The following is a 115,343-nucleotide window of genomic DNA, read 5'->3' as shown; positions in this document are numbered from 1 at the left end:
CCGTCGAGCATAAAATGGGCATACACGCCTCACCCACATGTGTTATGAGTTTTGGCGACAATGCAGGCGCTGTTGGCTACTTAGTAGGCAATAAAAATGAAGGCATTAAAGCGATGTTCACGATGATGAACAACGCCAGACAGGGTGTCGGCTTACAAGGCTTGGCCATTTCTGAACGTGCCTATCAACAAGCATTGGAGTATGCCAAGGAACGTAAACAAGGTTTGAATGCCGAACGTACAGAGCGTGCTGCGATTATTGAACATCCTGATGTGTTGCGTATGTTGATGATGATGAAATCTCAAATTGACGCGATGCGTTCGCTTATTTATGTGGCCGCTGTCGAAAATGATTTGTCCCATGTGGCGACAGGTGAGCAAAAAGCACAATCGGCTGCAAGAACGGCACTCTACACGCCGATCGTGAAAGGCTGGATCACTGAGCAAGCTCAAGAAGTGACGTCTTTGGCCATACAAATTCATGGTGGTATGGGCTTTATTGAAGAAACTGGGGTGGCTCAACATGCCCGTGATGCGCGTATTTTGCCTATTTACGAAGGAACAAATGGTATTCAAGCGATTGACTTGATCGGTCGTAAATTGCATTCAGATAATGGCGCAGCGATGAATGCGTTGTTGTTAGAGATTGATAATGAAATAGCTCAGTGGAGACAATTCGGCCTGAATGAGTATGCTGATAAGGTGAGTGTGGTTCTTGAGCAGTCCAAATCAGCAACAGAATTGTGCTTGGCAGCCATGTCAAAAAACGCGGTTCTAGGAACGGGCTTGGCGTATCCTTATATGATGTTAATGGGATACTTAATTGGAGCATGGTTGCAAGTGAGAGCGTTGCATGCAGCTAAAACTGAATCAAACTTAAATGAAGAACAACAAGATTCGTGGGCGCATTCAGTGTCATTCTATTGCGACCACGTATTACCGAGATCGTTAGCGTATCTTTATGAAATAAAGTTTGGCCAACCAACTGTTGACAAGCTAAACAAAAATGTTTTCAATCGTTAGAAAGGCATTCCCCGTCATAAGTGTGAGTGTTTTAAAAATAAGAAATATGCCCTCATAGGGAGGCAGTATGACAGACAGAGAAGTAATGGAATTTGATGTGGTGATTGTTGGCGGTGGCCCTGCAGGGTTATCAGCGGCATGCCGTATAATGCAGAAAGCCAAGGCCGAAGAAAAAGAAATCAGCGTTTGTTTGGTTGAAAAAGGCTCTGAAATTGGTGCCCACATTTTGTCGGGAGCGGTGGTTGATCCAAAAGCACTGACAGAGCTATTCCCAGACTGGCAAGAGATGGGCGCGCCTTTACACACCAAAGTGAATGTTGATGAACTGCATTGGTTAAGTTCTGATGCCAATGCAAGGCAGTTAAGCAACTGGATGGTACCCAAAACACTCCATAACGATGGTAATTATATTATCAGCTTGGGTAACTTATGTCGTTGGCTTGCCGAACAGGCGGAGTCTTTAGGTGTTGAAGTGTTTCCGGGCTTTTCTGCAGCGCAGCTCGCATACAATGAAGACGGTCATGTCGAAGGGATTATAACGGGTGACATGGGATTGGCGGAAGACGGAACCGAAAAAGATGGCTTTATGCCAGGCATGCTTTTAAAGGCCAAGTACACGATTTTCTCTGAAGGCTGTCGAGGTCACCTTGGTAAAGAGCTCATGGCACGCTTTGAGCTAGATAAAGGCAAAGCACCTCAGCATTATGGCTTAGGAATTAAAGAGCTGTGGGATGTCCCCGCGTCTCAAAGCAAACCTGGAACCGTGATTCATACTGCTGGTTGGCCACTGGGGAACGAAGCGGGTGGCGGTGGCTTTCTTTATCACTTAGAAAATAATCAAGTAGTAGTTGGCTTGATTGTCGATCTGAACTACAAAAATCCGTATCTCAGCCCTTATGATGAATTTCAGAAATACAAACATCATCCTATTATTGCCGAAAACTTAAAAGACGCTAAGCGGGTCTCTTATGGCGCCAGAGCGATTGCTAAAGGTGGCTGGGCTTCGTTACCTAAAATGCACTTTCCAGGCGGATTGGTGATTGGTTGCGACGCAGGAACATTAAACCCAGCGAAAATTAAAGGCACTCATACGGCGATGAAAAGTGGAATGTTGGCCGCAGAGAGTATCTTTGAGGCTTTGACTGCGGAACCATCATCCGTTGACTTATCCCAATTCGACGACGCCCTTCGCCAGTCTTGGTTGGGAGAAGAGCTGCAACAAGCCCGAAATTTTGTGCCAGTAATGCACAAATTAGGCACGTTTTGGGGTGGTGCTTACAATTGGTTAGATCAAAACATTTTCTCGGGTGGTTTGCCGTTTACGTTTAAAGACATGACTCCAGATTACGCCTGTTTAGAGTTGGCAGACAAACATGTTGCACCAGAATATAAAAAGCCAGATGGTTTATTAAGCTTTGATAAATTGTCTTCGGTGTTTTTGTCTAATACCAATCATGAAGAAAATCAGCCTTGTCATTTAAGGTTGAAAGACGCGAGCATACCGGTACAAAGTAATTTGCCAAAGTACAGTGAGCCCGCTCAACGATACTGTCCTGCGGGGGTCTATGAAATCGTAGAATCTAACAATGAATCGATTTTTCAGATCAACTCACAGAACTGCATACACTGTAAAACTTGCGACATTAAAGACCCTGCACAAAATATTACGTGGGTAACGCCAGAAGGTTCTGGCGGGCCAAATGCCAAATATGTAATTCATCTCACGATGCAAACAAACGGATCACGCTTATGTGCTCCGTTTGTTCTTATTCATTACTGGATTTCACTTTTCGACTGATCAATAATGGAGCCCTACAAAAGGGGAATCCTATGCGCTTGTGGGTCGATGCCGACGCCTGTCCAAATGTTATTAAAACCATTCTGTTTCGTGCTGCGGAACGTGTTCAAATCCCATGTATCCTTGTTGCTAACCAAGCCATTTCTATCCCGCCATCTAAATGGATCGAACGAAGAGTTGTCAGTTCTGGCTTTGACGTTGCAGACAACTACATAGTGGACAACATTGATAGTCAGGATTTGGTGGTGACTGCGGATATTCCTTTGGCGTCAGATGTTATCGACAAGGGTGCGCTTGCTATTAATCCAAGAGGTGAGCTCTATACAAAAGAAAATATAAAGCAGCGTCTTGGTATGCGGGATTTTTATGGAGCAAATGCGTTCATCGGGTGTTCAAATGGGTGGGCCGGCAACCTTTAATCAACAAGATCGTATGGCATTCGCTAATACGTTAGACAAATTATTAGCGCAACGAAAAAAATAGCAGCTGTTCATTGAGGCATCTGGAAAGTGTTTTTTTGAATACTTTCCAGATTATTCAATGTTTATAGGGGATTTTGCATGAAAAAAATCGTAGTAGTTGGTGGTGGTGCTGGAGGCTTAGAGCTGGTCACCAAATTAGGCCATGCTTTTGGTAAAAAGCGTCAAGCCGATGTCGTTCTTATCGATAGAAGTCAGACTCATATCTGGAAACCGCTATTGCACGAGGTTGCGACAGGCTCTTTGGATATAAATAATGATGGACTTAATTATCGGGCCCATGCGGCAAAACATCATTATCAATTCCAGTTGGGAACGCTAATGGGGGTGAATCCCGAAGAGAAGACGCTCACTCTGGATTCTCTGTCTGATGACATGGGGCACATCGTTCTACCTGAGCGGACGATTTCTTATGACATACTGATTATGGCTGTCGGCAGTGTGAGTAACGATTTTGGCACACCGGGCGTTGCTGATCATTGTTATTTCTTGGATTCACACAAACAAGCTGAACGTTTCCAACAGGCACTATTGAATCAGTTTTTACGCGTTCATCAAGAAGGGCCAGAGGCACAATTAAAGCTGGCGATTGTTGGCGGTGGCGCCACGGGCGTTGAATTATCTGCTGAGCTTTTCCACGTGGCCGATATGTTAAAAGCGTATGGCATGCCTGAGATGTCGGGTAAGCGAGTACAAGTGCAATTAATTGAAGCCGGACAGCGAATTTTGCCCGCTTTACCTGATCGCATCGCTTCTTTAGCGACCAAAGAATTGATTCGCTTGGGGGTCACTGTCAGCCAGAACACCCGCGTTGTTCGCGCTTACGACGGCGGATTTCAAACTGCGGATGAGAGAAATATTGAAGCCGACTTGATGATTTGGGCTGCAGGTGTAAAAGCGCCGGACTTTGTGGCGAACATAGAGGGATTTGAAACCACTCGAAATAATCAGATATTGGTAAAAGGCACCTTACAAACCACGGCCTTTGATAACGTATATGTCATTGGTGATTGTTGTGCGTGCAAGCAAGCGGATGGTTCTTTTGTGCCACCAAGGGCGCAGTCTGCTCATCAAATGGCCAGTTTGGTGTTTGATAACATCAAGGCTTCTTTTTTGAGTGAACCGCTTAAAGAATATACCTATAAAGATTACGGCTCTTTGGTTAACTTGAGTCGCTACAGTACGGTAGGTAATTTAATGGGTAATTTGATGGGCGGGTCTATGTTCATTGAAGGTCGTATTGCTCGTTTTGTGTACGTATCTTTATATCGCCTTCATTTGATTGCGATACACGGTTGGTTCAAAGCGACGGTGATTATGGCTGCTCAAAAAATCGGAAAAGTGGTTAAGCCAAAACTCAAGCTGCATTAAGTCGACATCGACATAGTAAATGCTATTAAGAGCCGAGTCATTGAACTCGGCTTTTTTATTGGTATAAGTTCGTTGGCATGCACAAAAATTCTTGACCTATGTGCTACATATAGGTTTTACACTTTGAATAGTGTTTTATTAAATACGAACGTTTTTAGGAGGGCTTATGCGAGTCAGTGAATTGGCTAAAGTGGCCAATGTAACCGCTGAAACGGTTCGTCACTACACACGACTGGGATTAATTCAGGCTGTACGAGATCCGAATAATGGCTATCAAAATTACGACAAAGTCGCCTTACAAAGGTTGCACTTTATTCGGCAGGCAGGCGAACTAGGTTTTAGTTTAAAGCAAATTGAAGAGATCTTTCAGCAATCTGACAGTGGTGATTCACCTTGTCCAATGGTTAGGGATTTATTAGAGAAAAAAGTTCCTGAAACCAAGATGAAGATCGCTCAACTACAAGCACACCTTATTAAAATGGAAGATGCTTTGAGAGCTTGGGAGGGAATGCCAAACGGTACACCTGATGGGCATTCTATTTGTTGTTTGATCGAAGATTGGGAAGGATCCAAGCAATCACATTAATAGGAGGATAGGGTATGGGGAACTCGGTATCAAATACTCATAACGAAGCGATCGAAAGAACCATTTTGGTATCCGGTATGTCTTGCCAAGGTTGCGTGACTAAAATACGTCAGCTTATCCAAGAAAAATGTCCAGATGCTAAAGTAGAGGGACAACCAAAAGAAAACAAACTGGTTGTAACCTCAAAGTTAGACATGGGTCGCATCCAAAAAAGCGTCGAGGAAGCAGGCTTTATTTTCTTAGGCTGTTCCGATGATGAGCAAGAACAGGTAGATGGGAGTGAACAAGGTAGTGAGCTTGCTCATCAAACGAGTGACACTCTGACAGATAGCACTGTAGAGCCTGTTAAAGTAGAACATCAAAGAAACGAAGCGGTAACTTATCAGCTTTCTATTGCTGGAATGACCTGTGCTGGCTGCGTTAATACAGTTCAAAAAGCCTTAACAAATACACCAGACGTTGTATCTGCAAACGTTAACTTTGCTAACCATACGGCTCAAGTAGTAACAACAGGTCAATCTGAAGCGCTGCTGAATGCGGTAGAGAATTCGGGCTATCATGCCAAGGTCATTCTTGATGCTGAAAAAAGTGAAGAAGAACGAGGTCAAAGAGAACTGGCTGAATATCATGATAAGCGACAGTCTTCGGCGTGGAGCTTAGGTCTGGGCATTCCATTAATGCTTTACGGTGTTTTTGGTGGGAATATGAGTGTGAGCACGCTCAATGATAGGTTGATTTGGGGTGTGGTCGGCTTGGTTACTTTGGTCATCATGACCCGTGCTGGTAAACATTATTTTCGCGGCGCTTGGAAAGCATTTATAAATCATCAGGCAAATATGGATCTGTTGATCGCTTTAGGGACGGGAAGTGCATGGTTATATTCTATGCTCGTTGTTCTTGCTCCAATGAGCTGGTTACCAGATAACACCCATCATTTGTATTTTGAGGCTGCTGTAATGATCATAGGCTTGATCAACCTTGGGCAGGCTTTGGAGCTCAGGGCGCGTCGTAAAACGAGTCAGGCTTTGCATCGGTTACTGGATCTTCGCCCCAAAATGGCAATACGTATTGATGGTGATCAGGAAGTGCGAATTAGCGTTTCCGAAATCCATGTAAACGACATACTTCGCGTTCGTTCAGGGGACAAAATACCCGTCGATGGGGATGTCTTAGATGGAGTATCAACGGTTAATGAATCTATGTTGACGGGTGAGCCAGCACCAATAGAAAAAAGCAAAGGAAGTCGTCTGTCGGCAGGTACGGTGAATGGACAAGGCAGCTTGTTATTCAAAGCCACTCACGTTGGCTCCAATACATTATTAGCGCAAATTATCGATATGGTGGGCAAGGCACAAAACTCAAAACCACCTATTAGTGTTTTGGCTGACAAAGTGTCTTCGATCTTCGTTCCGAGCGTAATCATTATCGCTATTTTAACCGCTTTAGCGTGGTTTAATTTTTCAGCTAGCGACGACGTCTATTCCTACATGTTGGTAACGGCTATATCCGTCTTAATTATTGCCTGCCCCTGTGCGCTGGGTTTAGCAACGCCAATATCGACCATGATAGGCATTGGTAAGGCCGCGGAGTGCGGTGGGCTTATTCGAAATGGTGACGCTCTTCAGCGAGCAAGCGAGTTGACCACGGTTGTATTAGATAAAACGGGTACCATTACCGAAGGCAAGCCAAAGGTTGTTCATACTCATTTAAATGATCATGCTCATTTAGACTGGGTGTGCGAGCTTGTTTCCGCACTCGAAACGAACGCAAATCACCCTTTGGCAGATGCTTTATTGGAACATTGTAATACACCTATTAAAGGCCGTAAGAAGGTTGCCGTAGAAGCGTTTGAATCGCTGGTAGGGTTGGGTGTAAAAGGGCGTATTGGCCGTGATACGTATTATTTAGGAAATGAACGATTGATGTATGAAAAAGGCATTTCTATCATTATTGACGATGCTAACGCGGATTTTAAAACGGCAACGCGTGTCTTTCTTTCTGATGAAGCGGAATTAATGGCGATATTCTATATTGAAGATCCGATTAAGAAAGGGATAAAAGAAGCCATTTCCGATTTTAAGCACCAAGGTTTAAAAGTCGTCATGTTAACGGGTGATAACCATGAAACGGCCGCAGCCGTTGCAAAATGTGTTGGTATTGATGATTATCACGCGCAATTATTGCCAGACGATAAGTTGGAGTGGGTCACAAAGCTTCAAGAAAAAGGAGAGGTGGTCGGTATGATTGGTGATGGGATTAACGATGCTCCAGCGCTGGCCAAAGCGGATGTTGGGTTTGCTATGGGAGCCGGAACAGATGTTGCCATGGAAAGCGCGGATATTACATTAATACATAACGATTTAAAGAGTGTTGCTGACGTTATTCTCATTAGTAAAGCCACGCTAAAAAATATTAAACAGAACCTTTGGGGCGCATTTGCGTATAACAGTCTAGGTATTCCGATTGCTGCTGGAATCTTATTTCCTCTGACGGGTTGGCTATTAAGTCCAGTAATAGCGGGGGCCGCAATGTCCTTGTCTTCTGTCACAGTTGTGACCAATGCAAATAGGCTACGGTTGTTCCACGTGCGACAGCCGAAAAAAATGAAATAGGGAAAAGGAGTATAAAATGAGCTTGCTCATTAATGTAACGGGAGTGGCTGCAATTGTGTTCGTTGTTTATTGGTTCTGGTGGCCAGCTCGATCAAAAAATAAGGCCCAAAAATGATGCTCTTCAAAAGTGAGACTTATTGGTTTTATTGAGCAATTACTATCGAGTTACGGTAAAATTTACGATCGTAAAATAAGCTAAGAATCAAAACGGTTCTTGGCTTATTTTTTTGTGTTTTTACGGCTTGTTGTGTCATCTCATTGCCGTGCTTCATTCTTTAATTCTCGAAATGTTGGAGTGAGTATGCTTGCTGCATATCAATGGGGTATTTTTGCTATTGCCCTCGGTACCTTTGGAATTGGTACCACTGAGTTTATGCCAATGGGCTTGTTGCCTGTCATTGCTGATGGCGTTAATGCATCTATTCCTGCTGCAGGTTTGTTGATTAGTGCTTATGCGGTTGGGGTTATGATTGGCGCACCTTTAATCACTTTATATTTAACTCGATTTAGCCAAAAAACGTCGCTGATCGCTCTGATGGTGATTTTTGTTATTGGTAATGTTCTGTCGGCTATGTCAGTGAATTATGAAACGTTCTTGTTTTCCCGAATTATCACCAGCCTTTCTCATGGGGCATTTTTTGGGATTGGAGCGGTCGTAGCAATGAATCTCGCGCCATATCATAAAAAAGGTTCGGCTGTGGCGTCTATTTTCTTAGGGTTAACCATTGCGAATATTGTTGGCGTGCCTATTACGACCTGGCTTGGTCAAACCTTTGATTGGCGGATTTCTTTTGCCGTTACTGCCTTGTTGGGAGTGGTGGCTATTATGGGCATTAGTCGTAGTTTGCCGTCCATGCCAAAAGCAGTAAAACCGGATGTCAAAAATGAATTGAAGGCCATTATGCAACCGGCGGCATTGCGTGCTTTTGCAACCACGGTCATGTGCGCAGGTTCCATGTTTACACTTTACACCTACATTGCCCCCATTATGCAGACATTGGCTCAAGCATCAGACAACGCCATTGCCACCATGTTAGCCCTGACAGGAATAGGGTTTACATTGGGCAATTATGTAAGTGGCAAGATTACCGATAAATCCCCAGATCTTGCATTGTTTGTGTTTCTTGGTTTGCAAGTTTTCGTATTAGTGTTGTTTCGCTTTTCCTCCACAACGTTAATCGGTGCAGGCATGACCATATTGCTTTGGGGTGTGGTGATTTTTGGGAGTGGACCACCATTGCAAATGCAAGTAATGAAGATCGCAGACCAAGCACCGGGACTGGCTTCCTCTATTAATATTGGAGCATTTAATTTAGGTAATGCACTCGGAGCTGCATTAGGTGGTCTGGTTATTAGCATCGGTTTCAGTTTTGAATGGATACCGACGGCAGCAGGGTTGTTGTCATTTTTGGCGTTAATAATGGTTTGGTTTAACCGACGATCATCAAAGCTAGCTTAAAACTCGATACAATAATAAGGGTGCTATAAGGCACTCTTATTCTTTTTAGTGTTCAACCCCCCATTAGCGTTGTCTAATTCATCATATCGTGATTGAATTGTTTCACCCCTTGTTATAAATGAATTGCATAGTAATGGCCGATATTTTTTGGCCTTTATATGTTTAGACATTCAGAATTGTGACGGATAAACAGTTTGAACCCTCTAAAAAATACGATTTTAAAGCTAAACCGATTGATTTTAGCTTTGGCTTTAACCGCAACGATACTTACCCTGTTTAACAGCTTCTATTCAAATTACCAAGTTCAGAAAGAACAGCTGATCTTGCAGTCTCTTGAAAGCAATATGGCATACGCTAGTAAACTGTCAGATACTACCGAGATGTTTCTGCGTTCTTCCCAGCAGCAATTAGCGTTCACGGCAAATGCACTGTCAGAGCAAATGTCTAACAGTGTCAGGCTAAATCAAGAAGCCAATCGACTGAAGTATCAGACGGATAGTTTCAATTCTGTAGTGATAAGTAATGAGTTAGGCATTACTAAAGCAGCGTCACCTGAGGCATTGAACCTTGTTGGGGTGAAATTAAACTCAGTTGGCACGACCGAAGCATTGTACGAAAAGAAAGCACTGATAAGCGCCCCTTACATTTCTTCTATTAATAATTTAGTCGTTTTTATGTCTGAACCTATCGTTGGAAGAGATGGCGATTATTTAGGCTTTTTAGGTGGCACAATTTATCTAAAAAACCTAAACATTCTGAGTGAAATATTGGGCGATCATTACTATGAAAACGGGTCTTACATCTATGTGGTAGATAAGAGAAGAAGATTTTATACCACCCTAACATTAGCCGTATCGGTACCACGGTTATTAACAACGACGGCTTAGATAAAATGCTGACCCAAAAAGAAGGGGGCATGCAGTTAATTAATAGCCAGGGGATTACCATGTTGGCAGGGTATTCCACCATAGCCAGTACGGGTTGGATTGTTGTCACTCAAAGCCCATTGCAAGCAACGCTTGAGCCATTATTCGGTATTATGCAAAAAGTATTACTGCGAACATTACCTGTGGCATGCGCTGTTTTTTTGTTCATTTGGTTTTTTGCTCGCTCTATTTCTCGTCCTTTACAGCAGCTAGCAGACAAAGCGACAACGTTGAACAGTCCAACGGTTAGCAGAGAAATTGAAAGTATTAATTCATGGTATGTAGAAAGCCATGGCTTAAAGCAAGCCATGCTAATCGGCGTTCAATTACTACAAAATCAGATTGGAGAATTAAAGAGAGACGCTGAAACTGACCCACTAACCGGCGCAAGCAACCGTCGCGCATTGCAGCTTACTTTGAAACAACAAATTTACATCGGCCGTGCATTTTCAGTGTTAGCTTTAGACATCGACTTTTTTAAACGGGTTAATGACACATATGGTCATAAGGTCGGTGATGACGTTCTTAAGCAGCTTACAAAAGTGATGACACATTTTTCTAAAGCGGGCGATATGGTTTCTCGAACCGGTGGCGAAGAATTTGTTATCTTGCTTAAGAATGAACGTTTAGAAATGGCGTTAGCTTTGGCCGAACAATTGAGAACGGCGGTAGCGAATGAGCCATTTGAATTAGTTGGCAACATCACAGTGTCCATTGGTATAGCGCACTGGTCACCAGAAAAGCCGCAGACAATCGAAACGCTACTCGCATTGGCTGATCAAGCTTTGTATAAAGCCAAAGAACAAGGCCGTAACCGTTGTGTCATTGCTAACGATTTGAGTTAGTTTGATCTGAGGAGGGAGGTCGCTACTGCTGAGCGCTCGGTATATGTCTCTCAATCATTCTTTAAAAAGATTCATTAAAGCGTTTTTTTTCAGAACAACGGCACGACCATAATCACAAATATCAATAGTGATTTTTCCAACATTTTTCTTCGATCACAGTAAAGTCCATGGTATTTGGTGTTTAAGAAAACGCATGAAATTCACTGAAATTATTGTCAATGTGATGAAACGGTCATTTTTAAACACTGATAGATAGTGTTTTTCAACCGATACGATTGATCATGCATAATGCGCTCTAAACAACACACGCTATGCAATGTGTTTTATAAGACGCTATGTGTTTTATAAGACGCTATGTGTTGTTTAGAACAAAAATAATGGATCGGACAAAACCAACTTGGTTAACTCAGGATATGGATGATTTTATTTTGCAAATCAAAACAAACATAAGCTGGGTGTGCGGCTAAGACATTGATGATCACAGACTCTAAGCGTTAGTCATGAAGTTGGAAAAAAGTGTTGGAACAGTGCTAATCAGCTATTTATACTATTTCCGATAATAACATTTATCGGAAATAGTGAGTGTTAACATGCTCTAATACTCATGCGATTACCCATGCACAACATGACGAATTTTTATGATGGATCACGTTGTGATTCTTAGCGTTTCTAAAAGCTGTGCTAACTCAAACAGCGAGTCCACTTCGTACGTTGGTAAAATGTCTAATGGCTTTGGTTTGTTTTCGTGGTTCAACCAACAGGTATCAAGACCAACATTATTGCCACCTAAAATGTCTGATTCTAATGTATCACCAACCATCAGGACGTGATTAATATCTGGTGACCCCATTTGTTCTAAGGCGTACTCAAAGATTTTTCTATGCGGTTTCGCAATGCCCACTAGCTCAGAAATGACCACTGGTGAGAAATATGGCAATAACCCTGTTCGCTCTAAGCGAATTTGTTGGAGTTGAGCAAATCCATTGGTAATAATGCCCATTTTTACATTGTTATTATGCAAATGTTTTACTAGTTCGACTGCGCTCGGTAATGTTTTGCAAATTTCTGCCATAGCGTTCAAAAATTCAGTGTTGAGTTGTTTCGCACTGATATTCAATCGATCACTCCATAATTGAAACCGGCGTGTCTGCAATTGTTCTGCGCTGATTTGGCCGTTTTGATATTCAACCCAAAGAGGCTTATTTAGCCCTTGGTATTCATCAAATTCCGCTCGACCGAAATCGATACCATGTTTTAAAAACATGTGTCTTAGGCCTGCAAAGTTATCAAAATGAAACAATGTTTCGTCAGCGTCAAATAGTATCCATTTGTATTTCATCGTTTCTAACTTGGCTCGTTTGTATAATGTTCAGGGTGCAATGCCGGTGCGAGCGCTAAAATTAAGGCTTGGGTGTAAACGCTTTCTCGTGTTGCTGCATGATTGGTAAATAGGCCAATGGCTCCGCCTTTTTGACGAATGTTTTCTGTTTTAAAGACATCATCCATCACCATTCCGAGTTCTTCATGTGCCACTAGGCGCTGATAAACTCGCTCTGGTAAAGGTAAGTTCGCAGACCTACCTGTCATTAACCTTCCTTGAGCGTTCTGAATGGCGACGTAAGCAAACGTTGCAGCGCCCTCCTCGAATCGATCTACGCCACCTTCCATTGCGACAAAAAAATCCATCTCTGCGTTTGGGCTGTTTTCTGAGCAATATCGAGCGCGATTTTGTGCGCCTAAGCGAGTCTCCGCTTCTGACATTGGCTGATCGGCAACACCCGAAGGTGCAGACATTTCTTCGCAATGAATAATGTGATTTGGAAAAAGAATGGCAAAGGCTTCTCTGGCTGCGTTTATTTTTACTGGGTTTTTTGATCCAACACAGACACGGATAACGGTTGATTTGGCAGTTAAAGTCATAGTATTGATCTCGTTCATTCCATTTTATCAACAAAAAAGCCGCTAGTTGCCCTGTGAATATCGGCGACTAACGGCTTTGTTATTCCATTTAACGGTCGTTACGCTTGGCCATTAATAATTGGCGTTGGACACACTACATCAGCATTTTGCGCTCTGTGTCTCAACAAATGATCCATGATTGTTAACGCAAGCATGGCTTCCGCAATAGGTGTCGCACGAATACCAACACAAGGATCATGACGACCTTTAGTAATGACCTCTATTGGGTTGCCTGCACGGTCGATGCTTTTCCCAGGAATAGTAATGCTGGATGTTGGTTTTAAAGCCATGTGAACAACAATGTCTTGGCCTGAAGAAATACCACCTAATACACCGCCAGCGTGATTGCTTAAAAAGCCCTCAGGCGTCATTTCGTCGCGATGTTCACTGCCTTTTTGCTCAACAACATCAAAGCCGTCACCAATTTCGACGCCCTTCACTGCGTTAATACTCATGATGGCTTTCGCAATGTCGGCATCGAGACGATCAAATACAGGTTCGCCCAACCCTGGCATAAGGTTCTTCGCGATTACCGTTATCTTTGCACCTACGGAATCACCTTCACGGCGTAACGCTGTCATGTATTCTTCTAGCTGTGGTATTGCGTCTGGGTCAGGGCTGAAAAAGCTGTTTTCATAAACTTGGCTTAAGTCTTTAACCGCTAGCTTAATTGGACCAAGTTGTGACAAGAAGCCCTGGATTTCGATACCGAATTGTTGTTTCAAGTATTTTTTGGCAATAGCGCCAGCGGCAACACGCATCGCCGTTTCACGAGCCGATGAACGACCGCCTCCACGATAATCACGGAAGCCGTATTTCTGATCGTATGTGTAGTCGGCATGGGCAGGACGAAAAGTGTCTGCAATATTACCGTAATCTTTTGAGCGTTGATCTGTGTTTTCGATCAATAAACCAATAGGCGTCCCCGTGGTTTTTCCTTCAAAAACGCCGGAAAGAATTTTGACTTCGTCGGCTTCACGGCGTTGTGTTGTGTGTTTTGAGGTGCCAGGTTTGCGTAAATCCAAATCTCTCTGCAGATCTGCTTCACAAATCTCAATGCCCGGAGGGCAACCGTCTACAATGGCGCCAAGCGCAATACCATGACTCTCACCAAAGGTGGTGACTTTAAAAAGTGTTCCAAATGTATTACCAGACATAGTTTATTTCTGCTCTTGTAATAGTTCACTGAGTTGTTCTTTGGTTAGGATAAATACACCATTACCACCCTGTTCTAACTCTACCCACATAAATGGAATATTGGGGTATGCCGCTTGTAAAGCGATCTCGGTGTTACCTACTTCGTATACTAATATACCGTCATCTTGCAGATAATGCGCGACTTCGGCCAAAAATTTGTGGGTGAAATTAAGCCCATCTTCACCAGACGTTAAGGCCAGTTCCGGCTCGTTATGAAACTCGGCTGGAGCGTTGTTGAAATCGTCTGCATCGACATACGGTGGGTTGCAAATAATAAGGTCGTATTGTTTACCTGCCAAACCAGTAAACATGTCGGAATGAATGGCTTGCACGCGGTCTTCAACTTGGTGGCGTACAATATTTTCGTTGGCAACCAAAAGAGCCGCTTCGCTGATGTCTGAAATATCGACTTCAGCGTCTTCAAAAACCAAAGCTGCCGCTATACCTAAACAGCCAGATCCAGTGCACATGTCTAATATATTTAACGGATAGTTTTTAAGCCATGGTGCAAATTCACTTTCAAGCAAGGATATGATGGGAGATCGTGGAATCAAGGTGTCTTTAGTGACTTTAAATGGAAGCCCCATGAACCAAGCTTCACCCAGAAGATAAGGCAGCGGTTCGCGTTGATTAATACGTGTTTGTACTAATTTGAGAATGTGTTTCTTTTCATTGTATGTCAGTGCGCAATCCAACATGTCGCGATCAAAATCAAGTGGTAGTTTAAGAGCCCCCATCACTAAATGAACCGCTTCGTCCCATGGGTTATCTGTGCCATGGCCATAAAATAAATTAGCGTTTTGGAAACGGCTGAATGTCCAACGAATAAAATCTTTTATGCTGGATAAATCACGAACGGCAGTTTGTTTGTTGCTCATCTTCTCTTCTTAATTGTGATTGCGCGGTGCTGTGAGTGGCGCATTATAACGGTTATTGTTTCGAGCCTCTATCCTTGTGTTGTATGCTTTTCACGGAAGTGGTCAGAGCCTCTAGTTTTTCCGTCATTTCGTGCCATCTTTTCTGATCGCTTAATGCGCTATTTGTTTTGATACTGTCTAGCTCAGCGTTCAACTTTCCGTTTTCTTTCATTAGTAATGCTATTTGATTGTCTTGCTTAGCTAAATTCACTTGTTGTTGGGCCAGATTGATTTGAAGCTCTGCGCTGATTTTTTGCTCTTGTTTTAATTGACTCGTGAGAACGTTGTTTTGAGTGAGTATGTCTTGGTATTGCTGTTCTTTATTGAGCAGCTTTATTTGCAATTGTTCAAGGTCATTGCTTGCTCTTTTGTGTGTCTTAGTTAATTGATCGTGAGCGGTTTGCAGATCGATCAATACGCCAGATAAAGCAAGATACCCTCCTTCTGTTGCGTCGAGTTTTCGTTGTTGATGTTGTTCTATTTCTGTGGACTTTTCATCCAACAGCTGACCTAGGTGTTGAGTGACATCTCTTGAAAATCGCTTAAACAGAGGAAGTAAAACCGAGTCTAATTCTTTTAGTTGATGCTGTTGGTGCTCTTTGTAGCTTTCTTCCCATTCTGCAATGGCATTCATGAAAGTGGTGTTTGAGCAACGACGACCGTCTTTTTGCAGAAAATATTCGGTCAGTCGAGGAATATTAGGAAACCGGTTGTTTTCAATCAAATCCCAGCAAGCCTGATCTATCTCTTCTCTTGCTATATTTGCTTTTCTCGCCATCGTTAGCTGTTCCACTGATTTTTATTTAATAATATAAGGAATTATTTTATCAAATATATCCTTATGTAGCCACATAGGTGTTCTCAATGCCCTCGTTATGCATTTCTTCCAATTCGCGCAACAGCTTTATTTCAGGCAATAAAAAAGCCCCAATCAGGGGCTTTGTAAGTTTTAAGCTTAGAGGCTATTGAAGGTTTGTGCTATTAATGACTCTTGTCGCCATTTCAACACCAAGCTCTTTCGCCAATTCTTTCCAAGAATCTTGTTTTGGCTCGTATACAACAGGTTCTGCATTAGGAAAGCGACTGTCTAGAATGTCATTAACACTGGCTAAGCCGTCAATTAAGCCAATTTTGATGGCTTGCGAGCCCGTAAACACCATGCCAGAAAATACATCGTCAGTAATGACCAATTTTTTTCCTCTGCCTTCTTTCACTGCGTTGATGAACTGTTGATGCGTTTCATCCAGCACCGCTTGCCATTTCGCTTTGGCTTCTTCAGTCATGGGGGTAAATGGATCCAGAAAGGCTTTATTGCGGCCAGCGGTGAATGTGCGACGCTCAACACCAATTTTTTCAAGCAAATGGCTGGCATCAAAGCCTGATGAGATGACACCGATGGAACCGACTAAACTGGCTTTGTCCGCGTAAATTTCGTTAGCAGCGGACGCGATGTAATAACCTCCAGAAGCCGCCATGTCTTCGACCACGACGATAACCGGAATTTCTGGGTAAGCTTGTTCTTTACTACGAATGGCATCGTAGATAATGCCCGAATGCACAGGACTACCGCCAGGACTGTTCATTTCTATAATAACACCAGTGAGCTGTGTATTTTGATATGCATTATCCAGCAATCGAACGAATTCGGATGACTCAATTTCCGCGTTGGCGCCTATTACGCCACGCATCGGAATCATTGCCACTACATCTCCTTCGAGACTTACATCTTGCAAGCTGGACTTTGCGAACCACCCAACGATCACGGAAATTACAATAATCAATGTAAGAAAACGAAAGAAAATTTTCCAGCGGCGACTACGACGTTTTTCTATCAGGTTTTCACTCAGTGTTTTTTCTAACAAACTCCAAATTTCTTTATTCGGGTCAAGGTTATCTTTCACTGACGATTTATTTGGTGGAGATGACGTCGCATCTGTGATTTTGTGTTGCTGATCTTCATCTTCTGTCCAGCTCATTACTTTAAAGCCCTAATATAGTTGGTAATTGTGTAAAGTGGTCAATGATGGCGTGTGGCTTACAAGCTTTTAGCCGGTCTTCATGATGTGCGCCATAGGTCACTCCGACGCTTTTCATGCCTGCATTAGTTGCCATTTCTAAATCATACTCTGTGTCGCCTATCATAATGGCGTTCTCTGGTAATGTATCTAATTCGTTGAGTAACTGTTCAAGCATTAGCGGATGCGGCTTTGATAATGCTTCGTCGGCACAGCGTGTTGCAACAAAGTAATTTTCCGTCTTAGTTAGAGCCATAACTCGATCCAAACCTCGTCGACTCTTTCCGGTGGCAACCGCCAGTTGAATTCCCGCGGCTTTTAACTGATCCAAAACCGCTAATACACCAGCATAAGCCGATGGTGGCGCTTGGTCAGCGGCAACGTAAATACGTTTATAATGCTCAATAAGATTATTTTGGTGGGCACTTTTTAGTTCTGGCCACACTACCGATACGGCTTTATCAAGTGACAAACCAATGATGTTTTTAATGTCTTCTTTCTGTCTGGCAGGGGCATTGGCCAGACGGCCTGCTTGGAGCATGGATTCGCAAATTTTATCGATGGAATCGAATAGCGTACCGTCCCAATCAAAAATCACCAATTTAACCATAGATACCTCTTAAGAATGGTTCGTCGAAAGTGTACCATACTCGAAAATGACTAAATAAGGATTGGCAATGACTTCTGGTTATACATTAGAACAGCTTTCAATTGATCAAAGCGTCGAATACCGCAAAGTAGTCACAGAGGCAGATGTTCACGCGTTTGCTGATGTGACGGGTGACACAAACCCTGTGCATTTAGACGCAGAATACGCAGCGACAACCTCTTTCGGTCAGCCTATTGCCCACGGCATGCTGACGGCGGGCTTTATCTCAGCCGCAATTGGTACACAGCTACCTGGGCCGGGTTGCATTTACTTAGAACAAACTCTGAAGTTTCGAGCGCCAGTATTTATTGGGCAAGAAGTGATCACGACAATTACCGTTACCGACATTAATGAAAGACGCCGACGCGCAACATTAAAAACCGTGTGCGAATGTGATGGTAAAGTTGTTGTGACAGGTGAAGCAACAATCATGTTGCCAGCAGCAACCGCTTAAAACCGACATGATGTGACTACAAAAAGTAAGGCGATGTAAATTCGCCTTACTTTTAGATTTTCCTTTTTTTATGTCAACTTAGATTACATAGACATAACGATACGGCCCGTAATTTCGCCTTTTTCCATATCGGCAAAAATCTCGTTGATGTCATCAAGTTTTTTCTCTTCTATGATGGCCTTCACCTTGCCACGCGCTGCAAACTCCAAGCATTCCTCTAAATCTTTTCTTGTACCAACGATAGAACCAACAACACTCACCCCATTCAGCACTGTGTTGAAAATAGGAAGCGGCATGTCATCTGCTGGCAAACCCACTAAAACACACTTACCGCCACGTCGAATGACATCATAACTCTGCCTAAAGCCTGCTTTGCTTACTGCGGTACACACGCTGGCATGAACACCACCCGTGGCATGAAGAATATCTTCAACGACATTGTCAGTTTTAAAGTCACAGTACGCTTCTGCACCTAGCGAGATAGCAAGTTCTCGTTTCGCTTGGCCTGTGTCGACTGCAACAACCCGAAAACCCATAGCCACAGCATACTGGACAGCAAGATGGCCAAGTCCGCCGATGCCAAAAATGGCCACCCAGTTTCCAGGTTTCGCCGTGGAGACTTTGAGCGCTTTATAAGTAGTAACACCAGCACAAAACAATGGCGCCGCGTCAACAAAACTTAAATTAGCAGGCACTTTGACAACATAATCGGCATCCGCAGCACAATATTCCGCATAGCTACCATTAACGGAGTACCCAGCATTTTGTTGCGAGAGGCACAGGTTTTCATCGCCACTCAAGCAATATTCGCAATGACCACAAGCGCTGTATAACCAAGGAATTCCAACCCGATCACCTTGCTTAATGTGCTTCACAGCGCTGCCCACTTGAACAACCTCTCCAACACCTTCGTGTCCAGGTACCAACGGCAAAGTCGGTTTCACCGGCCAATCTCCATGGCATGCATGCAAATCAGTGTGACATACACCACAAGCATGAATTTTTACAAGTACCTGATGAGACTCAATGTTAGGCATTGGAATATCTTCAATGTTAAGGATAGACCCGAATGTGTTGGCGACCGCGGCTTTCATATTATTCTCCTGGTAGTTTGTGTTTCCTGTGATATAGCGTATCGGAAAACACCATGAATCGCCACTAGTTCAGTAGACACTTCTCAATCATCTTTTCGAACAGTTTTTCATACTCAACAGGTGACAGCATATCATTGGCACTGTGGCGTCTGACAGGGTTATAAAACATTTCGATATAATTAAAAATGTCTTGTTTTGCTTCGCTCCTTGTCGAGTAAATCTTCCGCTTCACTCGTTCTCTCTTTAAAAGCTGGAAAAAGCTTTCAGCAACAGCATTGTCATGGCAGTTCCCTCGTCGACTCATACTGGCTTGTAAGTTGTGATCGTCCAAAAAACTGTGCCAATCATAGCTTGTGAACTGACTGCCTTGGTCTGAGTGAATCGTCACCCTATGCTTTGGCTTTCTTCTCCATACCGCCATTATCAGTGAATCAAGAACAAGTTCTTTCACCATTCTCGGGCCCATACTCCAGCCTATTATTCGACGCGAATAGAGATCGAGTACGACGGATAAATACAGCCAGCCTTCATGAGTTCGGATATACGTAATATCAGTAACCCAAGCTGTATTCGGGCTTTCTGGATTAAACTGCCTTTCAAGCACATTGCTAGCTATCGTATGTGTTTCTCCTGTACGAGCCCTAGGCTTGCGGTAACCCACTTGAGCCTTGAGTCCTGCTCTTCGCATCAGATAATGCACTCGATTAATACCACAAGATTCATTCAAGGATCTCAGGTCGTGATAGATCTTTCGATAACCGTAGACACAACCCGACTCCAGCCACAGTTGTTTGACAAGACCTGTTAGCCTCTCATTTTCCTTAGCCAGCTTTGATTTTGGCTCTTTCAGCCAAACATAATAGCCACTAGGGTGAACATCGAAGAGATTGCATAGTCGTCTTACTGAAAAATCGACACTGTGATCCCTGATAAAGGCGTATCTTAGTCTGGGTGGCTTGCGAAGTACGCCGCGGCTTTTTTTAACAGGTCGCGCTCTTCCGTTACTCGTTTGAGTTCTTTTCGAAGACGAAGAATCTCGCTCGACTCAGCAGAGGCCTCTGCAAAAGATTCTGCCTCTGGGCCATATCGTTTAATCCAAGCGTATAAACTGTGGGTGGTGGTGCCTAAGCGATTAGCGACTTCAGCAACACTAAAGCCTGCTTCTGTCACTTGCTTAACCGCTTCAATTTTGAATTGTTCTGGGTAACGTACTTTGCTCATAAATACCTCTCACTTAGATCATTTTATCTAACTAAAAGGTGTCTAGCTAACTAGTGGCGATTCACCAAACAGAAAGTCGACATAGATCAAGCCTTATTCATTATGACCATAATGGTTCAACAAAGTAGCGGATCGTGAAAATATGCGGCATTTTGTAAAAAAGGCTGTAATTTCAATGGTATCAGGCCTATATTCAAAATATAAATCAAACATTTGGTGCTCCATGAAATTCCAAATCCTTATGATCATTGCCGTGATTGCGTCGTCAATTTTGACGATCTCTCAACGCGCTAATGCAAAAGAAGTTAATCAGTTTCGCTGGATGGAACCAATAGCCGAACAACACTGCGGCGAAGTGGTTGCTCTTGATCAAGAAAACGGATCAGATAACGGCTGCTTGGTTCGTCATTCATCACATAGTTTCGCTGAAGCTACGTTTTCACGCTCCTTTTACAAAAGCTCCTATTTTCTCGCATCAGCCATCCATAGCAACGTTAACCCTAGGGCGCCACCTTTTTCACTGATCTAACTCACCCGATTTTTTTATCTATTCATTTTGTACTGGTGACTAATCATGAAAACGTTAACGTATGTATCAACAAAAAATGTAAATGAGCTAACTTGGCCTACCACTGTCGAGAACATCACTCTCTACTCATCCGCTTTGTCTGTGTTCACGGACTTTCAAAATGCAGGTCCTCGAGTCATTGAATCCAACACCCCTGCTGATGAACTTGTGCATTTGATGAGAAAAGAGCACGTCCGTATGAAAATTGTCGTCGATTCAAACAACCAATTTATTGGGATCATTAGCTTAGAGGATTTATCTGAAGATGTGTTTATTAAGCAAGTAGCGAACGGGTTTAAGCGCTCTGAATTGATGGTTGCTGATTTGATGAGATCAAAAGAAGTGTTACTCGCTCTTTCTTATACGTCACTTAAACATTCAGATATTGAATCTCTTCTATTTAGTCAGCGCAATAATTCTTTGCAACATTTACTTGTCATAGATGAAGAGACAAAAGCAATACGAGGTCTGGTGTCTTCAAACGACGTCGCCCGTCAGCTAAGGTTAGATATCGACGTTTCTTATTCAAGTTTTGAACAAACTTATCAAAGCGCAATTCATGGACAAAAAGAGTCCTCGAGTAATCTGAAAGTGGCTTAAAAACATTTAGAAATACCGGAAAGCCCAGAAAAAACTGGGCTTTCTTTCTTTCATTCTTTTTCAACTCGACTTTTTTCAATCCAATAGTAGTAAACACTCCCTTCTTGTTCTTGCTTTACCAGTGTGTGCCCGAGAAATTGGCAAAACTTTGGTATATCGCGGGTTGTTGATGGGTCTGTCGCGATCACTTTAAGTATGTCTTTCGCAGCCATTTTTCTCATTTCCACATGCAGCATCATTACTGGCTCAGGGCACAGTAAATCCGTTGCATCAAGTACGGCTTGATATTCCATAGTATTCTTCTCTGCTGTATTAATCTCTGCACTCTAGCTTGTTGTCTAACCAATTTTTGGTGTGTGCGCTAATTTCTGAAATCGTATCATCGATGCTTCTATTGTATTTTTTTAGCGTCTTGAAGTCATGGTCTGCTCCCTCAATCCAAATGATTTCAACATTGCTGGGGAGGGTTTGACGACTTACCCACTCCAATGAGCCAAGCTGATCTCTTGTCCCTTGTATTATTAGACAGGGAGCGGTCAAATTTTCTAGGAATGACAATCGGTGCTTTTCTGGCTTCCCAGCGGGATAAAAAGGAAAACCAAAACACACGACACCTTTGACCATTGGTAAATTAGTCAATTGACTAGCGACCCGTCCTCCCATTGATTTGCCTGCAACAATACAAGAGCGCTCTTGTTCGATGCACTTGCTAAACTCTGGGATTAGCGTATTAAACCGAGGGGGCGGTCTTTTTTTGCCTGAGCGTTCTTGTTCCTGCATATAAGAAAATGTCACAGGATACACGGTCTGTTGCGCTTCTTCTGAAAGCGAGCGACAAAGCTGCGTCATAAATTCATTTTTATGACCGGCTCCCGCACCATGGGCGAGGTAAAAATGTGATGTTTTCATAGTATTCAGATTTTAAAAAAACCATTAAATCAAATTCCACGTTCGCTGAGAACGGTGGTCGAAAATTTTTGGGGAAGGTTTGTGTGTTTTTATCCTGTCAGCATGATAATTATTGATCTGCGTCAGAAAAGACCACACCGCTAAAGAGTAGACTTCCTATTAGAAATTTTAATAGGAACACACGATGATTTGGGATTCTTCACTTATTAGTAAGTATGATTTATCTGGGCCCCGCTATACTTCATATCCGACCGCGCCACAGTTTGATCCAGCAATCAGTAAGATTGCTCTAATCGACAAGATGTTAATGCCATCGGATGCCCCTTTGAGCTTATATTTCCACATACCATTTTGTGCACACCTTTGTTACTACTGTGCATGCAATAAAATTGTGACAAAGCAATATGACAAAGGTGTGGAATACGTCGAACTGCTCGGTGAAGAAATGAGGCTACGTAGCCTGATGCTCGATCACACCAGAGACGTTACGCAGTTGCATTTTGGCGGTGGAACTCCCACCTTTTTGACAGAAGAGCTGATCGCAACTCTGTTTGAAAACATCAAACAGTATTTCAATTTAGTAAATGATGGCACTCAAGATTACAGTATTGAGATAGATCCTAGAGAAATTACCTATTCAAAGCTGAAATTATTGACGGAAATGGGAATAAACCGAATCAGTATTGGTGTGCAAGACTTTGATGCTAAAGTACAAGAAGCCATTCATCGGGTTCAGCCGCTTACCATGGTGTCTGAGCTTGTGGACAATGCTCGCTCACTGGGCATTAAATCCATTAATTTTGATTTGATATATGGCCTGCCCTACCAGTCACTAGAGGGATTCAAAGAAACTCTTTATCAGGTGATTTCATTGTCTCCTGAACGTATTTCATTGTTTAACTATGCGCACCTGCCTGAGCGGTTTCGTGCTCAGAAACGCATTTTAGACAACACTCTTCCCTTACCCAATATCAAGCTAGATTTATTAAAAATGAGCATCGAATACCTAACCGCAGCGGGTTACGATTACATTGGTATGGATCATTTTGCTAAACCCAGCGATGAATTAGCGCTTGCTCAAAAACAAGGCAAGTTACAAAGAAATTTTCAAGGCTACACAACACATGCTGGTACAGACTTAGTGGCTTTTGGTGTGTCTGCTATTAGCGATTTAAATGGCATTTATATACAGAACTACACAGACTTATCTGCTTATAGGAGTAGTATTGAAAAAGGTCAACTAGCGATTGCAAAAGGGTACATTAGTGACCACGATGATAGAGTTAGACATCAGGTTATTATGACGCTCATATCTCAATTTAAATTGGACGTTACAGAGGTAGAGGAAAGGCACAAAATTCATTTCTTCGATTATTTTTCTCAGGAAATGGACAAGCTATCTCCTATGCTAGAAGATGGAATGATTGAAATAGACCAGTGTGGAATGCAGACCACAATTAAGGTTACCGAGCGTGGGCGTTTGCTTATTCGATGCATTTGTATGGTTTTCGATAAGCATTTAAACAACACAGTAAAATATTCTAAAGTAATATAGATGGATCTCAGGGAGAGCTAAATGTCAATGACACACACACATTCGCGTTTTAATAGCACGTTAACTTCGCAGTGCCAGAACTGCAGTTTAAGTGCACTATGCCTTCCAATTGCTCTAGCTGATGAAGACATCAATAGATTGGACCAAATTATTGAGCGTAAAAAACCACTCAAAAAAGGTGAATTCCTTTTTCGTCAGGGTGAAGCCTTTGATTCCGTTTACGCTGTTCGCTCTGGAACACTAAAAACGTTTAACATTACCTCTTTTGGTGAAGAACAAATTACAGGCTTTTATTGCCCTAGTGAGTTGGTAGGCCTAAGCGGCATTGACTCCAACACCTACCCTGTTTCTGCCAAGGCTTTAGAAACAACAACCGTCTGTGAGATACCATTTAGCCATCTAGAAGAGCTTTCGTCTCAGATACCATCATTAAAGCACCAACTGTTTAAAGTGATGAGCCGTAAGATTTCAGATGACCAACAAATGATGGTTTTACTCGGTAAAAAAAATGCGGATGAAAAAGTGGCCTCTTTCCTTTTAAATCTTTCGAATCGCTTCAAAAAACGAGGCTATTCGGCCAGCTCATTCCGTTTGTCTATGTCTCGTGGCGAAATTGGCAATTACTTGGGACTAGCAGTTGAAACGGTGAGCCGTGTCATTACTCGCTTTCAGAAAAGTGAACTGATCCATGTAGACGGAAAAGAAATTGAAATAGTTGATTTCCCAGAAATGCAAAAACTCGTTGGGGTTGCTAGTGATTGTGGTAAAATCTCTCACATTTGAATGATTTTGAGGCAATACCATAATGCTCTACGATGATTACTACGTTAAATCACTAATCCAAACGGTTGAAGATTGGCCAAAACAAGGCATCAGCTTCCGAGATATCACCCCTATTTTTAGTGATCCTAAAGGGATGAGAATGGTAGTGGATGCTTATGTGCATCGTTATATGGCTACAGATATTACGCACATTGCTTGTATCGACGCGCGTGGCTTTTTGATCGCTGCTGTTTTAGCGTATGAACTTCAAAAGCCACTGATTTTGGTTCGCAAGAAAGGCAAGCTGCCTGGCAAAACCATCTCTCAAAAGTACGCTCTTGAGTATGGAGAAGCAGAGCTTGAAATCCAAGAAGGCTCTGTAAAGGCTGGAGATGAAGTTTTATTGTTTGACGACTTGATTGCAACCGGCGGCACTTTATTTGCTGCAATCAAATTGCTAACAAAACAAGGCGCAAATATTAAAGAAGTGGCGGCAATTATTGATTTACCTGATTTGGGTGGAAGCCAAAAATTACGCGACAGCGATATTCCAGTTTTTAGTCTGTGTGCCTACGACGGCGATTGATTGTAACAGATATAAAAGAGTGTAACTTGATATAAAAAAGGTGGCCTAGGCCACCTTTTTTATATCGTCTAGAAATCTAGAACTAAAAGTCTACTGTAGCACCGACAGACAAACCTTTGTTTGACTCTTTACGCGTATTGTCATCGTAAATAGTCACTGTCTTACCATAGCGAATGTAGGCACGTGCATTGCGCATAGTCATGTATTCTGCTCGGAACTCATATGTGTACATGTGATCCAGATTCGTGAAGGATAATACTTCGGGCGCATAGTACAATGAGCCGTAAATACTAACGCGATTAGCTTGTGGAATCGTGTAACGGTACCAACCACCTAAGCTCAGCGCCATTGACAGATCATCTTCATTATCTAAATCCGCATCGATAGCGTACAAACGTGCGCCAATGCCAACTTGTAACGGCCCGCTTGTGTCTGAGTCTTGTACGCTTAGACCAAGGTGAGCAGTCGACGTGCTTTCGTCTTTATCATGGGTGATACCCGCATCGATACCAAAGCTTCCCAAGTCTAAGTTTACGTCACCTTTAACAGTTTCATTGGTTAAGCTCACACCCGCTGTAGAAGCATTAACAACAGAAGCTCCAAGTATTCCAGCAGTAAGAAGCAATGTTTTATACGTAAAGTTCATTAGAAATATCCTATAACGAAATTATGTTCAGTCGGTTCAAAGCATCTGGCGCTTGCTTTAGACCTTTAAAATCAAATAACTCTGTGTCTGCTAAGTGCGATGGAACAACATTCTGCATAGCCGAAAACATTGTTTCCGTTCTACCAGGAAATTCTACTTCCCACTTTTGCAGCATATCTTTCACAACTTGTCGTTGAAGATTCTCTTGGGAGCCGCAAAGATTGCATGGAATAATGGGATATTCCTTCATCGTAGCAAACGCTTCAATGTCTTTTTCTTTGCAGTATGCCAAAGGGCGTATAACAACATGTTTACCATCATCACTTAGTAATTTTGGTGGCATGGATTTCAATTTTCCGCCAAAAAACATGTTTAAAAATAACGTTTCGAGAATGTCATCTCTATGGTGCCCTAGAGCAATTTTAGTTGCCCCTATTTCTTCGGCAAAACCGTACAAAGAACCACGACGTAAGCGCGAACAAAGGCCGCAAGTCGTTTTGCCTTCTGGTACGATTTCTTTAACAATACTGTAAGTATCACGCTCCAAAATATGGAAATCCACCCCTAACTCTTCCAAGTAGGCAGGTAGAATATGCTCCGGAAAACCTGGTTGTTTTTGATCCAAATTAACCGCAACGATACTAAAATTGATAGGAGCGCTCGCTTGTAAATTTCGTAAAATCTCAAGCATGGTATAAGAGTCTTTACCGCCCGATAAACACACCATTACTTTGTCACCGTCTTCAATCATGTTGAAGTCGGAAATAGCTTGGCCTGTCAGTCTGCGAAGACGCTTTTGGAGCTTATTCAGCTCTAACTTTTCTTTGGGTCTATTAGATAAATCCATCATATATACGCTGTAAACAAAACGGGCTCATCTTACTATAAGGAGGCTGGAATCGCATCAAAAATGAAGAACATAAGGCAAATGTGCATGAAAATTCATTATTACAAGGAGAAGGATGGCTTATTACTTGCTTTTGTCTACAAACTGTAAGGTTGATTTACAGCCCTTACAGATATACTCAGTTCCTTTCTGCGCTCGACTATGACGCTGTTTACTAAATTGATGCTTTTGGCATGAACATTGGTATTCGTACGCTTGTTTTTGCGGTGGTGTATCAAATGTGTGTGTACGGTTAGGCCTAAGCCCGTAGATTTTAATCATCACCGCTTGCCACTCTTTCCCATGCGGTTTAACTGTATTGCCATATATTTGATAAACGATTAAATGCGCTACTTCATGAGGGACTACGGTATCCATAAATTCACTTGGGTTTTGTTGATACATATACACATTAAAACGCAGCTCGTTCTTTTGCAGGTGTGCGGTTCCTGCAGCCCTTCCGCGTTGTTTAAGGTTACAAACAGGCCGCCTAAATCGATTATTAAAAAACACATCCGCCCTTTCAAAACAGGACTCAACTTTGTTGTTGATGTATTCTAAGGCTTCTTCTTCGAGGCTGTGTCGTGCTTTTCTTGATAGTGCATTCATCCAGAAACAACCTCTTCGGAATCAATGTCATTTACCAACTTGATCAAGTCTTCCGCAAAATCAACGAAATATTCTTTAGATAATCCAGTCAATCGACTCAATGAGGCTACGGACTTAGGTCTTTGCGAACAAATAAGTCTTAATTGGGTGTCACTCAGTTTGTTTGTTTCACTGGTGGATTTCCAAGCTAAAACCTTGTGCCATCGTAGTGCTTCTCGACCGATCTGATCTTCTTCCATAGTGGGATAGTATTGTTCGTTAGGAACGATTATTTGCTCTTTGCCCTGAAGCACTGTCCGAGATTTTTCGTTAATTTGAACCGTAAATGTGTGGGATGAACCAATTGTAATGTATTCAAACGCAATAAGATGTCGTACGACGGACTTCCATTGAGCCTCGCTCAATTCTTTGCCTTTACCGAACAAAGGTAAACTCTCTGCTTTGGCGGATAAAACCGCTTTCGTCCTTTTGCCTAGCAAGACTTGTATCAACAAAGAGAAAGGTTGTACGCCCCGTGTATGATAAATCAACGACAGTAATTTTTGGCTGGCAATCGTCATATTTTGTTCGGCGCGATTAGACAAACATCGGTCACAATGCTGGCAAGCGTCAATTTTTTCATCGAAATGAGACAACAAGTTTTGCCTTCTACACCCTCGATTTTCGAGAATATAAAACAAATTATTCAGGTGTTGAGCGTCTGTTTCTTCGTGAAAAGACACTAACTGTTGCGCCTGTAACATATCCTGCAAACCATATAAAAGCAGTGATTTAGCGGGCTTACCATCTCGTCCGGCTCGACCAACTTCTTGAAAATAGGCTTCAGGGCTGTTGGGTAAATCCAAATGCACAACAAATCGAACATGAGCGATATCGATGCCCATTCCATAAGCGGTTGTGGCAACCATGATAGTGCCATGTCGTTCCGCGAAAAGACGGTGATTTGTGTGTTTGTCTTGATCTGACATAGCAGCATGATAGCTTAAACTTGGCAGCCCGAGTGAGGTTAGCCAACCTGCGATTTCTTCTGTTTTTTTACGAGAACGACAGTAGACGATACCCGTTTCACCGGGTACTTCATGATGCAGAAAGTACAACAATTGCTGTTTCGCTTTTCGCTTTTGCGCAATATGAATCTTTATATTTGTTCGGTCAAAACTGCTTCGCAACACATGACAATCGGTCAAATTTAACGAGGTTTGAATTGTCTGAATGGTATTTTGATCAACTGTCCCTGTCAGAGCAATGATAGGGATGTCTGGAAAAGCCTGCTTAAGTTGTCCTAATTGGCTGTATTCCGGTCTGAAAAATCGCCCCCACTGAGAAATACAATGCGCTTCATCGATGGCAAATAAGGCGATATCAAAACTGTGCAAGAAGCCAATAACAGATGGCTGCACTAATTTTTCTGGTGATAAGTAGAGTAAATCGATGTGCTGATGACGCAACGCCCATACCAAATCGTCTTGCTCGCCTGGGTTTAAGGTCGAATTTAGGAATTTAGCTCTAATCCCTTTTTTGTTTAACTCTTCTACTTGTTGAGACATTAAAGACAATAGTGGGCTGACAACAATGGCCACACCGTTTCGGATCAGCCCTGCTGCCTGATACACCAATGATTTCCCACCGCCGGTAGGCGCAGCGAGCAATACATCTTTCCCTTCGCACAAAGCATCGATCGCCTTTTCTTGCAAGGGACGATATTCGGAGTAGCCTAAACGGGAAAGTGTGAGAGTCTTTTCATTCATTTGTGAATTATCTCTTAACCCGTCACTTTCTGCATCGATTTTTCGCCCTGTTTTCGCTAGAATCGGACACTTAATTTGTATTGGGGAAACATTTACATGGCACACCAACCTCTTGATGACCTTGAGCTAGAGACGTTAGAAAATTTTTTGGATTCTGATCAGGTTCATGAGGAATGTCAGAACTTTGTGATGGCTCATGGCTTTTTGACCGCTCTTTCTATTTGCCCTACTCCGATAACGGAAGATAAATGGTTACCCGTCATCTTCGAAGACACACCAACATTCGAAAATGAAAAGCAAGAGAAGCAAATTCTTCAGTATTTATCTCGCTTGTTTGTTGATATTCAGAAAGAGTTAGAATCAGAAGAAGGCTTTTTAATTCCTTGCGAGCTAGAAATGGGAAGCTCTCCTGAGGAATTAAGTGAACTACAAGAATGGGCGACGGGCTTCATGGAAGGCGTTTTCATGACAGAAAACCAATGGTTCGAGTCGGAAAAAGAAGAAGTCGTTGCAGAATTACTTCTTCCTATTATGGTCGCTTCCGATTTATTTGATGACGAAGAAGTGGTTCAAATTCGTGAAAGTGAAAAGTTAACCAATTCGTGTATTGCTCAGATTCCTGAAGTCGTCACGGATTTGTTTTTGGTATTGCGAACCGAGCCTGAAAAACGCCCTTTCCCAAAGGCGCAACCTAAAGCAAAAACACAAGGCAACAAGAACAAGAAAAAAGGCGGGAAACGATAAGTTCAATAGACACCTGTCTGTGCATCACAGGCAGGTGTTGCGTAACGCGACAAGTGTTATATCGTCAAGCTGCTCGGTTTCCCCACGGTATTCTGCCAGCCTTTTTTCTGCGGTCTTCTGAGCGTTTAATAAGCTCACTTGAGAATATGATTCTTGAATAACTGACTGAGTTCTATCACTTCCAAGCATTTCATTAGAAGCATTTTTTAACTCTAGTACACCATCAGAAATAATAATCAAGGTATCACCAGCCAAAAGCTCGGTTTCTTGAAGGTCGGATTCAAACTCTTCCGCAGACAATACCCCCAACGGCATATGGGACGATCGCAATAAGTCAAGATGACCAGACACTCTACGAATAAACGCATTGGGCATGCCTCCTCCCCAATAGGTGATTTTACCAAAGGTCGTTATCAGCATGATGTATCCCGCACAAAACATATAGTCTGGCAAAACGCTGAGGAGTATTCGGTTTATTTTACTGGCCAATTTATTAATGCCATCCAAATCATCGACAGCGTCAAAAAAGCCTGCATCACCGGTAAAGCGCCAATGGATGCCGGTAAGCCATGACCAGTGAAGTCGCCGACAAAAACCAAACGCGCACCATCAGCGCGTGTTTTTACCAATGCCAAATCACCATTAAAGCTGGCCGCCGACAGCCTTGTAATAGCAACGCTTTCTGAATTCTGCTCACTGCGTGTTTGGATATGATCCAAAACGTGATGCGCCATTTCATGTTCGCGTTCAATCACAGTTTGATAGAAAGTCAGCGCTTTGTTTTTGCGATACATCTCTTTAATCAATTCGACATGCCGCATATGAGTTTTTAAACGAATATTAAACAATACTTCGTTGAACGGCTTTGGAATGAAATCATCAGCGCCGTTTTTAAAGCAACTGTCCATAACCGGGTCTGACGTTTGCGATGCAAGAAAGATAATGGGCACAAAACGATGTCCAGCTAGAGATTTAAGCTTTTTAACTAAATCTAGGCCATTGCCACCTTTTATGATCACGTCTAACGTCACAATATCAGGCGCAAATTCAACAAAGGCGGCGGCAGCATCGTCAAAGTTATCTACGGTTTTAACCAGCACTCCCGCTTTTTCGGCGCACAAAGAAATAATTTCGCGATAAACTAACTCACTGTCTACGCATAATAATTTCATCTATTTCGCCTTATACAATGTCAAAGCGCTTATCAAAACGAGAAATCATTAGAATGTTTTTAATGAAATCATTGGCCCCTTTTAATTGAATATGACACTCAGCATCAATCGCATTCCTCATGCTAAGCAACATACCCAGTGCTGCACTGTCTAAATATTCAACCATACTCATGTCAACTATGTATGTGTTATAGCGTCTAGTGAGATCCGAGTAAGATTCACGAAAGTCATTAAACAACGAGAAGTCAAAGCTTCCCACTATCGTGATAACAACCTGATCGCTTTCGTCATTGATAGCTACGCTAATACTCATTGGCTCATCGAGTAGACTGTTCGCCTACTCACCTCCGTGGCATTTTGGGGAAATGGGTGCAAGCGATTGACGATCTTGCCATTCTTTGATTGTATACAAATGCATAGCAAGGGCATGTATTTGTGTCATTTCCTCTTTTAAGGCGCCATAAATCAACTGATGTCGCTGGACTAGGCGTTTGCCTTGAAAGTCATCACTGACCAATACAAGCTTAAAGTGCGATTCACTTCCAACAGGAACATTATGCATATGACTCTCATTCTCGAGAGTCATATCATAAATGTTAAGGTGATCTTTAAGGCGTTGGTCTATCTGATTCTGTATCAACATAGAAACTCCATTATGCTGGTGTGGGAAGCGTGTCTAATTGCCCGTTCAGCAACACTTGCCCCTTTTCTTTAGGGTAGGCAACGTCAATCGATACCGCCCCACCTTCACGCCAAACACTGATTATTGTATCCATATTCGCCGCCATAACCGCGCGCTTATCATCTGGTGCTGCCGCGATCACTTGAAGGCCAATGTCTTTCATAAAGCCCATACACGTAGAGGTTTTCACCATGTCAATTTTATTGAACGCTTCATCAAACATGGCCAATGAGAAACCGCCAACAATTTCGCCATCCATGGTTTCATGTAAACGATACGTCGTAGACAAAGCCGCCGCAATTGCCAAGTAAAATGGGATTTGGTGTTCACCACCGGACCCTGTCTGAATACGTTGACTCAGCGTGGTTTTCTTATTGCCTTCAGCATCCAAAATATCGACTTCAAAATTATAAAATTTGCGATAATCGGCTAAATCTTGCTGCTTTTCTTCATCAGAAATCAATTCTTGTATCGATGCTATAGCGCGTGCATGGTCTGGATCATCGCTTAAGTGTGGGTCGAATAATCCACCTACATTGGCTTGATCCTGCGCACTAAAACGTTCCACCAAATCCAGAATGTCTTTCATGTCACCGTTCGGGTAGTAACGAAATTGATAGATTTCTTGGTTAAATGGACGACGTTTTAGACTGTGATTTAATTCGCGAATTATGTGCGCAACTTGATCAAGAGAATCTTTGAGTTTAGAAACATAGTCTGAACGGAATGTCTCCTCCGCTTCTTTACGAGCCAATTCAGCGCGTTTAGCGTATTTCGCTAATTCTGTCTCACTCAAAATATCAATTTGATACGAAACATAATGCTCGAACTCTTCAAACTTCGATTCCAAATAATCCAATTGAACATCGTTATCTAGACTGGCGTTATGATATTTACCGTAATGATCAGCCACTTCTTTACGGACTTTCTGATCAAAACTGCGGGCTTTTTCACTGGCTTTTTCAGCCCGACTGATGGCTTCCTTGTAAATAGCCGCACCGTTAACCATACTACCTTCAAGAAGAGAGTATCGTTCACTGGCAAATTCTGCATCGTATTTCGGGTTGGATGTTAGACGATTGCGTTCTTCATCAAGTGCAGCTAACGCTGAACTTAACTGGCTTTTCTGAGTGTTCAATGCACCAAACTGCTCTGCAATTTGTTGGCGTTCTCGGTCCAGTTTCTTTTGGTCAAGTTCAACGTTGGCGATACGGATTTTTAGTTCCTCAATTCGTTCTTGAAGATCTGTGTCATCGTGCTGTTGAAGTTGTGCTATTTCAGCATCAACGGATTCTAATTCTTGCGTGAGACGCGTCACAGTATGACTAGCGTTTCCTAACGATTCAGCATCAAACTGGTTGTTTGCCATCAGCCGGCCAAGTAATGAGTCCGCTTGCTCAAGGCGCTGGTCTGCTTTTAGGAAATCCATCAGCTCACTGCTCAGGTTAGCAAGTTGCTTTTCCCGAGACTCGCGCATGCCTTCAGTATTGATACCAACCATCATATGCGGCACGAAACGAATCGTAGAAATAGTACCAGCAAGCTTTAACATGCCGTCCGCTGTCATAGCACTGTCTTCGCGCAATAGTTCGCGCTCAGTTTCTACAGGTTTAATACCGCCTAAACGGCGATTCAAATACGCTTGAGCATGATCATTGCTGCACCTGATAAATCGCAAAGCGGAATGGTTGTCGCCACGATTTAGCCATAGACGTGTCTGCGTTGTATCAATAACACGACAGCCCATTAGTTGACGCCTGTGAGCACGAAAAATTCGAATGGCCTCTTCAGCGTCTTCTGGCTCGACGATTAACGCCTCTCGCTGTGCGCCCAAATACCCCTCAATAGCATCTTGCCACTTTCTATCCGTTACTTCAGAAAGATGACTTAACGGCGTCGCAGTGATGTTAGCGTCATTTAACAATGCAATAAGGCGTTTGGTATTTTGAGAAAGTGGACTAACACCGCCCTTCAAGGACGAGACATCTGACTCTAACTGCTTGCATTCGTCTTTTAGATTCAGAATATTCCGGTTTAAAACCGAGCGTTGTCCGAACACCTGAGATTTTTCTTTATCTAAAATATCATTAAGGGCGATCAATTTTTGTGTCAGTGGCTTCAAATTGCCTTCGATACGCCCTTCTTCGCTAATCAAGCCTTCAAACGCTGAAAACTCTTTTACCATGTTGACGACGTCCTTTGATAATACGTCCTCAAAGGCGTTCAACGCAGACAGTAACAAAGTTAACTGGCGAACTTGTAAAATCGCTTTTTGATCTTGCTGCCCTTGCAATACGAGTAGTTTTTTATTTTGTTCCAACTGCTGTAGCTTTAAACCAACATCTGAGTGCTCGTACTGCTGTTCAAAGCGAAGTAATTGGCTTTGTAATTGCTTTAATAAGCTGCCTTGTGTTGCTAATTCTTCTTCAATTTCTTCTTCGCGTTCTTTTTGCAGCTCATACTGATCTTGTATGTCGTCTTGCTTGCTGCCAAGTTCATCAAAACGCGCTTCGGTTGCTATCCATTGATAATTGATTGAACTTTGCTCTTGCTGATGCTTTTTTTCGCAATCTTGTTGAATCAATTTTAAGTCATCAATGCGTTTAGACACTTCAAGTGTCTTGGCTTCTAGGTGTCGGTATTCATTTAATGACTTCTGATAAGCGCCGACTTGCAACGGCGCTTCAGCCAACACAAAGTCTTGTACGAAGCGTGTTGGAGACGCGATTGGGACAAATTTAAGTGCGTTTTTAAAGTTTTTGAGGAAGCCATCCAATGTAATAAGGTGATCTGAACTTGGGCTCAATTCTTCAAGGTATCGATTTATATATTGCGTCGCAGACGCGCTGCCCGACTTAATGTAAGGATCTAAGCACACTTTTTTCATCGACTCGCGCACTTCAATCCAAGGTTTGGCTTTGTAGCTTTTTCCTTCCATGGCGTCGATAAAGTCAGATTTTCTTGCCCCGAAGTTAGCCAGTACAAAACGACCAAGCACGTCCTCTTCTGGTGATGCCAAAGACGCACTCAGTGCCAAACCAACTGTCGACTCTTTGCCTGTAATGCTGTCCTCAAACACCAAAGCGAGATAGCTGGTTGCATCTTGTCTTGGCTGAGTGCCAAATGCTTTAGCATTAGCCTGCCCGGAGTCAATCATCCCCAAAATATAAGAGCGAATGCTTCGACCGCTGGCTTTACCATCGTTTGCACTGGCGTTGTAATTTAGATGGCGCTTACTTGCTCCTGTAAGCACGGTCTGAATAGCATCAAGCAAAGAGGATTTACCAGACCCTGTAGGTCCGATAATGGCCGTGTTTCCACGGATGTTAATTTCTTCTGCACCAAGTAGGTACCAATTTACTAATACGATGCGATTTAACTTTTTCATATTTTGGCCCTAGTCTTGATTTGTTTCTTGCGAGTTTTCTGTTTGTAGATCGGAATCCGCGTCGGCAACATCGTCTTCATCAGGGTCTGCGCCATTAAAAGATTCTAGCTGTCTCAAATACGCTTCGGTGACGATTAGTCTCACTACAGGGGTAATGTTGATCATTTGGTTCTTACTGTCTTCTTCGTAAGATTTACCTCGTATGATCACTCCGTGGCGGCTAAACAACGCTAAAATGTCTTTAAAACGTGTCTCGCTTGGAATCTCTCTTTTTACCAGCTGAACATATCGATCTAGAATCATGTGGGTATTCGTTGCAACGAAACCATTATCCACTTCAAAATTTTCTATTTTTTCTTCATAAATCTGGCGAAGCACAAGCAAAAATAACGTCTCATCGGTTTTCAAACGAACAAACGCTTCTTTTTGAACCGGCAATACCCCAGCAAGTCGTTCATTTTCGTTGATATAGAGCTTCATGCCCAAGGCGTCAAACAGGTTGTCGAAATAATCTTGGTATGACTCCAATAGCAAATAATGCTTACGTTGGCCGTGTTTGTAGGCGCTGGCAAATTGGTTTGCTATTACGAAGTTCGCTGTTTGTTGAAATTCTTGAGCGTCTTTACCCGACTCTTCAACGACCTTTTTTAATTCTCTAAGCATTACGCTTTGCTCCTACGCACTACAGTAAATTCGCGACATTCAACGAAATCATGCACATCCAAATATTGGTTTGTAAATTGCACTTCAAATGCATCTTCTATTTTTTTAGCGCTTACACCCAAAGACCCGACATATCGTAAATGATCAAAACAGACGAAATCCTCAACCGATTCTATGGTGAAGTCGAGAATATGTTTGCGTTCACCGGTAGCAATCTGCTTGTCCAAGTAGTTCTGCATTTTGGGAATGGTGACTTGCCTTGCTTCATGGAAACGACGCTGTTGATCGCGCAATTTGATGGCGTCAGCAGACACTTCCGCAGGGGTCATTACTCGTGGTGGAGGCGGCTCTCGACGTTTGGTTGGTTGCGCTGCAGAGGCCATTCCAACAAATCGGGCGCCGACCACGTCTTTTAAAATGGGCAGTTTTTCATATTTCGCAACATCAGTGATAATGCCAGCCACTTTATTGGCCATACCTGGACGAGAACTGTCCATATATCGAGCCGTGTCTGCGGCACGCTTTTCTAGGCGATAACGATATTCATCAATGCGCTCTAAACGCTGTTCAATATTGCTGAATGTCTGAATGATGTCTCGACAATCTTTTTCAACCATGGCTTGTGCTTCAGCCATAGAAATAAGTTGCTGGTCCACATAACACTGAGCCACCTGCCCCATGGTTTCTGGATTACCAAGAAAGTCTTGTGTTAATTCCAGAATTTGCCGTCTAAAACGAAATGGGTTGTTGCTGGTTTTGATGGTCTTGTAATCGGCAATTAATATGCCTTCTACGAATAAATCAAAGAAGCCTGCCACAATGGCTTTGGGGTCACGACTGGCAAACAATTCTCGTTGAAGACTGCGTATGCCGAGTAGTATTTGGTTCAAATGGGCTGAGAAATCTCTAGAAGCTTCCGCTGATTGGCGCAGTGTCACGCCGCGTTCTTTAGGTTGTTTTGCTACGGCCTCTAGATTGCTGAGAATACTTAAAACAGTGGCACCGTAATTACGCTTACCATGTCGGCTGATTTCAACCAAAGACCGAAGCAACATTGATATCTGCGGGGTCATTAATACACTCACGCGATACAATTCTTGTTCTTCAACCAGCCAGCCAGTGTTGACCAAACGATGATAAATTCTTAATGCATAATCATGAATAGTTTTAGGTGAATCAAATGATTCTTTTTGGTCATCATGCCACGCCAATGTGTCCAACTTATGGAGCGTATCTTCAATCGATTCAATGATGGTCGATTTGTCTTTGATGGGGTCTTCAGCGTGGTCATAAAATACATCAGCCAGATCGTTTAAGACGGCTTCAATCAACCCCCTATTAGAACCGCTTAAAGCCTGAAATATTTCATCAGGTAAGTGTCTAAATAGCATGTATTCGGCTCCATGAATCAATGAAATCTAATGGCATGTTTACACCTTTACCTAGGTGGTTGGCGACGACAGTCTGCATTGCTTGTTTTACAATCACATCGTCACCAATAGGAGGCAGCAAATCGATTTGTAGATGGTCGTTTTGTAGCGCTTTAATTTGAGCGGGTACGTCATGCCTAAGGTGACGACCCACCGCTAAAAACAGCGGTAGCACCGCAACTTTTCGAACGTCTTTATTTAACAAAGCCACTACGTCTTCAAGCGAAGGGGATGTTAATTCCATGTAGGCCAAACTTGCATTTGATTCGCCATAGCTTTTGCTTACATCTTGATAAAGCGCTTCAAATGGTTGTTTCCAAAGTGGGTCAGGGCTTCCGTGTGCAAGAAGAATGATGTGATCGTACCCTTTATGTTGCATTTTGATACCTAATGTTTCTCGATTCCCCATTTTAGCCATCCTATTCCAGAAAAAGAAGGTGCAGAGTAAAAAACCTTATCATGTAATACGGATATTTAGCTAAAAAAGAGGCATCTAAAATATCAGTGAAGTTATTGATCCTATTTCTTTTTTTGAACGTACCAGTTTTACTATTGGAATTTATGAGACCAAAAAGCATGAAAATTCTACTATCCGGAGCAACGGGCTTTATCGGACGATCATTACTGGCTTCCTTACAGAATCAAAACCATCAAATTTATGCTTTGGTAAGAGCAATAAAATCCGATATAGATGATCAAGTGCAGCAACTTACCTTAGATCAGCTAGCGACATTCAATGAAAAGATGGATGTGTTCGTCAATCTGGCAGGAGAAAATATCGCTAGCCAACCTTGGACTGCGAAACGTAAAGCTGCCCTATATGAAAGCCGTGTTGGTCTAACCAAGAACATTCAATTCGCGCTAGCACACCCTCCTTCTGTGGTTATTTCTATGTCCGCTGTCGGATTTTATGGTGTCGCTAGAGACGACATTTTTGATGAAAATACACCGCCAAAACCAGGGTTTGCACATGACCTATGTGAAGCCTGGGAATCTGCAGCCAATAGTTTTGCAATAAACGATACCCGTGTGGTTGTTTTCCGCTTGGGCGTAGTGCTTGGAAAAGGAGGCGCGCTGGCAAAAATGCGCTTACCTTTTAAACTGGGTTTAGGTGGCCCCATAGCGGGCGGCAAGCAATGGTTTCCTTGGGTGCACATAAGAGATGTTGAGCGCGCCATTATGACGGCGATTCAAGAAAACTCATACAACGGCACATTCAATTTGGTTTCGCCTGCGAGCGTTACGCAAAAAGAGTTTGCTTCGTTATATGCCTCATCCATTAATCGAGCTGCTTTATTGCCGACACCAAGGTGGTTACTCAATAGTCTATTTGGTGAAATGGCGAGCTTGTTAACCGAAGGGGCGCGAGTGATTCCAAAAAGATTAGAGGAACATGGCTTTCGCTTTGACTTTAGTAATATAAAATCAGCACTGGACGATGTTGAGCAAAATATAAGTGGACGCTAGCGTTTTTTTAAAACAGGTAAGCCTTTGTCATCGTTCAGAGTGTTGGTGCATTTCGGATAGGTAATGCATCCCCAGAAGTAACCGTTCTTACTTTTTTCTGACCAAGTAATGACCACAAACACGACAGGGGTATTTTTTTGTACTGGACGGAACGCCGTTATCATCCTCCACAGTGACCTTGCAATCGGGGTAACTTGAGCAGCCCCAAAAAACATTGTCTTTAAAGGTTTTCTTACGCAGCGGCGACTGGCAAGCTGGGCAAAGGTATCGCTTTGCCCTAACTGGCTTTCCCATTTCATTGTTTGCCGTGTAGTTGCAAACTGGATACGCCTCACACCCCCAGAAACTACCATTTGCACCCTCTTTTAGAACCAGTAGGCTCTCACATTTTGGGCATCGATAACGTACTTTAGGGGCGGTGATATGCGCATCACTTTGCTCTAGAAACTCTTGCTCCCAATGGCTGGGTGGTGTCGGTTTACGTTCTTCGTCTTTCACTTCGCTACTCTTTATTTTGGTAACAAAGTGCGCTGTCTTCTGAGCAATTATTTTTCTCTTCACCCGCCAGAGACCTAATCTTTGAAGCACCTTTACGTGCGCCATCAGCGGTTGCGCTACCAATGTCTTTCATTTTTTCCCACACTGTAGAGCCCGTTTCTTTGACATTTTTAGACGCCCTTTCACTTAGCTGTGACGCTTTGTTACCCATAACCGTTGCTGCTTCGGAGGTACTTTCAATAACATTAGAGGTTGTTTCTTTGGTTTTATCCCAAAGTTCAACCGCACCGTTTTTTGCCTTATCAAAGGTGGATTCATCAGCATGCACCAAGGACGCCGTACACAATAAAATGCAAATACAAAGTTTTAAATAATTCATGTTACACCCCCACATTATTTTCTAGCGCTTAAAGTCTAACCAATTAATGAGTTCCGAAACGCCCTTCAGTGTGGTTAGTTGTGGGTATTGCAACAAGACCTCATCATTTACTTGTTCATGATCCCACGTACTATGATAGGGAATGTGTAAAGCTTGTGCCCCTAGGTCCAACACTGGAAGAATATCCGATTTTAACGAATTGCCCACCATCAAGAATTGATCTGTCGGTATCTTATGACGCTGTAAAATTTGTGCATAGGCATCGCTGGTTTTATCGCTTACAACTTCAATCACATCAAAGTAATCGGCGATTCCTGAACGCGCTAATTTACTTTCTTGATCAAGCAAATCACCTTTGGTGATCACCAATAATTGATAATGCCCTTTCAATTTGCTTAACACGTCTTTAATGTTGTCTAGCAATTCGACAGGAGAAGCCAACATACGCTTCGCCAATTCAATGATTTCGTGTATTTCTTTTCCAGAAATGCGGCCTTCAGTTAATTCAATCGCCGTCTCAATCATGGACAAGGTAAAGCCTTTAATACCGTAACCAAAATGCGTTAAATTTTTGATTTGCACTTCCGCCAAATGAGCGCGAATGTATGCTTCATCATGATAAGGCAAAAGTAGCCGCATAAATTCATCTTGCGCATGAATAAAGATATCTTCATTGCGCCACAACGTATCATCAGCATCAAACGCAATGGTGCGAATGTTTGTTTGATTTTGTGTCATATCAGTTCCATTGCTTAGTGTTTTGCTCGATTAGGCTGACATAAAGCGCAACCTGATCTGCTGTATCGTTTAATGCGGGTATGTATTCGAAGGCCTGACCCCCGTTGTGCTTGAATTCATCCCCGAGTTCCAACGTAACCTCTTCAAGTGTCTCAATACAATCAATCGAAAACGCCGGGCTAATCACGTTGATTTTTTTAATCCCCATAGAAGGAAGCGCTCTTAAGGTGGCATCTGCATAAGGTTTCAGCCATTCTTCACGACCAAAACGAGATTGATAGACGTGTGTCCAATCTTGATCACCAAGTTCTAATTCTTCAGCCACCAATTTACTGGTTATTTCACAGCGACGCGCATAAGGGTCGCCATTAGTGACATAGCGCTTAGGAATGCCGTGATAGGAGAGTACAAGATGGCGACGTTCCCCTTGCTTATCCCATTGAGCACGAACCGAGTTGGCCAGAGCTTTGATATACAGCGGATGATCCGCATAATCATGCAACAATTGTAAAGATGGCCAATGCGGGCAAGCTTTTAAAGATGACATGACTCTGTCATATGCCGCGGCTGTCGTAGTGGCTGAAAATTGTGGGTACATGGGAACAATGATAATGTTCTTTACCCCCTGCTGTCTTAACACTTCAGCGGCAGATTCCACACTGGGGTTTCCGTAAGTCATGGCCAATTCAACCGGAACCGTGTGGCCGGCTTTCTCAGACAAAGCGGCTTTGACATTCGTTTTTAACCGATTGCTTAACACCAGCAATGGGGATCCTTCGTCCATCCAAACTTGTTGATATACTTTTGCTACTTTTGGTGAACGAAATGGCAAAATGGCAAGATTCAGAATTGGCTTCCAGATAAGAGGTGACACATCAACCACTCTTGTATCGGACAAAAACTCTCGAAGATATCGGCGAACATCCGATGCGTGAGGAGCATCTGGTGTGCCCAAGTTCATCATCAAAACACCATAGTTACTCAAGTTATTCATGCGATACCTTTTGATTTATGTTCGGGTTTTATTATAACCCCATTAAATAAGGGCAATATTGAAAATACCAAGCTTATTCCCCCATCATCCACCAGCGATGATACTTTTCCACCCTACATGCTAAGCAGACCAAAAACGTATCAAAGAACAACAAACATACAGTGTCACGCTGAGAGATAGCACTCGTTTATCAAGGTCATTCCCACGCTGTCGGCATAACCAATAAAACAAAAAATGACTTAACGCCAAAAACAAAACGCTTGGTAAATGAATCGCGCCCGCAAAGGCCATACCATCCATCATAATTGTGGGTTTTGCCGGAAAAATAAAACCAACCAATGCGGCAATAGAGACAAACACTACCAAGCCGTGTGTTGTTCCATCACGTTTTGATTGGTCTATTTTTAACAAGGAGTTCATGCCATTTGCCAGCACAGTTCCAGAATTGCCTGACATGACAGACAGTGAACCAACCACCAATCCAATGGGTAGATTGGCGGCTTTAGCTGGCGTCAGTGTCGGTGTTTTTTCCAGTTTTTTGTTAAACACAATCTTAAAAACGAACATCACCGCCATCAGCGTAAAGCAAATTTTAAATAGTACTGCGCTGCTTAAAGACAGCAATTGCGCTCCAATCACACCGCCCATGGCCATACCAGGGGCAAAGTTAATCAGCTGTTGCGAATCAACTTGCCCCTGTTTCATTGATTGAATCCATGCATATAGATGAACAGGAATAAATGCCGCGACACAGCTAGCAACCAAAGGCACCATGACTTCGTCAAACGAAAAGCCAACGATAGGAAGAAAAAAATATAATGCAGGAATAGCAATGAATGTGGGCGCGATATTTATCAGCGCCGTGAGCGACCCTGTCGCCGCGCCAACCAAAATCAGCACCAATATCATTTCAATTGTAGGCATAAGGTACAACTCACTCCTCTTTGAGCCTGAAATCTTAGCAAACGAAAAAGCAGGCATTATCAGCCTGCTTTTGGAGTACTGCTAATTTATCGAACGTTATTCTTTATATACTACGCTACGAATTCGATCTTGAATTAACGATGCCAATTTGTCTGGTTGGAATTTAGATAGGAAATCATCACAACCTACTTTTTGCACCATGGCCTTGTTAAAGCTTCCGCTCAACGACGTGTGCAAGACAATATGCAAGTCTTTGAGGCGCGGATCTTCTCGTACTTCACGAGTCAGTCGATAACCGTCCATTTCTGGCATTTCAGCGTCAGTAATCATCATGAGCAACTTATCTGGCACATTCTCGCCTTCATCAGCCCATTTTTTAAGTTTCTCTAAACCGCGCTTACCATCCGTCGCCTCATGGACTTTGATGCCCATAAAATCCAATGTTGAACGACACTGAGCCAAACCAACAGATGAATCGTCGACAACCAATACCTCTAAACCTTTTGCGTCTTTTAGCAATTCTTTATCAATTACATCGTCACTGACACGGCTGTCATAAGGAGAAATTTCAGCCAAGACTTTTTCAACATCGATGATTTCAACAATACGGTCGTTAACCCGCGTTATTGCCGTTAAATAATGTTGACGACCTGTGCCATCTGGTGGAGGCAAAATTTCGTTCCAGTTCATATTGATGATGCGATCTACTTCACCAACCATAAAACCCTGAACGGTATTATTGTATTCCGTCACAATAAGATTACAGGGCTGAGAGCGATCAATGGGTCTCATACCAATGGATTCAGATAAGTCGATAACAGGAACGGTTCTACCACGAAAATGCGTAACACCAGCCACAGATGGGTGACGATGAGGCATTAAGTTCAGTTTAGGCAGCATCACTACCTCTTGAACCTTAAAAACGTTTATTGCAAACATTTGCATTCCACCAAGGCGAAACATCAACAGTTCCAAGCGGTTTTCACCCACTAACTTGGTTCTTTGGTCTACAGCGTCTAACATGCTTGCCATATTTTACTCCAAACATTTTTAAATTAAGGCGTTAATCCATTTATACCATGATATTGTATTCGACTATCCGTTACAGTATTTTTTTGTGACAACTATTCTTTTCAAGGACCCGTAATGAATAACAACGATGTACTTTTTTGCCGTAAGGCTGTTGTTAATCGCGATTCGGAAACCGTAGCGTATTACATACTTCACCCAGCCGGGGTGACTAACGACAATAAAGCATCGTTTTTAAGCTCTTTATTCGTTGATGTGAATCTTATCGAAGTAACACAACAAAAAACCATCTACATTAAAAGTAGTTTAGACGAACTTCAGGCTTTGCCCTTACAAAAAAACATACATCTAGTGACTTTTTTGATTGCTTCTACATTAAACGAGTCCGATTATGAACTTTTATCGGAACTCAGGTTACAAGGCCATCAATTAGGTATTATTCACCCACAAAACGCCCCCATGTCTGCGGATTTTTTTAACGTCTTTTCCCATGTATTTTTTAGTCTAGACAAAATTTCGGTAGAACAAGTTATCGAGACAATGGCAAACCCCGCCCTATCCTCTAAATGTGTTTGGGTCAATAAAGTAGAACAATCTGAGCAGTATGCCCAACTCTTAGAAGCCCTACCAAAGGGGCATTTTAGCGGTGGTTTTCTGCATAAAATGACGTCAATTAAAGGTAAGCGTATTTTGTCCTACCGAACAATTTTGATCGATTTGTTGGTGGCGCTCAATAACCATGAAGCCTCCCCAAAAATTCTTGCTGAATACATTGAGCGAGACCCCACATTGACCTATCGAATCATTAAATTAACGCACTCTGCGATCTATCGCAGTCAATTTAATGTTTCAAACGCACAGCGGGCCATTGAGATCATTGGCATTCGGGATTTAATCAAATGGGTGAGTTTAGTCATGTTCGGCAGCGTGACAGGTAAACCGGCCTGCTTGTTCTCTATGGCGCTTTCTAGGGCGTGTTTTTGCCAAAACTTGTCCGCTCATTTGTTCCCAAGACTGGAAGGCGCTTTTTTAGTGGGGCTTTTCTCTTACTTACCCAGCTTTCTAGACGAAGAGTTGTCATTGCTTTTAAAGGATTTACCCCTAGAAGCAAACATTAAAGCCGCATTATTAGAGTCTAAAGGCAACCTCGGGGGCATTCTTAACGTGGTTAAGGCTTACGAATCTGGACAATGGTCAAGAATCCCATTTGAACAACTTTCAGACAAAGAGGTGACTCAAGAATCACTTCGTGAGCTGTACATTCAAAGCTTAAAAGAAGCGCGTCAAATGGGGTCTTTATGATTGATATTGGTGTCAATATTAACCACTCATACTTTATCGATGACTTAGATAAAACTCTGTCAGAAATGAAAGCGTCAGCAGTGGATGGCATGGTATGTATTGCTTCGGACTTAGAAGAAAGCCAATTTATTCAGGCATTGTGCCAACAACATCCTAATATGTGGAACACTTTAGGATGTCATCCTCACCAAGCAAAAACGTGGTCGGAAAAGACCCGTGACCAGATTAATGCGTTAATACACACTTCTCGTCCTGTCGCCATAGGTGAAACAGGATTGGATTTCAATCGCAATTATTCGACACCTGATGAGCAGCGGTACGCTTTCCATCAACAGATAGAGTTAGCCACAGAGCACCAACTGCCGTTGTATTTACACGAAAGAGACGCACACCAAGAAATGGTTGCTACCTTGGCAAAGCACCCCGACTTAGCAGAAAAATCGATTATCCATTGTTTTACCGGAAGTCAGCGTGAGCTTGATGCCTATCTGGCGTTAGGTTTATACATCGGCATAACAGGTTGGGTGTGTGATGAACGGCGTGGGGCTGACTTACAAGCGTCTATCCCTCATATTCCTTTAGATAAATTGCTCATCGAAACAGATGCGCCTTACTTATTACCCAGAAATATTCGTCCACGGCCAAAAAGAAACCATCCAAAATATTTGCCTTGGGTCGCTCAAGAAGTGGCGCAGCGAAAAGGTATCACCATAGAAGAATTGATCAAAGCAACCCGTGAAAACACCAAGAGCTTATTTGGTATTTCTGTGTAGCTTGCCGTCTAAAGTAAAGATATTTGCTGAGAAAGAAGATTGGCCATATTGGTTTTAAAAAAGGGCAAAATACTGTCCGCAATGGGCTCAATCTGCTTTTCAATATAGTGTTCGTAGTCTAAGTCAACCAAGGTTTCTGCGCCCTCATAGGGCATAACCCCCGATCTTTGATAAACATAATACACTCGTTTTCGCCCCTTATTGTATTCAAGAGGCAAGCCTTGTTCGGCCCTTTTCTGATCAATCATAGCCGCGGCACGAACATGTGGCGGTATATTTTTCGTATACGACGACAGCGGTCGACTTAGTTGTTTGCTGTATACCAACTGGTCATCAAAAAGACCCGCTCGCAATCTTTCAACCACGTTTTGAATGTACTCAATGGGATTTTCATCATTAAAGATTTTTTCAAAGAGTGTACGTTGGAACTGCCTTGCTAATGGCGTCCAATCGGTTCGAGCCGCTTCCAAACCTTTAAAGACAAGTTGACCACCTGATTGCCCAGCATAACGCTTTTTGCTTCCTTCCTCTTGTCCTCGAATGGTTGGCATAAAGAAACGCTCATATACGCGTTCAAATTCAAGTTCTAAATGAGAATTTAATTGAGCGTACTCTTGGCACCATTGTGAAAGGCAGGTGTTTATGTCTTTTCGTAACTGCAGCCCCTGTATTTTAGGGTCGACATTGGATTTATCATGTAAAGTAACAAACAGAGAATCGGTATCGCCATAAATTACGGTAGCGCCCCGTTCCTCCATCCAACGTTTTGTTCGCCCCAGTAATTCATGACCGCGCATAGTAATAGAGCTGGCTAACTCCGCATGGTAGAAGCGACAGACATTTGAACCCAGTACACCGTAAAACGAATTCATAATGATTTTAATGGCGTAACTTAGAATGCTGTTACCAGATTGCTTGGCTGCCTCCCTTGCGTTGGCTAACTCCCCAACAAGGGTGGGTAAAATGGCGTATTGACGATCAAAATGTGCGCCTAAAAAGCCCGGCACCAACCTAGTTGATGCTGTTGCAGGTAGGTCCGAAACGAGTTTGGCCGTAATGCGAGCCAGTGGATCAATATGAAAGGTACGGATAATACTCGGGTACAGACTTTTAAAGTCAAACACCAAAACGTTTTTATACAAGCCAGGAATGGAAGACATAACAAAACCGCCAGGACTGGCCACAAAATCTTCGTCACGCCAGGCTGGAGCCACCCAGCCGGCTTTGTGGAGTCTGGGTAAATAGAGGTTTTCGAAGGCAGCTACAGAACCACCGGTTTGTTCAAAAGGGATGCCGGTTAAATCCACTCGTGTTTGCTGTAGCTCTATCAATTTTAGCTTGTCAAAAATGCGCATGACCAAATCACAGTCTTGTAAGTTATACGCCACAAAGGCATCTAAATCTTCCCTGTGAAGCCGTTCGATTTCCTGCCATCGCTCATTACCATGCAATAACTTTCCATCATCGAGAATTTCTTTACTGACATTGTTTAAACTAAAAGATTCAAACTGATAGCCCCCCACTTTTAGCAAAGTAATGCCATCCAAAGCGACACGTCCAGGAATACTGGCAAAGTACTTTCCTTGGTTATCTGATGAACGAATGCTCCAGCTTTCACCATTAGCACCAAATGCAGGACGAATGCCTAAGGCTTGACACCGCTGATCAATAAATTGCAAATCAAAACCGATTAAATTCCAGCCGATAAAAATATCCGGTGAATGCTTTCTCACGAATCTTATAAAAGCCAGTAATAGACTATTTTCATCATCAAAACGTCGAATTGTGTCTGAAACAGCGGCCTTAGGGGTGACAACAAACGCAACACGCTGATCCTTTGCGGTAATACCTATAGACAGCAAGGTATTGGTCGAAACCGAAGTCTCAATATCTAAGGACCACACTTTCCAACTGGGTTTCCAATCTCCTGCGATGACTCGCGCTTGACGAAATACCTGCTGATTTGTATCCGGCTCGCCGATAAAGCGCACTGCTCCACGGATATTACGCTCCATTAAATAGCGGTTATGAGGCTTGATATCTTCTTCATAGACGGCAAAACCTTGTTGGCGAACTTGATTGATCATCTGCTGGTGGAGCATCAAACTGTTGCTTTGCACCAAAGTAACGGCTTCATTCTCGAACGACCGATAAGATGATAAGCGACATTGGATTCCTGTCACATTTTGAGGGAGACGATCAAGCGGAGCATTGGTAAAGAACACACTAAGCTGTCGATCAGGAAAGACTTTCACCGTTCCTTCCTGCGTTTTTATAAAAAGGCTCATCTCAATGTGGCCATCCACATCTTTAGTATGACGACTCACGATGTAGCCTTGTTTTTCTATAAACATTTCAACAGCCTAGTTTGCTAATAACACCGACTATAAATCACGCAACAAATGCATGGGAGGCACTTTTAACACAGTCCTACTGGCAAAGACACCAATGGTTGAAATAACGAATACACCAATGACAGGACCAATCAACCACAATAAGGGGTGAAAACTGGCTTGTGCATTAAACACAAAAACCTGCAAACCATACAAACAGCTTTCTGCCCCTATCGCAGCGATGAGTCCAGAAAAAATGCCAAGAGCACCAAACTCAACTAATAAGGCTTGTCGAACCAGTGCGCTTCTGGCCCCAAGCACGCGCAACAAAGCGCCTTCTTCTAAGCGTTCCTCTAGAGTAGATCGAACACTGGCCAATAAAACCAGCGCCCCAGCACTCAAAATGCAGAGAAGAACCAGTTGAATCGCTTGAGAAAGCTGCCCAATGATGGTTTGTATTTGTTTTAAAACATCCCCAACGTTCAGGATAGACACAGTGGGAAATGACGACATGGCTTTATAAAAAGGCTGAGCGTCATCGCCCCCAATGAACAGACTACTTACAAAATTCGCAGGGTAATTTTCCAGCGCACTTTTTGGCAAAATGAGATAAAAATTCGGCTGCATAGACCCCCAATCGACCGTTCGAATTGAGGTAATAGGCAAGGTAACGATATTGCCACCAATATTAATGGTCAGTTCATCACCTATACTCAAGTTCGCTTCTTTGGCTGCTTTTTGCTCAACAGATAGACCCTCAGCCGAAAAGTCGCCTTCCACCAATTCATTACCCTTACCAAGGTTGTCTGACCAAGTCAGATTAAGCTCACGTTCATAGAGTTCTGGTTCGCCTCTTTCTTCTGGGTAAAGGAATTGAACAGATTCATCGTTTACTGCGGTGACACGACCACGCACCATTGGATACCAATCGGATCTTTTTACGCCTAATTGGGCGGTTTGATCATTTATCGCGTCAACTTGATCGGCTTGAACATTGAATAAATAATGGTTGGGAGCATCTTCGGGCAATTGTTGTTGCCAATCTGAAATTAAGCTGGATTTTATACCAATAAGAATCAGCCCAAGCATGATAATAAGAGTAAACACCAGCAGCTGGAATAGATTCGGAATTAGCCTTCTGTACAACGCTGCCAAGCCTATTTGCCACCCGCTTGTTGCGCCAGATGTCAATGAACGTCCCAACTTAAAAGCCAACCAACCGATTGCAGCAACCAGCAATGCAATCCCTGCAATCGCGGCCGTCATAATACTTGGCAACAAAAAACCTTTCGTATACACGCACATCAGAGCATACATCCCAACAAACCCCACCAGATATATGAACAAACTGTTGAGCTCCACCTTCGCATTTGGTTGCAATACTGACAGCGGTGAAATTTTAATCAAATGTGACATAAGAGGTAAGCAAAAAACCAACATAGAAATTAGGCCTGTTGCCGCTCCTAACCATAAACGGGCAAACGATGGTTCAGGCAAAGCGGTCGACATCAGACCAGATAACAAGGAAGCAATGACCTCTTGCAATCCCCAGCCAATTGCTAATCCCAACCCGGCTCCAACAACAAATAAGGCAAATAATTGTTGAAAGAAGATACGTCTAAGGAGCGGCGGCGTTGCCCCAAGAGTTTTTAGGATAGCCACTTGCATTAAATGCCGTTTTACAAATCGAGCAGAAGCCAAAGCCATCGCCACGCCAGACATTACGACCGCCAATGTACCCGCTAGCAATAAGAAAGATTCCGCACGTCCGATGGTATCACCGATGCGTTCGCCCCGTTGAGTCGGTGTTTGCCAGCGCTGTCCTTCATTTAGCTGCGGCTCAAGCCAGTTCTGATACGCTTGCAGCGCATCTTTGTCGCCAGCAAGTAACAAGGAATAACGCACGCGGCTACCAGGGATGATGACATGGGTGGATTCTAGATCATCCATACTCATTACAGCACGGGGAGAAATAGCAAATGCAGAAGAACTAGAGCCTGGGTCGCGAACCAAATATTTAGACACGGTTAAGGTGGCATCCCCTACCTCAACCTTGTCACCTAGCTGAATATTCAACAAACTCGCCAAACGTGAGGACACCCAAATATTGCCTTTTTCCGGTGAGCTTGTGGATTTCCTACCTACGCCAAAAAGCTCATCATCGACCAGGAAAGTACCCTTTAATGGGTAGCTATTTGTCACAGCACTTATTTGAGAAAGTTGCAGTGAATCTCCCGCGAACAACATGGTCGTAAATGACGTACGCTGGGCCGTCTTTAGCGTCAGCTCCGATGCTTTGTCTTCCCAATCTTTGGCAATAGTGTCATCAGATCGAACTAAGCGATCAGCCGCTAGTAAGTTGGCCGACTCTTGCTCAAATGACAATTGCAAACGATCAATAAACAAGCCTATTGAGGTGACTGTGCTCACAGATATAATTAAGGCAAACAATAAGGTTAATAAGTCGCCACTGCGAATATCTCGCAGCATTAATCGAAATGTAAAATTCATAGTGTTCTTTCCGTTAGCTGCCCTGCCGACATTACCAATTGCCTATCGCACATTTTGGCTAACTCATTATCGTGAGTGACCATCACTAAGGTTGTGCCTTCAGATTGGTTTAATTCAAACAGCAGCTTGATGATCAACTGCCCATTTTCTTCATCTAAATTGCCTGTTGGTTCGTCTGCAAACAATATTTTCGGATTAGATGCAAATGCACGAGCAATAGCAACGCGTTGTTGCTCACCACCAGACAGTTGATTTGGATAATGCGTTAACCGATGCGACAACCCGACTTTATCGAGCAATAGCTCTGCCTTTTGGCGAGCGGACTTATCGCCTTTTAACTCCGCGGGTAGCATGACGTTTTCAATGGCTTGCAAGCTGGGCAAAAGATGAAAAGACTGAAAAACAAAACCAACATATTGACCTCTGGCTAACGCTCTTTGTTCTTCTGTTTGACTCGAAAACGCTTGGTCATACAGAAAAATATCACCAGATGTATTCACATCAAGACCGGCTAGCAAACCCAATAATGTCGATTTCCCCGACCCCGAAGCCCCAACAATGGCTACTGACTCGCTTTCCTTGATTTCCATATTGATTCCTTTCAATATGGTTAAATCCCCTGTATTCGATGTCACAGTATGAGTTAAATTAGACACTTTAATTGCAGTACTTCTAGTCATAATGGTCCACTTAAAAAGGTTTGATATGTTTGTTTTTAAACACATGAAGCGAGTCTGCACATTCATTGTGCTATTGTGCGTTAGTTCAGTTGCCTCAGCCTCTACGTTACTTGTTATGGGCGACAGTCTTAGTGCTGCGTATAATTTACGACAACAAGATGGTTGGGTTAGTTTACTTAAAACAGAACTTTCTTATTCTCATCCAGAAATAGACGTTATTAATGCCAGTGTGAGTGGTGAGACAACACAAGGCGGTTTGTCACGTTTCGCTGCGTTATTAACGGCTCACAACCCCAGTTGGATCATTTTAGAACTGGGCGCCAATGATGCTTTACGCGGTTACCCTTTAAATCAGACCACATTGAATTTAGAAAAAATGGTCGAACAAGCACAGGACGCTGGTGCGGCTGTTTTGTTGGTAGGCAATCAAATCCCACAAAACTATGGTAAACGTTATACACGAATGTTCTTCAATTTATACAAAGACATTGCCGAGAAATACGATCTTGCCTACCTGCCATTCATGCTTAAGGATGTTGCATTAAATAAATCGCTAATGCAAAACGATGGCTTACATCCCAACAAAATGGGGCAACCCATTGTTCTGCAGAACATCCTGCCATATTTGAAACCGTTAATAGATGCCACTAAGTAGATAAAAATAAGGAAAATTGAATGAAAGCCGTTTTTTTGGACCGAGGCTCGTTCCCAAAACACATAAAGATCGAACTGCCAAACAGCATTGACGATGTTGTTTTTTATGACAATACTGCGGCCGAAAACGTCATTGAGCGCATTCAAGATGCCGATATTGTTCTTTCTAATAAAGTAGTTTTAAACGAAGAAGCGATACACAGAGCAAATAGCCTAAAACTTATTCAAGTAATGGCAACAGGTACCAACAACGTTAATATAAATGCCTGTCAAGAGAGAAATGTTTGCGTTCAAAATGTCACCGATTATTCAACAATCAGTGTACCTGAACACACCTTTGCCATGTTGTTGGCATTACGACGTAACCTGACATCGTATGTTGACGCTGTGAAATCAAAACGATGGGCAGATTCCGAACATTTTTGCTTTTTAGATTACCATATAAAAGATTTGTCAGGATCAACCATGACAATCATTGGAGGTGGTACATTAGGAAAAAAAGTCGCACATATTGCACACGCCTTTGGTATGGATGTCATCTTCGCAGAACGAAAAAATGCGACTGAAGTGCGCGATGGCTATTTGAGCTTTCGGCAAGCGATACAGTCAGCGGATATAATTAGCATCAATTGCCCGCTAACAGACGAAACAAAAGACCTCATCAGCGAAGTCGAATTCTCTTTAATGAAACAAAGTTGCCTGCTTCTTAACATCAGTCGCGGCGGAATTGTTGATGAAAAAGCACTCGTGGACGCACTAAAAAATCTGAAAATATCGGGTGCGGCTTTTGATGTTGCGACACAAGAACCAATGCCCGAAGATCACCCACTTCAGTCCCTCACTGAATTGCCTAACTTCCTTTTAACGCCTCATATTGCATGGGCAAGTGACGAGGCAATGCAAACCTTGGTAAATCTTGCCATGAAAAAAATCACCGCTTTTATAGACTCATCACTATGACATTAGAAATCGTATTTCAAGATGAGGATCTTGTTGTCGTAAACAAGCCGTCTGGGCTTTTGGTTCACCGCACGCATTTAGCGAAAGACGAAGAAGATGCCGTGGTTCAGCGGCTCCGAGACCAGACTGGCAAATGGGTATTTCCCGTTCATCGCTTAGACCGTGGCACTTCTGGTGTCTTGGTGATGGCGTTTAGCCCTGAAATAGCTCGCTTACTGTCCGAACAATTTTCTGAAAATACAACGTCTAAAACCTACCATTGCTTAGTGCGCGGTTTTTGTGATGACAACGGTGTAATCGACTACCCTTTGGCAAAATTGAATGAACAAAAAGGACGTTCTCGGTTTAAATTGGAAGGTACTGAAAAAGACGCTGAGACAAGCTTTACTTGCCTAATGCATTACCAGTTGCCTATCCCCGTTAGCCGTTACGATAGTATGCGATTAAGCTGGCTAGAAGTAACCCCCAAACAAGGCCGAAAGCATCAGATACGTCGGCACTTTAAACACCACCTAAACCCACTTGTCGGGGATTCATGTTATGGCTGCAGACATATTAATAAAGTAGTCAAAGAAATATGGCCAGAACATTTTCGTTTGATGTTGCACGCTTCCAAACTGGAGTTTACTCATCCAGTTAGCCAAGAAAAAATGATCATGGAGGCAGCTTTAGATCAGCAACTTAAGAGTGTTCTGGAAATATTGTCGGATCATCAGGTTTGATAAACAAAGGGTTTACGTCTTCGATAATGGGCCAACGATAAATAAGACTATCATGCACATTAGGACCAATCTTGATGGCCTTTTCTTGGGTTTCTTGCAGTTCAAAACCACAGCTAAGCAGTACTTTTATCGATGCCTGGTTGTGGTCTGCTACTTGAGCATAGACCTCATTGATACCATGGCTCGCCCAAACTAACAGCAAGTGTTTGAGAACGTATTGTGCAATGCCTTGGCGAGTGAAGTTCTTTGCGATGCGATAGGAAACTTCTAATGAGGAATCGTCCAGATATTGACCACTAAACCGACCGATTAACACATCGTTAGGCAGACACACCAGATATTGAAATTGCTTTAATTTTCCAGACAACAGACGCTTAAAATACATTTCAGACTGCTGACTAAGCGCTTGTTGAGGAATAAACTGTGAAAACCAACCTCTGTTACGAAACTCAAACAAGAGGATGCTTCTTAGGTCTGCTTTAGTAGCCTGTCTAATGATTAGTGTCATATTCATAACCAGCACGCATTTTGATAACCGTATTATTGATAGCTTAGTGCAGATATCCAATTCATGCTGAATAATGTCTTTTTTCTCTCGTTCAACCTGAATGAAATGTTAAAATAATCGCTTTGTGCTTATAAAGGAGGAATGAAAATCCATGAAAAATAGAAGCTTAGTGTATTCAACCGATCAAGGTCGCCTTTGTCCTGCCTGCGAGCACCCTGTTACAGACTGCCAATGCAAAGATGACACCGTTATCGGTGATGGCAAAGTACGCATTGCCTTAGAAACAAAAGGACGTAAAGGCAAAGGTGTTACCGTAGTAACAGGGTTACCATTAACGGAAGATAAATTAAAAACATTGGGAAAAAAACTAAAAGCCCAGTGCGGCACTGGTGGGGCAGTGAAAGATGGACACATTGAAATTCAAGGAGACCATCGTCAAAAATTAAAGGATCTACTTGAAAAAGAAGGGTTTTCTAGTAAATTTACCGGCGGCTAAGATAGCTATTCTTCGTCATAACATTTACTATGATTTTAGTTTTTCAGATATCAAGGCACGAATGATTCGTGATGAAATCGAAGCCAAATTGTTACTGAGCAAGCAGTTTTGCTCGTTATAAATTGTGAACCACTGACGGAATGGGACGCCTTAGTGGTATTAATATGGCAGCAGAGGTTCCGATGTTCCAACACAACACAAAACAAGCGAAACAACTCATGCGATCTGCCATTCCGCTGATGGTTAAGCTTGATATACCACCTACCCCATATAATTATGGCATTTGGTACGAATACGCCTCCAATAAAAACCCTAAGCTTAATCAGTTGGTTGATAGAGCATTACGTCGTTTTGGTGGCCTTCCTGCATTTGTTTCAAAAGAATTGTTTAATGAATTTTTATTGCCAGAAGAGTTTCAGCACGCACACCACCAAAGTGGCCGCCTAAAAGACATAACGAATACCCTTGAAACTGAGACAATTACAATTTCTGGTGAAGTTGAAAGGTTTAATTCTACCCTACGAAACTCAAAAATGGCGTTAGTAACTGCCAGTGAAAATGATCAAATCGAACAGCTTACAACCACTTTAGAGCAAGGGGTGTTGCGCGCGAATCAGGCCATCGAACTGTTTGGTCAATCTTTAAAATCCGCCCAAGACGAATTGGCTGCACTAAAGAATGAGCTGTCCGACGTAAAAAAGAACGTTGAGTTAGATCCCATTACTCTACTTTCAAACGACAAAGGCTTTGAGCGTATGCTCTTCTCACTTGTTCCGTATGCAGAGGATGACTTAACTTTATTGTTGATCGACATTGATGACCTAAGTGGTGTGAACCAAGAATACGGCACTAAAGCGGGAACATCATTGATTCGATATATTTCTAAATTATTACTTCGCTTACTTCCAGAAAGAGGGTTTCTTGCTCGACTAGAGGGTGGCCGTTTTGCCATGCTGCTCAACGAAACCGAATTAAGTGCTGCATCTCAGTTAGCGGAATCGGTTCGAAATGAGATCTCAATTCAAAAAATACGTTACAAAAACACCAAGGTACTACTTCGCCAAGTGACCGTTTCGGTTGGTGTTGCCACTTTGTTTGGTGATGAAAGCCCTAAAGAACTGGTTGAGAGAGCACAACACTATCTATTGTATGCAAAACGGTCAGGCAAAAATCGCATTGCTCATCATGAATAAAACTCACAGATTGAAGGTATTGTCATGAAAGACACTAAACTAAAGGGAAATTACATTGATTTTATCGTTCGTGATTACGAATGTGATATGCAAGGCATTGTTAATAACTCCGTTTACCAGAACTACCTAGAACACGCGCGACATCAGTTTATCAAAACACGAGGGCTGGATTTTGCAGCCATTACGCGCGAAGGAATACACTTGGTGCTCATAAAGGCAGAGTTAAATTATAAACGTTCCCTGCAGAGCGGCGATGCCTTTTATATTGAGACCCATGTAGAGCGTCAGTCAAAGCTCAAACTGGTTTTTCATCAAAATATATACAAGAAAAACAGCGATCAATTAATGCTAGAAGCCAAAATGACAGTGACATCAACAACCAAGGAAGGGAAACCCATTCTATTTGAGCAAGCCAAGCTTTTAATTGATTAAGCAAGAATTACTTAGTCAAGGCCCTACGAATTTGAGATGAAAAAAAGACGCCTAATTAGACGTCTTTTTTTATAATGGCGGTGAGCAAGAGATTCGAACTCTTGATGCCTTTCGACATACACGCTTTCCAGGCGTGCTCCTTCGGCCACTCGGACAGCTCACCAAAACTTTTTACGCTCTGCGTAATTTGTGCGCGTATATTAGTGATGACCAAGCCTAATTGCAACCCATTTTTGACAATTTAACCTTAAAAATTAATCTCTTACCCATTCAAGGTGCTTTTCTAGTGTTACGTCAGGCGTGCTGGTGGTTGTACTCTCTGCGGTACCCGCATAAATTAGACCGACAATTTGATCATTTACGCCAAGAGACAAAAGCTCTTTCGTTTTTTGAGTAAAGCAGGCAGGGCCACTTCGCCACATAGCGCCATAACCTAAGGCATTCAACCCAAGCAGTACTTGTTGAGCCGCAGCCGATGTTGCCATAATTTGCTCTATTGCTGGGACTTTGGGGTGCTCTTGAACATGGGCATAAATCAGTAATACGGCAGGCGCTCGATATGCTTTTTTAATGAAAGCCTCTTCTTTGTTGAGCGGCATACTATCCACTTCAGATACAGCATGATGCCAATATATTTGACCTAGTTTAGAGCGCCCTTCTCCTTCGTAAATCTTAAAACGCCATGGGGTAAGATTGCCATGATCGGCCGCTCTGCTCGCGGCAGAAAGTATCGCTTCCCACTCACTTTGGGTTGGCGAGGGAAAGGTAAGTTTCGGCTGTGATACACGATTACGCATGAAGGTTAAAAATTCTTTACTCATAAAATCTGGCATTCCGTTAACATGGGAGATAAATAAAGCTATGCTGATAGCTGATTATTAATTAATGATAATGAATATCACATCTATTGACGAGTGGTCGAGGCTTTTATGGCTAAGTGGTTAATTTGGACATTACTTGAAGCAAGCACACTTTTGCTAATCGCAAATGTTGTCGTTTTTTGGATAAGCAGAGGGATTCAGAAGACGACAGCAACAGCGACAACCAAGAAGCCAGAAAAAATGAAACATCAAATCTATCGCCACAAAACCCCATTGAACAAGCGTCGGTTGTTTATAAAGGGCTAGCGCATTTTTTAGATAGACAAATACATTACGCTGCTGATTCTATGAATAAAACCGGCCTAGACATCCATGAAATCAATAGGGTTAAAGTCTGGGGAACCATACTAAAGGCGGAACGCGCTATTTTACTTAATCAAGCAAGTGATCAGCCAACTCCGATTTTGAATCGCTTTTTATCTAGCCTACTCTATGCGTTGTCTTCACCAAAGTTGCAATCTACAAACATCGATGAGTTACAAGCCAGCTTAAAAGAGATGGAAAGTGAATTTTTGCAGACCGCCGAACTACTTATCTCAAAAGAGGCTCTCACTCAAAGCCAAAACCTGCTGAATATAGATTTGAAGCACCGAATTGATTGGGCTAAACAAAATCTCAAGCAACTTGAGCTTAAGCAGATAGAGCGGGATCGATTACAAGCCGAAATTGACAATCTTACATTAAAAATTAAAAAACTAGAGCAAGCCCAAATTGATGGCGATGACACTGATTTACCCTTCAACATTGAAGTACCTGTAGCCAAGCAACTGGAGAAAGAAATACGTTCTACTTTTTTAAAGCAAATATCCAGCCTAAGCGGCCTTTCCGAACGCCAAGAAATAGTCATTGATCAGCTAAAGAATGAAATAGCCAAAGCGCAGAAAAATCAAAACTCTAAAAATGCTATAGAGGCGCAAAAAATAGCCATTACAAAACTTGAAAGAATGTCCGTAGAGTCTCAATCATTAATTATGCAACTTGAAGCTGAGTTACAAAGCTCCAATTTATCCATAGCCAGCTTAAAGGAATACATAAACGATAAAGACGCTAAACTGATGGAGCTAGAGCAACAGCTCAGCCAGAGCAATGAGACAGCAATAGGCAACCTCCAATCCCTAAATGCCAATAAAAAAGAGGCGCTGGTATCGCTAAGAGACGGCTTAAATTCAGCAATCGAAAATATCCCCATGGAATCACTGAGCGAGCAAGATAAAGACACAAAAGCATTAGAACGCTTACTGCATGAGTCTGAAACGTGTGTCACATTATTAGCACAAGAGCTACAGACAGCCGAACAAGAAAACCAAATACTTAAAGAGAAGGTTAGCTTGTTAAGCTCAAACAAAGGGGATACATCTGAGCTTTCTTCCAGCCTAATAAAACAGAGAGAAAGAAACAGAGAGCTTGTAAATATTACAACCGAACTAAAAGCGAAGGTATTGGATATGAGATTGGAAAAGAGTTATCAAGAGCTAAGGGTCATCTACAATAAGAAAAGTCTTGAAAGCGATCGATTACAACTCGCCTTTTCAGATCTAGAGAAGAAGTACTTAGGGAACACTCAATCATTAGAGTGTCCCCATTTTAACCTTTTGACTATTTAACCTGAAAATCCAACATTCGCTGCAAAGGAATCAGCGCTTTCACCCTTGTGTCTTCAGGCACATCGATTTGTCCCGATCCATCTCTGAGGGAATTACGCAACATTTCCAAGCTATTTAACGCCATCCATGGGCAATGCGCACAACTTCTACAAGTAGCTCCAGATCCTGCTGTAGGCGCTTCAACAAAACGCTTTTCAGGTGATGCCTGCTTCATTTTGTAGAAGATGCCTCTATCCGTCGCAACAATAAAAGTATCGTTCGTCATCGTTTGAGACGCTTTTAAAAGCTGGGAAGTTGACCCAACCACATCGGCAACATCAACAACAGATTCTGGTGACTCAGGATGAACCAGCACAGCGGCATCGGGATAAATTGCCTTTAGGTCCAAAATACCTTTTGCTTTGAATTCTTCATGGACGATGCACGCTCCATCCCAGAGAATCATATCAGCACCCGTTTCGCGCTGTATATATCCGCCAAGGTGCTGGTCAGGCGCCCAAATGATTTTTTCACCTTGCTCGACAAGATGCTCGACAACATCCAAAGCAATGCTTGATGTCACCACCCAGTCAGCACGAGCTTTAACTGCAGCAGAGGTATTAGCATACACAACCACTTTTCGATCGGGGTATTGATCACAAAATGCAGAAAACTCTTCAATTGGACACCCAATATCAAGCGAGCACGTTGCCTCAAGGGTTGGCATAAGAATTGTTTTTTCAGGGCTTAGGATTTTTGCTGTTTCACCCATAAACTTAACACCGGCGACAACCAGTGTTTTCGCCGGATGATTGGCGCCAAATCTAGCCATTTCTAACGAATCAGCAATAATGCCGCCCGTCTCTTCAGCAAGCTCTTGAATGGCGTCTTCAGTGTAATAATGAGCAACTAAAACCGCATTTTTTTCTTTGAGCAATGCTTTTATTTCGGTGCGGATTTGGTCATCATCAGCTGACCTTACTTTTAGGCTTTCTTCGGCTTCAGAGAGATATTTTTGGACAGTATCGCGAAGTGCTGCTTTATCAAAAAGTTCGGACATATTATTACCCCTTAAGAAAACTGGGAGCAGGATGAGTGTTTTTGGTGGGTCGTACTGGATTCGAACCAGTGACCAATTGATTAAAAGTCAACTGCTCTACCAACTGAGCTAACGACCCAAACACATAAAAAAGGAATAAAGAAGTTGGTGGGTCGTACTGGATTCGAACCAGTGACCAATTGATTAAAAGTCAACTGCTCTACCAACTGAGCTAACGACCCAACGGGTTGCGTATAATACAGAGCCTGCTGAGGAATGCAAGCTATTTAATTTTACTTAAATACCCTGACGCTAGTTTGGCAGCTTTGCTATCTGGAAAACGACGGATAACATCCTGTAAATAAGTCTTCGCTTTTGCACTATCGCCCATTTGATCACTTACGGTTCCCAGTTTGTACAAAGAGTCTTGCTCTTTGCTGTGTCCCGGAAATTTCTGGATCACGGTTGAGAATGCACCTAACGCCTCATTAGACTTACCTTGAACCAGCTTTACTTCCCCTAACCAGTAATAACCATTTCCAGTTAAAGAATTGCTCGGATAAGTAGTGACAAACTGCGTGAATGCAATCTCTGCCTCATCAAACTTTCTTTGACGAATAAGATTGTACGCATCGTCATACGCTTGTTGAGACTTTTCCGAAGGTGGCGGTAGCGTTACAGGCGCCAAAGGTGATGTTGCTAGCGCACTTACTGGACGCGTCGTTTTATCAACAGTGGCTGGTACAACAGTCTGAGGTGAAGATTCCGCTTGTGAAAAAGTAACGTTTCGTTTTGTTTCGCTAACGGATGCTGACATCAACAAAGAAATTCGCTTATCAAGATCAATATAGCGATCACGCTGACTTTCTTTCATCAGCCTCAATTCATGCCCTTGCTCTTCCAGTTGACCTCGAAGGCTTTGAACTTCTTGCTGCAATGTTTCCAGTTGAAAAAGCAGCTCAGCAGCAGCCCCTGGCGATAATCCTGAGCCTGCTTGCTGAGTTTCGGCCAAAGCAATTGGCGCTGTGAAACACAGCGCCAATGCCAAAGAGCGAATATTGATGTTTGTATCAATCATTATTCGTAACGCACTTCAACTCGACGGTTTAATTGCCAAGCATCACTATCGTGACCGAAAGCGACAGGCACTTCTTCACCAAAGCTCACTGTTTCGATTTGTGAAGCAGCAACACCTTGAATAGTCAAGTAACGACTAATGGCTTTTGCACGACGCTCACCAAGAGCCATGTTGTATTCACGAGTTCCGCGCTCATCAGCATGACCTTCCAATACGATACGAGCGTCTGGGTGAGACACAAGATATTCCGCATGCTTAGCTAGCGCTTCACGAGATTCTGGGCGAACAATTGATTTGTCGAAATCAAAATAAAATACAGTTTCAACACCTGCCAAAGAATCCATACCTGTATCTTGAGCAGCTGGTGTTTCTTCAACGATAACACTAGTTAAAGCACCCTCTTCACCCGCACCAAATGCTTGATCAGAAGATCCAGTAGTATCATTTGTCGCAGCCGCTTGCTCAGTAGAGCTCGCATCTTCTGCAACCGTTGAAGTATCAGTATCTGTTGCTGTTGTGCTACAACCTGCAATCCAAGCGGCAGATAATCCAATTACAGCAAACTTACCTAGTTTGTTTACACTCATTATTCACTCCTCAATGTCTTTATTTGAAATACGGGGACCAAGATGGCTCTCGTACATCTCCATCAGCTGATGGTAGCTTATATTTTACAAGTCCATCAACGGATACTACGGCTAAGATACCCTTTCCTTGATAGGTTGTGGCATACATCACCATGCTACCATTTGGCGCAATGCTTGGCGATTCATCTAAGTAAGTCTCTGTAAGAATTTGTACACGGCCAGTTTTCATATCTTGTAATGCAATATGATAATTACCGTCGTCCTTCTGAACGGTGACAAGATAACGACCATCAGGGGTCATTCTTGCTCTTGTGTTTAATTCACCTTCAAAAGTTACTCTTTCTACTCGCTTACTATTAACATCAAGTCGATATATTTGCGGGTTACCGCCACGATCTGATGTAAATACTATTCCTTTTCCATCCGGTTCCCAGCTTGGCTCTGTGTCAATGGCATAATGATTGGTCATACGCTCAAGTTTTTGTGTAGCTATATCAAGAGTGTATATTTCTGGATTGTTATCTTTAGACAAAACCAGGGCCAATTTCTTACCATCAGGAGACCATGCTGGAGCACCGTTCAACCCTCTAAACTGGGCGATCTGCTGACGCTTGCCGGTTGCCAATTCTTGAATAAAAATATTCGGTCGTCGATTTCTAAACATTACATACGCAATTTTTCGACCATCCATACTCCATGATGGAGAAAGAATAGGCTCTTTAGACTCAACAACAACTTGTGGTCGATGACCATCAGCATCAGCAACCTGCAACTTAAACAAAGGGGCTTTTCTGTCACCCTCTGCAGTAACATATAATATTCTAGTACTAAAAGCTCCTTTTGTTCCCGTCAACAATTCGTAAACTTTATCACTAATGTAATGGGCAGCGTCTCTGAAATTTCTCGCCCCAACATCTATAGAGCTGTGTTTTTGAACTGACTTTTGACTCAGTACATTCAATAATTCAAAGCCTATTCGGAACTGATTATTGGGGAGTTTTTGTATGTTACCTATGATGACATAGTCACTTTTCAGTACACGCCAGTCACGATAGAACACATCCTCTTCTTTTGAAGGCAAACTTAACATATTCGATCGGGGAATGGCTTGAAACAAGCCACTGCGCGTTAAGTCATCTTCTACAATTTTAGCAACATCCTCAGGCAGTGCATCCACACCTGAGTACCCAAATGGTACTACCGCAATAGGAAGCAACTGATCAGCACCACTGGTTATCTCAATCACCAACTGAGCATAGGCTGAGTTAATATAAAACAAACATAAGAAAACAGCACTTAAGCACTTTTTAAACATCATTAATTTCTCAAATCTTGCGGGTTAAAAATCAAATCCACTTGGCGAAAATTACGCTCAAATACGTAGGAGTCTACCTGTGACAACTCGTCTATTTTTCTCACTTTATACACCGCATCAACGGCTTTTTGGTCGAACAGCCCATCGCCACTTGACTTAGTGACATCAACATTTCTGACCTCACCATTTGGTAAGAAATAAATTCTCAGATAGGTTTTCATTCCATTTCGAGCGCTTGGGGGTCGTGTCCAATTAGCAGTCACTCTATCATTAATTAAGCCACTAATGGATTGCACCATTTGAGCCTCTTCCGCCGCCTGTTTTCGTTCTTCCTCAGCGGCCGCTAGCGCCCCTGCGGCTTCTTCTGCCTTTTTCTGTTCAGCGGCAAGTCGCGCGGCTTCCTCTTCACGTTTACGCTCTTCTTCTGCCTTACGTTCAGCTTCCGCTTTCTGAGCTAACGCTTCTTCTTTACGTTGCTTTTCTTTTAACCGTAATTCTTCAACACGCTTTTGCTCCGCTTCTTTTGCTAAGCGCTTGCTTTCTGCTTGTTTAGCTAACTGTTGTTGTTCTTTCAGCCTCTCTTTTTCAGCCGCTTTCTTCTGTGCGTCTTCTTTTTCTTGCGCTATTTTTTTGGCTTTTGCTAATTGCTTTTGCTTTTCTTCCAGCGCTTTTCGCTCCACTTCTTTTTGTCTTTTTTGCTCTGCTTCCTTTTTCTTTTGTGCGGCCAATGACGCTGCTTGTTGCCTAGCGACTTTTTCTTCCGCTTCTCGCTTGCCAATTATTGTTTGAGAAATATCAATGACAGTGGCATTAACAATTGGCGGCCTTTTGGGTGTCTTTTGCTCTTCACCATTAAGGTCAATCACAACAACACCTGCAACAAGAATCACAAGGTGCAATGAAACCGCGAGAACAATTGGGATACTATAATTATCATTACGTAGCCACTTCATTACTTTCTATCCGGCTCTGTTACAAGACCAACATTTGGCGCACCAGCCCCTGCAACGCAACCATCAAGCCAATAACGTCACCATAAGGAACGTTTTTATCGCCTCTCACCAGCACAGACATTTTTGGATTTTGGCTCAAGACTTTGCGAACTCTGTCTTGTAACTGCGATAAGGTTATAGATTCTTGCTTACCACCTACATCCAAATAAAATTTACCTTTCGAATCCACTGATGCAATTAGCACTTCATTTTCGCTATCTTGGATAGGAGCAGCATTCGCATTCGGCAGTTCAACATCCACCCCTTGAGTAAGCATGGGGGCTGTGATCATAAATATAACAAGCAGCACCAACATAACATCTATGTAAGGTACAACATTTATTTCTGCCATGGGACGACGTTTATTTCTTCTTGAGCGAGCCACTATACAGCGCCTCCCTCTCTAACATGTACTTTTCTGTGAAGTATGCTAGTAAATTCATCAGCGAAGTTTTCATAACTTGAGCCTAATGATTCCGCCGCTGAGGAAAAGCGGTTGTACGCAATAACCGCTGGAATTGCCGCCGCCAAACCAATCGCGGTCGCAATAAGTGCTTCTGCAATACCAGGCGCAACGGTTGCCAATGTGGCTTGCTGAACTTCTGCAAGCCCAATAAAGGAATGCATAATGCCCCAAACTGTCCCGAACAAACCAATGTATGGACTTGTTGAGCCGACCGTGGCTAAAAAAGGTAAATGTTGATCTAATTTTTCTTCTTCACGATAAAGTGCCACACGCATAGCGCGCTGCACCCCTTCCATAATGGCATCAGGGTCAACATTTTGATTCTGCCTTAGTCGAGTGAATTCTTTGATGCCTGATGTGAAAATATTTTCCATTCCTTCCACCTTTCGGCCTTCTTGAGTCAGTTTTCTGTATAACTGACTGAGATCGATACCAGACCAAAAATTTTCTTCAAATGCGGTGCGTGTTTTTTTAGCCGCCTTTAATACTCTTATTCTCTGGAAAATAACAATCCATGAAAAAATGGAAGCCGCTAATAGAATCAACATTACAAGTTGAACTACCAAACTAGCACTGGCGATAAGTCCCCAAATTGACATTGTTAACCTCTATTTGAAATCTGAAGGTAATTGATAATTAAAATGTTCATAAGCTCGTTTTGTTACCTGACGCCCTCTCGGGGTTCTTATAATAAAACCTTGCTGGATTAAAAATGGCTCTATTACATCTTCTATTGTGTCTTTGTCTTCCCCTAAAGCAGCTGATACGCTGTCTAGCCCAACAGGTCTACCGTCAAACTTTTCTATCATGGTCAACAACATACGTCTATCTAAGTGATCAAACCCCTGACTGTCTACACTTAACATATCGAGTGCCCTTTGGGCAACTTTTTGACCAACAAGTTCCACACCCTCAACCTGGGCGACGTCCCTAACTCGACGCAATAGCCTGTTTGCTATGCGAGGTGTTCCTCTTGAACGCCTCGCAACTTCAAACGAGCCAGACGAGTCCAACTGCATGCCCATTTTACCGGCTGACCTAGCCACAATTGTTGTTAACGACTCCACATCATAAAACTCTAAACGCTGAACTATGCCAAACCGGTCGCGTAGTGGCGACGTTAACAATCCTGCTCGCGTTGTTGCTCCGACAAGCGTAAAGGGGGGAGTTCAATTTTGATTGATCTTGCTGCAGGTCCTTCACCAATCATGATATCAAGCTGATAGTCTTCCATTGCAGGATAAAGAACTTCTTCAATGGCGGGGCTAAGCCGATGAATTTCATCGATAAATAAAATATCCCCTTCATTTAAATTGGTCAGTAACGCTGCTAAATCCCCTGCTCTCTCAAGCACAGGGCCAGACGTTGTTTTAACATCAGCCCCCATTTCATTACCAATGATATGGGCGAGCGTCGTTTTGCCTAATCCCGGAGGACCAAATATCAACGTATGATCGAGCGGTTCGGCTCGCTGCCTAGCCGCCTGAATAAAGATTTCCATCTGCTCACGAACAACTGGCTGACCAATATACTCTGCAAGTGCTTGCGGGCGTATTGCTCTATCTACTTGCCTGTCGCTGCCCTTAATCTCAGCTGAAATAATACGATCTTGATCAATCATCATTTATTTCCTTAGCATTCCTTTTAGAGCTGCCCGGATAACATCTTCACTATTCGCCGCATCAACAGGAACACCTGCAATTGCCTTAGCTGCCTCTTGTGGTTTGTAACCAAGAGAAATTAGGGCAGCTTCAGCTTCTTGTCTTGGGTCTGCTTGAACCTGACGCAGCACCGCAGGAGTTGAGAAAAGGTCATTTTTTGCCGCTTGCCCTAACTTATCTCTTAACTCAATAATCAGTCTTTCAGCGGTCTTTTTGCCGACGCCAGGAATGCGAGTTAAAGCCGTAACGTCTGAATCTTGGACATTACTAATAAGCTCATCGGAAGACATACTGGATAAAATAGCCAACGCCATCTTAGGTCCAATACCGTTTACCTTTATCAAAATGCGAAATAGCGCTCGTTCATTTTTATCAGCAAAACCAAATAACGTATGCGAGTCTTCTTTTACGATTAGGTGTGTAAATAATGTCACCAACCCGCCTGATTGAGGCAGGTCATAAATGGTTGTCATGGATACGCTGATTTCATAACCAACACCATTCACATCAACCAATAATTCAGGCGGTGTTTTTTCTACCAAAGTGCCGACAATTCGTCCGATCACAAAGCTTTCCTCACATCTTGTTCTGTCCAACGCTTAGACGTTCGACCTGCACGCTTGCCGACTCCGTACTCTAAGCCACCAGAAGTACGTGTATTCGCGTGACATAATGCGATAGCCAGAGCGTCAGCAGCATCAGCCTGGGGTTTGGATGTTAAATTTAACAATAGCTGAACCATCATTTGCACTTGCGTTTTATCTGCGTTGCCATTCCCAACAACAGATTGCTTTACTCGTCTTGCGGCATATTCATTCACAACCAGCTCCCGTAAAGACGCTGCCACAATTGCCGCGCCTCTGGCTTGACCAAGCTTTAATGCCGAATTGGCGTTTTTAGCCAAAAACACTTCCTCAATAGCAAACTCATCAGGACGATACTCTTCCAGCAAAGCAGATACATTATTAAAAATATGCTTCAACCTTACTGAAAGGGCTTCGTCAGGCAGCCTGATACAACCACTGCCCACGTAGCTTGTCTTGCCATTGATAATATCAACAATACCAAATCCAGTAATTCTGGAACCTGGGTCGATTGCTAGAATTCTCGTTGTGGCCATACCTATTTACGCGCCTTTATCAAGTTACTGTATATTTCAACAGCCCTTTAATCAGTATGCAATGGCAAAGTATAAAAAAGGCCGCTGATTAGCGGCCTTTTACGTATTTCTTTCAATTCAGTAGCACAACTTACTGTTTTAAAATAAGTTAAAGTGAAACATTAAGATTCAACTACTGGCTTGCGGACACGAATACTCAATTCTTTCAATTGCTTCTCGCTCACTTCACCAGGCGCTTGAGTCAATAAACAAGTAGCGCTCTGCGTTTTAGGGAAAGCGATAACGTCACGAATGGAGCTAGAACCCGTCATCAACATCACTAGACGATCAAGACCGAACGCCAAACCACCATGTGGCGGCGCTCCGAATTTCAAAGCGTCCAATAAGAAACCAAATTTCTCTTCTTGCTCTTCTTTACTGATATTAAGCAATTCAAAAACCGTCTCTTGCATCGAAGATTGGTGAATACGGATAGAACCGCCACCCAACTCTGTACCATTAAGAACCATGTCATATGCTTGCGACAAGGCATTCAATGGGTCAGCTTTTAAGTCTTCAGGTGAACAAGACGGCGCAGTAAACGGATGGTGAATAGCAGTGATGCCGCCATCTGACGTCTCTTCAAACATTGGAAAATCTACTACCCACAATGGTGCCCACTTACAAGTGTAAAGATCTAAATCTTCACCTAATTTGCAACGAAGTGCACCAAGCGCCTCATTTACCACTTTGGCAGAGTCAGCACCAAAGAAAATCAGATCACCGTCTTCTGCCTCTAAACGCTCAAGCAATGCTGCTCGAACCTCAACAGGCAAGAACTTAACAATCGGTGATTGCAATCCTTCTTCAAGGTTAGATTTGTCATTCACCTTAATATAAGCCAATCCTTTTGCACCATAAATGCTGACAAACTTGGTATAGTCATCAATCTGCTTACGGGTAAGAGCATTACCACCAGGCACCTTAAGAGCGGCAACACGGCCTTTTGGATCTGTTGCAGGGCCAGAAAACACCTTAAAGTCAACATCAGCCATCAAGTCAGACACCGTCACAATAGTTAACGGAATACGTAAGTCTGGTTTATCACTACCGTAGGTTTCCATGGCTTCTGAATACGGCATACGAGGGAAAGTGCCCAAGTCAATGTTCATAAGCTCTTTAAACAAACCGACAATCATGTCTTCTGTCATGGCCATGATTTCTTGTTCGCTCATGAAAGACGTTTCGATGTCCACTTGAGTAAATTCTGGCTGACGGTCTGCACGCAAATCTTCGTCACGGAAACATTTTGCGATTTGGTAATAACGGTCAAAGCCCGACACCATCAGCAATTGTTTAAATAGTTGTGGTGACTGTGGTAACGCAAAAAAGCTACCTTGCTGCGTGCGGCTTGGCACCAAGTAATCACGAGCACCTTCAGGGGTTGCACGAGTAAGAATAGGCGTTTCTATATCCAAAAAGCCGTTATCATCAAGGTAACGACGTAAAACCGAGGTTACTTTTGAGCGAAAACGCATTTTCTGCTGAATTTCAGGGCGACGTAAATCGATGAAGCGGTTTTTCAAGCGAACGTCTTCACCTACGGATTGGTGCTCATCAAGCTGAAACGGTGGCGTTTTAGCTGCGTTTAAGATCTCAAGCTCTGTACCCAAGACCTCGATTTCACCTGTATTCATGTTTGGATTAACCGTACCTTCAGGACGAGCACGAACCAAACCTTTCAACTTAACGACAAACTCATTACGAACACTATCTGCAAGCGCAAAACTTTCTGCACGATCTGGGTCGAAAACAACCTGGGTAATACCTTCGCGATCACGAACGTCTAAGAAAATAACGCCACCGTGATCTCGACGACGATGAACCCAACCGCATAAGGTAATTTCTTGTGAAATGTTAGAAGCATTTAACTCGCCGCAATAATGGCTGCGCATAATTTCTTTCCTATTACTTTCTCAGTAAGAGATTGATGTGTTCTTAGGGTGTTTTCCATTTAGTTGCTAATGTTTATGTGTTTTTAAACACCAAATAGAAGAAACGAATATTTTAAGGCAAAGCATTATATGCGAACAAAGAGCGACTCTCTAGAGGCTGACCTAAATTTGTCTCACTCAGTAGTGGGCAATCACTCAATATTAATGATTTCATAGGGCAACTTTACACCACCTTGCAATAGGTCGACACTGTCACCTACGGATTTGCCCGTTAACAATTTCCCGACAGGACTGGATAGGGTAACAAGATAAAGCGGCTTATCATCAACCTCCAATGACAGCCCGCCGGCGCAGGGCGAGATAAAATAGTATTTTTCGCTTTCGCTGTCGCCCACCCGACTAAGTGTCACCAAGCACCACAAACCAACAAGGTCGTCACCGAACAAAACCGCTTGTTTCTTTTCAAAAAGCTGCCAATCCGCTTGACACTCAAGAACCCTTTGAGATTGACCATGGGCTAAATAAGACGCTTCCAGACCAAAAGTGTCGTACTTGTTCTCCGCAACACTTTCCTCGTTTATTGCCGCGTCATGGGCTTGTTTAGCCGCCCACTTTGCTGTTTCAAAGCGTTGTAAAAGCGCTAATGTGATGGCGTCATGCGCCTTGGTTTTATCCATAGTTAAGCTAACCTTGTCTGAATACGCCATTTTAACCCGTCTCATTTCTAATAAAAGCCACGACCAATACTTTTTTTAGACGTCATATTTGCACAATTCCTAAGTTGACAATATCAACTTAGGAATTGTATATTGATAACCATTCTCATAAATATTTTAAATTGGTTCACAATATGAACACTCTTTTCGGAGACTCATTGCACACCCTAATGCACAGTTATCGCAACCAGCTGCGCGAATCTGCAGTTGCTGCAGGCATTTCTATTCCTGTTAGTCACATTCGCACCCTTAAATGCATCAGTAAAATTCATAATTGCAGCGCAAAAGACATTGCGAACAAACTGTCACTGGATAAATCGCAAGTCACTAGAACATTAAAAGAATTAGTAAATGAAGGTTATGTGGACAAAAAAAGAAGCCCATGTAATCACAGAACCCAACTTCTGACGCTAACCCAAACTGGCAACGAACTATTAAATGACTTAATCGCTTTGGATCAAGCCACAGTACAAAACATGACTCAAAACCTATCACAACAACAGATTGAAGACTTTATTCGCATTGCAGAGACGATGGTAAGCAATCTATCACCCTCTGGCATTAGTAATAAATAAAATTAAGGATTCCAAAATGAGCAGACCACAACCACGAGAACTCGTTGTCATTCGCAAGCAAAACATCACACCTAATATGTTACGAATTACATTAGGTGGCGAGAATATACAAACCATCCCTGAAGATCAGGAAAGCGGCTACGTTAAATTAATCTTCCCCAAAGAAGGACAAAAACCGCTGTTTCGCACCTATACAATTAGACACCAAAGAGCCGACGAAATTGATATCGACTTTGTTCTTCATGATGACGCAGGTCCAGCGTCTTCTTGGGCAAAACAAGCTAAAGCCGATGACATTATTCTAGTCGGAGGACCAGGTCCAAAAAAATTGATCGAAGAATCAACGGATTGGCATATATTGGTCGGAGACATGACAGCCTTGCCTGCAATAAGCGTTAACCTTGAAAAGTTACCGACACATGCAAAAGGGTATGCCGTAATTGAAGTCACATCAAAGGAGGATATCCAGCCTTTAAAACACCCTTCATGGATCAAACTAAAATGGGTGGTTAATCCACACCCAGGAGAGAACAGCCACGCGCTTTTGGATGAGGTAAAATCACTCGCATGGCTACCTGGAAGTGTGTCTGCCTGGGTTGCTTGCGAGTTCAGCGCGATGAAAACACTGAGAAACTTTTTCAAAAACGACGTTAAACTAGAGAAAGATAACTTTTACATCTCAAGCTATTGGAAATTAGGCATTAACGAAGATCAGCACAAAGAAGTGAAACGAGAGGATACAGAACTTTCACTCTAATAAGGGCGATAAAAACAAAAAACCAGCTTCAAAATGAAGCTGGTTTTTTTACACTAATACAGCATTAAAGCTGTATGCTTTCCACAATGAGTTCCACCACGCTTTCCAGTGTCGTTTCAGCGATGTGTGAATCAGCAATGTTTGCATCACCGATCAAAAATGCGACGCCAGTTTGGCGAACCAAGGCAGCCTCAGCCGCTGTTGAATCGACCTTAACTAACGCAACCACGCCTTGGCGAAGCAACAATCTTTCAAGCGCAGCACTTTGCGCCAGCACGCTTTGCTCTAAAGCAATGACAGCTGGTTTTTGACCAAGTCGAGCGGCACGATCTTCTGCACTCACTACAGCATCTTGATCAAGTTCAGCAACCGCTTCCTCAACCATGCCAGCACCAACTGTTACGTTGGTTAATCGGTCAATAATGATCAGCGCACCAGTAAAGCGGCTATCCGTGTATTCATCAAATGCAACAGGCGCATCCAGCTGAATAACAGCATCACCAATGCCGTTTAATTCCAATTCGTCAATGTTACTCTCTTCAAGAGTATTGACATCAACACGGTGATTGAAGTGATGAACTTTACCCGGAACCGTTTGCGTCCCAATTTTAAAATCATATAGCTTACCAGGAACCAATGGTTGGTCAGCCATCCATACAATCGAAGAGCGCAATGTCGCAGCAATCAATGGCTCTTGTCCAATATGAGAAAGCATATCGCCACGGCTAATATCGATCTCATCTTCAAGCGTAATAGTAACAGCTTGTCCAGCTTTAGCTGTTTCAAGGTCACCATCAAATGTGACAATTCGCTCTACCGCTGACGTCTTACCGGAAGGCAAAGCCACCACTTTATCGCCTGGCTTAACCGCACCAGCAGCGATAGTCCCTGAGAAACCGCGAAAATCAAGATTGGGTCTGTTCACATACTGGACAGGAAAACGGAAAGAATCGCGCTTTACATCACGATTAATTTGTACCGTTTCCAAAATTGACATCAATGGACCACCTTTATACCACGGCGTACTTTCGGAAGCATTCACGACGTTGTCACCACGAAGGGCAGACATAGGCACAAAATGAATATCCGCAGGCTTGCGATCACCAAGCTGGTCAACGAACGTTAAATAGTCGTCTTTAATTTGGTTGAATTTGTCTTCAGAAAACGCTACCAAATCCATTTTATTAATAGCAACCACGACATGCTTAATGCCTAACAACGAAGCAATATAGCTATGGCGACGTGTTTGTGTTTGCACACCATAACGCGCATCGATCAGTATAATTGCCAAGTCACAAGTGGATGCACCGGTTGCCATGTTGCGCGTGTATTGCTCATGCCCAGGTGTGTCTGCAATGATGAATTTACGCTTTTCTGTAGAAAAATAACGGTAAGCAACATCTATTGTAATGCCCTGCTCGCGCTCAGCTTGCAAGCCATCAACTAACAATGCTAAGTCAACTTCTTCACCTTGTGTGCCAGACTTTTTACTGTCACGTTTAACCGCATCAAGGTGATCTTCATAAATAAGTTTCGAATCGTGAAGCAGACGACCAATTAGTGTACTTTTACCGTCGTCGACATTACCGCAAGTAAGAAGGCGCAATAAGTCTTTTTCTTCATGTTGTTTTAGGTAGCCAAGTATGTCTTGGCTGATCAATTCTGACTGGTGAGACATTCTTTCTTTACTCCAAACTTAGAAATAGCCTTGTTTCTTCTTCTCTTCCATTGACCCTGATGAATCATGGTCAATCATGCGCCCTTGGCGTTCTGAACTTCTTGTCAGTAACATTTCTTGAATAATCTCAGGCAAAGAAGCGGCTTCCGACTCAACCGCACCTGTCAATGGATAGCACCCAAGAGTACGGAAGCGAACAGATTTCATTTCAGGCACTTCGCCGTTCAACGGCATGCGATCGTCATCAACCATGATCAATGTTCCATCACGCTCTACAACTGGACGCTTAGCAGAAAAATAAAGAGGAACAATTGGAATACTTTCTAAATAAATGTATTGCCAAATATCCAACTCTGTCCAATTAGACAATGGGAAAACACGGATACTTTCACCCTTGTTTACTTTGCCATTATAGATATTCCACAATTCAGGACGCTGATTTTTTGGATCCCAGCGGTGCTGTTTATCACGGAAAGAGTAGACACGTTCTTTTGCACGGGATTTTTCTTCATCACGGCGAGCACCACCAAATGCGGCATCAAATCCGTATTTGTCTAAAGCTTGTTTAAGGCCTTGGGTTTTCATCACATCAGTATGCTTAGAGCTGCCGTGTGTGAAAGGACCAATACCCTGCTCGATGCCTTCTTGGTTTTGGTGGACAATCAGTTCTAATCCAAGTTTTGCAACCATTTCGTCGCGAAACTTGATCATTTCTTTGAACTTCCAGCCCGTATCCACGTGCATTAAAGGAAACGGCGGTTTACCAGGGTAAAATGCTTTCATGGCAAGATGCAGCATAACTGCAGAGTCTTTACCAATGGAATAAAGCATTACAGGATTGTCAAATTCAGCGGCCACTTCACGAATAATATGAATACTTTCGGCTTCTAGCTGTTTTAGGTGAGTTAGTCTTGCCTCTGTCATAATTTCCCATCTCTATATATCAGGATTCAGCATTTTCCAAACTATAACATGCCTTAAAGTTATAAAAACAATCTTAAGTAGATTTTAGTGGAATATGCATATTAAAAAAGCCTTATTAATAAAACCTATATAAGACTTTTGAGTCGCTGCAGAAACGCCGGACATAAAAAAAGCCGATCAATCGGCTTTTTTTATTGCTGTCTATTTATTCACTACCCAGTTGCTGTTCAAGCATGAGCTGGTTAATCTGCTTACGCAAACGAATGATCTCTGCATTGACTTGTACTCTAAAAGTATCGCTAGAGTCGATGGCTTCTTGGTGCTTCGTCAGAGTGTCTTTTACCGATGACAAGTCGGCTGAGCTTGCTGATGTTGCCTGCTTCTCTACTGCCGACACCTTTTGCTGTAGTGCGGATAGATTTTGCAAAATTTGCTCTAAACTGATTGCTTGCGCTTCGTTTTGCCCAGCTTGAGCAGCAATACGTTTCTCAGCAGCCACTATTTTCTGACTCTGGCCTTCTTGTGATGCTGAAACCGCCTTGACCACGCTGTCAATTGTTGCAACAGCAGGGACTAACTTGTTGTAGCCAGCTTCTACATCACTAAAGGCGTCTGCTTGAATCGCAATACGCTTAGATTGTGTGGAGACAGTTTCCCTTAATGTGGCTAATTTTTTTGCAAATCATCAATGGCCGCTTCATTACTTGAAATAGACTTTCTATTCGTATCATAAGCGACGCCCCACAACTTACGAATTTCACTGTCGTGTTTATTCAGCGTTTCTTCGAGCGTTTCCCCTTGCTTATTTGCGGATACATCTGCGGCAAGTAATTGATGGTCTAAGTTTTGAATCTCACTCTTAGCGCCATAAAGCTCATTACGTAACTGCATATTTTGCTGCCACAGCCAATAACCCGCCCCAGATGACGCGAGTAGTAAAAGAATAAGCAAAATATAAATCCCAACAAGACTGGTCTTTTTATGCACAACATTAGGAGCATGTACAGGTCTAGTTGGAGAAGGATTAGAATGCCCTTTAGGTGTGACTGCACTGGGTCTTCTTTCGCTGACTTCATCTTGATCCAGAGTCAGGCTTGGGATCTCAACATCATCGTCTCTTCGCATGGAAATCTTATATAGTCGTTATTAACAGAAATTATGGAAATTCATTCTAGAACAAACCTAAATAATATTATCTTAAGCTGTTCGGTGCTACTATATAAGCACCATTAACTGCTTGATAACAAGCATTTTTCGTTAATTAAAAGCAAGGAGAATTGAAAATGGCTTTTGAATTACCCGCTCTTCCTTATGCTAAAGATGCACTAGAGCCTCACATGTCTGTTGAGACGCTTGAATACCACCACGGTAAGCATCACAACACTTATGTTGTAAAATTGAACGGTTTGGTTCCTGGATCTGAATACGAAAATAAAACGCTTGAAGAGATCATCACCTCTGCACCAGCGGGTCCTGTTTTCAACAATGCAGCTCAAATTTGGAACCACACATTTTTCTGGAACAGCCTAAGCCCTAATGGCGGCGGCGAGCCAACTGGCGCACTAGCGGATGCTATCAATGCGAAATGGGGTTCTTTCGCAGAATTCCAAGCCGCCTTTGATGACAAAGCGGTAAACAACTTTGGCTCTAGCTGGACATGGTTGGTGAAAAACGCAGACGGTTCTCTAGAGATCGTTAACACTAGCAATGCAGCCACTCCAATGACAAATGGTCAAACAGCGATCATCACTGTCGATCTTTGGGAGCATGCTTATTACATTGATTACCGCAATGTACGTCCTGATTACCTAAAAGGTTTTTGGGCGTTGGCTAACTGGGAATTTGCAGCAGCAAACTTCGCAGCCTAATACGACATTGCAGCTATAAAAAATGCGGCCCTTGAGCCGCATTTTTTTATGCATTGTTAGTCAGTTCTTTTTGAGCCGCTATTTTTGCATGAATGAATTCAGAGTGAGGCATAAAAAGTAATTCGCTGATTCGCCTAATACGATGATCTTCGTACGAATCAATATCGCCATCTGCTAAAGCAACGTGCCACAACCCCTTTAACAACAGGAATTTTTGCTCAATTGACGCTACGTCATTAATCACTTTTGTAAATTGATAAAGGTCATTAGCCTGATCCACACCAGAACGAGCATCCAAATAAAGCTCATCAATACCTTCATCCAGTCCGCTCAAGGATCGCAAGTACTCTTTCACTTTTATCTCTTCTTTAGGATCAATCTCATGGTCAGCAAGCATTACTTCCATCAACAAAGCGGCAATGGCCTTTTGATAAGATATGGTTTCACCGCTCTCAACCGGCACACTAAACAAACGCTTTAAGGTATTTAACATTTCGACTCCAATATACACGCCCGAAGTTCACTAATCAGGCTGTTGGGAAATTGACGGTAATCTAGGTATGGGCACCAAACATAAGGGTGGGAGACGTAAGCAATCTGCTTATACCCCACTTTCACCGCCTGTTTTTTTATAGGCAAATCCGCTTCAAATGTTTTACCAACAATAAAAACAGTTTGCTCACAGTCATGAATTTGATCCACAGAAAAAGCAATACCGACCCAATCCAATAAACAGTCATCGCGAACAGACTTCCAAGAAAGCAGATCTGTCGCCACCAGTTTCGCCATTATTGTAAAAATCTTGCGCCAATGATTTCCATTTAGCTCAATTAAACGAGCCACAGACACCGGCTCTGATTCTGAGCTTGGGAAAATCGGCTTATTCGGCATTAAAAAAATGCATCTTGCCTGCTGAATGGAAGCTCCTAGCCATAAATCACTCATTCTGATCTCCTTTTAACCTTAAGGATACCTCGCCTCACCGAGGATATCAGCCATCCAATGCACAAAGAGCGTGTAATTATTTAAAAATGAATAGGACTTAAAACATATATTAGACTTTACTTATAAATATACATTAGAATACCTTCATATCATCATGAGGACACACACATGGAATCACTTTTTAACCCTTTAATTGGCGGTTTGCTCATCGGCCTAACCGCAACGATCTACCTTTTGAGCACGGGAAAAGTCATTGGCATCAGCGGCATTTTGTCGCAATTGTTGTTTAACAAAGGTCGGCTATTGCCATTTTTGTTCATTGCAGGATTGATCATCGGCGGCTCGGCATATGGCACGTTAACGGAACAGACCGTCGCGTTTCCAGAAACCAGAAGCCCTTGGCTACTAATATTATCTGGCTTACTTGTAGGATACGGAACACGCCTTGGAGGAGGATGCACAAGTGGTCATGGTGTTTGCGGTATATCGCGCCTATCCCCTCGTTCTATTGTGGCCACCCTAACCTTTATGGCGGCGGCGATTATCACCGTTTCAATTTTGAATTAGGAGAAAGAGATGTTTGCAGCTATTACCTTTATTTCTGGCTTATTGTTTGGCCTCGGCCTCGCTTTTTCTGAAATGACAAACCCAGCGGTTGTGATTGGCTTCCTTAATATTTTTGGTGACTGGAACCCATCACTCATCATTGTAATGGCCAGTGCCATTGCTGTCGGCATGCTTGGTTACGCGATCAAAAACAAGAAAGTAAAGCCTTGGATAGCCAAAGAATGGCAAGTACCAAGCCTGAAGCACATTGATGCCAAGTTATTGATCGGTTCTTCACTCTTCGGTATTGGGTGGGGGCTGAGTGGGTATTGTCCGGGACCAGGCTTAACTGCTTTGGTGAACAACCCAAGCGAAGGAATGTATTTTATTGCCGCCCTCGTTATTGGTAGTGGAATACACTTTATTCAAATGCGTGTTACGCAAAAGTAACGCAAAAAAACCTAAAGAAAAAGGAGACTTTTGTGGTCTCTTTTTTTACCCCAAAATGTGAAAAAATACTTGACCCAAAGGGCCATGCGCCTTAAATTTCGCCCGCGTCATTGCTGAACATAATCCGCACCGCTTCAACTGCTGCGCTAGTCGCTTAAGGCCATCGAGCCGGATAAGTAACAGCCATAAGTAGGACGTGATAAGGTAAAGGCGTTTACTTATTTAATCGGTTTATGTTTTGCATAATTAAGGAGCTTCTCGCCCATGACTATTGACGTCAATTCTTTTTACACACCAGAACGTTTCGCACGCTTTAAAGCCTTTGCAGAAACAAAAGAAACCCCTTTTGTCGTCATCGACACGGCGATTATTGATGAAGCATACACAGAGCTGACTAAAGGCTTTCCTGTCGCTGACATTTTTTATGCTATCAAAGCAAACCCTGCACCAGAAATTTTGTCATTGCTTCGCGACCGCGGCTCAAACTTTGATGTCGCCTCCCGTTACGAACTGGACAAACTGTTTGCTATTGGCGGCATTTCTCCAGATCAAGTGAGTTATGGCAACACCATCAAAAAAGCCAAAGATGTGCGTTATTTCTATGAGAAAGGCGTTCGTATGTTTGCAACAGACTCTGAGGCGGATTTGCGCAATATTGCAAAAGCAGCCCCAGGATCTCGCGTTTACGTTCGTATTTTGACCGAAGGTACGGTCACTGCTGATTGGCCACTTTCTCGCAAATTTGGCTGCCGCCCAGACATGGCAATGGATTTACTTGTTCTTGCAAAAGAGCTTGGATTAGTTCCTTACGGAATCTCTTTCCACGTTGGCTCTCAGCAGCGCGATATCGGCGCATGGGATGCGGCCATTGCGAGCGTTAAGGTTATATTTGAGCGTCTGAAAGAAGAAGACGGAATCGTTCTCGAAATGATTAACATGGGTGGCGGCTTTCCAGCTAACTACATTGCTCGTACAAACGACCTTGCAACATACGCTGAAGAAATTACCCGTTTCTTAGAAGAAGACTTTGGATCAGATTTACCACGCATCATTCTAGAACCTGGTCGTTCACTTATTTCAAATGCGGGCGTTCTTGTCAGTGAAGTGGTTTTGATTTCTCGTAAATCACACACGGCTTTAAACCGCTGGGTGTTCACTGATGTTGGTAAATTCTCTGGTCTAATCGAAACACTAGATGAATCGATTAAGTACCCTATTCACGTGGATAAAGGCGGTGAATTAGAAGAAGTTATTATTGCGGGACCAACATGTGACAGTGCAGATATTATGTATGAAAACTACAAATATGGCCTTCCATTGAACTTGGCTATTGGGGATCGTATGTACTGGTTATCAACTGGCGCTTACACCACAACATACAGTGCGGTTGAATTCAATGGCTTCCCTCCATTGGCGTCTTACTACCTTTGATATAGATAACTCATCAATATCAACACAAGCCTCGGAGTGACACTTCCGGGGCTTTTTTATTGGCACACGCCTTAACCTAAGTAATAATGAGCGCTTGCCAATAAAAGGAACTTTCATGCCTTATTCTCTAAGTGAACTGACAATCTATCCCATTAAATCCATACAAGGGATTTCATTACAAAGCAGCGAAGTGGATTTTTCTGGTCTACTTGGTGATCGTCGCTATATGCTGGTTAACCAAAACAATCAATTCATCAGTGGGCGAGAACATCCCAATATCACCCTCATCACCGCGCGCTCCCTTGGCAACAATCAATGGCTGCTTTCTCACCCGAAAATGGCAAACAAGGTGGTATTGCATGCAGATACATTTCCAGCAGAGTTCCTGTCCGTTCAAGTTTGGGACGATGTGCTACAAGGCCAAAGAACACAAAATGACATAGATACTTGGCTGAGCGAGATAGCGGCAGAGCCCGTTAAATTGATCTATTTTGGCACCACTTCACAACGCTACACAAGCCGCAGACCAGAAACGCCCGTTGCTTTTGCTGATGGCTACCCGTTCCTTTTGACCACCCAAGCTTCTTTAGATGATCTAAACAAAACGGCTACTCGAACCATAGAAATGGCACAATTCAGACCCAATTTGGTCATAGAGGGTAATCAAGCATTTGAAGAAGACCGCTGGAAGCGCATAAAAATTGGTGAGGTTGAATTTGAAAATGTGAAGCCTTGTGTGCGCTGCATATTTACAACGCTGAACCCAAAGACCGCTGAAAGAATTGGCAAAGGTGAACCATTAAAAACGTTGGGGAAATTTCGTCTATTAGGGAAAGAAGGCGTGACATTCGGAGTCAATATGATTGCATTAAACAAAGGAAAGATAAGTACGGGTGACACAGTCGAAATTTTAGAATATCACGAAGCAGAAACCTACCTTGACAGACGCTAACACCTGCCGCTGGCGTTACAAAAAAAGGAAGACTCATAATGATGATTCTTCCTTTTTTAAAGATTGAGCAATAAGTTTGTTTCTGGCCTTATGCTTCTTGCTTAGCCAAATACTCGTCGTAGGTTCCGTGGAAGTCAACAATACCCTCGCTGGTTACCTCAACGATTCGAGTCGCCAAGGAGGATACAAACTCACGATCATGACTGACAAATATCAATGTACCTGGGTAGTTCTCAAGCGCCAAGTTTAAAGACTCAATAGACTCCATGTCCATGTGGTTAGTTGGCTCATCCATAACAAGCACATTTGGCTTTTGCAGCATCAGCTTACCAAAAAGCATACGACCCTGCTCACCACCAGACAACACTTTGACGGACTTTTTGATGTCATTCTGAGAGAATAAAAGACGCCCCAAAGTACCACGAATGACTTGCTCATCGTCGCCTTCCTGCCCCCATTGCCCCATCCACTCAATAAGATCTACGTCTTTTTCAAATTCATGGGCATGGTCCTGCGCGTAATAGCCGATATTGGCATTTTCTGACCACTTCACGTCACCTTTAGTCAATTCCGTATCGCCAACCAAACATTTTAGCAACGTCGTTTTACCGATACCGTTCGGTCCAATGACCGCAATACGCTCGCCGACTTCGACCATCATGTTCAGACCGCTAAACAGCTGCTCGTCATAAGATTTCGCCACATTTTCGATTTGAACAGCCATACGGTGCAGCTTCTTTTCTTGCTCAAAACGGATGAATGGGTTTTGACGACTAGACGGCTTCACTTCTTCTAACTGAATCTTATCGATTTGTTTTGCTCGAGAGGTGGCTTGTTTAGACTTAGAAGCGTTCGCAGAAAATCGGCTAACAAACGATTTCAGCTCATTAATTTGGGCTTTCTTCTTCGCATTATCCGACAATAGACGCTCGCGAGCCTGAGTCGCTGCCGTCATGTACTCATCATAATTACCAGAGAACAAACGCAATTCGCCATAATCCAAATCCGCCATGTTTGTGCAAACGGAGTTTAAGAAGTGACGGTCATGGGAAATAATGATCATGGTACAGTTGCGCTCAACCAACACCCCTTCCAACCAACGTATAGTGTTGATATCCAAGTTGTTGGTAGGCTCGTCTAATAACAAAATTTCTGGATCGGAAAACAAAGCTTGAGCAAGCAACACACGCAACTTTAAGCCTGGAGCGACTTCACTCATAAGTCCATAATGTTGCTCTGTAGGAATCCCCACACCCAAGAGCAGCTCACCAGCACGGGCATCGGCAGTGTAACCGTCCATTTCCGCAAACTCTGCTTCAAGGTCGCCAGCACGAAGACCATCTGCCTCGGTCATTTCTGGGTTAGCGTAAATGGCGTCTTTTTCGGATTTGATAGCCCATAGCTCAGTGTGCCCCATGATGACAGTGTCAATAACGGAATACTCTTCATAAGCAAACTGATCCTGCTTCAGCTTACCTAAACGCTCATTTGGATCTTTAGACACGTTGCCGGAGCTAGGCTCTAAATCGCCACCGAGGATCTTCATGAATGTGGACTTACCACAACCATTAGCGCCAATAAGACCGTAGCGCTTTCCTTCTCCAAACTTCACAGAGACATTTTCAAAAAGAGGTTTTGCACCAAATTGCATGGTGATGTTAGCCGTCGTTAACAAAGCATTCTTCCGTTTTTCATAAGGTAAATTTTGTTTGCTTCTTTAAAAGCAAAGATTATGGGCTACATTATCGCACAGATTGAGACAAGTCTTTAAGGAAGAAAGCGCTTATTGTAAAAAAAGCTCGAACTAACGGTTACATATAGAGTCATAAATACATAGGCAAAATACAAAACAACACGGTTATTTCGTGTTAAACACGCTAAAACTTATATTGTCGATCGACTATTTAGAAATGCGGAACACAGCCGATGACATGGAATAGATTCACATTGGCGGAGAGCGCTATGAATACCGTCTCAGCACAAACATCGCAATACAACATATCCCCTTCCCATTTAAAGGGAGGCTCCATATTTGGCGCCTTATCAGACGCTTCCATTCAGTTTTTGACCGAGCAAGGCACACTGCATGCTGTAGCAAAAGGTGAGGAAATTTTCTCTTACGGCAGTAAGGGCGATAGCTTCCATACGGTGTTGCACGGAAAATTAGACTTTTATAAACAACATGGTGACAACAAATGTAGAACGAGAACCATTGGGTTTGGTGAAGCAATTGGCTTTGTGTCTATGATTGCCTTACATGAACGTGTTGGTAGTTTGTATGCCTTAGAAGACAGCTTATTACTGGAAATATCCAGCCAACTGTTCAGTGACTTTCATGATCAATACCCGTTCGACTTCGGTATTCTACTGATGAATTTATCGCGAGATATGGCAAGAACTATACGCGTACTGAGCAATGCGCTTGTTGAAAATGATCTATTGGTAAAAAGAAATTAGTCGGCTGTCAGACAAAAAGATCAGCCGACCAGTTTGACCATGCGATTACTTTATCGCCGCTACTACAGAGATTTCGACTAAAAGCTCAGCTCTTGCTAAACGAGCTTCAACACAAGCTCTTGCTGGCGCATGACCTTCTGGAATCCAAGTATCCCAAACCGCGTTCATAGCAGTGAAGTCTTTCATGTCACGAAGATAAATAGTTGCTGACAGTATGTATGACCTGTCTGAGCCAGCTTGCTCTAGCAACACATCAACCTTTTCCAACATAGTTCGAGTTTGCTCAGTGATGTCCGTATTTGCGTCTGCCCCAACTTGACCACATAGGTAAACGGTTTCGTTATGCTTAACGATACGACTCATACGTTGACCTACTTCCATGCGTTCAATAGTTGCCATAATTACCTCTATCTATTAGGTTGAAAAACCACACTGTTTTATATTTATAAAAATGAGTTGAACACTATAAAGCCATGCACTCTTAAAACTCCAGACCTTTTTGCGCTTTTATGCCACGCTTGAAGGCATGCTTTACCTCCTTGATTTCACTGACCGTGTCCGCCAATTCAATCAAGGCCTCTGTCGCACCTCTGCCTGTAACCACCAAATGCTGCGAATCTGGGCGATTCATTAATGCAGAAACAACGCTATCTTCGTCTAAATATTCATAATGAAGCAAATAAGTCAGCTCATCGAGAACCACAAGATCAAAAGTAGCGTCCGCCAACATTGTTTGTGCCTTCGCCCACGCTTCTTCTGACGATGCGATGTCTGCTTCTCTGTTTTGTGTTTCCCAAGTAAAGCCAGACGGCATGATCTCCCACTGCACATTGTCTTGCAGCTTAAAGAAATCAATCTCGCCCGTATTCCACTCTCCTTTCAAAAACTGAACAACACCCACTTTCATGCCATGACCTAGTGCGCGGGCAACCATACCCAACGCAGAGCTAGACTTTCCTTTCCCATTACCTGTCAATAAAACAAACGTACCTTTGTCTTCTTGGGCTTTCGCTATACGTTGGTCTACATGCTTTTTAATATTTCGCATGCGTTGTAAGTGTTTTTCTGCGTCGTGAATTGCTTTTGCCATGGTCGAGCATACTCGCTAGCGTTATTAAATAAGAAGACCGCGTTACCACAACATTATGTGCTAACGCGGCCAGTTTTATATGCGATCGTCTTCAGGATCATAGCCAAGATTAGGGGCCAACCATCTCTCAGCATCATCTTTGCTCATTCCTTTACGCTCTGCATAACTGTCAACTTGATCAGGGCCAATTTTGCCAATACCAAAATACGATGCGTCTGGATGAGCAAAGTACCAACCACTAACGGCCGCGGTCGGCAGCATGGCAAAGCTTTCCGTGATTTCCATTTCAATCTTTTCTTTCACATTCAAAAGCGTCCAAAGTTTGGCTTTTTCTGTATGGTCAGGACACGCTGGATAACCAGGCGCAGGGCGAATACCTTGGTATTTTTCCTTGATGAGTTGTTCATTGGTTAAAGCTTCGGCCTCAGCGTAGCCCCAAAATTCTTTACGAACTTTTTCATGCAAATACTCGGCCGTTGCTTCGGCCAAACGATCTGCAACCGCTTTGATCATAATGGAATTGTAATCGTCATGGTCTGCTTCGTATTTTTCAACCAGTGGGTCAATACCAAAACCCGCCGCACAAGCAAAAGCCCCCATGTAATCGGCTACACCGCTTTCTTTTGGCGCGACAAAATCCGCCAAGCTATGATTGTATTTTCCCGGTGCTGTTAATTCGTTTTGAATACGAAGGAAAGACAAACGCTCTATCACCTCACTGCGTGTTTCATCAGAATAGATTTCAATGTCATCGTGATCAACTTGGTTGGCAGGAAACAAACCTACCACGGCACGCGCTTGCAAGGATTTACTTGCAATCACTTCCTCCAACATTTTCAACGCATCTTCATAGACACGCGTTGCTTCCACACCAACCACGTCATCAGTAAGGATTCGCGGATAAGCCCCTGCCAGCTCCCATGTTTGGAAAAATGGCGTCCAATCTATGTAGTCTTTAACCAAATTTAGATCGATATCGTTTTCTGTGAGTACGGTAATACCCAGTTTTTTAGGTTGTACAACATTGTCGCCTGCAAACTCAATCGGCGGCTTGTTTTGACGCGCCTTATCCAAAGACACCCGACGACCTGCTTTCGCTCGATCTTTGTAACGAATGCGGGTTTTCTCGTAATCTGCTTTGATCTCATCAACAAATTTCTGATAACGCTCTTTGTCTTTACTCAACAACGCACTGGCAACACCCACACTTCGCGAGGCATTGGTAACATGAACCACTTGATTGCGTTTATAGTTTTGCTCAATTTTCACCGCAGTATGGGCTTTTGAGGTGGTCGCGCCACCGATCATGACGGGCAAATCAAAACCTTGCCGCTCCATTTCTTTTGCTACGTGCACCATTTCATCTAACGATGGCGTGATCAAGCCAGACAGGCCGATCATGTCAGCCCCTTCTTCTTTTGCGGTGCGCAATATTTTTTCGGCAGGAACCATGACCCCAAGGTCAATGACTTCAAAGTTGTTGCATTGCAGTACAACCCCCACGATATTCTTACCGATATCGTGCACATCGCCTTTCACAGTTGCCATAACAATCTTGCCGTTACTAGACGAAGCCGTGTCCATATTGAGGCGTTTTTCTTCTTCGATAAATGGCATTAAATAAGCAACCGCTTTTTCATTACGCGCGCGGACTTAACAACTTGCGGCAAGAACATTTTACCGGAACCAAATAAATCACCGACAATTCCCATGCCATCCATCAATGGTCCTTCAATCACTTCCAACGGGCGAGCGAAAGCTTGGCGCGCTTCTTCCGTATCTTCATCAATAAATTCGGTTATCCCCTTCACAAGAGCATGACTAAGGCGCTCAGAGACGGGCAAACCTCGCCACTCTTGCGTTTCTTTTTCGGCAACCTCACCCGTTCCTGCAAATTCACCAGCAATGGCCAATAAATTGTCTGTTGCATCCGGCGTACGGTTTAACACTGCGTCTTCTACAGCATTACGAAGTTTAGGCGGTATATCTTCGTACAAGGCAAGCTGACCCGCGTTCACGATACCCATTGTCATGCCTTGCTTGATGGCGTGATACAAGAACACTGCGTGAATCGCTTCACGCACCGGGTTGTTACCACGGAAAGAGAAAGAGACGTTAGAAACACCTCCTGACACTTTGGCATAAGGCAATTCGCGAGTAATGTCGCCTGTCGCCTCGATGAAGTCCAAGGCATAACGATTGTGTTCTTCAATACCAGTGGCAATAGCAAAGATATTTGGGTCGAAAATAATGTCTTCTGGCGGGAAGCCAACTTCGTCTACCAAAATGTGGTATGAACGTCGGCATATCTCAATTTTACGAGCACGAGTATCTGCTTGACCCACTTCGTCAAACGCCATGACAATCACCGCAGCACCGTATTTCATCAGCTTGCGAGCTTGTTCTCGGAACTTGTCTTCGCCCTCTTTCATACTGATAGAGTTAACGACACCTTTACCTTGAATCCATTTCAAACCGGCTTCTAGAATTTCCCATTTAGAAGAATCCAACATGATCGGAACTCGAGAAATATCCGGCTCAGACGCAATAAGCTTGAGGAATCGCTCCATCGCGGCTTGGGAATCCAGCATGCCTTCATCCATGTTTATATCGATGATCTGGGCACCATTTTCAACCTGCTGACGCGCTACATCCAAAGCGGTATCAAAATCGCCTTCTTTAATTAGGCGTTTAAACATCGCGGATCCAGTCACGTTGGTTCTTTCACCCACGTTCACAAACAGACTATTTCCATCGATATTGAACGGTTCAAGGCCGGATAAGCGGCAGGCTTTTTCGATCTCAGGAACAACGCGTGGTGTCGCATCTGCAAAGGCTTTTGCAAAGGTTTCTATGTGTTCTGGTGCCGTTCCACAACACCCCCCAATGATATTCAAAAAGCCAGAATCAACCCAGCCTTGAATCTCCTCTAACATCTCTTCTGGTGATTCATCGTATTCACCAAAGGCATTGGGTAAACCCGCATTAGGGTGAGCAGACACATGCGTATCTGCAATACGAGAAAGCTCTTCTACATATTGACGCAGTTCTTTTGGACCCAATGCGCAGTTTAAACCAACGGAAATTGGCTTGGCGTGAGAAATTGAGTTCCAGAAGGCTTCCGTTGTTTGACCTGATAGCGTTCGACCGGAAGCGTCCGTTATGGTGCCAGAAATCATAATAGGATAACGTACGCCGGTTTTTTCGAAATAATCCAAAACCGCATAGATAGCCGCTTTGGCGTTCAAGGTGTCGAAAATGGTTTCGATCAAAAGAATGTCGACCCCCCTTTGACAAGACCATCAACGGCCGTGGTATAAGCGTCCACTAATTCATCGAAATGAATATTACGAAAACCGGGGTCATTTACATCGGGAGAGATTGTACAAGTCCGGCTGGTTGGGCCAACAGCACCCGCAACAAAACGGGGCTTGTTTGGGTTTTGTTTGGTGAATTCATCAGCGGCTTCACGAGCTAGACGAGCAGACTCAAAATTCAGCTCGTAACTGAGGTCTTCCATGTGGTAATCCAACATGGAAATGTAATTGGCATTGAACGTATTTGTTTCAATAATGTCCGCGCCAGCAGCAAGATAGCTAGAATAAATGTCTTTGATGATCTTAGGTTGGGTCAGAGAAAGTAGGTCATTGTTGCCTTTTAAGTCACTTTCCCAATGTTCAAAGCGTTCGCCGCGATAGTCTTGCTCTTCTAATTTATATCCCTGAATCATGGTGCCCATGGCGCCATCAAGAATCAATACGTTTTCTGCTAGTCGTTTCTCAATAATAGAATACGAATCGGACTTTACCACGCTCACCACCTCAAAAAAGAATATGCGAACGTACTATACCGAAAAGCAACGAATGGCGCGTTGAAAAAAAGTAATGAGGAGTTGAATGATTCGAGAAAAGCCCAATTAAGCCCTGCCCAACCAATGGCAGAACACTTAAATGGGCTTCGATACGTGTTATTTAAACGGTATTTTTCGACTTATTGACTCTGCCAATTAAAAAGCCGCCAATCAAACCCAATAAAATAGCACCGCCCCAAAAGCCATATTTTTCAAATAGATTAGTGTTAATAAGCGATAACGTTTGGCTGCCACGATAAATCTGGCGTTGAATAGGCTGACCTTGAATATTAATCTGTTGGCGAACAAAAAGATTAAGCTGGGCTTCAGGCTTTTCATTTAATCCCGCTACACGCCACCGCCATTGCAATCGACCATTTTGTACAACGGCACTTGCAATACGGTCACTCACCATCTGAATGTCACTGTCCGTTACCAATTCAGCTTGATAAGTTTGTCCGCTCAAAGAAGGCTGAACATCGGCAGACACAATGATCTCGAAATTATTATGTAAGGCAATTTCATTTGGCAACTGCCACTGGACATTGTTCAGAGTTGAACGGATCTGCGACTGAAGAGAATCCATAAATGCGCCAATGGAAATGCCTTCATTTTCTTTAGACTCCAACGTTTGTAATGTACTGCTCAACCGCGCGGTGAGTTCGTCAAGTTCCGCTTGAACAGTTTGCTGATTTTTTTCCGCGTTAAGCAACTGAACATTTAATAGCGCATTCTCTTTCTGAGCTTCTGCCAACTTTGCGTCTAGCTGCTTCCATCGAGCTTCGTAATCGGCGTTTTCATCCAGCGCGGACTCCAACTTTAGTACGTCACTCTGATATTCAGTAATGATGTTTTTTTGCTCGGCAATTTGAGCTTCTAACTTAGCCAGTGTTGAACGCAAGTTTGCATTTTCTATTTCAACATTAGGACGATTTGGTATTGCTGTCACTGCTGGGACGTCATTAATATCCGCGGTTCTATTGTCTGTCTCTAGCGACTTGGTTGACGAGTCGGTAAGCACACGAATACGATCCCACAAGATTTGGTGTTGGGCTCTTGCTTCAGACAATGCACCGCCTAAGATTAGATTCTCTTTTTTTAAAGCCGTAAGTTGCTTGCGGTACGCTTCGTTGTCCATTTCTAGGTTGGCGTATTTTTTTTGCAGGTCAGCGTTAACGTCAAGCAAATCAAAATAGCTTTGTTTAAAACCGTCATCAGACGTTGGCATGTTTTCTAACGTTGATATCTGCTGTTTAAGAGAACTATTTTCATTTTCCAGTTGAGCGATACGGCGTCGCAATAAGTCGTTATCTAGTTGCAATGCCGCATAATTTGATTCTAGGTCAGCGCGAATTTTTTTCTGCTCTTCTAGCGTTGCCAGTGTTTCTGCACTGGGAGACGCGTTTTGCAAAGAGGCAATGCGCCGATCTTTTTCATCAAGGGACAGATTCAAAGCAGCAAGCTGCTTCTGATTATCACTGAGCTTTTTCTGTAAATCATTGATAAGAACCTGATTTGCACCCTGCTCTTGATTTTGATTTTGATTTTGCGACACATTTTTTGCTGTCGTTTCATTCACAGAAATGGGCATTGTCGCGGCTGGGGGGGATTCAATGGCGTCTGTGGCAATGGAGTTGGTCGAGTCTTGACTAGAAGAAGTGCTGCAGGCGGAGAGCATCAACCCTAAGCTAATGGGCAGAAATATTCTTGTATTAGTTTTCATTTTTCGCTCCTTAATAAACTCAAGGTCGACAATAAGTTACCTCTCTTATGCCAGATTTACGCATAGATTGCAAAGATCCAGTAAAGACAAGCTTTCGCTTAATTTCAAGGAGTCAATAAAAAAGCCCCGCTGGAATCCAACGAGGCCTTAGCAAAACTTGAAATAAAGACAGTGGTTAAGCAAGACTTTTTGAGATCACCTCATAAACATCTTTGGACAAATCTTCCGCCAAAATACGTTCAAGTTCGGCTTTCATTTTTGCACTTAGTTCCGGCTGCATTTTTTCCAACGAGTCAGCGGCGTACACAATCTGGAAGCAATTTGTGGATTGCGTTTATTCAAGAGAATAATTTGATCCGCCAAGAAAGCGTAACCGCTGCCGTTTTCGTGATGAAAACCAGACACGCTTTGACCAAATCCACCCAATACAGAGCGCACTTTGTTTGGATTTTTAAGATCAAAGGCAGGATGCTCCATTAAACCTTTCACGGTTGTCAGCGCTGTTTCTTGCTCCTGGCTTGCACTCAACATTAACCACTTATTCACCACCAGCGGCTCAGCTTTCCATTGTTCATAGAAGGAAGCCAATAGAGCCTCTGCTTTTTCGTGTTGTGAATTTACGGCAATAGAAAGCGCTGCAAATTGATCCGTCATATTATTCGCTGTCTTAAATTGTGACACAACCTCTTGCTGAGCAAGCTCACTCTCTGTTTCAGCCCAGTATGACAATGCGATATTTTTTAAAGAGCGATGCGCGATGTCTTCTGCCGTCGGTTGATAGTCGCCATCCATTTTGTGCTCTCGATAAACACGCTCAAAATCCGCTGATAACGCATTTGCTAACAACGCCTTTAAATACTGGCGTGCTTGTTTAATTGCGGCTGGGTAAATTGGGTTTGCCAACTCAGACAAATACGCCTGACTTGGCAAAGCAAGAATCAAAGCCACCATAGCGGGGTCCAACGACTCGTCATTCAACAAGGCTTTAAATCCATGAACTAATTGTGAGTCGATCGATAATTCTTGCCCTTCAATCGCTTGATTAATGAGAGCGGTCAGCTCATTAACCGCTAATTGCTGCGATGCACTCCAGCGGTTAAAGCCGTCCGAATCCGATGACAGCAACAACAATAAATCTGTTGAAGAATAGTCATAACGTAATTTTACGGGCGCTGAAAAGCCACGCAACAAAGATGGCACTGGCTTCGCGCTTAAACCATGAAACTCGAATTCTTGCTCACTGGATGTCAAATGCAGGACATGATCTTCTGCTGATACACCATTCACTTCAGCCGTTAACACATTACCCTGCTCATCAAGCAAACCAACACGTACAGGAATATGAAGAGGCAGTTTAGTCGGCTGGCCAGGTGTTGCTGGGGTATCCTGCACCATGGTTAAACGGTAAGTCCCCGTCGCGGCATCAAAGCTGTCTGTCACCTTAACAATTGGTGTACCCGCTTGAGAATACCAGCGTTTAAATTGGGTTAAATCCACACCAGAAGCGTCTTGCATAGCGGCGACGAAATCATCGCATGTGACGGCTTGACCATCATGGCGATCAAAATATAAGTCAGAACCCGCACGAAACTTCTCAGCGCCTAATAGCGTATGAATCATGCGAACTATTTCAGAGCCCTTTTCATACACAGTCAACGTGTAAAAATTTGAAATCTCAATGAAGGAAGCAGGACGAACTGGGTGCGCCATAGGACCCGCGTCTTCAGCAAATTGCGCTGTCTTCAGGAAAGAAACGTCTTCCACACGTTTTACTGTCTCTGAATGCATATCGGCAGAAAAAGTTTGATCTCTGAAAACTGTGAAGCCTTCTTTCAGGCTTAATTGAAACCAGTCGCGACATGTCACGCGGTTTCCAGACCAGTTGTGGAAATATTCATGAGCAACAATCGCCTCGACACGCAAGTAGGTATCGTCTGTCGTGGTTTCTGGACTGGCGAGCAAACAAGAAGAGTTGAAAATATTCAGCCCTTTGTTTTCCATTGCGCCCATATTGAAATCATCTACGGCAACGATCATGAAAATATCCAAATCGTATTCACGGCCATAGGTTTCTTCGTCCCAACGCATAGAACGCTTTAACGCTTCCATAGCGTAATCGACTTTATCGATATTATGAGACTCTGTGAAAATTTGCAGTTTTACATCGCGTTTACTTTGCGTGGTAAAGACATCATTTTTGACTGCAAGATCGCCGGCCACCAAGGCAAACAGGTAAGCTGGTTTTGGGAATGGATCGTGCCAGACAACGACCGTTTTACCTTCATCGGTTTTTCCACGTTCAACCTCATTGCCATTAGACAGCATAACAGGATAACGTGCTTCGTCAGCGATAATGGTCGTGGTGAACACAGACATCACATCTGGACGATCTAAGTAATATGTAATATGACGAAAACCTTCCGCTTCACACTGAGTACAGAACATGGACGATGAGCGATACAAGCCTTCAAGGCGTGTGTTGTTTTGTGGCTCAATCAAGGTCTCGCAGGTCAGCAAAAATTCGTCTGCTGTGGCGGTAATAATCAGTTTATTTTCACTGACGCGATATTCTTCTGGCGGCAACGCATAGTCGTCCATGGCAACGCCGATCAACTTAACATCTTCCCCACCGTCTAGAACCAATGGCGCGGTCGATTTGCCAAAAGCTGGATTGCGGCGCATATGCAAACGGGATGTAACAATCGTTGTTGCTTCGTCTAAATCGAACGTCAGTTCTGTTTTATCAATAAGAAAAGGAGGAACTTTGTAGTCTTTTAAAAAAATCGCGGAAGGTTGACTCTCTTTCATGTGCTCTCTCCTAAAAATTCAGTGTTGCTTGATAGCCTGTGTATTTACGGATATTAATCACGCCAGTATCTAGCATCCAATATTGGCCTTTAATGCCCATCAAAGTGCCTTCAATATGAGGCGTTTTTTCGGCGTTAAGGCTGGTAATTTTAGTGGGGTACTCTAAAACCGGATAAACAAATTCATGGGTTTCATTTTCATCGGATAAGTCAGTAATGGACTGAAGGCCAAATTCGTGTTGAAGAGAATCTAAACCCTCATATAGTTGATCAATTAAACGCTCTTGCTCTTGCTCAAGATCCATCTCGATGGAGGATCCTTTGAGCATATTGCGCCAATTGGTTTTATCCGCTACTTGGGTTTTAAACAAGGTCTCTACCAATCCGGACATTCTGCGGTTTTGCACTCGAAACAAAGCTCGGGCTTGAGTTGCACCTTGATCAATCCAGCGTGTTGGCAGTTGATCGCCACGAGTAATGCCAACTTTTAGCGCCGATGAATTGGCCAAGTAAACATAATGGCTTTGCATACAATACTGTTCCGCCCACTCAGGCTCTCGGCAGGTTCCTAAGTGAAAGTGACATTTTTCAGGGCTCATAATGCAAGTGTCGCAAGCGGCCAATTTTCGAAAGCAATTAAAGCAAAAGCCTTGGCTAAAAGACTTCTTCGTTACCTTACCGCAGTTAACACAATGAATAGTGCCATCAAGGTGTAAGGAGACTGTCTTACCCAACAAATCGTTGACCAAAACTCGATCGCTACCTAAGTTCAAGTAATAAGAAACCTTACTGTCATGAACCTCAGTCGACATCTTTTTGAGATTGCCCTGTAACATTAAGCTTGTCCCTCAGGGCCATCGCCAACCCATTTTATGGTGTCTTGTTCTTTTGCTGGGTCTTTCTTGCCAATGTTTTTATGCCCTGTCGTATCGATATAACCCACACGGTCTTTTTCTTCTTTGTTACTGTAATCGTAGGTAATGACAGCTTGCAGGCATAATTCGGTTTGTTCTGGTGTCAGTCTTACACCATTTGGCCATTTACCAAGCTCAACTGCTTGCTTTAATTTGACGTACACTTCTGGCGACATATTGTCGATCATTTCTTTAAAATTCATGTTCAGGTCTCCCTGCGATCATGCAGGCTATTAATAAAAACGACACAGTAAAAGTACTGTATCCAATTAGCTGAAGCGACGTTTCGTCACAAACCAATAGATCAAGCCAAGCATCAAGCCCGACAGCAAACCAATAGTGTGCGCGGTGTTAGCAATGCTGCCAAGCCCTAACATTTCAGGAAAAGGCGTGTAACCAATACCCAACCAGACAACAAAAAACACCATCAATTGTTTGCTGATAATCGTCGGCCAACGCGTGTTCAAAATAGGCATCAGCCAAGCAAAGCCAATCAACCCATAAACCACACCGGATAAACCACCAAATAATGGATAACCACTTATTTGATACTGCAAAACATTGCTTGAAACGGCAATAAGGATAACGCCGATACTCCAAACAATTGAACCTAAAATTCGTTCCAGTTTGGAGCCAATATCCCATACCCACAGCGTATTAAACACAATATGCAAAACACTAAAGTGCAACAATGCGGGTGAAAAGAATCGCCAGTACTCACCTTTATTAAAGACTTCTATGGAATCATAGAAATAGATATGACCATTTTTAATGTCAAACGGACTGATAGAAAAGTAGCCCACCATGGTCAAATCAGAACCCAACTGAGTAATGACAGCAACTAACACAGTAAGTAACAACAACCCCGTAGTAACAGGCGCTAGCGCAAATTGTGAAAACAGACGTTGATTAGAAGACATTGCAGATGAGGTAGGCTGAGCTCGTTTAACACTTTGCAGTAGATCTGGGTCGTCTTTCCAGATGGACATTAATTGCTCAACCGCTGGCAATTGACTAGGATCCATAATCCACAGCTCATTATGCCCCTTATTAAAGACAACTTGATGGGCTATTTTATGATGCCATAACGCGGCGGTTAACCCTTTAGGGTCTTCTGTTTTATTAAACTGATAAACAAAATACATGGAGCCCTAAAGAGGATACCTTTTTAAAAACAATAAGAACCTGAAGCCAAGACAACAGATTAAGGACGATAGCTGGATTGCCACCCTAATTTATCACGACAGACGTTATAAAAATCATGGTTTTTAGGATGAATCAAACGTATTCCACCTGCTTTCTTTGTGATGTGAATTTCATCGCCTGGGGCAGCGGTAATATTTAACTGGCCATCACAGCTAACACTTGGGTAAGTCAAATTTGACTCACACACCACAATACGAATACGAGCATTCGCATCAATCACAATAGGACGATTACTCAACGTATGTGGGTGCATTGGCACTAGAACCAAAGCATCTAATTTTGGCAACATGATAGGGCCGCCCGCAGAGAGTGCGTAAGCCGTTGAGCCTGTTGGTGTGGCGACAATCAGACCATCGGATTTTTGATTCATCACAAATTGATCGTCAATGAACAAATCAAATCGAATCATCCGAGCAGATTTACCTGGGTGAAGTACCAAATCATTAAGCGCAATCCCCTCGCCGCTGGGGCGATTTTGACGCTTAATTTTAGCTTCAATCATAAAGCGTTTTTCTTCATGGTATTCACCACGAAAAATTGGGTCTAATTCTTCTTGAAGGTTGTGAGGAGAAATATCCGTTAGAAAACCCAATGTACCTCGGTTGATACCTAACACAGGGATGTCGTAATTGCAGATCGCTCTGGCTGCACCAAGGAAACTGCCGTCCCCTCCCACTACCATGACCATATCACAATGGTCACCTAACTCTTTTAATGCCGAAGAAGCGACTTTAACGCCTGGCATCATAGTCGCCAACTGGTCTTCCAGCACCGGCGCGATGTCTTTTTCTTGGAGATATTCCATCAGTTTCTTAACCGTATCAAGAATCTGAGGCTTGTCTAATCGAGCAATAATACCAACACGTCTAAAAAGACTCATGTGTCATTCTCTTCCCGTTTTCAATGTATACAAATCAACCCACTAAAGTATTAATGACGGTTTTTATTTTAGCGTGGGTTTTACATAAGTTGGCCAACTTTAACATGAAGAAGCCCGTTTTCGCCATCTCGTTAACGACAGGGATAGGGATTAGTATCTTTTGAATATCCTCGCCACCCTTGTAGCCCACCAGTGTGAATAAACAAGGTACGCCGATACGGCCAAGTACCGCTCTCCATTGCTCTCACCAACGCGCGCATACTTTTGCAAGTATAAACCGGATCAAGCTCAACGCTTGTATTCGTATGAGCAAACTCTTGCATGAAAGCGAGTAACTCGGAACTGTGTTTAGCGTAACCGCCTTCATGGCAATCAGAATGGAAAAATAACTTTTTATCTAAACGGTCTCTCAGTATTGAATCTGTAGACAGTCGATTGGCTAAATTCAATATAACATCTCGCTGAGCAGGCTCACCTTTAAGAGCGCTAAACACATGCAGATCAGGGATATCAGGATACGACAACAAACCAGCGGCGGTGGTGCCAGTGCCTGAAGACACCACCCATGCATCGTATCTGCTATCTAGTTCACAAAGACATTTTGCCCAATCACGGCACCCCAACGCCCCAGCCTCTCCGCCACCACCCTCGGGAATCCAGTAAACATTGGCATAACGTTTATTGATTTCACCAACAACATCGGACTCCATTCCTAGACGATAATCCGCTCTCGAAGAAGGCCATAATTCAACACCAGCAACAACCATGTCACGCAAAGTAGGCGTTAATCGCGGCTGCAACTCACCTCGCACAATAGCAACCGCCTTATACGGCATGTTTCTCAGGGTTGTCCCAAAAGCATGAAGGTGATCTCGAAAAAGGCCCTCCAAAGGTGGCAATGACAGAGGCGTTTTGCTGTTTTGCCGAGTTCAGATGGTGTTGAAGTTTGTGCCATTTATTACCTGGTGCATTAGGGTGCTCCAAATCGCCTCGATAAACGTCTAATTCGTATAACATGTCAGTCGCTTGGCGGCAGGAGTTCGATAAAGTAATGGGCTGGATCATTGACACAAAAACACCTAGCTGTGAAGTAAAAGGCAGACGCGAATCATAATATCGTAAAATTCGTGCGCATCACTGCTAAACATGAATATAAATAACGTGATAGGTCGATTTATTCGTCTGATAAATATCCCTTTAGACCGCTTTTCTTTGTTAACATTTCCGCACTCATCATTTGTGGAGATGAAACATGATTCCAAAGCTTTCTGAAGTCTCGCCCGTTCAGTCCAAATACCTTTCTTTCATCGAACGCCTGAAAGCTTCAGGATTCTCAGGAGACACCCATCCTGATTATGCCAACCGTGTTGTTCTTTCAACGGACAATTCTATTTATCAAGTTTTACCTCAAGGCGTCATCTTTCCAAAGAACACACAAGATATTCAGTTATTGGTGCAGTTATCCAACCAAGAAGAATTTAATGATGTCGTTTTAAGCCCACGAGGCGGCGGCACAGGCACAAATGGGCAGTCTTTAACCGATGGTTTAGTGATTGATCTATCCAAGCACATGAATCGAATTCTGGAGATCAACGCAGAAGAAGGCTGGGCTCGCGTTGAAGCCGGCGTAGTGAAAGACCAACTTAACAAAGCCATCAACCCCCATGGTTTGTTTTTTGCCCCGGAACTTTCCACCAGCAATAGAGCCACCATTGGCGGCATGATAAATACCGACGCCAGCGGACAAGGTTCGGTAATGTATGGAAAAACTCGTGACCATGTTCTCGAATTAAAAACCGTGCTGTTAGATGGCCATCTACTAGAATCAGCCCCCATTGATGATGAAACACTGGCCGAAATACAAAGTGGCAGTGACTATTCCGCTCATGCGCACCGTGTTGTCGATAGTATTCAAAAAAGCAAAGCGCAAGAGATCAAAGACACCTTCCCAGAACTCAACCGCTGCCTAACTGGCTACGACTTGGCTCATATTCGCACCGAAGATGGTCAATTCAATATGAACTCGGTGCTTTGCGGGTCAGAAGGCACATTAGGCTTTATTGTTGAAGCCAAACTAAATCTTTTGCCGATTCCTACCTATGCGGCTCTGGTCAACATTCGCTATGACAGCTTTGAAGGTTCGCTTCGACATGCACGCGAGTTACTCGATGCCAAACCAACCTCTATCGAAACCGTCGATTCAAAAGTGCTCGGCCTTGCAAAAAGTGACATCGTTTGGAATTCCGTCGCTGAGTTTTTTCCAGAAAAGGCGGGAGAAAACATCCAAGGGATCAATCTTGTCGAATACACAGGCAATGACGAACAAGACGTTGCCGACAAAATCAAAGGGCTCACTGACAAGCTCGATGCTCTCGTCAAACAAGGCGGAAGCAGCGCGTTGGGCTACACCATCGCTATGGGGCACGACAACGTCAACAAGCTCTGGGGAATGCGTAAAAAATCCGTTGGCCTACTCGGAAACGCCAAGGGACAAAGTCGCCCTATTCCCTTCGTTGAAGATACCGCCGTTCCGCCAGAAAACCTTGCTGACTTCATTATGGAATTTCGCGCTGTTCTAGACAGCTACAAGGTTCAATATGGCATGTTCGGCCATGTGGATGCTGGCGTTCTGCATGTTCGCCCTGCGCTTGACCTTAAAGACGAATCCCAAGAGCCCATGATCCGTGAAATCACCGATAAGGTGGTTGCGCTCACGCAGAAATACAATGGCTTATTGTGGGGTGAACACGGCAAAGGCGTTCGCTCTGAATATTCACCCGCTTTCTTCGGTGAACTCTATCCTAGTATCCAGCAAGTAAAAGCCGCATTTGACCCAAGAAACCGATTAAATCCTGGTAAAATCGCCACGCCATTTGAACTCGGTGTAGATTTATTAAAGATAGATGCCGTTCCATTACGTGGTCAATTTGATCGTCAAATTCCATTGCAGAATCGTGATCAATTTCAAGAAGGCATGTACTGCAATGGCAACGGTGCCTGCTATAACTTCGATCCAAATGATGCCATGTGCCCTTCTTGGAAAGGCACCCGAGATCGTCGCCACTCGCCAAAAGGTCGCGCTTCTTTAATGCGTGAATGGCTTCGTGGTATGAGCCTGCAAGGCGTGGATACCGTCAAAGCAAGCAAAGATGCCAAAGACAGCAATGTAATTTTTAATTTCTTACCAAGACTGAAAAATACCCTAGCAAAGCGTCGTGGTGAATATGATTTCTCCAACGAAGTGCATGAATCTATGATGGGCTGCTTGGCGTGTAAATCTTGTGTTGGACAATGCCCAATTAAAGTCGATGTACCAGAGTTTAGAGCGAAATTCTTAGAGCTATACTACAGCCGCTATCTGCGACCAGCGAAAGATTATCTTATTGGCTCGTTAGAATTCATGATGCCAACCATGGCGATATTTCCACAGCCATATAATTGGTTGGTAAGCCGTAGCTGGGTTAATCACTTCAGCAGCAAATACATAGGTTTGGCCGACAACCCGAAACTGAGCAAGCTCAATTTAAAAAAAGAAATGTCGCGTCGTGGCATTCGTCTAGCAACGCCATTGGCAATTGAGGCCTTAAGCCCAAAAGACCGATCTCGCGCTGTCATCGTGGTGCAAGATGCCTTTACCAGTTACTTTGATACAGAACTGGTATTGGACACAATGGAAACGCTAAGCCGTCTTGGTTTCCAAGCCTATCTTGCGCCCTATATGCCTAACGGCAAACCCTTACATGTGCATGGTTTTATGAAAGCCTTTAATCGCACTGCACGCAAAAATTTAGACATGCTGCAAAGCTTGGCTTTCTATGGTTTGCCCTTTATAGGCATCGACCCTTCTATGACGCTGACCTATCGATCGGAATACACCAAAGCCTTTGGCGATACTCGACAAATTCCAAAAATCCAATTAATGCAAGAATGGCTAATGAAGAAAAGTGAGCACCTCATCAAACAGCCACTGATGTGCGACAACTCAACGTATCACCTCATGACACATTGCACGGAAAAGACCAACGCGGCCGCGTCTATTCAAGATTGGCAGAAGGTCTTCGGTATTCTTGGCTTAGATTTAAAAGTCGAAAACGTTGGCTGTTGTGGCATGGCTGGGACTTACGGCCATGAAACCGCTAATAAAGAGACCTCTAAAACGATTTATGATTTGTCGTGGAAAGAAAAAGTCACCGATCCTGGTCTGCTTGGAAAGTTAGTTGCCACAGGCTATTCTTGCCGCAGTCAGGTTAAACGTTTTGACGACACTCATGTTCCACACCCAATACAAGTTATTCTAAGGCACCTACGAGAAGCCACTACTCACTAATCAGCATTGTACAAACATTTCCATAGCGTTTGGAAAGCAAACGCTATGCTTAAACTGAAAGGAAAATAATGAGTCACCATAACTTACTACATGACAGCGCTGATGAATTGGGCCCTATTCGCATTTTTGACGATGGCCAATATCGTATTTTGTCCTTTGCCGAAGGTGACGAGCAAAGCCGTATTCGTCTTTCTACGCCTCATGTTCTGCAGCATGAATACACTCAAGCCATGATGCTGCCGCTGCTATTTTGCGAACCGAAACGTGTATGCATTTTGGGGTTAGGTGGCGGCACACTAGTCAACGCATTGCATCATTCCGTTCCGGCAATACACCTTACCGCAGTGGAACTTAGGCAAGAGGTTCTGGACGCTGCGGAAATGTATTTCAAGCTACCAAGAGGGAAACGCATCAACTTAGAGGTGGCGAACGCCATTGATTATATTGAGGCAGGATTGACCAAAAAAGTCGACATACTCATGACAGATCTCTACAACACGGAGGGCATGGATCGTGGAGTATTACAGGCTAGTTTTATCGCAAATTGCGCAAAAAACATCAAAGAAGACGGCTGGTTAGCCCTTAATTGTTGGGTAGATCATAAAAATAACCAAGAACTCACCGACATCATTAAACAACATTTTAACGATGTGCGGGCGCTAGACACAGGAAGTGGCAACTGGGTGGTTATCGCTGGCAAACGTGCCAATCACGACAATGCAAAGGAGCTGAAAAACACGGCACAAAAACTCAGCGATAAGTTGGGCTTTCAATTAGGAAAATGGCTCTCCCGTTTATCTGAGATCTAAGCGGTAAAAAACCCTACCCCTAAAAAAATAAAAACGCCGTCTATTTGCTCAAAATAAACGGCGTTTTTGATGTCGTATCGTGCGTTAATTACTTAGCAAGTACGCTGTCCACTAGCGCTTTTGCTTCTTTTTCCAATTCATCAAGATGCTCTTCTGAAATAAAGCTTTCTAAATAGATTTTATACACATTTTCGGTGCCAGACGGTCGGGCAGCAAACCAACCATTTTTGGTGGATACTTTTAAACCACCAATGGCGGCATTGTTTCCTGGTGCGTGTGTCAAAGCAGACACAATGTCCTCACCAGCCAATTCCGTTTGAGTGACATCTTTTGCGTCTAATGCACCCAAGAGTGCTTTTTGAGCCGGTGTCGCCGCAACATCAATACGCTTATAAAATGGTTTTCCATATTTGGCTACTTGCGCTTCGTACAGTGTCTGAGGGTCTTGACCTGTGACGGCTAAAATTTCAGCAGCGAGTAACGCCATGATGAAACCGTCCTTATCCGTTGTCCAAACGCTGGCGTCTTTACGGAGAAAGGAAGCGCCTGCACTCTCTTCTCCACCAAACGCCATGGTGCCATTGAACATTCCCTCAACGTACCATTTAAAGCCAACAGGCACTTCACAAAGTGGTCGCCCTAATCCATCAACCACGCGATCTATCATGCCACTGGACACTAGGGTTTTACCAAATTGAATTTTTTGTGGCCATTGCTTGCGGTGCTGGGATAAGTATTCAATCGCGACAGCCAAATACGCATTTGGATTCATCAATCCAAAACCCGAACATACTATACCGTGCCGGTCGTAATCAGGGTCGTTTCCGACGGCGATATCAAAGTCATCTTTTAACTTTAACAATCCTTGCATGGAGTAAGGAGAGGAACAATCCATCCGAATTCTGCCGTCCTTATCCCTTGGCACAAAACGAAAAGTGGGATCGACTTCTTTATTAACAACCGTTATGTCCAAGCCATATTTTTTTGCAATCGGCTCCCAATAATGGATACCTGAACCGCCCATTGGGTCAACACCAATACGGATTTTTTTATCCGCGATGGCTTTCATATCAAGAACATTCGCAAGATCATCAACATAATGATTGATAAAATCGAACGGCTCCAATAGACCACTGGCTTCCACCTCATTGGGCGAGAAACGCTTAACACCTTGTAAGTCGGCTTCTAATAATGCATTCGCTCTTTTGGCTACCCAGTCGGTAATGTCTTTATCTGCTGGGCCGCCTTTGCTTGAATTGTATTTAATACCGCCATCTTCTGGCGGATTATGAGAAGGCGTAATAACAATGCCGTCACTCATGTCACTGCCTGACGCTTGCTTGTTGTGCGTTAATATTGCATGCGAAATAACCGGCGTTGGCGTGTAGCCGCCATTTAACTGCGTACGAACTCGCACACCATTGGCTGTGAGCACGCTCACCGTGGTTTGAAAAGCCGCTTCAGACAAAGCGTGCGTGTCCTTTCCTAAATATAAAGGACCGGTGATGTTTTGAGATTTCCTGTATTCGGCAATAGCCTGAGCAATGGCCAATATGTGGTGTTCATTAAAGCTGGTGGATAGCGCACTGCCACGATGGCCTGATGTGCCAAAGCTGACACGTTCGTCTGGATTTTTTGTGACAGTTGGCTTGTTAAGATAATAAGCCGACATGAGTTCTGGGAGGTTTACAAGTAAGTCATGAGATGCAAGCAGCCCTGCTTGAGGATGAATTGCCATATTTAAAAGCCCTGTTGAGTCTTTGAAACCGATGCGAATAGTCTCCCTTATAATCACATCTGTTTCAATGACTTAACCTAGCTAGTTATTAAAGGCTTACAAAAGAATACGCAATTAACGCTTACGCAATATCAAACTACCAATGGAATACCCAGCGCCAAACGAGCAAATCACACCGATATCGCCAACCGAAAGATCATCATGAAATTTCGCAAACGCAATTATTGACCCGGCCGAGGCAGTATTAGCGTATTCATTAAGCACCACTGGCGCCTCCTCCAGCGTTGCATCTCGCCCTAATAACCGCTTGCTGATCAATAGATTCATGTTGATGTTCGCTTGATGCAACCACCATCGTTTCAACTGCGACACCCGAATACCTTCACTCTTCAAATGGTTTTCAATGTGCTCGGCGGCCATTGGGCACACTTCCTTAAAAACCTTTCGACCATTTTGATGAAAAAGCATGTCGGCTGAATAGGGTTCTTCATCCGTAACACGCGTTGTGTAGCCAAAATTAGAGCGAATATTATTTGAATATGACGTAATGCACTTGGTACTTAGCACATCAAATGAATGCGTTGACTGGCAGGTTTGACTGCTTTCTACTACTACCGCCGTTGCCACATCACCGAAAATAAAATGCGAGTCCCTGTCCATATAATTAACTTGCGGCGACGTCAGTTCTGGATTGATTACCAACACCCCTTTTGAGGAACCCGCTTTAATGGCATCCACCGCCCTTTGCAAACCAAAGGTCGCTGCGGAACACGCCACCAGCATGTCAAAACCAAACCCATCAATACCAAGGGCAGATTGAACCTCTATAGCAATGGCAGGATAAGAGCGCTGCGTGTAAGCACATGATACAATCACCATATCGATATCACTTGGGACTTTATTAGCGGCCAGCAAGGCTTTCTTTGCAGCGGCTATGGCCATCTCTGCTTGATGGGAAACTTGCTCATCCCCTTCTAACGTCTAAAATAGGACGCATGCGATCAATGTCCAACGCACCTTCTTTTGCATAGATATAGCGACTCTTAATGCCTGATGCTTTTTCAATAAATTCAGCACTTGAAAGAGGCTTAGCGTCTACCTCTCCCAATGCGATCGCTTGACTGTTCTCAACATTGTAACGTTCCGCCCAAGCATTGTAGCTGTCGACAAGCTCTTCATTGGAAATGCTGTGTTCAGGTGTCCATAACCCAACACCGCTTATAACAACAGAAGTATTCATGAATTCACCTTTCTTATTATTTTAACCGTAATATTGCCATCAAAAGTATAGATGAGATTGTGTACCACATCGTCAGTCCAGTCCACAAAATGTAATAACAAAAACGCCATGTCATTCGATTTGTTGATATCTCTTAATGGCAATACTACCAATATACGCCATACTTATATGTAAATGAGTAGTTGTTTTTATAGGAGAAAGTGATTCACTATGAGATAAATTCTTTGCTTAATCAGGGTCGAAGAAGTGAGCTTTTATGAAGAAAAATAATGCATTAATCTTATCTGGCGGTGGCGCTCGCGCTGCTTACCAAGTTGGTGTTCTTTCCGCCATGGGAAGACTTTTACCCAAAAATACCCCTCTACCTTTTCCAATTTTATGTGGTACTTCAGCGGGCGCTTTAAATGCGACGATGCTCGCTTCCTATGCTGACAATTTTTCTAAAGCTGTTTCAACGCTTGCTTTTGTTTGGCGGCATCTAACTCCAGACCAAATTTACACAGTTGGTCGATGGCCAGTGGCAACCTCGGTGACCAAAACACTCATGTCACTATTCCACGTGCACAACCATGACACTTCTATTGCTTTAATGGATAACAGCCCGCTCAAAGAATTGCTCACTAATCACTTGGATTTCTCGAAAATCAACATCGCCATACAAAATGAGCAACTAAAAGCGTTGGCCGTTACCGCCATGAGTTACAGCACAGGCGAGTCAACCACGTTTTTTCAAGGTTCTTCTGAGCTGCAGTCTTGGCAAGGTAACCGACGGAAAGGCATTGTTGCAAACTTAGGTGTCGATCATTTATTAGCCTCCAGCGCTATCCCTACTATTTTCCCAGCCCATAAAATTGACAAACACTATTACGGTGATGGCGCAATTCGACAAAAATCGGCTATTTATCCAGCTCTAAAGTTGGGCGCAGATAAACTCTTTATCATTGGTGTAAGCGGAAACAGAAGTGCAAAAAAATGGGCGATACCAGACACAACTGTTGATTCTAGCGCCCCAAGTATGGCGCAAATACTTGGGCAACTCTTAAACAGTGCATTTATTGACAACTTAGAAGACGATATTTATCAGCTGGAAATCATGAACAGTCTTATTCGAGACTTACCGGAAGATAAAAAGGCAAAGCACCAAAACCTTCCCACAGAAACATTGATTATTTCTCCATCAGAAGAGCTGAACGCCATTGCGCACCATTACCTTTCCACGCTTCCAAAAAATATTCGTGTATTGTTAAAAGCGGCAGGTGGGTCAACGTCTGAAAAAGTGAGTTCGGCAGCCAGTTATTTGCTATTTACACCGCAATATTGCAAAGCACTAATGGACCTAGGCTATCAAGACGCCATGTGGGAAAAAGATAGAATCATTGATTTTTTCCAGAAAGAAAGCTAAATCGCGACTGTTTTTTGCAGTGTAATAGCCTCTTTATCTTCAACCCAAGTAACCAAACGCGGGTGGTTTTGGGAGGACATCGTATTGCACAACTCGATACTGCCACTCACTTGATGAGTCTCAGCAAATAAACCGCCAACCTGATCTGGATACGACTCTGCTAGGCGGCGCATAAGTTGTGCCGTGACCCCTTCACTGGGTTCGATAATTTCGCATTCCTTACCAAGCGCCTGTTCAAATACAGGTTTCACTAAAGGATAGTGAGTACAAGCAAGCACCAAAGTATCGACTTTTTCACTTCGCATTTTTTCGCAAAGCTGCTCTATTGTAAGCTTTATTTTTTCTTCTGTTTCTGGCCAAGCGTCAATATCAAAAGCAAGCGTTGAACTGGACATGACAAACACGACACTGTCTGACTTCCAAAGCTCAATCAATTGATTCAAACGGGCACTTTGCGCTGTAACTGGAGTGGCCAGAACAGCCACTTTACGCTGTTTGCTTAATCGAAATGCTGGTTTAACGGCAGGCTCAACTCCCACAACGGGCAACCGCGTTGAGGCTCGCAAAACATCAATGGCTGCCACCGTTGCTGTATTGCAAGCCACCACAATGGCATCTACTTTTTCACGCTCAAAGAACTTCCCTACTTTGACCAATCTATCTTGCAGTTCGTCAATGGTTTTACTGCCATAAGGTGCGAAAGCATCGTCAGCCAAATACACTAAATTCAAAAAAGGATGCTTTTTGTGAATCGCATTTAAAATGGTCAAACCACCGGCACCGGAGTCCATGATACCCACTTTCACTCTAACCTACCTCAACACTTGAGTATGCTGATTGAGGTAGCTGCACCGGTTCCCGCTCCAACAGAACACCATACTTATCATTAACAGAAAGCTTAATTTGCGCCTCCAAGTCGAGCAGCGAATCAGCAAGAGATTCAGAATAGTTTACCAATACCAAGGCTTGTTTATCGTATACACCAACACCCTGAAACACTTTACCTTTCCACCCTGCCTGATCAATCAGCCACCCTGCGGCTAACTTATAACCCGCTTCGAACGGAAATGACACAAGGCTTGGGTATTGCGCTTTTAACACATCGTGTTGTTTTTGATCAACAATAGGGTTTTTAAAAAAACTGCCTGCATTACCTATAGCAAGAGGGTCGGGTAATTTTTCACTTCTGACTTGGCAAACAAGATTAAAGACTGATTCAAGGCTAGGAATGCCTTCTATCCGTTCAGACAAACCACCGTAATTTAGTTGTAGCACCCCTTGTTTTTTTAACGATAATTCAATTGCCGTGATTAACAAGCTGCCTTTCCAGACGCCTTTGAAATGGCTGTCGCGATAAGCAAAGCCACAGTCATGCCCAGTAATCCAATACACATCACCAGTCGTCGTATTAATCACTTGCACACGAGCGATGACGTCTTTAATTTCAACACCATAAGCACCAATATTCTGAACAGGCGCCGCTCCAGCTGTACCGGGAATCAAGGCCAAGTTCTCAATACCAAACCAGTGTTGTGTTACGGCATGCTCAACGACTTGATGCCAATTCTCTCCTGACGCAACCGTAAGACTGACTTGATTGCCAGCTTGCTCTCTGGCACTGATGCCAGTCAAACGATTGATGATGACCAATCCAGGTACATCAGCAGCAATTAATACATTGCTGCCACCACCGATCATAGTGATTGGCTGTTTAAAATGCTTCGCCCACGCTAACAAGGCCTTTAACGACTCTAAATCTGTTGCAGTTGCTAGAAACTCAGCCAGATAGTCAAAGCGAAAAGTATTGTACTTAGCCAATGACACCTGTTCCTGAATGGACTCTTCTGCTTGTACAGCAGCAAAATCGGTTATGTTGAATCGCATTTTCATTAGACGGACTTAGTCTTCTCGGCTGGAAATAAGGTGGTGAACAAAAGCGTTAGCGATGGTCTTTAAATGCGAACGCATCTGAGCAAACCCATCTTGACCACCGTAATAAGGATCGACGACTTCTCCAAAATCAGCGATGTGATCAAACTCACCAAACATAACCAATTTAGCTGGGCTGTTTTCAGGTTGAATTTTCTGAAGATTGGACAAATTTTCACGATCCATCGCAAGAATCCAATCAAATGCGTAAAAATCATCAACCGACACCTGCCTTGCCTTTTGTTGCTCAATATTAATATCGATCTGCTGAAGAGCGAATACAGAACGAGGGTCTGGTGGATTGCCGACGTGATAGGCCGCCGTACCCGCAGAGTCCAATTCCAAAAAAACGCCTTGCTCATTCGACACAGACTCTAAAATCCCTTGCGCAGCTGGCGATCTGCATATATTCCCTAAACATACAGTCAGGACTTTATACGACCTCATTTTGCTGAACCAGAATCCAAGCGCTCTTCAGACGTTAGAGTGCGAGCTTCTGTTTCAAGCAATACAGGAATACCGTCACGAACTGGGTAAGCCATGCCACCCACTTTACTGATCAATTCTGTGCCGTCTTTGCTTAAAGTCAGTGACGCTTTGGTTACAGGGCAAACTAGAATGTCTAATAATGTTTTATTCATAAGAAGATACCGCTTTTATTGTGTTTAGCTTCTCTAAAAAAGCCTGTTTAAAAGGTTCTGGTAGCACCAAAGAAACGGGTAAATACCAGATATTTGAATTTCTTAACCCAAGAGCTTTGCACTTAACAGCGTCTTTTTCCGTCATAAGTACGGCGCCTTCTTGGGGGATATCTGTTGCAGTAAACACATGATGATCATTGAACCACTGATGCGTCACTGTGTTGAGATCTAAACCAAGCTGGCTCAAGGTAGCGAGAAAACGTTCAGGATTACCAATACCAGCCATAATGTGCCAAGATTTCTCTTCCAACAGCGCTTTTTGTGCATCGCGTTGCAGATCACCATTCAGAGACAGCAACTTTGTCGATGCAAGCGCCGTAAGCACAACAGAGACTGGCAATTGTTGTAGTGGCAATGTCATCTTGCTTGTCACACTGACAACAAAATCCACGCTTGAAAGCCGTTCGATAGGTTCTCTTAACGGACCGACAGGCAACAACTGACCATTCCCAAGACCACGAGATGCGTCCAACATAGCCACTTCAATATCTCTGTGTAACTGATAGTGCTGCATACCATCATCACAAATAATGATGTTTACATCGTGCGTAGCCAGCAAATGCTTTACCGCCTCATCCCTTTTTGGGAAAACAACCATAGGGCAGGCTGTTCTGCGAGCCAGCATGACAGGTTCATCACCGACATCGAGTGCAGAGCTATCGGGAGTAACCTGAGTGGGTGCCTTAACCTTCACGCCATGACCTCTAGAAACAATCCCTGGACGATAGCCTTGTGCCAAAAGCAGTTCGCATAATGCGACCACCATGGGTGACTTGCCCGTTCCGCCAACACTGATATTTCCGACAACAACCACAGGCACTGGTGCCCGGTAAGAACGCTCAGGAAAATCTAGAAAAGCTTGACGCTTATTGCGCACATGACTTCGAATCAAAGGTTGCAGCGGACGAAACACATGGGTCCAGCCGCAGCGACCGTACCACGAGCGAGTAAACAAGGATTCCAAACTCACTGGATCGGCTCTTTTTGCGCAGTATGAGCAAGCTTCGTAATACCCAAGGTTGCCGCGGCATCATACACCCTTAATACCATGTCATAGGACGCTTTTGCGTCAGCCGTGATAATCAAAGGTCGAGTAAAGTCCCCTTCTGTTACTTCTTTCAAGCCTTGCACTAATGTACTGACTTTTTCGTTAATCAAAGTCTGACCATTAATGACATACTGACCATCTGCGGTAATGACCAACTCTACATTTTGAGCACGATCAGTACTGGGTGCATTTGATGTGGCTGTTGGCAGGTCAATTGTTAGCTCTGTGCTTTGATTAAAGGTTGTACTAACCATAAAGAAAATGAGCAGGAGAAAAACAACGTCAATTAATGGCGTAAGATTAATTTGAACGTCATCTATTTTTTGACGTCTAAACTTCACTGAGCCACTCCCGTCTTATCACGGTCACCATGCAAAGCATCGACCAACTTTGTAGATTGCTGCTCCATAGTCACCACAAGCTCATCAATCTTGCGACTAAAGAAACGATGAAAAATTAATGCTGGGATAGCCACACCAAGCCCAGCAGCCGTTGTTAGTAAGGCTTCCGATATACCACCTGCTAATAACGCGGTATTTCCAGCCCCACTCTCCATCAATACTGAAAACACTTTAATCATACCCACGACCGTCCCTAGCAAACCCAGCAAAGGAGAAATTGCCGCAATCGTCCCAAGAGTATTCATAAAACGTTCTAATTCATGGATGACATGACTGGCTGCTTCTTGGACGCTTTCTTTCATGGCACCACGACCGTGTTTGGAGTTTAACAAGCCTGCAGCAAAAATAGACGCCAACCCAGTTTTGGCTTGCATGGTGCGGATGTATTCCAATGTCATACGGTCATCCCGAAGACGTGTCATCACATCTGAGAGCAGACCGTTCGGCGCAACAGCCGATTTTCGAAGTGTCCAGAAACGCTCTAAAATAATGGCCAGCGCAAGAATAGAACAGGCCATCAATGGCCACATGAAAAAACCACCAGTTTGAATAAAGGCTAACACATCGCTCTCCAAATTAAGTTTGAATGTAATTTAACACACTCTCTAACTTTTCTACACGCTTGCAAGTGTCAGATTTTAAGAGAAAAAATGAATAGATACACGCAGAATGTCGCAAAACTGTTCGATCATTTTCAAAGAAAAACGATAACGATTCATGATCCTCAACAATGACCCAATCGACCTTTAATGCCGTCATCATCGCCATAATTTGAGTCGACGCATATTTTCTCAAAACCACCCATGACACATTCAATGACAGCAATTGCTCAGGGGTCATTGCTGTCATATCGGCCGGAGACAACAAATAGACACGATTTTGAGCAGGCATGACATAGCCATCAAACAATAACCGATTTAAATCATGGGCCGCCCAAGAATCCACCATCAGTACAGTGGATTTATCTTTTATCATGAGGCGACCATCTGAATTTAAAATGGTGAGATTCGCCCCATTTTCTTCAATAAAAGCAGAAGCAAACAGTGTGCTCCAAATACCCACCACACACAACAAGCCCCGCTTCAATGGGCTTTGATACACCCAAAACCCGATCAAAAACAACATCAATAAGCGCGGAGCACTCGAAGCATATTGTTCAAAAGGCAACAAAGGCAGCTCGAATGCCAGCCAATCAACACCATCAATAATTAAGCGCAGTATTACATCCAATATTGAATAGCTGAGATCGGTACCCACAACAACCACTTCAACACATGCTGCAATCCCCCAAGGAAACCAAACAAACGCAGCAAACGGGATCAAAACAACATTGGTCAAAATAGACACACTGGAGATGGCCTCTTGCCAGCCAAGAATCAATACCATAGACGCAGTGCTCAGCATGAGCTGCACCATCAACAAACGAGACAATTTAACCGTCGTTTGACAGTACCCAATCAATAGAAAAACCATGCTGAAAGACAACCACAGACCAGGACTTAGAATCGATCTCGGCTCTACTAATAATATTAGCCATAAAGCAAAAATAATAATGCCATGAGGGGATGCTTTGAGTGCCAACATTCGAGCACATAAATACACACTCAACATAATAGACGCCCTCACAACTGGCTCGCCCCAATTGGTGATATAGGCATATCCAAACAGCATAGGAATAACAATCGCAGCATCACAATGCCAACGGGTCAAACCCGACAAGAGCATTTTTGCAGGTAACAATAGCCAAATGACTCGACTAATGAGTCGGCCGATGACGAACATAAACCCCGTATGCAACCCAGAAACAACAAAAAGATGTGCCAAGCCAAGCGTTCTAATGACCCAAGTATTTTTTCACTCCACAGGTCGTTTTGACCTAACAATAATGCCTTAGAAAAGCGCCAGCTATCATAGCTTTGCAACGCACTATCGAGCCGATTTGTTAACTTATCTCGAACGTTATACGGACTATTATCCAATCGTTCTATTTCGCCATCTGCAAATTCGACTGTAATCTGTGCAGCTTGCCGTTTGACATACAGTTGCCGCTGCCACCAAGCCCCCTCTTTAGCAGGTATAACAAGCCTAGCCGTTCGCCCTTTATAAAGTAACGAATCATGCTGATTTGATGTATGTGGAGCGAATTCTCGTAGTGTAAAGTTATCTTGGGAGTGCCAATTACCGTTGGCCGTTTGGTAGGTTATAGCAATGGATTGCCCCTGAATCGCACCCTGTAATTTCGTCAGCAATGGCTCGGGAAAGGTCAGTTTTCGATCATCAAAATCCACCCAAACAATAGCGCCATCAAAGACAGGAAAGGGCTCGGGTGAATTGAACTCATGGAAAAATACTGAAAGTAAGGAGAGAAGTGTCAAAAAGAAAACTATTAAACGCTTTGTCCATATTAAGTAGAGACACATGATTATGATGTGAGTAGAATAGGCCCACAAATAATCGCTCGGCACCAATATGGCGCCCATCAATATGGACAAACTACTTAGTAACATAAGACCTCCTTGTCTTAAATTGCTAATTTTTTAATACCTGATTATGCCGAAGAATTATCTAAAAAAATTCATACCAAACCCAGAAAAACTCAAACAAAGCAAAGCACTTGGTCTGCTAGGTTCTCAGATTTATGAAGCTAACCTTTGGCATTTGAACAGAAAATCTGTCGCCAGAGCATTTTTCAACGGGTTGTTCTGGGCATTCATTCCAATGCCTTTTCAAATGCTGGCGTCTGCATTACTGGGCTATCCCTTTTAGAGCAAACATACCTCTTTCTATTGCATTAGTCTGGATCACTAACCCATTGACGATGCCATTTGTCTTTTATTTTAACTACAAAGTAGGCTCGCTAATCCTTGGTCACCACCATGAAAAAGACTTTCAGCTATCAGTTGAATGGATTTGGGATAAAATGGAACACATTTGGATGCCTTTGTACGTTGGCTCCATTGTTTCAGGATTGATTGTTGGTGCAATCAGTTACGCTGCCATCACTGTGCTGTGGCGACTTCATGTTGTAAAACGCTGGAAAGAACGAAAACTACGCAACACACCCTCTGAAAAGTAATGCACTGAGGAGGCATGCGAAATGCCCCTCACACAACTAAAATCATTTCAAAGGCTCTAAGGCACCTTTAGAAAGACGATAAGCCGAATCCATCCAGTCCAACATCTTTTCATCATGAGTCACAACCAAAAAGGCCATGTCGTAGCTTGATTTCAACTCATTAATCAGATTCTGAATCTCTAGCGACGTCGTTTCATCTAGATTACCCGTTGGCTCATCCATCAAGACACAAGCAGGTCGGTTCGCAAGAGCACGGGCAATGGCCACACGCTGCCTCTCACCTCCAGACAATTGTGATGGTTTATGATGTAAGCGATCTTTTAAGCCGACTTGCGTTAATAGTTCCTCACCACGCTTATTGGCATCTTTTTTATCAAGTCCGGCAATCCACATCGGCATCAATACGTTTTCTAGCGCTGTAAACTCAGCCAATAAATGATGGAACTGATAAACAAACCCCATTTCTTTATTGCGCATTTTGGCGCGCTTGGCGTCTTTCATGCTAGACCAAGAAACACTCGCCAATTTCACATCACCGCTCGTTGCCAAATCCAATCCGGCGAGCAGATTAAGCAATGTTGTTTTCCCTGAACCAGAGGCACCAACAATGGCACAGGTCTCCCCTTTATTTAAGGATAGGTCAATCGATCGAAAGACATCAACAACCTGTTTACCATCAAGATATTGCTTAGAGAGCGCTCGACATTCTAACACCAACTCATTACTCATAACGTAACGCCTCCGCAGGCTCGACCTTTGACGCACGCCAAGCAGGGTAAATAGTCGCAGCAACCGTCATAATGAAAGCAGAGATCACAATCAACTCCACATCAGACCATTGAAGCTCAGAAGGCAAGTAATTAATAAAATACACATCGGCACTTAAAAACTGCACATTAAATAATGTCTGTAAAGCCGCAATGATTTCACTTACATTGAGCGCCAGAGCAACGCCCGATACAACGCCGATTAATGTACCAAACATACCTATAAACATGCCCTGAACGATAAATACCCACATCACTTGACCAGAGGTCAGACCCATCGTTCTTAAGATAGCAATATCGTTTCTTTTATCCGTTACAACCATCACCAGCGTAGACACAATATTGAATGCCGCCACCGCCACAATAAGCAACAGAAGCAGACCAATCATGGTCTTTTCCATCTTAATAGCCTGAAACAAGCTACCATGAGTACGAGTCCAATCACTGACTCGATTCTGTCCAGGCACCGCCCTTGCGATGTCCCAAATATGCGATGGCGCTAAAAACAAATCATCAAATGAAATCCGCAGAGCTTCGACTTGATCTTCTTTATAACGTTTCAACTTAGCGGCATCATTAATATTGATGTAAGCCAAACTGCTGTCCAACTCAGCACCAACCTCAAACGTTCCAACCACAGTAAAACGCTTTAGAACAGGGGCAACTCCAGCAATTGATACATTTGCTTTAGGTAAAATTGCCGTCACTTTATCACCAATATCAACCCTGAGCATCTTCGCTAACTGAGCCCCTAAAACAATACCAAAACTTGTATCATTCAATGCATCCAGTGAGCCAGAGGCCATGTTGTCATCGATAATCGAAACCTTTTTTTCCATTTCTGGATTAATACCGTTAAGTATGGCGCCATGTACACTTGAGCCAGACTGAAACATCACTTGCGCTTGTGTGTGCGGCGCAACCCCCACCACATTAGGCATTTTTTCTACCAGCTTGGCTGTGTCACGCCAATCAGCTAGAACGGGGCTGCCCCACAATGTCGCATGTGGCACCATACCTAAAATTCGTTGGCGTAGCTCCCGGTCAAATCCATTCATGACGGACAAAACAGTAATAAGAACCATCACCCCAAGCGCAAGACCAGCTATAGAGGAAAAGCTAATAAATGAAATAAAATGATTTGAGCGCTTTGCTCGGGCGTACCGTAAACCGATAGTAACAGGAAGGAAGTTAATCAATGCGTATCCTTGCATGGCAAAATGGAGGGAATTACCCCTCCATTATGGATTTAATCGCCAGTTGTCTTACGCGTCGAAATCGATCCCTATACGACGACCTACATCTTCGTAAGCTTCGATCACGCCACCCAAGCCTTGGCGGAAACGATCTTTGTCTAGTTTTTCTTTGGTCTTAGCGTCCCACAAACGGCAGCCGTCTGGGGAGAACTCATCACCCAACAACACTTCGCCTTTATATAGGCCAAATTCTAATTTGTAATCAACTAGAATCATGCCACCTTCCGCAAAAATCGCTTTTAATACATCATTCACTTTGTAAGTAAGCTCTTTTGCTTTCGCTAGGTCAGCCGCTTTCGCCCAACCAAAGGACTCAACATGGGATTCATTGATCATCGGATCACCCAATGCGTCGTTCTTTAAAAACAATTCAAATGTTGGTGGTGTCAAAGCAATGCCTTCTTCTACACCCAAACGGCGACATAAACTGCCAGCCGCAACATTACGAACAACGCATTCAACAGGCATCATATCAAGACATTTAACCAGTGACTCAGTATCGCTTAGTAGCTTTTCAAAATGCGTTGGAATGCCTGCTTCCTGCAATTTGGTCATGATGAACGCATTAAATTTATTGTTCACCATGCCTTTACGGTCAAGCTGTTCAATTCGCTTACCATCAAATGCAGAGGTATCATCACGAAATACTAGAACCATCTTGTCAGGATCATCTGTACGAAATACAGATTTTGCCTTACCTGCATACAGCTCTTGTCGTTTTTCCATTGGAGAGTCTCCGGTCTTCTTTTGTGAGGGGTTAATCTTAATTAATTTACAAAACGCTGCGCCAGGTGGAATGAAACCACTTCCGGCGAGGCCATAGAAGAAACATCAATAACTAAAAAATCGCCTGCTTTTTGATGCATAATTTTATAAGCGTACTCTCGGTTCTCCCAGCTAACGTCATCTAAGTTACGACGAATACTTTTAAGGGATTTAGTAGCTTCACTACCGACTATCGGTAGACTAAAATCTACAACGTCTCCTACGCGTGCAACGTCTTCAGGCGGAACGGGGGCAAGCATATTGTCTGCATTCGGAATCAAATAAATGCCCGCTGCGTTCAACTTCGATTCCAATTCAGGTGTAGAAACATTATCGCCCAAGTGAATAGCAAAAATACCGTGATGATCCACCCAAACTGGGAATGCAGACGCTGAATCACGATTTGAAAGGTACGCAGACGCCTGATTTAATTGACGACCAATGGTGCCCCACAAACGCACAGCCACCGCGTAAGCGTCTTCATTTTGGGCTGGGCTCATCCAGTTGCTAGGCTCAACATCCTGCTGTTCATCTCGAAATTGAACCGCCACCAATGTTTTGCCGCCAACGTCACTAAAACGGAAGGAGAACGCCGTTTTTGCTGGATGCAAACGAGTAATATCACTCCATAACGACGCCCACCAGCCTTGAGGGTGAAAGTCGAACGGGACAGACACGATTTGATCCTCTGTCTGAGAAGATATTGGAGAACCGGCCCCATGCAGAGCAGTAAGAAAATCTGAAACAATACGCTTAGAGTGCTCCACGCTGGTAGGCACAGTGAATTCTATCGCGTCATCCTGTTCCAGCACATCGATTGCGGTCATTGGGTAGAAAACAAACGGTGCTCTTGGCGTTTCAAATGGCTTCACTTCCTCTAAATTCGCAATCGCGTTTTCATTAGGAATAACAAGCAAGTCCTTCGACTGCTCTGACCCTGCCGGTTTATCAAGCACAGTAATAGTCGGTTGCTTTTTTTGATAATCGTTAGAATGATCCGTAAAAAAGCACTGCAACCAGACAAAATCAGCGCGACAGAACCAGCACCCACTAACTTCAATGTCGAATATTTCATACTAACAACGCTCCTGCTTCGATTAATGCCTGACGAACAGCAGCGTGATATTGTTCTGATAACGGCGTTAAAGGCAATCGAATTCCCTCTTCACACAGACCTAATTGACTGCAAGCCCATTTAACAGGAATAGGATTAGACTCCAAGAAAAGATTGGTATGAAGTGAAGAAATCGTCGTATCAATCGCATGCGCCTGATCTGCGTTGCCCGCTAATGCGGCTTCAGCGGCTTGAGCCAC

General features: G+C 43.2%; 113 protein-coding genes, 3 tRNA genes and 6 pseudogenes (2 of these 122 cut by a window edge). 39 read left to right on the top strand and 83 right to left on the bottom strand.

Translation table 11 applies throughout. The features are described 5' to 3' along the window. The 9 genes and pseudogenes from N5P32_RS04225 to N5P32_RS04185 all read left to right on the top strand — a co-directional run. Positions 1-1,022: the 3' portion of an acyl-CoA dehydrogenase gene (locus N5P32_RS04225; RefSeq protein WP_265727923.1), read on the top strand. 748 nt of this gene lie to the left of the window's left edge; only the last 1,022 of its 1,770 coding nucleotides appear in the window; its start codon lies off the left edge, out of view; its stop codon occupies positions 1,020-1,022. Between the two features lie 67 nt (positions 1,023-1,089). Beyond that, entirely contained in the window at positions 1,090-2,820 is a 1,731-nt protein-coding gene (locus tag N5P32_RS04220) for an electron transfer flavoprotein-ubiquinone oxidoreductase (RefSeq protein ID WP_265727922.1), read from the top strand. A gap of 32 nt (positions 2,821-2,852) precedes the next feature. Continuing rightward, positions 2,853-3,303 (top strand): annotated as a pseudogene (locus N5P32_RS04215) (YaiI/YqxD family protein). A 77-nt stretch (positions 3,304-3,380) separates the two neighbouring features. Then, positions 3,381-4,670, top strand: a complete 1,290-nt coding sequence (locus N5P32_RS04210; RefSeq protein WP_265727921.1) for an NAD(P)/FAD-dependent oxidoreductase — start codon at positions 3,381-3,383, stop codon at positions 4,668-4,670. A 166-nt stretch (positions 4,671-4,836) separates the two neighbouring features. Continuing rightward, positions 4,837-5,256: a MerR family transcriptional regulator gene (locus tag N5P32_RS04205; RefSeq protein ID WP_265727920.1), complete on the top strand. Its 420-nt coding sequence runs from the start codon at positions 4,837-4,839 to the stop codon at positions 5,254-5,256. A 14-nt stretch (positions 5,257-5,270) separates the two neighbouring features. Further along, positions 5,271-7,868 carry a heavy metal translocating P-type ATPase gene (locus N5P32_RS04200; RefSeq protein ID WP_265727919.1) on the top strand — a complete coding sequence of 866 codons (2,598 nt, stop codon included), beginning with the start codon at positions 5,271-5,273 and terminating at the stop codon, positions 7,866-7,868. 301 nt (positions 7,869-8,169) lie between these two features. Continuing rightward, the gene (locus N5P32_RS04195) at positions 8,170-9,327 is read left to right on the top strand and encodes an MFS transporter (protein ID WP_265727918.1); all 1,158 of its coding nucleotides are present in this window, start codon (positions 8,170-8,172) and stop codon (positions 9,325-9,327) included. Positions 9,328-9,521: 194 nt separating this feature from the next. After that, on the top strand, positions 9,522-10,214 hold the full coding sequence (locus tag N5P32_RS04190; protein ID WP_265727917.1) for a PDC sensor domain-containing protein: 693 nt from the start codon (positions 9,522-9,524) through the stop codon (positions 10,212-10,214). Positions 10,215-10,243: 29 nt separating this feature from the next. Continuing rightward, positions 10,244-11,098 (top strand): GGDEF domain-containing protein, encoded by an 855-nt coding sequence (locus N5P32_RS04185; RefSeq protein WP_265727916.1) that lies wholly within the window; start codon positions 10,244-10,246, stop codon positions 11,096-11,098. 646 nt (positions 11,099-11,744) lie between these two features. On the opposite strand, the gene yjjG is transcribed toward N5P32_RS04185, so the two are convergent. The 7 genes from yjjG to N5P32_RS04150 form a co-directional block, all read right to left on the bottom strand. Next, the gene (yjjG, locus tag N5P32_RS04180) at positions 11,745-12,437 is read right to left on the bottom strand and encodes a pyrimidine 5'-nucleotidase (protein WP_265727915.1); all 693 of its coding nucleotides are present in this window, start codon (positions 12,435-12,437) and stop codon (positions 11,745-11,747) included. A gap of 5 nt (positions 12,438-12,442) precedes the next feature. Further along, the gene (yjjX, locus tag N5P32_RS04175; protein WP_265727914.1) at positions 12,443-13,018 is read right to left on the bottom strand and encodes an inosine/xanthosine triphosphatase; all 576 of its coding nucleotides are present in this window, start codon (positions 13,016-13,018) and stop codon (positions 12,443-12,445) included. A 98-nt stretch (positions 13,019-13,116) separates the two neighbouring features. Continuing rightward, positions 13,117-14,214, bottom strand: a complete 1,098-nt coding sequence (gene aroC, locus N5P32_RS04170) for a chorismate synthase (protein ID WP_265727913.1) — start codon at positions 14,212-14,214, stop codon at positions 13,117-13,119. Between the two features lie 3 nt (positions 14,215-14,217). Further along, a complete protein-coding gene (gene prmB / locus N5P32_RS04165; protein ID WP_265727912.1) occupies positions 14,218-15,132 on the bottom strand; it encodes a 50S ribosomal protein L3 N(5)-glutamine methyltransferase in 915 nt (304 codons plus the stop codon). A gap of 52 nt (positions 15,133-15,184) precedes the next feature. Further along, a complete protein-coding gene (locus tag N5P32_RS04160; RefSeq protein ID WP_265727911.1) occupies positions 15,185-15,949 on the bottom strand; it encodes a hypothetical protein in 765 nt (254 codons plus the stop codon). Between the two features lie 184 nt (positions 15,950-16,133). Continuing rightward, complete coding sequence (sppA, locus tag N5P32_RS04155) at positions 16,134-17,147, bottom strand: signal peptide peptidase SppA (RefSeq protein ID WP_265727910.1); 1,014 nt, start codon at positions 17,145-17,147, stop codon at positions 16,134-16,136. Positions 17,148-17,151: 4 nt separating this feature from the next. Beyond that, positions 17,152-17,796 (bottom strand): HAD-IA family hydrolase, encoded by a 645-nt coding sequence (locus N5P32_RS04150; protein WP_265727909.1) that lies wholly within the window; start codon positions 17,794-17,796, stop codon positions 17,152-17,154. Between the two features lie 67 nt (positions 17,797-17,863). Here N5P32_RS04150 and N5P32_RS04145 point away from each other — a divergent pair, with 67 nt between their 5' ends. Next, complete coding sequence (locus N5P32_RS04145; protein WP_265727908.1) at positions 17,864-18,289, top strand: MaoC family dehydratase; 426 nt, start codon at positions 17,864-17,866, stop codon at positions 18,287-18,289. An 83-nt stretch (positions 18,290-18,372) separates the two neighbouring features. Here N5P32_RS04145 and adhP read toward each other — a convergent pair whose 3' ends face one another. Next, the gene (gene adhP, locus N5P32_RS04140; RefSeq protein WP_265727907.1) at positions 18,373-19,383 is read right to left on the bottom strand and encodes an alcohol dehydrogenase AdhP; all 1,011 of its coding nucleotides are present in this window, start codon (positions 19,381-19,383) and stop codon (positions 18,373-18,375) included. Positions 19,384-19,447: 64 nt separating this feature from the next. Next, positions 19,448-20,604 (bottom strand): IS3 family transposase gene (locus N5P32_RS04135; RefSeq protein ID WP_374058263.1). Its coding sequence is split into 2 segments (ribosomal slippage): positions 19,448-20,356 and positions 20,359-20,604, totalling 1,155 coding nucleotides; the frame shifts between segments, so codons are not numbered across the junction. Positions 20,605-20,827: 223 nt separating this feature from the next. Here N5P32_RS04135 and N5P32_RS04130 point away from each other — a divergent pair. Then, complete coding sequence (locus N5P32_RS04130) at positions 20,828-21,133, top strand: hypothetical protein (RefSeq protein ID WP_265727906.1); 306 nt, start codon at positions 20,828-20,830, stop codon at positions 21,131-21,133. A gap of 45 nt (positions 21,134-21,178) precedes the next feature. Beyond that, positions 21,179-21,772 (top strand): CBS domain-containing protein, encoded by a 594-nt coding sequence (locus N5P32_RS04125; RefSeq protein WP_265727905.1) that lies wholly within the window; start codon positions 21,179-21,181, stop codon positions 21,770-21,772. Between the two features lie 50 nt (positions 21,773-21,822). On the opposite strand, the gene tusA is transcribed toward N5P32_RS04125, so the two are convergent. Together tusA and N5P32_RS04115 are read right to left on the bottom strand one after the other, a co-directional pair. Beyond that, positions 21,823-22,065, bottom strand: a complete 243-nt coding sequence (gene tusA, locus N5P32_RS04120) for a sulfurtransferase TusA (RefSeq protein WP_265727904.1) — start codon at positions 22,063-22,065, stop codon at positions 21,823-21,825. Positions 22,066-22,084: 19 nt separating this feature from the next. Further along, positions 22,085-22,681, bottom strand: a complete 597-nt coding sequence (locus tag N5P32_RS04115) for an alpha/beta family hydrolase (protein WP_265727903.1) — start codon at positions 22,679-22,681, stop codon at positions 22,085-22,087. A 184-nt stretch (positions 22,682-22,865) separates the two neighbouring features. On the opposite strand from N5P32_RS04115, the gene hemN reads away from it, so the two are divergent. The 3 genes from hemN to N5P32_RS04100 are packed head-to-tail and all read left to right on the top strand — an operon-like array spanning position 22,866 to position 25,584. Further along, positions 22,866-24,236: an oxygen-independent coproporphyrinogen III oxidase gene (hemN, locus tag N5P32_RS04110; protein WP_265727902.1), complete on the top strand. Its 1,371-nt coding sequence runs from the start codon at positions 22,866-22,868 to the stop codon at positions 24,234-24,236. A 21-nt stretch (positions 24,237-24,257) separates the two neighbouring features. Beyond that, positions 24,258-25,019 carry a fumarate/nitrate reduction transcriptional regulator Fnr gene (gene fnr, locus N5P32_RS04105; RefSeq protein WP_265727901.1) on the top strand — a complete coding sequence of 254 codons (762 nt, stop codon included), beginning with the start codon at positions 24,258-24,260 and terminating at the stop codon, positions 25,017-25,019. 22 nt (positions 25,020-25,041) lie between these two features. Continuing rightward, positions 25,042-25,584, top strand: coding sequence for an adenine phosphoribosyltransferase (locus N5P32_RS04100; protein ID WP_265727900.1), 543 nt, complete (start codon positions 25,042-25,044; stop codon positions 25,582-25,584). Positions 25,585-25,666: 82 nt separating this feature from the next. On the opposite strand, the gene N5P32_RS04095 is transcribed toward N5P32_RS04100, so the two are convergent. The 4 genes from N5P32_RS04095 to N5P32_RS04080 all read right to left on the bottom strand — a co-directional run bounded on the left by N5P32_RS04095 (position 25,667) and on the right by N5P32_RS04080 (position 29,473). After that, positions 25,667-26,230 carry a YfaZ family outer membrane protein gene (locus N5P32_RS04095; RefSeq protein ID WP_265727899.1) on the bottom strand — a complete coding sequence of 188 codons (564 nt, stop codon included), beginning with the start codon at positions 26,228-26,230 and terminating at the stop codon, positions 25,667-25,669. A 10-nt stretch (positions 26,231-26,240) separates the two neighbouring features. Continuing rightward, on the bottom strand, positions 26,241-27,080 hold the full coding sequence (ttcA, locus tag N5P32_RS04090; RefSeq protein ID WP_265727898.1) for a tRNA 2-thiocytidine(32) synthetase TtcA: 840 nt from the start codon (positions 27,078-27,080) through the stop codon (positions 26,241-26,243). Between the two features lie 120 nt (positions 27,081-27,200). Next, on the bottom strand, positions 27,201-27,725 hold the full coding sequence (locus N5P32_RS04085; RefSeq protein WP_265727897.1) for a SprT family zinc-dependent metalloprotease: 525 nt from the start codon (positions 27,723-27,725) through the stop codon (positions 27,201-27,203). Further along, positions 27,722-29,473: a RecQ family ATP-dependent DNA helicase gene (locus tag N5P32_RS04080; RefSeq protein WP_265727896.1), complete on the bottom strand. Its 1,752-nt coding sequence runs from the start codon at positions 29,471-29,473 to the stop codon at positions 27,722-27,724. Before N5P32_RS04080 ends, N5P32_RS04085 begins: the two co-directional genes overlap by 4 nt. A 96-nt stretch (positions 29,474-29,569) precedes the next feature. Here N5P32_RS04080 and N5P32_RS04075 point away from each other — a divergent pair, with 96 nt between their 5' ends. Continuing rightward, positions 29,570-30,217 (top strand): UPF0149 family protein, encoded by a 648-nt coding sequence (locus N5P32_RS04075; protein WP_265727895.1) that lies wholly within the window; start codon positions 29,570-29,572, stop codon positions 30,215-30,217. Positions 30,218-30,241: 24 nt separating this feature from the next. Here N5P32_RS04075 and N5P32_RS04070 read toward each other — a convergent pair whose 3' ends face one another. The 8 genes from N5P32_RS04070 to N5P32_RS04035 are packed head-to-tail and all read right to left on the bottom strand — an operon-like array spanning position 30,242 to position 37,961. Then, a complete protein-coding gene (locus N5P32_RS04070) occupies positions 30,242-30,658 on the bottom strand; it encodes a PP2C family protein-serine/threonine phosphatase (protein WP_265727996.1) in 417 nt (138 codons plus the stop codon). A 32-nt stretch (positions 30,659-30,690) separates the two neighbouring features. Then, a complete protein-coding gene (locus N5P32_RS04065; RefSeq protein WP_265727894.1) occupies positions 30,691-31,389 on the bottom strand; it encodes a response regulator in 699 nt (232 codons plus the stop codon). A 10-nt stretch (positions 31,390-31,399) separates the two neighbouring features. Next, on the bottom strand, positions 31,400-31,702 hold the full coding sequence (locus N5P32_RS04060; RefSeq protein ID WP_265727893.1) for an STAS domain-containing protein: 303 nt from the start codon (positions 31,700-31,702) through the stop codon (positions 31,400-31,402). A gap of 24 nt (positions 31,703-31,726) precedes the next feature. Next, positions 31,727-32,032: a BolA/IbaG family iron-sulfur metabolism protein gene (locus N5P32_RS04055; protein ID WP_265727892.1), complete on the bottom strand. Its 306-nt coding sequence runs from the start codon at positions 32,030-32,032 to the stop codon at positions 31,727-31,729. 10 nt (positions 32,033-32,042) lie between these two features. After that, on the bottom strand, positions 32,043-35,459 hold the full coding sequence (locus N5P32_RS04050; RefSeq protein WP_265727891.1) for an SbcC/MukB-like Walker B domain-containing protein: 3,417 nt from the start codon (positions 35,457-35,459) through the stop codon (positions 32,043-32,045). A gap of 9 nt (positions 35,460-35,468) precedes the next feature. Continuing rightward, entirely contained in the window at positions 35,469-36,122 is a 654-nt protein-coding gene (locus tag N5P32_RS04045) for a DUF4194 domain-containing protein (RefSeq protein WP_265727890.1), read from the bottom strand. Beyond that, positions 36,122-37,513 (bottom strand): Wadjet anti-phage system protein JetA family protein, encoded by a 1,392-nt coding sequence (locus N5P32_RS04040; protein ID WP_265727889.1) that lies wholly within the window; start codon positions 37,511-37,513, stop codon positions 36,122-36,124. Before N5P32_RS04040 ends, N5P32_RS04045 begins: the two co-directional genes overlap by 1 nt. Beyond that, a complete protein-coding gene (locus N5P32_RS04035; RefSeq protein WP_265727888.1) occupies positions 37,503-37,961 on the bottom strand; it encodes a sirohydrochlorin chelatase in 459 nt (152 codons plus the stop codon). The genes N5P32_RS04040 and N5P32_RS04035 overlap by 11 nt, the downstream gene beginning before the upstream one ends. A 167-nt stretch (positions 37,962-38,128) precedes the next feature. Here N5P32_RS04035 and N5P32_RS04030 point away from each other — a divergent pair, with 167 nt between their 5' ends. After that, positions 38,129-39,019: a TIGR01777 family oxidoreductase gene (locus N5P32_RS04030; RefSeq protein ID WP_265727887.1), complete on the top strand. Its 891-nt coding sequence runs from the start codon at positions 38,129-38,131 to the stop codon at positions 39,017-39,019. 87 nt (positions 39,020-39,106) lie between these two features. Here the strand turns inward: N5P32_RS04030 and N5P32_RS04025 are convergent, their stop codons facing one another. The 6 genes from N5P32_RS04025 to N5P32_RS04000 form a co-directional block, all read right to left on the bottom strand. Then, entirely contained in the window at positions 39,107-39,517 is a 411-nt protein-coding gene (locus N5P32_RS04025) for a DNA topoisomerase family protein (protein ID WP_265727886.1), read from the bottom strand. 4 nt (positions 39,518-39,521) lie between these two features. Next, entirely contained in the window at positions 39,522-39,896 is a 375-nt protein-coding gene (locus N5P32_RS04020) for a hypothetical protein (protein WP_265727885.1), read from the bottom strand. Between the two features lie 21 nt (positions 39,897-39,917). Further along, the gene (locus tag N5P32_RS04015; protein ID WP_265727884.1) at positions 39,918-40,634 is read right to left on the bottom strand and encodes an HAD family hydrolase; all 717 of its coding nucleotides are present in this window, start codon (positions 40,632-40,634) and stop codon (positions 39,918-39,920) included. Position 40,635: 1 nt separating this feature from the next. Beyond that, a complete protein-coding gene (gene hemH, locus N5P32_RS04010) occupies positions 40,636-41,628 on the bottom strand; it encodes a ferrochelatase (RefSeq protein ID WP_265727883.1) in 993 nt (330 codons plus the stop codon). A 120-nt stretch (positions 41,629-41,748) separates the two neighbouring features. Further along, positions 41,749-42,552 (bottom strand): sulfite exporter TauE/SafE family protein, encoded by an 804-nt coding sequence (locus tag N5P32_RS04005; RefSeq protein WP_265727882.1) that lies wholly within the window; start codon positions 42,550-42,552, stop codon positions 41,749-41,751. 96 nt (positions 42,553-42,648) lie between these two features. Then, positions 42,649-43,584 carry a chemotaxis protein CheV gene (locus N5P32_RS04000; RefSeq protein WP_265727881.1) on the bottom strand — a complete coding sequence of 312 codons (936 nt, stop codon included), beginning with the start codon at positions 43,582-43,584 and terminating at the stop codon, positions 42,649-42,651. 114 nt (positions 43,585-43,698) lie between these two features. Between N5P32_RS04000 and N5P32_RS03995 the strand changes: the two genes are divergently transcribed. Together N5P32_RS03995 and N5P32_RS03990 are read left to right on the top strand one after the other, a co-directional pair. Further along, the gene (locus tag N5P32_RS03995) at positions 43,699-44,883 is read left to right on the top strand and encodes an EAL and HDOD domain-containing protein (protein WP_265727880.1); all 1,185 of its coding nucleotides are present in this window, start codon (positions 43,699-43,701) and stop codon (positions 44,881-44,883) included. Next, positions 44,880-45,656, top strand: coding sequence for a TatD family hydrolase (locus N5P32_RS03990; RefSeq protein ID WP_265727879.1), 777 nt, complete (start codon positions 44,880-44,882; stop codon positions 45,654-45,656). The genes N5P32_RS03995 and N5P32_RS03990 overlap by 4 nt, the downstream gene beginning before the upstream one ends. A gap of 8 nt (positions 45,657-45,664) precedes the next feature. On the opposite strand, the gene N5P32_RS03985 is transcribed toward N5P32_RS03990, so the two are convergent. Genes N5P32_RS03985 through N5P32_RS03975 form a run of 3 tightly spaced genes read right to left on the bottom strand, consistent with a single transcriptional unit; the run spans position 45,665 to position 51,180 of the window. Further along, on the bottom strand, positions 45,665-48,010 hold the full coding sequence (locus N5P32_RS03985) for a DNA polymerase II (RefSeq protein ID WP_265727878.1): 2,346 nt from the start codon (positions 48,008-48,010) through the stop codon (positions 45,665-45,667). Positions 48,011-48,040: 30 nt separating this feature from the next. Continuing rightward, complete coding sequence (locus N5P32_RS03980; RefSeq protein ID WP_265727877.1) at positions 48,041-50,500, bottom strand: ABC transporter permease; 2,460 nt, start codon at positions 50,498-50,500, stop codon at positions 48,041-48,043. Then, positions 50,497-51,180: an ABC transporter ATP-binding protein gene (locus N5P32_RS03975; protein WP_265727876.1), complete on the bottom strand. Its 684-nt coding sequence runs from the start codon at positions 51,178-51,180 to the stop codon at positions 50,497-50,499. Before N5P32_RS03975 ends, N5P32_RS03980 begins: the two co-directional genes overlap by 4 nt. Positions 51,181-51,205: 25 nt before the next feature. Between N5P32_RS03975 and N5P32_RS03970 the strand changes: the two genes are divergently transcribed. The 3 genes from N5P32_RS03970 to N5P32_RS03960 are packed head-to-tail and all read left to right on the top strand — an operon-like array spanning position 51,206 to position 53,516. Beyond that, positions 51,206-51,835 (top strand): arylesterase, encoded by a 630-nt coding sequence (locus N5P32_RS03970; RefSeq protein ID WP_265727875.1) that lies wholly within the window; start codon positions 51,206-51,208, stop codon positions 51,833-51,835. A 20-nt stretch (positions 51,836-51,855) separates the two neighbouring features. Beyond that, complete coding sequence (locus N5P32_RS03965; RefSeq protein ID WP_265727874.1) at positions 51,856-52,794, top strand: D-2-hydroxyacid dehydrogenase; 939 nt, start codon at positions 51,856-51,858, stop codon at positions 52,792-52,794. Continuing rightward, positions 52,791-53,516, top strand: a complete 726-nt coding sequence (locus N5P32_RS03960) for a pseudouridine synthase (RefSeq protein ID WP_265727873.1) — start codon at positions 52,791-52,793, stop codon at positions 53,514-53,516. The genes N5P32_RS03965 and N5P32_RS03960 overlap by 4 nt, the downstream gene beginning before the upstream one ends. Here N5P32_RS03960 and N5P32_RS03955 read toward each other — a convergent pair. Then, complete coding sequence (locus tag N5P32_RS03955; protein WP_265727872.1) at positions 53,476-54,030, bottom strand: GNAT family N-acetyltransferase; 555 nt, start codon at positions 54,028-54,030, stop codon at positions 53,476-53,478. The two genes, N5P32_RS03960 and N5P32_RS03955, sit on opposite strands and share 41 nt — an antisense overlap. A 145-nt stretch (positions 54,031-54,175) precedes the next feature. Here N5P32_RS03955 and N5P32_RS03950 point away from each other — a divergent pair, with 145 nt between their 5' ends. The 3 genes from N5P32_RS03950 (at position 54,176) to N5P32_RS03940 (ending at position 56,145) form a co-directional block, all read left to right on the top strand. Further along, positions 54,176-54,520: a translation initiation factor Sui1 gene (locus N5P32_RS03950; protein WP_265727871.1), complete on the top strand. Its 345-nt coding sequence runs from the start codon at positions 54,176-54,178 to the stop codon at positions 54,518-54,520. 164 nt (positions 54,521-54,684) lie between these two features. After that, positions 54,685-55,713, top strand: a complete 1,029-nt coding sequence (locus N5P32_RS03945; RefSeq protein ID WP_265727870.1) for a GGDEF domain-containing protein — start codon at positions 54,685-54,687, stop codon at positions 55,711-55,713. Between the two features lie 24 nt (positions 55,714-55,737). Then, the gene (locus N5P32_RS03940; RefSeq protein WP_265727869.1) at positions 55,738-56,145 is read left to right on the top strand and encodes an acyl-CoA thioesterase; all 408 of its coding nucleotides are present in this window, start codon (positions 55,738-55,740) and stop codon (positions 56,143-56,145) included. Between the two features lie 75 nt (positions 56,146-56,220). Here the strand turns inward: N5P32_RS03940 and N5P32_RS03935 are convergent. Together N5P32_RS03935 and N5P32_RS03930 are read right to left on the bottom strand one after the other, a co-directional pair. Further along, positions 56,221-56,308, bottom strand: a tRNA-Ser gene (locus N5P32_RS03935). A 91-nt stretch (positions 56,309-56,399) separates the two neighbouring features. After that, on the bottom strand, positions 56,400-56,966 hold the full coding sequence (locus N5P32_RS03930; RefSeq protein WP_265727868.1) for a nitroreductase family protein: 567 nt from the start codon (positions 56,964-56,966) through the stop codon (positions 56,400-56,402). Between the two features lie 179 nt (positions 56,967-57,145). Between N5P32_RS03930 and N5P32_RS03925 the strand changes: the two genes are divergently transcribed. Then, positions 57,146-58,630, top strand: coding sequence for a coiled-coil domain-containing protein (locus N5P32_RS03925; RefSeq protein ID WP_265727867.1), 1,485 nt, complete (start codon positions 57,146-57,148; stop codon positions 58,628-58,630). Here the strand turns inward: N5P32_RS03925 and nadA are convergent. The 14 genes and pseudogenes from nadA to N5P32_RS03855 all read right to left on the bottom strand — a co-directional run bounded on the left by nadA (position 58,623) and on the right by N5P32_RS03855 (position 69,478). Beyond that, positions 58,623-59,669, bottom strand: coding sequence for a quinolinate synthase NadA (gene nadA, locus N5P32_RS03920; RefSeq protein WP_265727866.1), 1,047 nt, complete (start codon positions 59,667-59,669; stop codon positions 58,623-58,625). The two genes, N5P32_RS03925 and nadA, sit on opposite strands and share 8 nt — an antisense overlap. Before the next feature lie 42 nt (positions 59,670-59,711). Next, positions 59,712-59,787, bottom strand: a tRNA-Lys gene (locus N5P32_RS03915). Between the two features lie 27 nt (positions 59,788-59,814). After that, positions 59,815-59,890: transfer RNA gene (locus N5P32_RS03910), tRNA-Lys, on the bottom strand. A 41-nt stretch (positions 59,891-59,931) separates the two neighbouring features. Next, the gene (gene ybgF, locus N5P32_RS03905) at positions 59,932-60,726 is read right to left on the bottom strand and encodes a tol-pal system protein YbgF (RefSeq protein WP_265727865.1); all 795 of its coding nucleotides are present in this window, start codon (positions 60,724-60,726) and stop codon (positions 59,932-59,934) included. Beyond that, a complete protein-coding gene (gene pal / locus N5P32_RS03900) occupies positions 60,726-61,313 on the bottom strand; it encodes a peptidoglycan-associated lipoprotein Pal (RefSeq protein ID WP_265727864.1) in 588 nt (195 codons plus the stop codon). The genes ybgF and pal overlap by 1 nt, the downstream gene beginning before the upstream one ends. Before the next feature lie 19 nt (positions 61,314-61,332). Continuing rightward, the gene (gene tolB, locus N5P32_RS03895) at positions 61,333-62,631 is read right to left on the bottom strand and encodes a Tol-Pal system beta propeller repeat protein TolB (RefSeq protein ID WP_409371073.1); all 1,299 of its coding nucleotides are present in this window, start codon (positions 62,629-62,631) and stop codon (positions 61,333-61,335) included. Next, positions 62,631-63,581: a cell envelope integrity protein TolA gene (tolA, locus tag N5P32_RS03890; protein WP_265727863.1), complete on the bottom strand. Its 951-nt coding sequence runs from the start codon at positions 63,579-63,581 to the stop codon at positions 62,631-62,633. The genes tolB and tolA overlap by 1 nt, the downstream gene beginning before the upstream one ends. Beyond that, a pseudogene (gene tolR / locus N5P32_RS03885) lies at positions 63,581-64,005 on the bottom strand (protein TolR). The gene tolA and the pseudogene tolR overlap by 1 nt, the downstream one beginning before the upstream one ends. Then, the gene (gene tolQ / locus N5P32_RS03880) at positions 64,005-64,685 is read right to left on the bottom strand and encodes a protein TolQ (RefSeq protein WP_265727862.1); all 681 of its coding nucleotides are present in this window, start codon (positions 64,683-64,685) and stop codon (positions 64,005-64,007) included. The pseudogene tolR and the gene tolQ overlap by 1 nt, the downstream one beginning before the upstream one ends. A 9-nt stretch (positions 64,686-64,694) precedes the next feature. Further along, positions 64,695-65,707, bottom strand: a pseudogene (ruvB, locus tag N5P32_RS03875) (Holliday junction branch migration DNA helicase RuvB). 3 nt (positions 65,708-65,710) lie between these two features. After that, positions 65,711-66,313, bottom strand: a complete 603-nt coding sequence (ruvA, locus tag N5P32_RS03870) for a Holliday junction branch migration protein RuvA (RefSeq protein ID WP_265727861.1) — start codon at positions 66,311-66,313, stop codon at positions 65,711-65,713. Next, positions 66,310-66,867: a crossover junction endodeoxyribonuclease RuvC gene (gene ruvC, locus N5P32_RS03865; RefSeq protein WP_265727860.1), complete on the bottom strand. Its 558-nt coding sequence runs from the start codon at positions 66,865-66,867 to the stop codon at positions 66,310-66,312. The genes ruvA and ruvC overlap by 4 nt, the downstream gene beginning before the upstream one ends. A 161-nt stretch (positions 66,868-67,028) precedes the next feature. Then, entirely contained in the window at positions 67,029-68,801 is a 1,773-nt protein-coding gene (gene aspS, locus N5P32_RS03860) for an aspartate--tRNA ligase (RefSeq protein ID WP_265727859.1), read from the bottom strand. 191 nt (positions 68,802-68,992) lie between these two features. Next, positions 68,993-69,478: a transcription elongation factor GreAB gene (locus N5P32_RS03855; protein WP_265727858.1), complete on the bottom strand. Its 486-nt coding sequence runs from the start codon at positions 69,476-69,478 to the stop codon at positions 68,993-68,995. A 173-nt stretch (positions 69,479-69,651) separates the two neighbouring features. On the opposite strand from N5P32_RS03855, the gene N5P32_RS03850 reads away from it, so the two are divergent. Both N5P32_RS03850 and N5P32_RS03845 read left to right on the top strand, forming a co-directional pair. After that, positions 69,652-70,092: a MarR family winged helix-turn-helix transcriptional regulator gene (locus tag N5P32_RS03850; RefSeq protein ID WP_265727857.1), complete on the top strand. Its 441-nt coding sequence runs from the start codon at positions 69,652-69,654 to the stop codon at positions 70,090-70,092. Positions 70,093-70,108: 16 nt separating this feature from the next. Then, positions 70,109-70,849 carry a siderophore-interacting protein gene (locus N5P32_RS03845; RefSeq protein ID WP_265727856.1) on the top strand — a complete coding sequence of 247 codons (741 nt, stop codon included), beginning with the start codon at positions 70,109-70,111 and terminating at the stop codon, positions 70,847-70,849. Positions 70,850-70,913: 64 nt separating this feature from the next. Here N5P32_RS03845 and cysN read toward each other — a convergent pair whose 3' ends face one another. From cysN to N5P32_RS03825, 4 genes are all read right to left on the bottom strand, one after another. Then, a complete protein-coding gene (gene cysN, locus N5P32_RS03840) occupies positions 70,914-72,527 on the bottom strand; it encodes a sulfate adenylyltransferase subunit CysN (RefSeq protein ID WP_265727855.1) in 1,614 nt (537 codons plus the stop codon). 18 nt (positions 72,528-72,545) lie between these two features. Beyond that, positions 72,546-73,451 (bottom strand): sulfate adenylyltransferase subunit CysD, encoded by a 906-nt coding sequence (gene cysD, locus N5P32_RS03835; RefSeq protein ID WP_265727854.1) that lies wholly within the window; start codon positions 73,449-73,451, stop codon positions 72,546-72,548. A 205-nt stretch (positions 73,452-73,656) separates the two neighbouring features. Then, a complete protein-coding gene (locus tag N5P32_RS03830; protein WP_265727853.1) occupies positions 73,657-73,998 on the bottom strand; it encodes a hypothetical protein in 342 nt (113 codons plus the stop codon). Positions 73,999-74,117: 119 nt separating this feature from the next. Next, positions 74,118-74,576, bottom strand: coding sequence for a hypothetical protein (locus tag N5P32_RS03825; RefSeq protein ID WP_265727852.1), 459 nt, complete (start codon positions 74,574-74,576; stop codon positions 74,118-74,120). A gap of 158 nt (positions 74,577-74,734) precedes the next feature. Here N5P32_RS03825 and N5P32_RS03820 point away from each other — a divergent pair, with 158 nt between their 5' ends. After that, a complete protein-coding gene (locus N5P32_RS03820; RefSeq protein ID WP_265727851.1) occupies positions 74,735-75,319 on the top strand; it encodes a superoxide dismutase in 585 nt (194 codons plus the stop codon). A gap of 46 nt (positions 75,320-75,365) precedes the next feature. Here the strand turns inward: N5P32_RS03820 and N5P32_RS03815 are convergent, their stop codons facing one another. Both N5P32_RS03815 and N5P32_RS03810 read right to left on the bottom strand, forming a co-directional pair. Then, on the bottom strand, positions 75,366-75,812 hold the full coding sequence (locus N5P32_RS03815; RefSeq protein WP_265727850.1) for a tellurite resistance TerB family protein: 447 nt from the start codon (positions 75,810-75,812) through the stop codon (positions 75,366-75,368). Further along, positions 75,806-76,264, bottom strand: coding sequence for a DUF6942 family protein (locus N5P32_RS03810; RefSeq protein ID WP_265727849.1), 459 nt, complete (start codon positions 76,262-76,264; stop codon positions 75,806-75,808). Before N5P32_RS03810 ends, N5P32_RS03815 begins: the two co-directional genes overlap by 7 nt. Positions 76,265-76,432: 168 nt before the next feature. Between N5P32_RS03810 and N5P32_RS03805 the strand changes: the two genes are divergently transcribed. The 4 genes from N5P32_RS03805 to N5P32_RS03790 all read left to right on the top strand — a co-directional run bounded on the left by N5P32_RS03805 (position 76,433) and on the right by N5P32_RS03790 (position 79,643). Next, on the top strand, positions 76,433-76,831 hold the full coding sequence (locus N5P32_RS03805; protein WP_265727848.1) for a YeeE/YedE family protein: 399 nt from the start codon (positions 76,433-76,435) through the stop codon (positions 76,829-76,831). A 9-nt stretch (positions 76,832-76,840) separates the two neighbouring features. Continuing rightward, positions 76,841-77,260, top strand: coding sequence for a DUF6691 family protein (locus tag N5P32_RS03800; RefSeq protein WP_265727847.1), 420 nt, complete (start codon positions 76,841-76,843; stop codon positions 77,258-77,260). 264 nt (positions 77,261-77,524) lie between these two features. Next, positions 77,525-78,691, top strand: coding sequence for a type III PLP-dependent enzyme (locus tag N5P32_RS03795; protein WP_265727846.1), 1,167 nt, complete (start codon positions 77,525-77,527; stop codon positions 78,689-78,691). Between the two features lie 115 nt (positions 78,692-78,806). Continuing rightward, positions 78,807-79,643: an MOSC domain-containing protein gene (locus N5P32_RS03790; RefSeq protein ID WP_265727845.1), complete on the top strand. Its 837-nt coding sequence runs from the start codon at positions 78,807-78,809 to the stop codon at positions 79,641-79,643. Between the two features lie 88 nt (positions 79,644-79,731). Here the strand turns inward: N5P32_RS03790 and N5P32_RS03785 are convergent, their stop codons facing one another. Continuing rightward, on the bottom strand, positions 79,732-81,318 hold the full coding sequence (locus tag N5P32_RS03785) for an ABC-F family ATPase (protein ID WP_265727844.1): 1,587 nt from the start codon (positions 81,316-81,318) through the stop codon (positions 79,732-79,734). 287 nt (positions 81,319-81,605) lie between these two features. On the opposite strand from N5P32_RS03785, the gene N5P32_RS03780 reads away from it, so the two are divergent. After that, positions 81,606-82,100, top strand: coding sequence for a Crp/Fnr family transcriptional regulator (locus N5P32_RS03780; protein WP_265727843.1), 495 nt, complete (start codon positions 81,606-81,608; stop codon positions 82,098-82,100). 45 nt (positions 82,101-82,145) lie between these two features. On the opposite strand, the gene N5P32_RS03775 is transcribed toward N5P32_RS03780, so the two are convergent. The 11 genes and pseudogenes from N5P32_RS03775 to N5P32_RS03725 form a co-directional block, all read right to left on the bottom strand. After that, a complete protein-coding gene (locus tag N5P32_RS03775) occupies positions 82,146-82,499 on the bottom strand; it encodes a RidA family protein (RefSeq protein WP_265727842.1) in 354 nt (117 codons plus the stop codon). An 82-nt stretch (positions 82,500-82,581) separates the two neighbouring features. Beyond that, positions 82,582-83,190 (bottom strand): cob(I)yrinic acid a,c-diamide adenosyltransferase, encoded by a 609-nt coding sequence (gene cobO, locus N5P32_RS03770; protein ID WP_265727841.1) that lies wholly within the window; start codon positions 83,188-83,190, stop codon positions 82,582-82,584. A 75-nt stretch (positions 83,191-83,265) separates the two neighbouring features. Next, a pseudogene (gene metH, locus N5P32_RS03765) lies at positions 83,266-87,001 on the bottom strand (methionine synthase). A gap of 160 nt (positions 87,002-87,161) precedes the next feature. Continuing rightward, entirely contained in the window at positions 87,162-88,763 is a 1,602-nt protein-coding gene (locus N5P32_RS03760) for a coiled-coil domain-containing protein (RefSeq protein ID WP_265727840.1), read from the bottom strand. Between the two features lie 175 nt (positions 88,764-88,938). After that, a pseudogene (gene pepN / locus N5P32_RS03755) lies at positions 88,939-91,571 on the bottom strand (aminopeptidase N). Positions 91,572-91,581: 10 nt separating this feature from the next. Next, positions 91,582-92,406, bottom strand: coding sequence for a DUF2797 domain-containing protein (locus N5P32_RS03750; RefSeq protein ID WP_265727839.1), 825 nt, complete (start codon positions 92,404-92,406; stop codon positions 91,582-91,584). After that, positions 92,406-92,687, bottom strand: coding sequence for a YeaC family protein (locus N5P32_RS03745; protein ID WP_265727838.1), 282 nt, complete (start codon positions 92,685-92,687; stop codon positions 92,406-92,408). The genes N5P32_RS03750 and N5P32_RS03745 overlap by 1 nt, the downstream gene beginning before the upstream one ends. Before the next feature lie 66 nt (positions 92,688-92,753). Next, on the bottom strand, positions 92,754-93,629 hold the full coding sequence (locus tag N5P32_RS03740; RefSeq protein WP_265727837.1) for a rhomboid family intramembrane serine protease: 876 nt from the start codon (positions 93,627-93,629) through the stop codon (positions 92,754-92,756). A gap of 59 nt (positions 93,630-93,688) precedes the next feature. After that, positions 93,689-94,570, bottom strand: a complete 882-nt coding sequence (locus tag N5P32_RS03735; protein WP_012069864.1) for an NAD(+) kinase — start codon at positions 94,568-94,570, stop codon at positions 93,689-93,691. A gap of 131 nt (positions 94,571-94,701) precedes the next feature. Then, positions 94,702-95,406 carry a 1-aminocyclopropane-1-carboxylate deaminase/D-cysteine desulfhydrase gene (locus tag N5P32_RS03730; RefSeq protein WP_265727836.1) on the bottom strand — a complete coding sequence of 235 codons (705 nt, stop codon included), beginning with the start codon at positions 95,404-95,406 and terminating at the stop codon, positions 94,702-94,704. After that, a complete protein-coding gene (locus N5P32_RS03725) occupies positions 95,396-95,641 on the bottom strand; it encodes a hypothetical protein (protein ID WP_265727835.1) in 246 nt (81 codons plus the stop codon). The genes N5P32_RS03730 and N5P32_RS03725 overlap by 11 nt, the downstream gene beginning before the upstream one ends. A 181-nt stretch (positions 95,642-95,822) precedes the next feature. On the opposite strand from N5P32_RS03725, the gene ydiJ reads away from it, so the two are divergent. Together ydiJ and N5P32_RS03715 are read left to right on the top strand one after the other, a co-directional pair. Next, a complete protein-coding gene (gene ydiJ, locus N5P32_RS03720) occupies positions 95,823-98,897 on the top strand; it encodes a D-2-hydroxyglutarate dehydrogenase YdiJ (RefSeq protein ID WP_265727834.1) in 3,075 nt (1,024 codons plus the stop codon). 68 nt (positions 98,898-98,965) lie between these two features. After that, on the top strand, positions 98,966-99,706 hold the full coding sequence (locus tag N5P32_RS03715) for a spermidine synthase (RefSeq protein WP_265727833.1): 741 nt from the start codon (positions 98,966-98,968) through the stop codon (positions 99,704-99,706). An 88-nt stretch (positions 99,707-99,794) separates the two neighbouring features. Here N5P32_RS03715 and pgm read toward each other — a convergent pair whose 3' ends face one another. Together pgm and N5P32_RS03705 are read right to left on the bottom strand one after the other, a co-directional pair. Further along, positions 99,795-101,444 carry a phosphoglucomutase (alpha-D-glucose-1,6-bisphosphate-dependent) gene (gene pgm, locus N5P32_RS03710; RefSeq protein WP_265727832.1) on the bottom strand — a complete coding sequence of 550 codons (1,650 nt, stop codon included), beginning with the start codon at positions 101,442-101,444 and terminating at the stop codon, positions 99,795-99,797. Positions 101,445-101,558: 114 nt separating this feature from the next. Then, a pseudogene (locus tag N5P32_RS03705) lies at positions 101,559-102,684 on the bottom strand (beta-ketoacyl-ACP synthase III). A gap of 256 nt (positions 102,685-102,940) precedes the next feature. On the opposite strand from N5P32_RS03705, the gene N5P32_RS03700 reads away from it, so the two are divergent. After that, entirely contained in the window at positions 102,941-104,086 is a 1,146-nt protein-coding gene (locus tag N5P32_RS03700; protein WP_265727831.1) for a patatin-like phospholipase family protein, read from the top strand. Here N5P32_RS03700 and murI read toward each other — a convergent pair. Genes murI through N5P32_RS03655 form a run of 9 tightly spaced genes read right to left on the bottom strand, consistent with a single transcriptional unit; the run spans position 104,083 to position 110,672 of the window. Next, positions 104,083-104,892: a glutamate racemase gene (gene murI / locus N5P32_RS03695; RefSeq protein ID WP_265727830.1), complete on the bottom strand. Its 810-nt coding sequence runs from the start codon at positions 104,890-104,892 to the stop codon at positions 104,083-104,085. The genes N5P32_RS03700 and murI overlap by 4 nt on opposite strands. Position 104,893: 1 nt before the next feature. Continuing rightward, complete coding sequence (murB, locus tag N5P32_RS03690) at positions 104,894-105,976, bottom strand: UDP-N-acetylmuramate dehydrogenase (protein WP_265727829.1); 1,083 nt, start codon at positions 105,974-105,976, stop codon at positions 104,894-104,896. Between the two features lie 9 nt (positions 105,977-105,985). Then, a complete protein-coding gene (locus N5P32_RS03685; protein ID WP_265727828.1) occupies positions 105,986-106,462 on the bottom strand; it encodes a low molecular weight protein-tyrosine-phosphatase in 477 nt (158 codons plus the stop codon). Continuing rightward, entirely contained in the window at positions 106,459-106,656 is a 198-nt protein-coding gene (locus tag N5P32_RS03680) for a Trm112 family protein (protein WP_265727827.1), read from the bottom strand. Before N5P32_RS03680 ends, N5P32_RS03685 begins: the two co-directional genes overlap by 4 nt. Beyond that, positions 106,649-107,686: a tetraacyldisaccharide 4'-kinase gene (gene lpxK, locus N5P32_RS03675; protein WP_265727826.1), complete on the bottom strand. Its 1,038-nt coding sequence runs from the start codon at positions 107,684-107,686 to the stop codon at positions 106,649-106,651. Before lpxK ends, N5P32_RS03680 begins: the two co-directional genes overlap by 8 nt. Beyond that, positions 107,683-108,105, bottom strand: coding sequence for an ExbD/TolR family protein (locus N5P32_RS03670; RefSeq protein WP_265727825.1), 423 nt, complete (start codon positions 108,103-108,105; stop codon positions 107,683-107,685). Before N5P32_RS03670 ends, lpxK begins: the two co-directional genes overlap by 4 nt. Continuing rightward, positions 108,102-108,728, bottom strand: coding sequence for a MotA/TolQ/ExbB proton channel family protein (locus tag N5P32_RS03665; RefSeq protein WP_265727824.1), 627 nt, complete (start codon positions 108,726-108,728; stop codon positions 108,102-108,104). Before N5P32_RS03665 ends, N5P32_RS03670 begins: the two co-directional genes overlap by 4 nt. 13 nt (positions 108,729-108,741) lie before the next feature. Continuing rightward, positions 108,742-109,947, bottom strand: coding sequence for a ComEC/Rec2 family competence protein (locus N5P32_RS03660; RefSeq protein WP_265727823.1), 1,206 nt, complete (start codon positions 109,945-109,947; stop codon positions 108,742-108,744). Then, positions 109,872-110,672, bottom strand: a complete 801-nt coding sequence (locus tag N5P32_RS03655; protein ID WP_265727822.1) for a hypothetical protein — start codon at positions 110,670-110,672, stop codon at positions 109,872-109,874. The genes N5P32_RS03660 and N5P32_RS03655 overlap by 76 nt, the downstream gene beginning before the upstream one ends. 43 nt (positions 110,673-110,715) lie before the next feature. Between N5P32_RS03655 and N5P32_RS03650 the strand changes: the two genes are divergently transcribed. Then, entirely contained in the window at positions 110,716-110,931 is a 216-nt protein-coding gene (locus N5P32_RS03650; RefSeq protein ID WP_265727821.1) for a DUF2062 domain-containing protein, read from the top strand. A 52-nt stretch (positions 110,932-110,983) separates the two neighbouring features. Further along, a complete protein-coding gene (locus tag N5P32_RS03645; protein ID WP_409371074.1) occupies positions 110,984-111,241 on the top strand; it encodes a DUF2062 domain-containing protein in 258 nt (85 codons plus the stop codon). Positions 111,242-111,283: 42 nt separating this feature from the next. Here N5P32_RS03645 and N5P32_RS03640 read toward each other — a convergent pair whose 3' ends face one another. The 5 genes from N5P32_RS03640 to dapA all read right to left on the bottom strand — a co-directional run. Then, positions 111,284-111,970: an ABC transporter ATP-binding protein gene (locus N5P32_RS03640; RefSeq protein ID WP_265727819.1), complete on the bottom strand. Its 687-nt coding sequence runs from the start codon at positions 111,968-111,970 to the stop codon at positions 111,284-111,286. Continuing rightward, positions 111,963-113,207, bottom strand: a complete 1,245-nt coding sequence (locus N5P32_RS03635) for a lipoprotein-releasing ABC transporter permease subunit (protein ID WP_265727818.1) — start codon at positions 113,205-113,207, stop codon at positions 111,963-111,965. Before N5P32_RS03635 ends, N5P32_RS03640 begins: the two co-directional genes overlap by 8 nt. Before the next feature lie 66 nt (positions 113,208-113,273). Then, the gene (gene purC / locus N5P32_RS03630; RefSeq protein WP_265727817.1) at positions 113,274-113,990 is read right to left on the bottom strand and encodes a phosphoribosylaminoimidazolesuccinocarboxamide synthase; all 717 of its coding nucleotides are present in this window, start codon (positions 113,988-113,990) and stop codon (positions 113,274-113,276) included. Between the two features lie 41 nt (positions 113,991-114,031). Further along, on the bottom strand, positions 114,032-114,985 hold the full coding sequence (locus N5P32_RS03625; protein WP_265727816.1) for a hypothetical protein: 954 nt from the start codon (positions 114,983-114,985) through the stop codon (positions 114,032-114,034). A 115-nt stretch (positions 114,986-115,100) separates the two neighbouring features. Beyond that, a protein-coding gene (dapA, locus tag N5P32_RS03620) for a 4-hydroxy-tetrahydrodipicolinate synthase (protein WP_265727815.1) crosses the window boundary here: on the bottom strand, positions 115,101-115,343 show its 3' portion. Its footprint extends 639 nt past the window's final position; only the last 243 of its 882 coding nucleotides appear in the window; its start codon lies beyond the right edge, outside the window; it ends in the stop codon at positions 115,101-115,103.

The organism is Marinomonas pontica (genome assembly GCF_026191375.1).
Classification (GTDB): Bacteria; Pseudomonadota; Gammaproteobacteria; order Pseudomonadales; family Marinomonadaceae; genus Marinomonas; species Marinomonas pontica.
This window is presented reverse-complemented; position numbering and strand designations above follow the sequence as displayed.

Bases quoted from the DNA above. Each gene is read 5' to 3' on its own strand.
- N5P32_RS03790 (WP_265727845.1), top strand. From the start codon at position 78,807: ATGCCTTATTCTCTAAGTGAACTGACAATCTATCCCATTAAATCCATA.
- cysN (WP_265727855.1), bottom strand. From the start codon at position 72,527: ATGTCTCACCAGTCAGAATTGATCAGCCAAGACATACTTGGCTACCTA.
- N5P32_RS03950 (WP_265727871.1), top strand. From the start codon at position 54,176: ATGAAAAATAGAAGCTTAGTGTATTCAACCGATCAAGGTCGCCTTTGT.
- N5P32_RS03745 (WP_265727838.1), bottom strand. From the start codon at position 92,687: ATGAATTTTAAAGAAATGATCGACAATATGTCGCCAGAAGTGTACGTC.
- tolB (WP_409371073.1), bottom strand. From the start codon at position 62,631: ATGATGTTTAAAAAGTGCTTAAGTGCTGTTTTCTTATGTTTGTTTTAT.
- N5P32_RS04070 (WP_265727996.1), bottom strand. From the start codon at position 30,658: ATGTTTTGTGCGGGATACATCATGCTGATAACGACCTTTGGTAAAATC.
- tusA (WP_265727904.1), bottom strand. From the start codon at position 22,065: ATGGAATATCAAGCCGTACTTGATGCAACGGATTTACTGTGCCCTGAG.
- tolQ (WP_265727862.1), bottom strand. From the start codon at position 64,685: ATGTCAATTTGGGGACTTATCGCCAGTGCTAGTTTGGTAGTTCAACTT.
- N5P32_RS03640 (WP_265727819.1), bottom strand. From the start codon at position 111,970: ATGAGTAATGAGTTGGTGTTAGAATGTCGAGCGCTCTCTAAGCAATAT.
- hemH (WP_265727883.1), bottom strand. From the start codon at position 41,628: ATGAATAACTTGAGTAACTATGGTGTTTTGATGATGAACTTGGGCACA.
- sppA (WP_265727910.1), bottom strand. From the start codon at position 17,147: ATGAGCTGGACAGAAGATGAAGATCAGCAACACAAAATCACAGATGCG.
- N5P32_RS03735 (WP_012069864.1), bottom strand. From the start codon at position 94,570: ATGAGTCTTTTTAGACGTGTTGGTATTATTGCTCGATTAGACAAGCCT.
- N5P32_RS03650 (WP_265727821.1), top strand. From the start codon at position 110,716: ATGCCGAAGAATTATCTAAAAAAATTCATACCAAACCCAGAAAAACTC.
- purC (WP_265727817.1), bottom strand. From the start codon at position 113,990: ATGGAAAAACGACAAGAGCTGTATGCAGGTAAGGCAAAATCTGTATTT.
- N5P32_RS03855 (WP_265727858.1), bottom strand. From the start codon at position 69,478: ATGGATAAAACCAAGGCGCATGACGCCATCACATTAGCGCTTTTACAA.
- N5P32_RS03700 (WP_265727831.1), top strand. From the start codon at position 102,941: ATGAAGAAAAATAATGCATTAATCTTATCTGGCGGTGGCGCTCGCGCT.
- ydiJ (WP_265727834.1), top strand. From the start codon at position 95,823: ATGATTCCAAAGCTTTCTGAAGTCTCGCCCGTTCAGTCCAAATACCTT.
- N5P32_RS04220 (WP_265727922.1), top strand. From the start codon at position 1,090: ATGACAGACAGAGAAGTAATGGAATTTGATGTGGTGATTGTTGGCGGT.
- N5P32_RS03660 (WP_265727823.1), bottom strand. From the start codon at position 109,947: ATGTTCGTCATCGGCCGACTCATTAGTCGAGTCATTTGGCTATTGTTA.
- N5P32_RS04085 (WP_265727897.1), bottom strand. From the start codon at position 27,725: ATGAATGCACTATCAAGAAAAGCACGACACAGCCTCGAAGAAGAAGCC.
- yjjG (WP_265727915.1), bottom strand. From the start codon at position 12,437: ATGAAATACAAATGGATACTATTTGACGCTGACGAAACATTGTTTCAT.
- pgm (WP_265727832.1), bottom strand. From the start codon at position 101,444: ATGGCAATTCATCCTCAAGCAGGGCTGCTTGCATCTCATGACTTACTT.
- N5P32_RS03850 (WP_265727857.1), top strand. From the start codon at position 69,652: ATGAACACTCTTTTCGGAGACTCATTGCACACCCTAATGCACAGTTAT.
- N5P32_RS04210 (WP_265727921.1), top strand. From the start codon at position 3,381: ATGAAAAAAATCGTAGTAGTTGGTGGTGGTGCTGGAGGCTTAGAGCTG.
- hemN (WP_265727902.1), top strand. From the start codon at position 22,866: ATGATTTGGGATTCTTCACTTATTAGTAAGTATGATTTATCTGGGCCC.
- N5P32_RS03655 (WP_265727822.1), bottom strand. From the start codon at position 110,672: ATGTTACTAAGTAGTTTGTCCATATTGATGGGCGCCATATTGGTGCCG.
- N5P32_RS04185 (WP_265727916.1), top strand. From the start codon at position 10,244: ATGCAGTTAATTAATAGCCAGGGGATTACCATGTTGGCAGGGTATTCC.
- cobO (WP_265727841.1), bottom strand. From the start codon at position 83,190: ATGGCAAAAGCAATTCACGACGCAGAAAAACACTTACAACGCATGCGA.
- N5P32_RS03820 (WP_265727851.1), top strand. From the start codon at position 74,735: ATGGCTTTTGAATTACCCGCTCTTCCTTATGCTAAAGATGCACTAGAG.
- N5P32_RS03810 (WP_265727849.1), bottom strand. From the start codon at position 76,264: ATGAGTGATTTATGGCTAGGAGCTTCCATTCAGCAGGCAAGATGCATT.
- N5P32_RS04125 (WP_265727905.1), top strand. From the start codon at position 21,179: ATGAAAACGTTAACGTATGTATCAACAAAAAATGTAAATGAGCTAACT.
- N5P32_RS03940 (WP_265727869.1), top strand. From the start codon at position 55,738: ATGAAAGACACTAAACTAAAGGGAAATTACATTGATTTTATCGTTCGT.
- N5P32_RS04035 (WP_265727888.1), bottom strand. From the start codon at position 37,961: ATGGGGAATCGAGAAACATTAGGTATCAAAATGCAACATAAAGGGTAC.
- N5P32_RS04205 (WP_265727920.1), top strand. From the start codon at position 4,837: ATGCGAGTCAGTGAATTGGCTAAAGTGGCCAATGTAACCGCTGAAACG.
- N5P32_RS03685 (WP_265727828.1), bottom strand. From the start codon at position 106,462: ATGAGGTCGTATAAAGTCCTGACTGTATGTTTAGGGAATATATGCAGA.
- N5P32_RS04145 (WP_265727908.1), top strand. From the start codon at position 17,864: ATGACTTCTGGTTATACATTAGAACAGCTTTCAATTGATCAAAGCGTC.
- N5P32_RS03730 (WP_265727836.1), bottom strand. From the start codon at position 95,406: ATGCCGTATAAGGCGGTTGCTATTGTGCGAGGTGAGTTGCAGCCGCGA.
- ttcA (WP_265727898.1), bottom strand. From the start codon at position 27,080: ATGATGGATTTATCTAATAGACCCAAAGAAAAGTTAGAGCTGAATAAG.
- ybgF (WP_265727865.1), bottom strand. From the start codon at position 60,726: ATGATTGATACAAACATCAATATTCGCTCTTTGGCATTGGCGCTGTGT.
- N5P32_RS04015 (WP_265727884.1), bottom strand. From the start codon at position 40,634: ATGACACAAAATCAAACAAACATTCGCACCATTGCGTTTGATGCTGAT.
- N5P32_RS04095 (WP_265727899.1), bottom strand. From the start codon at position 26,230: ATGAACTTTACGTATAAAACATTGCTTCTTACTGCTGGAATACTTGGA.
- N5P32_RS03795 (WP_265727846.1), top strand. From the start codon at position 77,525: ATGACTATTGACGTCAATTCTTTTTACACACCAGAACGTTTCGCACGC.
- N5P32_RS04000 (WP_265727881.1), bottom strand. From the start codon at position 43,584: ATGGCAAGCATGTTAGACGCTGTAGACCAAAGAACCAAGTTAGTGGGT.
- N5P32_RS04060 (WP_265727893.1), bottom strand. From the start codon at position 31,702: ATGAGTATTAGCGTAGCTATCAATGACGAAAGCGATCAGGTTGTTATC.
- N5P32_RS03740 (WP_265727837.1), bottom strand. From the start codon at position 93,629: ATGTATTTTGTTTATCAGTTTAATAAAACAGAAGACCCTAAAGGGTTA.
- N5P32_RS03645 (WP_409371074.1), top strand. From the start codon at position 110,984: ATGCCATTTGTCTTTTATTTTAACTACAAAGTAGGCTCGCTAATCCTT.
- N5P32_RS04080 (WP_265727896.1), bottom strand. From the start codon at position 29,473: ATGAATGAAAAGACTCTCACACTTTCCCGTTTAGGCTACTCCGAATAT.
- adhP (WP_265727907.1), bottom strand. From the start codon at position 19,383: ATGAAAGCCGCGGTCGCCAACACATTCGGGTCTATCCTTAACATTGAA.
- N5P32_RS03990 (WP_265727879.1), top strand. From the start codon at position 44,880: ATGATTGATATTGGTGTCAATATTAACCACTCATACTTTATCGATGAC.
- murB (WP_265727829.1), bottom strand. From the start codon at position 105,976: ATGAAAATGCGATTCAACATAACCGATTTTGCTGCTGTACAAGCAGAA.
- yjjX (WP_265727914.1), bottom strand. From the start codon at position 13,018: ATGACTTTAACTGCCAAATCAACCGTTATCCGTGTCTGTGTTGGATCA.
- N5P32_RS04050 (WP_265727891.1), bottom strand. From the start codon at position 35,459: ATGAAAAAGTTAAATCGCATCGTATTAGTAAATTGGTACCTACTTGGT.
- N5P32_RS03805 (WP_265727848.1), top strand. From the start codon at position 76,433: ATGGAATCACTTTTTAACCCTTTAATTGGCGGTTTGCTCATCGGCCTA.
- N5P32_RS03760 (WP_265727840.1), bottom strand. From the start codon at position 88,763: ATGAAAACTAATACAAGAATATTTCTGCCCATTAGCTTAGGGTTGATG.
- ruvC (WP_265727860.1), bottom strand. From the start codon at position 66,867: ATGGCCACAACGAGAATTCTAGCAATCGACCCAGGTTCCAGAATTACT.
- N5P32_RS03845 (WP_265727856.1), top strand. From the start codon at position 70,109: ATGAGCAGACCACAACCACGAGAACTCGTTGTCATTCGCAAGCAAAAC.
- N5P32_RS03780 (WP_265727843.1), top strand. From the start codon at position 81,606: ATGAATACCGTCTCAGCACAAACATCGCAATACAACATATCCCCTTCC.
- N5P32_RS03980 (WP_265727877.1), bottom strand. From the start codon at position 50,500: ATGAATTTTACATTTCGATTAATGCTGCGAGATATTCGCAGTGGCGAC.
- N5P32_RS03995 (WP_265727880.1), top strand. From the start codon at position 43,699: ATGAATAACAACGATGTACTTTTTTGCCGTAAGGCTGTTGTTAATCGC.
- nadA (WP_265727866.1), bottom strand. From the start codon at position 59,669: ATGTCCGAACTTTTTGATAAAGCAGCACTTCGCGATACTGTCCAAAAA.
- N5P32_RS03930 (WP_265727868.1), bottom strand. From the start codon at position 56,966: ATGAGTAAAGAATTTTTAACCTTCATGCGTAATCGTGTATCACAGCCG.
- N5P32_RS03825 (WP_265727852.1), bottom strand. From the start codon at position 74,576: ATGCGAAGAGACGATGATGTTGAGATCCCAAGCCTGACTCTGGATCAA.
- N5P32_RS04130 (WP_265727906.1), top strand. From the start codon at position 20,828: ATGAAATTCCAAATCCTTATGATCATTGCCGTGATTGCGTCGTCAATT.
- N5P32_RS03985 (WP_265727878.1), bottom strand. From the start codon at position 48,010: ATGTTTATAGAAAAACAAGGCTACATCGTGAGTCGTCATACTAAAGAT.
- N5P32_RS04075 (WP_265727895.1), top strand. From the start codon at position 29,570: ATGGCACACCAACCTCTTGATGACCTTGAGCTAGAGACGTTAGAAAAT.
- N5P32_RS03970 (WP_265727875.1), top strand. From the start codon at position 51,206: ATGTTTGTTTTTAAACACATGAAGCGAGTCTGCACATTCATTGTGCTA.
- prmB (WP_265727912.1), bottom strand. From the start codon at position 15,132: ATGAGCAACAAACAAACTGCCGTTCGTGATTTATCCAGCATAAAAGAT.
- N5P32_RS03955 (WP_265727872.1), bottom strand. From the start codon at position 54,030: ATGAATATGACACTAATCATTAGACAGGCTACTAAAGCAGACCTAAGA.
- cysD (WP_265727854.1), bottom strand. From the start codon at position 73,451: ATGACAGAGGCAAGACTAACTCACCTAAAACAGCTAGAAGCCGAAAGT.
- aroC (WP_265727913.1), bottom strand. From the start codon at position 14,214: ATGTCTGGTAATACATTTGGAACACTTTTTAAAGTCACCACCTTTGGT.
- fnr (WP_265727901.1), top strand. From the start codon at position 24,258: ATGTCAATGACACACACACATTCGCGTTTTAATAGCACGTTAACTTCG.
- N5P32_RS04040 (WP_265727889.1), bottom strand. From the start codon at position 37,513: ATGCTATTTAGACACTTACCTGATGAAATATTTCAGGCTTTAAGCGGT.
- N5P32_RS04115 (WP_265727903.1), bottom strand. From the start codon at position 22,681: ATGAAAACATCACATTTTTACCTCGCCCATGGTGCGGGAGCCGGTCAT.
- N5P32_RS04150 (WP_265727909.1), bottom strand. From the start codon at position 17,796: ATGGTTAAATTGGTGATTTTTGATTGGGACGGTACGCTATTCGATTCC.
- N5P32_RS04055 (WP_265727892.1), bottom strand. From the start codon at position 32,032: ATGTTGATACAGAATCAGATAGACCAACGCCTTAAAGATCACCTTAAC.
- N5P32_RS04195 (WP_265727918.1), top strand. From the start codon at position 8,170: ATGCTTGCTGCATATCAATGGGGTATTTTTGCTATTGCCCTCGGTACC.
- N5P32_RS04200 (WP_265727919.1), top strand. From the start codon at position 5,271: ATGGGGAACTCGGTATCAAATACTCATAACGAAGCGATCGAAAGAACC.
- N5P32_RS03775 (WP_265727842.1), bottom strand. From the start codon at position 82,499: ATGGCAACTATTGAACGCATGGAAGTAGGTCAACGTATGAGTCGTATC.
- N5P32_RS04065 (WP_265727894.1), bottom strand. From the start codon at position 31,389: ATGAAATTATTATGCGTAGACAGTGAGTTAGTTTATCGCGAAATTATT.
- tolA (WP_265727863.1), bottom strand. From the start codon at position 63,581: ATGAAGTGGCTACGTAATGATAATTATAGTATCCCAATTGTTCTCGCG.
- N5P32_RS03750 (WP_265727839.1), bottom strand. From the start codon at position 92,406: ATGTTACAGGGCAATCTCAAAAAGATGTCGACTGAGGTTCATGACAGT.
- N5P32_RS04160 (WP_265727911.1), bottom strand. From the start codon at position 15,949: ATGGCGAGAAAAGCAAATATAGCAAGAGAAGAGATAGATCAGGCTTGC.
- N5P32_RS04045 (WP_265727890.1), bottom strand. From the start codon at position 36,122: ATGCTTAGAGAATTAAAAAAGGTCGTTGAAGAGTCGGGTAAAGACGCT.
- N5P32_RS03975 (WP_265727876.1), bottom strand. From the start codon at position 51,180: ATGACTAGAAGTACTGCAATTAAAGTGTCTAATTTAACTCATACTGTG.
- aspS (WP_265727859.1), bottom strand. From the start codon at position 68,801: ATGCGCAGCCATTATTGCGGCGAGTTAAATGCTTCTAACATTTCACAA.
- N5P32_RS04005 (WP_265727882.1), bottom strand. From the start codon at position 42,552: ATGCCTACAATTGAAATGATATTGGTGCTGATTTTGGTTGGCGCGGCG.
- N5P32_RS04020 (WP_265727885.1), bottom strand. From the start codon at position 39,896: ATGAATTATTTAAAACTTTGTATTTGCATTTTATTGTGTACGGCGTCC.
- N5P32_RS03965 (WP_265727874.1), top strand. From the start codon at position 51,856: ATGAAAGCCGTTTTTTTGGACCGAGGCTCGTTCCCAAAACACATAAAG.
- pal (WP_265727864.1), bottom strand. From the start codon at position 61,313: ATGAGTGTAAACAAACTAGGTAAGTTTGCTGTAATTGGATTATCTGCC.
- N5P32_RS03815 (WP_265727850.1), bottom strand. From the start codon at position 75,812: ATGTTAAATACCTTAAAGCGTTTGTTTAGTGTGCCGGTTGAGAGCGGT.
- N5P32_RS03960 (WP_265727873.1), top strand. From the start codon at position 52,791: ATGACATTAGAAATCGTATTTCAAGATGAGGATCTTGTTGTCGTAAAC.
- N5P32_RS03800 (WP_265727847.1), top strand. From the start codon at position 76,841: ATGTTTGCAGCTATTACCTTTATTTCTGGCTTATTGTTTGGCCTCGGC.
- N5P32_RS03945 (WP_265727870.1), top strand. From the start codon at position 54,685: ATGGCAGCAGAGGTTCCGATGTTCCAACACAACACAAAACAAGCGAAA.
- N5P32_RS04030 (WP_265727887.1), top strand. From the start codon at position 38,129: ATGAAAATTCTACTATCCGGAGCAACGGGCTTTATCGGACGATCATTA.
- N5P32_RS04100 (WP_265727900.1), top strand. From the start codon at position 25,042: ATGCTCTACGATGATTACTACGTTAAATCACTAATCCAAACGGTTGAA.
- N5P32_RS03715 (WP_265727833.1), top strand. From the start codon at position 98,966: ATGAGTCACCATAACTTACTACATGACAGCGCTGATGAATTGGGCCCT.
- N5P32_RS03680 (WP_265727827.1), bottom strand. From the start codon at position 106,656: ATGAATAAAACATTATTAGACATTCTAGTTTGCCCTGTAACCAAAGCG.